Below are 115343 nucleotides of genomic sequence, written 5' to 3' on the forward strand. Positions count from 1 at the left end.
ACCCTCGTCGGCCCGTCCGGCTGCGGCAAGACGACCACGATGATGATGGTGAACCGGCTGATCGAGCCCACGTCGGGACGCATCCTCGTCGACGGCGAGGACATCGCCACGCTCGACCCGGTCACCCTGCGCCGCCGGATCGGATACGTGATCCAGCAGGTGGGGCTCTTCCCGCACCGCACCGTCCTCGACAACACGGCGACGGTCCCCGCGCTGGTCGGCTGGAAGCGGGCGAAGGCCAGGGAGCGGGCGGCGGAGCTGCTCGACCTCGTCGGGCTCGACCCGGCGACGTACGGGCCGCGCTACCCGGCCCAGCTCTCGGGCGGTCAGCGCCAGCGGGTGGGAGTGGCCAGGGCGCTGGCCGCGGACCCGCCGGTGCTGTTGATGGACGAGCCGTTCGGCGCGGTCGACCCGGTGGTGCGCGAGCGCCTCCAGAACGAGTTCCTCAGCCTGCAGGCGACGGTGCGCAAGACGGTCCTGCTGGTCACCCACGACATCGAGGAGGCCGTGCGGATGGGCGACCGCATGGCGGTGTACGGGTCGGGGCGCATCGAGCAGTTCGACACTCCGGCATCGGTCCTGGGCGCGCCCGCCACCTCCTATGTGGCCCAATTCGTGGGCGCCGACCGGGGGTTGAAGCGGCTCTCGGTCACGACGGTGGAGCCCGACGACCTGGAGCAGCCGCCGGTCGTGCGCCTGGGCGAGCCCGCGGGAGCGGCCGCGGCCCGGCTGCGCGGCGAGGATGCCCGCTGGGCGGTGGTGCTCAACGAGGGGGGCGAGCTGCACGGCTGGGTCGCGGCGGAGGAGCTCTCGCTCGCCGGGTCGGGCTCGGTCGCCGATCTGGCGCGGCGCATGGAGGCCTGGGTCCCGGTCGGCGCCCCGCTCAAGCAGGCGTTCAGCGAGATGCTCCAGTACGACGCGGGCTGGGTCGCCGTGGTGGACGGCGCGCGCTTCCTCGGGGTGCTCACCCCCGCGAAGCTCCACGAGGCGCTGCGGCGTTCGGTGGACGCGGACGCGCTGGGCGTGGAGCGCACCGAGGTCGACTTCGACTCGGTCGCCGACGTGTGAGGGAGGGCGGGCCCCAGGCTTCCGGGTCCTGCCAACCGCGGGCACACCGTGGAAAGTTGGGCCCGCGAAAGTTGGGCCCGCCTGTCTCTTACGTTCCGTGAAGCGCATGGTTACCATCCGGTAGCCCTCGTTCGGGGCACCCCGCACCCATCCCCGCTGGAGCCGCCATGCGCCTCGCAACCGCCGCCACCGCGCTCGCTCTGCTCGCCGGCACGATCGCCCTCGCCCCCGCCGCCGACGCGGCCCCCGCCCCCGTTCCCGTCGTGTTCGTGCACGGCCGCAACGCCGACCCCGGCGTCTGGGGCACCATGAAGGACCGTTTCGAGCAGGCGGGTTACCCCGCGGGTGACCTCTTCGCCTGGGGTTACGACTCCAGCCGGTCGACCAACGAGGTCCTGGCCGGGCAGCTCGCCGCGTACGTGGACTCCGTGCGCGCCCAGACCGGGTCGGCACAGGTGGACATCGTCGCGCACAGCCAGGGCAGCCTCCCCACCCGCTGGTACGCGAAGTTCGGCGGCGGTTCCGACGTGGTGCGCCACCTGGTCTCGCTCGGCGGACCCAACCACGGCACGAGCCTGGCCTGGGCGTGCGCGATCTGGGACCAGGGGTGCCGGGACATGACCCCGAACTCCTATGTGGAGAGCCATCTGGCGAGCGGCGACGAGACCCCCGGAGCGACCAAGTACGCCACGTTCTGGTCGGACTGCGACGGCTTCATCCTGCCCAACAGCAGTGTCCCGCTGTCCGGCGCCGTCAACACCGACGCCGGCTGCCTGGCCCACAACGACCTCCTGACGGACGCGCCCACCGCGCAGGGTGTGCTCGACTTCCTCAAGCAGTAGGGCAGTTGGGGCGCCGGCATCGGGCGGAGCACCCTCAGATCAGGTGTTTGGACCTGAGGTAGTCGCGCGCCACGTCCTCGGGGAGCCGGCGCCAGCTGTCCACCTGTTCGTTGAGGGAGGCGAGGTCGGCGGTGGTGAGTACGGTGTTGAGCTTGTCGAGCGCGCCGGTCACCCCCGTGCTGCCCGCCCGCGAGCGGTTCACCACCGGCACGATGTAGTCCGCGTTCTGCAGGTGCTTGTCGTCGGCGAGCAGCACCAGACCGAAGGCGCCGAGCGTGGCGTCCGTCGTGGTGGTCAGGACCATCTGGTCCTGACCGCTCTGGACGGCCTGCTTGGCCTGGGTGGTTCCCACGCCCTTGGGGTCGACGGCGGTGATGTCGATGCCGTACGTCTTCTTCAAGCCCGGCTCGCAGTAGGGGCGTTGGACACATTCGTCGCCCGCGGCGAGCCGCACCGGAAGCCTGGAGGCCCCGAGGTCGCTCAGCGTCTTGAGCCGGTGCTGACGCGCATAGGACTGCGCGACCGCGAAGGCGTTCTGGTCCACGGCCCGGCCCGGGTCGAGGACGGTGAGGCCGCGCGGGGTGGCCAGGGAGCGCAGGGCCGTCATGGTGCGGTTCAGGTCGGGCGAGCCGACCGGCTTGGCGTCGGCGCCGTGGGCCTTGGCGTTCAGCCAGTCCGCGAAGGTCGCCGCGTACTCGGCCACGACGTCGATCTGGCCGCTCTCCAGGGCGGGTTCGTAGATCTCCCGGTTGGTGACCGAGAGGATCTTCGTGCTGTATCCGGCCTTGTCGAGAAGCAGGGCGTACATCTGCGCCAGCAGGTCGCTCTCGGTGAATCCGGCGGAGCCGACCGTCAGGTGCTTGCTGTCGCCGGGCGGCGCGGTGACCGAGCCCTGCTTCTCCAGGCTCGGCCCGGTGGTGCAGGCGGTGACGGCCGTCAGGGCGAGGGCGGCGAGCATCAGGCGCGGCCTCATCCGAAGCCGCCTCTGGCCCACTGGGGGGCGAAGCGCTGCACGGCCTCGAAGATCCCCTCGACGACGAGCGCGAACACCGCCACGAGGACGGCGCCCGCGACGACTTGAGGTGTCGAGGCCAGGTTGAACCCCGCGGTGATGATCCGGCCGAGCCCGCCGCCGCCGGCCAGCGCCGCGAGGGTGGCGGTGGCCACGAGCTGGACGGCCGCGATGCGTACGCCGGTGAGGATCAGCGGCAGGGCGAGCGGCAGCTCGACCCGGAACAGGAGCTGGCGGCCGGTCATGCCCATGCCCCGGGCCGCGCGCACCACGTCGCGGTCGACCTCGCGCATGCCGACGTAGGCGTTGGTCAGCAGGGGCGGGACGGCGAAGAGGATCAGCGCGATGATGGTCGGCCACTCGCCGTACGCGCCGATCGGCGTCAGCAGGAGGAGGACCAGGACGGCGAACGTGGGCACGGCGCGGCCCACGTTGGAGATGTTGACGGCGAGCGTCCCGCCCTTGCCGAGGTGACCGAGGAGCAGGGCCACGGGCAGCGCGATGAGACAGCTGAGGACGAGACAGAGCGCGGTGAGCCAGACGTGCTGGACGAGCCGGTTCCAGATCCCGTTCTCGCCCGACCAGTGCGCGGCGGAGGTGAGCCACGACCAGGCCTGGGAGATCGTGTTCATGACGGCACCGCCCTCGTCCACGGGGTGAGCAGCCGCTGGATCCCCAGCAGCACCAGGTCGGCGGCCACGGCGATCACCACGCACAGCACGGACGCGGTCAGCACCTGCGCCTTGAAGTAGGTGTTCATGCCGGAGTAGATCAGGTTGCCGAGCCCTCCGTAGCCGACGATGGCGCCCACCGTCACCAGGGACACCGCGGAGACGGTGGCGATGCGCAGCCCGGCCATCGCCGCGGGCAGGGCGAGCGGCAGTTCCACCGCGAGGAGCAGCCGTACCGGCCCGTAGCCCATGCCGCGCGCCGCCTGCCGGGTGTCCTCGGGGACGGCGCGCAGCCCGGCCAGGATGTTCCGTACGAGCAGCGTCAGCGAGTACAGGACCAGGCCCGCGACCACGATGGAGGCGGAGAGGCCGTACACCGGGAGCAGCAGCGAGAACATGGCGAGGGAGGGGATGGTGTAGAGCACCGTGGTCACTCCGAGGACGGGCCCGGCGGCCCATCGCCAGCGGCGCGCCACGACGGCAAGAGGCACGGCGATGAGCACGCCGATCAGGACCGACACAGCGGTGAGCTGGAGGTGCTGGACGACGGCGTCCCAGAGGATCTGGCGGCGGGTCGTCAGATAGGCGCCGCAGATCCAGTCATTGCGCGCGAGGCAGTCGTCGGGGGGCGCGGTCACCCGTCCATTGGAGCCCGCCCTCCGGACCGGCCGCGCGTCCTGGTGGGCTGTTCGGGGCAGCGATTGTGGTACCCGGGCAAAGGGGGGGACGCTGGAGGGGAACGCGGCCGGGACTCGGCGCTCTCGGCTGAGCGGGACGCACTGGCGGTTCCGGGGCCGGGGCACCCGCGCGGCCCGGCCCCGGCCGGCTCAGAGCCCGGCGTCGCAGCAGCCGTCACGCCGCATCAGGCGCCCCACCTCCAGCCAGTCCTCGGCGCTCGCCGCCGCATGCCGCTCGTGCGGTTCGAACGCGGCGACCAGATCGTCGCTCGTGTACGCCACGCCGCCCCTGAGCACCCCGGTGGTGCGCACCAGGGAGTCGAAGTCGGTGAGCGGGTCGCCGTCGACGAGGGTGAGGTCGGCGAGCTTGCCGCGCTCCACCGTGCCGAGGTGTTTGTCGAGACCGAAGAGGCGGGCCGGGTTGACGGTCGCGGTCCGCAGGGCCGCAGCCGGGGAGAGACCGCCTCGGTGCAGTGCGCGCAGCCCGAGGTGGAGGGAGAGCCCGACGGGCACCAGCGGCTGGTCCGTGCCGAGTGCGACGAGACCGCCGCCGTCGAGCACGCGGCGGTACACATCGGTCTCCGTGCGCAGCGTGGCCAGTTGGGCGTCGGTGGGCGGGACGGTCGCCGCCTTCTGTACTGTCGCCGTGTCCCACGGCGGCATCACGGTGGTGACTCGGGGGTCGTCGGCGAGGCCGGGGTCCGCTCCGAGCAGGGGCGCCGAGGTGAACGGCGTCATGATGAGGGCGAACTCGACGCCGCGCGCCGTGTAGATCTCGACGACGTCCTCGTAGGCGTGCCCCGTCGCCGAGGTGGCGTGCCCGAACTCGGCGCGCTGCGTGGCGAGCAGATGGGTCGTCAGGTCCTGGCCGGCCTCGACGCCGGGCGAGATGAGATGGCTGCCCGAGCGCACACCGAGCCGCTCGTGGGCGAAGCGGGCCGCCTCGTGCATGAGCCAACTGGGCGCCCTGACATAGGTTTTGACGAAATCCCAGTCCAGCGCGGCGCCGCGCTCCAGGGAGCGCCTGAGACCCGCTTCGGTGCGGTGGGCGCGCCCCATGCTGTAGGCGACCCTGGAGCCGTCGAGCAGTTCACCGGTGGTCAGCAGGCGCGGCCCGGCGAGTTGCCCGGTGGCCACGGCCTCGCGGATGCGGGCCTGTTCGTAGGCGAAGCCGCCGAGGGACACGGCGGTGGTGATGCCGTAGGTGAGCTGGCCCACCGTCTGGCGTCCGCCGTAGGTGCTCTGCCACGGATGGGTGTGGGTGTCCCACAGGCCGGGCACGACGGTCCGTTCGGACGCGTCGACGGTCCGCAGGGCGCCGCGCCTGCGGTGGGGTTCGACGGACACGACGCGTCCCGCGCGCACCACGATGTCCACGTCGTCGCGCACCGATTCACCGGTGCCGTCCCAGAGCCGTCCGGCATGCACGACGGTGTCGGCGGGCTCGGGCCTGCGCTGGTCGAGCGCCACGCGCACGGTGCGCGCGGCGCCGCCGTCGACGCCGATGAGCCTCAGCCGGGCGCCGGACAGGTAGAGCAGGGTCCTGGAGTCGCCGGACCAGGAGGGATGGTCGGCGGGCTCGGTGGTGAGGGCCCGCGGAGGCCCCTGCGGGGTGCCGTCGGGGGCGACGGGCAGCAGGTGGAGGGCGGATTCGACGACGACCGCCATCCACCGCCCGTCGGGCGACCAGACGGGCCCCGAGTCGTAGCGGTCCGCGATGCAGACGTGCGGGGCGACGGCGTGCAGGCGGTCGGCGCCGGTGGTGGTGTCGACGACCCGGATGACGTTGTAGCCCTCGCGGAAGCGCAGGTTGAGCCGGTTGCGGTCGCACAGCGCGAGGTAGCGGCCGTCGGGCGACCAGCTCGGCCGGCCCGGCAGTCCGCCGCCGCCGAGGGGGGCCGCCAGGGCACGCTCGGTCCCTTCCGCGAGGTCGCGCACGATCAGCCGGCCGGTCATGTCGAGGGCGGCGAGCCGCTTTCCGTCGGGCGAGAGCGCGGGGTGCACCCGGCCGCCCGTGGCGACAGTGCTCTCGGCGCCGGTGGCCAGGTCGCGGCGGTGGACGCCGAGCAGTCCGTCGCGGTCGTCGGCGTACAGCAGGGAGCGGCCATCGCGCGCCCAGACCGGGCCGAGCAGATAGCGGGTCGTGCCGGCCTGGCGCAGCCGCTGCGGCGGCCGCGTGCCCGAAATATCGGAGACCCACAGGGAGTTGAGGGCCGCGAACGCGACGCGGCGGCCGTCCGGTGAGAGCGCGGGCAGGTGGATGCCGCGCACCGGACGAACGCGGCCCTCGCCCAGGTCGTACGACTTGAGCCGATAGCGCGGCCGGTCGACGGGCAGCGCCCCCGTGAAGGCGATGGTCTCCGTCCGCGCCGGGCGGTCCGGGCGGTCCGGGCGGTCCGGGCGGTCCGGGCGGTCCGGGCGGTCCGGGCGGAGAAGCGTGAACTGTCCGTCGAGGGTGAGGAGCAGCTCTCCGCCGGCCGACCAGCGCGGCGGCACCGGCGCGATGTCACCGGTGACGGGCACGGATTCGCCGTCGACGACCAGGACGCAGGATGCGTCGGGCGCGGCGGTGGTGCGCAGATGGGCGAGGCGACGCCCGTCGGGCGCGAGGGCGGGGGCCATGACCTGGGCGTTCCCGGTCTCGGTGTGCACGACGGTGACCGCGCCCGCACCGGTGGCGGAAACGGCGGCGACGGTTCTGGCGTCCACGCCGAGTCCGAACGGGGTGGTGACGGCCCGCGCGCGGACGAACAGGATCCGCCGGCCGTCGGGCGACCAGGTGGGATCGAAGTCCTCCCAGGCGCCGTCCTGCAGCGGACCGTCCTGGCCGGGGAGCCCGGTGACGCGGGTCAGTTCGCCGGAGCGCAGGTCCAGTACGTGAACGCGGTACGCGCTGCCGCCCACCGGGTCCCCGCCGCGTTCCGATGCGAAGACGATCCTCGCACCGTCGGGCGACCAGGCCGGGCCGCGGTCGTCCCAGGGGCCGTCGGTGCGCCGGCGCACCTCGGAGCCGTCGGGTCGCATGGTCCAGATGTGGTATCCGCCGCCCTGGTAGGCGCAGAACGCGATGAGCGTGCCGTCCGGGGAGTGCACGGGGCGGGTGGGTTCGAGTCCGGCCGGTGTGAGGGGCTCGGCGGTTCCACCGGCTCGGCGCAGCGACCACAGGACGCCCTGGACTTCGGCGATCAGACGGTTGCCGTCGGGCGAGAGGCTCGCCGCGCCATTGGTGGCCGCGGTGAAGGACAGCGCGAGCCCGGCGCGCTGTCCCGCGAGGGCGGGAACGGCGCCGACGGCGGTGACGGCCCCGGCGGCGCCCGCGGCGGCGAGGAGTTGACGGCGGGACAAAGTGAGGGGGGAGGCGGAGGCGGTGGTGTCACGGTCCATGACACAGCACGCTCGCGCACCGTCCGGATCACGGGCAACACCGCCATTCCCGCCACACGGGTGGGACCGCACGTCACGGGCCTCGTGGGCCGATGGACGCCCTGAGCGCCGGCGCCCCGGGGAGCGTTGCGCCTGCGTCGCTCCCGCGTCACCCCGTGGATCACCCAAAAACCCGTCCTGCACGCCCCATTGACACCCCCGGCCGCCCGTCATTACCGTCACGCCAACATTTCGAACGCATGTCGAAATATCGAACGTCACCGGGAGCAACCGCCTTGCGCATCACCGGAATCAGCACCCACGTCGTCGGGACGCCCTGGCGCAACCTGACCTACGTCCAGGTCCACACCGACGACGGCCTGAGCGGTGTCGGGGAGACACGGATGCTCGGCCGCACCGACGCCTTGGTGGGGTATCTACGCGAGGCCGAGGTCAACCACATCGCCGGCTCCGACCCGTTCGCGATCGAGGATCTCGTGCGACGCATGAAGTACGGCGACTACGGGCGGGCCGGCGAGATCGTGATGTCGGGCATCGCCGTGATCGAGATGGCCTGCTGGGACATCAAGGGCAAGGCGCTCGGCGTCCCGGTGTGGCAGCTGCTCGGCGGGCGGGTGACCGACCGCGTCAAGGCGTACGCCAATGGCTGGTACACCACCGAGCGCACCCCGCAGGCCTACCACGAGGCCGCCCGAGCGGTGGTCGACCGCGGCTACCGCGCGCTGAAGATCGACCCGTTCGGCACCGGCCACTTCGAGCTGGACCGCCAGCAGTCGCTCTACGCGGTCTCGTTGATCGAGGCGGTACGGGACGCGATCGGCCCCGACACCGAGCTGATGCTGGAGATGCACGGCCGGTTCTCGCCGGCCACCGCCGTGCGGCTCGCCCACGAACTCGCGCCGTTCCGTCCGGCGTGGCTGGAGGAGCCGGTGCCGCCGGAGAACCTCAAGGCTCTCGCGAAGGTCGCCGCCAAGGTCGACGTGCCCATCGCAACCGGCGAACGCATCCACGACCGGATCGAGTTCCGCGAGCTCTTCGAGTCCCAGAGCGCCGACATCATCCAGCCGGACGTCGGCCACATCGGCGGCATCCTGGAGACCCGGAAGCTCGCCGCGACCGCCGAGACCCACTACACGCTCGTGGCACCGCACAACGTGGGCGGCTCCGTGCTCACCGCCGCCTCGCTCCAAGTGGCGGGATGCACACCGAACTTCAAGATTCTGGAGCACTTCAACGACTTCGCGGACGCCGACATCAAGCAGGTCGTCAAGGGCGCGCCGCAGGTGGTCGACGGCTACTTCCAGCTGCCCGACGCGCCCGGACTCGGCGTCGAGCTCGACGTGGACGCGGCGGCCGCGTTCCCCCAGCAGCAGGCCAGGTTCGACCTCTGGGCCGAGGGCTGGGAGAAGCGCGCCCCGTCCGGGGCGCGAGGATGAGCAGCCGCGCGATCGTCGTCGACGCGCCGGGCAGCCACCGCCTGGCCGTCGGCGAGCGCCCCGGGCCGGGTGCCGGCGAGGTCGTCGTGCGGGTCGCCGCCGCGGGGATCTGCATGAGCGACCGCGAGGTGCACGACGGGCATCGCGACCCCGGTTACGTGCGCTACCCGCTCACGCCCGGCCACGAGTGGGCCGGAACCGTCGAGGCGGCGGGGCCGGGCGTCGACCCCGCGCTCGTCGGACGCCGTACCGTCGCCGAGGGCTTCCGTACCTGCGGCACCTGCGCGCGGTGCCGGTGCGGTGAGACGTCGCTGTGCGCGGGCCCGTACGCGGAGACCGGGTTCACACATCCCGGCGGTTTCGCCGACCATGTGGTGGTCCCGGCCCGGCTGTTGCACCCCCTGCCCGACGACGCGGACCTGCGGGCCGCCGCACTCCTGGAACCGGCCGCGGTCGCCGCCGCCGCCGTGCGCGCCGGAGCCCCCGAGCCGGGCGAGCGGATCGCGGTGGTGGGCGCGGGCACGCTGGGGCTGCTCGCCGTGCAGCTCGTTTCGGGCTACTCCCCCGGCGAACTGACGGTGATCGACCCGCGGCTCGAACGGGCCGGCCTCGCCGTCCGGTTGGGGGCGAGCGAGGCCCGCTCACCGGAGGGCTCCCGCCGCGCACGCGGCCGCTTCGACCTCGTGATCGAGACCGCGGGCGCGCCGAGCACGGCCGCCGACGCGACCCTGCTCGCCCGCCGCGGTGGCCGCGTGGTCCTGACCGGGATGTTCGCGCCGGGCGCCACCGGCATCGACCCCGTGCACCTCTCGTTGAGCCAGCTCACGGTACGCAGCGTCTTCGGCGCCCCCTCGGCTGCGTGGTCCTTCGCGGTGCGGGCGTTCACCACCGGACATCTTGACCCGGCCGCACTGATCACCCACGAGTTCCCCCTGGAGCGGTACGCCGACGCGCTCGCCCTGGTCGGCGGGGGCGACCCCACGACCGGAAAGGTTCTGCTGAGACCGTAGGCCCCCACCCCCGGCGGGCGGCACCCCTCCCCGCGCCGGCGGCCGCCACCACCTGCCACTGAGCACCGAGCACCGAGCACCGAGCACCGAGCCACCATGCCCAACGACCCGAACTACGTTCGGCATATCGAACGTCGTGAAAGCCCATCCACGCAAGGAATCCGCCTGTGAGCGACACATCATCCCCCCTTCCCGCACCCCCGGGGCCACGACGCCCAGGCGAACGGGCCCTGACAGCGCTCGGCTTGGCCGCGCCCGCCGACGACCCCGCCGACTCCTCCCCGCACACCTTCCCGGACGGGGGAACCTGGCGCACCGAGATCCCGTCGGTCGAGGGCCCCGAAGCGCTCGCCGTGGTCCTCGAGGAGTCCGCACGGCTCGACGTGCCGGTGCACCGCGTGAGCCAGGGCAGCGGCGTGTGGATGCTCTCCGACGCCGAGATCACCGAGATGGCCGGGGCCTGCGCGGCCCGCGACATCGAGCTCTGCCTCTTCACGGGCCCGCGCGGCACCTGGGACACCGGCGGCTCCACCCGCAGCAGTTCGGGCGGCGCGGGGCTGCGCGCCCGGGGGCACGACGCGTTCGCCGGGTGCGTCGAAGACGCGCTGCGAGCAACGGAGTTGGGCGTCCGGTGTCTGCTCGTGGCCGACGAGGGGGTGCTGTGGACCCTGCACCGGCTGCGCGAGCGGGGCCCGCTGCCCGCGGACACCACCTTCAAGGTCTCGGCGCTGATCGGCCCCGTCAACCCCGCCTCCTTCGCGGTCTACGAACAGCTGGGCGCCGACTCGGTCAATGTGCCCTCCGACCTGACGCTCACTCATCTCACGGAGATCCGGCGGCTGTCGGGCGCGCCGCTGGATCTGTATGTCGAGGCACCGGACGACCTGGGCGGCTACGTGCGGATGTACGAGGCGGCGGAGCTGATCCGTCGCGCGGCCCCGCTGTACCTCAAGTTCGGCCTGTCCGGGGCGCCCGGCATCTACCCGTACGGCGCGCACCTGCGGGACGCCGCGCTCGACACCGCACGCGAGCGCGTCCGCCGGGGCCGGCTCGTGCTCGACCTGCTGGCGCGGCACGGGGCGGACGGCGGCATGTCGCCGCTCGGCTCCCGCCTCCCCGGCCCCCTCACCCGTTTCTCCGCGAACCCGAAGGACTGATGACCATGCGCAGCATCCGCCGGAGCAGAGCCGCCCTCGCCCTCGTCGCCGGGTCCCTCGCCGTCGCACTCGCCGCCTGCGGCCAGAGCAGTGAGGGCGGCGGCAAGGACACCAAGAAGGGCGGCAAGGGCTCCACCATCGGCATCGCCATGCCGACCAAGTCGTCCGAGCGATGGATCAACGACGGCAACAACATGGTCAAGCAGTTCCAGGCGCTCGGCTACAAGACCGAGCTCCAGTACGGGGAGGACAACGTCGACCAGCAGGTCGCCCAGATAGAGAACATGATCACCAAAGGTGTGGACGTCCTGGTGGTCGCGGCCATCGACGGCCGGGCCCTGAGCGATGTGCTGAAGCAGGCAGCCGAGCAGCACATCAAGGTGATCTCCTACGACCGGCTCATCCTGGGCACGCCGAACGTCGACTACTACGCCTCCTTCGACAACGAGAAGGTGGGCGTACTCCAGGCCTCGTACATCATCGACAAGCTGGGCCTGAAGAACGGCGAGAAGAAGGGGCCGTTCACCATCGAGCTGTTCGCCGGCTCACCCGACGACAACAACACGCGCTACTTCTTCCAGGGCGCGCTCAAGACGCTCCAGCCCTACCTCGACACGAAGCAGCTGGTGGTGCGCAGCGGGCAGACCAGCCTCAACCAGGTGACCACTCTGCGCTGGGACGGCGCGACCGCCCAGAAGCGCATGGACGACCTGCTGACCAAGGCGTACTCCTCGTCCCGGGTCGACGCGGTGCTCTCGCCGTACGACGGCGTGTCGATCGGCATCCTGTCGGCGCTGCGCTCCGCCGGCTACGGAACCGCCGCCAAGCCCTACCCCGTGGTGACCGGGCAGGACGCGGAGGTGGCGTCGGTGAAGTCGATCATCGCGGGGAATCAGACGCAGACCGTCTACAAGGACACCCGCGCGCTCGCCAAGCAGGCCGTGCAGATGGCCGACGCCGTGCTGAACGACAAGACCCCCCAGGTCAACGACACCAAGACGTACAACAACGAGAAGAAGGTCGTGCCGTCCTTCCTGCTCGATCCGGTCAGCGTCGACAAGTCCAACTACCGCTCCGTCCTGGTGGATTCGGGGTACATCAAGGCGAGTGACCTGAAGTGAGCGACCGGCCCCAGGGGACGGCTTGCACCGGCTCGGCCGTCCTTGAGATGCGCTCCATCGTCAAGACGTTCCCCGGCGTCCGCGCGCTCAGTGACGTGTCGCTGACGGTGGCCGCCGGCGAGGTGCACGCGATCTGCGGCGAGAACGGCGCGGGCAAGTCGACCCTGATGAAGATCCTCAGCGGCGTGCATCCGTACGGGAGTTACGAGGGCGACATCCTCTTCCGGGGCGAGCCCTGCGCCTTCAAGGACATCCGGGCCAGCGAGGCCCGAGGAATCGTCATCATCCACCAGGAGCTCGCCCTCGTCCCCTATTTGTCGATCGCCGAGAACATCTTCCTCGGCAACGAGCACGCCACCCGTGGCGTCATCAGCTGGCACGAGACGCTGAGGCACGCGGCACGGCTGCTCAAGCGGGTGGGCCTGGACGAGCATCCGCAGACGCGGGTCGCGGACATCGGCGTCGGCAAGCAGCAGCTGGTGGAGATCGCCAAGGCGCTCTCCAAGGAGGTGAAGCTGCTCATCCTCGACGAGCCGACGGCCGCGCTCAACGACGAGGACAGCGCCCATCTCCTCGAGCTCATCGCGGAGTTGAGGGGCCAGGGCATCGCCTCGATCATCATCTCGCACAAACTGAACGAGATCGCGGCGGTGGCCGACTCCGTGACGGTCGTCCGCGACGGCCGCACCATCGAGACCCTCGACGTGCGGGATCCGGCGACGACCGAGGACCGGATCATCCGGGCCATGGTCGGCCGCGACCTCGACCACCGCTTCCCCGCCCGTACGAGGTACGCGGGCGACCCGGACGCGCACCCCGCCCTCGAGGTGCGCGACTGGACCGTCCACCATCCCATCGACCAGCAGCGCAAGGTGGTCGACAACGTCTGTGTGCGGGTGCGGCGGGGTGAGATCGTCGGGATCGCGGGCCTGATGGGCGCCGGCCGCACCGAACTCGCGATGAGTGTGTTCGGCCGCTCCTACGGGCGCGGCATCAGCGGATCGGTGTGGAAGGACGGCCGCGAGATCCGGACGAGGACCGTGCCGGAAGCGGTGGCCCACGGCATCGCGTACGTCACCGAGGACCGCAAGAGGTACGGCCTGAATCTCATCGACAGCATCGCCCGCAACATCACCACGGCCGCGCTCGGCAAGGTGGCGCGGCGCGGAGTGGTGGACGAGCACGAGGAACGGCGGGTCGCCGAGTCCTACCGCCGCTCCATGAACATCAAGGCACCCAGCGTCTTCGAGCAGGTCGGCCGGCTCTCCGGCGGCAACCAGCAGAAGGTCGTGCTCAGCAAATGGATCTTCGCGGGCCCCGATGTGCTGATCCTCGACGAGCCGACCCGGGGCATCGACGTGGGTGCCAAGTACGAGATCTACACCGTCATCGACCGGCTCGCGGCCCAGGGCAAGGCCGTCGTCCTCATTTCGTCCGAACTCCCCGAACTGCTCGGCATGTGCGACCGCATCTACACGATGGCGGCCGGCCGGCTGACCGGTGAAGTGACTCGGGCGGAGGCGACGCAGGAAATGCTGATGCGCCACATGACCACGGACAGGAGGTAGTCGCCATGGCTCCGGTCACCACCGACACGCCCAGGAGCGCCTCCACGGCGCCCGGGGCACCGCGCCAGGCGGCCGCAGCACTGCTGCTCGGCGCCGCGCGCCGCAACATGCGCCAGTACGGGATGCTGATCGCGCTCGGCCTGATCGTCGTGCTGTTCCAGATCTGGACCGGCGGGGTGCTGCTCAAGCCGAACAACGTCACCAACCTGGTGCTGCAGAACAGTTACATCCTGGTCCTCGCGATCGGCATGATGATCGTCATCATCGCGGGCCACATCGATCTGTCCGTCGGCTCGTTGGCGGCGTTCGTGTCGGCCGCGTGTGCCGTGATGATGGTCGAACACCATGTGCCCTGGGTGCTCGCCCTGGTGGTGGCGCTGGTCATCGGCGCGATCGCGGGCGCCTGGCAGGGGTTCTGGATCGCGTACGTCGGCATACCGTCGTTCATCGTCACCCTGGCCGGGATGCTGCTGTTCCGCGGCGGCACCCAGATCCTGCTCGGCTCACGCTCGCTCGGCCCCTTCCCCGAGGGCTTCCAGAAGATCTCGACGGGCTACCTCCCCGCGATGGGCCCGAACACCAACTACCACAATCCGACACTCCTGTTGGGCCTCGTCCTGACCGCCGTCGTCCTGATCCAGGAAGTACGTTCCCGGCGCCGTCAGCGGGACTACGAGCTCGATGTGCTGCCCCGGGGTCTTTTCCTGGCCAAGTGCGCGGCGATGGTCGCCGCGGTCCTCGCCTTCACCATGACGCTGGCCAGCTACCGGGGTGTTCCGGTGGTGCTGCTCCTGCTCGCCGCGTTGCTGATCGGCCTCGGCTTCGTGATGCGCAACGCCGTCGTCGGGCGCCATGTGTACGCGCTCGGCGGCAATCAGGCCGCGGCGAAGCTGTCCGGCGTGAGGGACAAGCGGGTCACGTTCTGGGTCTTCGTCACCATGGGGGTGCTCGCGGCCCTCGCCGGCGTCGTCTTCGCCGCACGTCTGAACGCGGGCACCCCCAACGCGGGCGTCAACTTCGAACTGGAGGCGATCGCGGCCTCGTTCATCGGCGGCGCGTCGATGAGCGGTGGCGTGGGCACGGTGTTCGGCGCCATCATCGGCGGCCTGGTGCTCGGCGTGCTCAACAACGGCATGTCCCTGGTGGGCATCGGCACCGACTACCAGCAGGTCATCAAGGGGTTCGTGTTGCTGGCCGCGGTCGGTTTCGACGTCTACAACAAACGCAAGGTCGGTTCATGACCCATCGTTTCCCTCGTCCTCTCCCCGAAGGAGGCTCTCCATGAACACCAGCAGACGTGCGATGCTCGCGGCCGGCGCGGCCGCCGGACTCGCCGCCACGGCCCTCACCACCGGCAGCGCCGAGGCCGCGGCGCCGCGCCGCTCCCCCACCAAGCAGCACTTCGGCACCCTGTCCGACGGCACCGCGGTGGACCTGTGGACGCTCGCCAACGGCGGCACCCGCCTCCAGGTCCTGTCGTACGGGGGCGTCGTCCACTCGCTCGAAGTCCCGGACCGGGACGGGCACGTGGCCAACGTCGCCCTCGGCTTCGACAACCTGGCGGACTACGTCGAGAAGAGCCCGTACTTCGGGGGCCTCATCGGCAGATACGGCAACCGCATCGCGGCGGGACGGTTCACGCTGGACGGCCGGAGCCACCAACTCCCGCTCAACGACGGGGCGAACAGTCTGCACGGCGGCACCAAGGGGTTCGACAAGCAGATGTGGCAGGTGGAGCCGTTCACCCGCCGCTCGGAGACGGGCCTCGTTCTGACCCGGGTCTCCCCGGACGGGGAGATGGGGTATCCGGGCACCCTGAGGGTCCGCGTCTCGTACACCCTCTCCGCACGCGGCGAGTGGCGCATCGACTACGAGGCGACGACCGACCGTCCGACGATCGTCAATCTCACCAGCCATACCTACTTCAACTTGTCGGGCGAGGGCACGGGCTCCGTGCACGACCACACGCTGGAACTGGCCGCCTCGCGCTACACACCCGTCGACACGGGCCTCATCCCGACGGGCGAACTGGCGCGCGTGCCGGGCACGCCCTTCGACTTCCGCCGCTCGAAGCCGATCGGCCGCGACATACGGGCGGGCGGCGATCAGCTGGTCCGCGCCAAGGGATTCGACCACAACTGGGTCCTGGACAAGGGGATCACCTCCTCGCCCCGCTACGCGCTCACCCTCGCCGATCCCTCCTCTGGCCGCGTCCTGCGGATGTACACGACCGAGCCCGGCCTGCAGTTCTACAGCGGCAACTTCCTCGACGGCACCCTGGTGGGCACCTCGGGGCGTGCCTACCGCCAGGGGGACGCGGTCGCCCTTGAGGCCCAGCACTTCCCGGACTCCCCCAACCACCCCGGGTTCCCGTCCACGGTGCTGCGTCCGGGGGCGGCCTACCGCACGTCCACGGTGCACGCGTTCTCGGCCCGCTGAGACGTCACCCGGGCCGGTGCCCACGGGTTCCCGTGGGCACCGGCCCGTGCGGGTGGGCTCAGCCCGCGAACGCGGTTCCCGGCAGGCCGCGCCCGGCGCCCGGGACGACGAGCAGCGAACCGGACAGGGGGTGCGGCGCCGCCAGACCCGCGCGGGCGGAGGTGATGTAGAGGTCGGTGAGGCCGGGGCCGCCGAAGGCGCAGGCGGTGGGGCGCCGCACGGGCACCTCCACGACCTGGTCCAGGGTGCCGTCGGCCGCGTACCGCCGCACGGCGCCGCCGTCCCACAGCGCGACCCAGACGCCGCCCTCGGCGTCCACGGTGAGTCCGTCGGGAAATCCGGCCGCCGCCTCGACGGCGACGAACTCCCGCCGGTTGTGCGCCAGTCGGCCGTCGAAGTCGAAGACGTCGACGGTGCGGGCCGGGGTGTCGATGTAGTACATGAGCCGCCCGTCCGGGCTCCACCCGATGCCGTTGCTGACGCTCACGTCGCCCAGGATCTCGGTGGCCGATCCGTCCGGCGCGAACCGGGTCAGGGTGGCGCCGCCCGGCGCCTCGTCGTACCGCATCGTGCCGGCCCACAGGGCGCCGTCGGGGGCGACCGCCGCGTCATTGGCGCGCCGGCCGGTCACCGGGGCCCGCCGCAGCCAGCGAAATCCTTCACCGGGGCGGCCGTCGGTGATGCCGTCCGGTCCGTACAGCGCGACACCGTCACGCAGGTTGACGACCAGGCCGCCCGCGGCGCGCGGCTTGGCCGCGCCGACGTGCTGCTCGGTGGCCATGACGGTGCGGCGCCCGGTGGCCGGATCGTAGGTGTGGATCCGCGAGGAGAGGATGTCGACCCAGATCAGCCGTCCGGCCGCCGGGTCCCAGGTGGGCCCCTCGCCGAGCTCGGCCCCCGCGTGCACCGCGAGTTCGCAGGTCATGGCCGGCCCCGGTGGCCCAGTCGCTCGGAGAGGTCGCCCGCGCCCTTCTCGGCGAGCGCCGCCAGCTCCTTCTCGCGGTCGTCGCTCCACCGGATCATGGGAACGGAAATGGAGAGCGCGGCGACGACGCGGCCCGTGCGGTCCCTGACCGGCGCCGCCACGCAGCTCACGTCCGGATTGGACTCGCGGTGCTCGACGGCGGTCCCGCGCTCGCGGATCTCGGCGAGGGCGGACCGCAGGGCGGCGGGCTCGGTGATGCTGTCGGGCGTCATGGCGACGAGTTCGCGTCCGTCGAGGCGGGCGTCGAGGTCCGCATCGGGCACCATCGCGAGCAGCATCTTTCCGACGGAGGTGCAGTGTGCGGGCAGCCGGCGGCCCGCGGCCGAGACCATGCGGACGGCGTGGGTGGAGTCGACCTTGGCGATGTAGATGACGTCGGTGTCCTCCAGGATCGCGACGTGCACCGTCTCGTCGCAGGTCTGCGCCACCTCGCGGGCCACCTGCTGGCCCTCGGCCGCGAGATCGAGCTGTTCGGCGTAGCGGCTGCCGAGCTGGTGGTTGCGTACGCCGAGCCGGTAGCGGCCGGGCTGCTCGGGCACCGGCGCCAGATAGGAACGGGCCGCCAGGGTGGTGAGCAGCTCGTGGACGGTGGTGCGGGGAAGCTGGAGGCGGCGGGTGACGTCGGGCGCGGAGAGGCTGCCTTCGCTCTCCAGGAAGAGCTCGAGGACGTCCAGCGCCCTCGCCACCGCGGGAACCAGTCGGCCCATGCTCGGCCACCCACCCTCACTGTTCGAAACTCCGGCCAGCGACCGGGATGACGAACACAGGCTAACCACAGGGGCGTTCGCCGGGCAATGGGCCCGACCGTCCGGTCCCGGGCGATGACGTTGGGACGGACGGGTGACATTCCCCGAGTGTCGCGGCGAGGCGCGGGAGCGGGCGCGGGCGGACGTGAAAGAGAGTCGGGAACAGGTCCGATTTGTATGACAATCATCCCAATCAGAGGAACGCTCATGCCTGCCCCAGCACTTCACCCCCGCAGCCGTACGCGCACCCGGCTCACCGCCGTCGCGGCCCTGACCCTCGCCGCCACGGCGCTCACCGCCGCCCCCGCCGCCGTCGCCGCGCCGGGCGACAACGGCGACATCAAGCTCCACGCGATGGGGACGCCCTTCACCGACCCGCGCGACGAGCCGAAGGTCTGCAACTTCTACCTCGACGCCTTCAACTTCGACGTCGCCCAGGGCATCACGTGGAACATCAACACGCAGCCCGCCAGGGCCGGCGGTCCCTCCCTGTCGGGCACCGTCCAGCTCACGACGGGCACCGGCCACACCACGCCGCTCACGCTGCCCAACGGGCAGTACAAGCTCACCTGGAACATCGTCGGCGGCAAGGGCGCGGGCAAGCAGAAGGTGTTCAAGGTCGAGTGCCCGGCGTCGGCTCCCCGGGCCGCGACGATCGGCAGCTACGGCGCACCGCACGGCGGCGTGCCGGCCGGCGGTGGCGGGCTCGCCGACACTCCGAGCATCCCCCAGGCGGGGGCCGTGGCGGGCGTGGGTCTCGTCGCCGTCGCCGGGGTGCTGTACATCCGCCGACTCCGCCGTCGCCCCGATGGCGCAGCGTAGACGCGCCCCCATCGCCCGCCGCCGGACGCGCGCCTACCGCCTGACGAGGACGGCGGCCCTGACCGTGTCCCTGGTGGTGGGCGGCGTCTGGTGGTCCCAGGACGACGGCCCCGCCGCGGTCTCCGCCGCGGGGCCGGTGGAGGTCGGCGCCGTCCCGGCGGGCGACAGCCGTGGGGGCGCGTCTCCGCGGCCGGCGGCCCCGCCGCGGCCGCTGCCGCCGTCACCCGCGGTCTCACTGGCCATCCCGCACCTCGGCATCGAGGCGCCGGTCGTCGCCCTGGGCCTGGATGCCCAGCACCACCTCACCACGCCTCCCGTGGACAACCCGAAGGTGGTGGGCTGGTACCGGCAGGGGCCGTCGCCGGGCGAGTCGGGTACCGCGGTCGCGGTCGGTCACCGCGACACGAGGACCGGCGCCGCCGTCTTCGCGGAGCTGCGAGCGCTCCGTCCCGGCCGCCTGGTCGAGGCGCGCCGCGCCGACGGCAGGGTCGCCGTGTACACCGTGGACCGGGTCACGACGTACGACAAGGCGCACTTCCCCGACCAGGAGGTGTACGGGCCGGCGAAGCGCCCGGAGCTCCGGCTCATCACCTGCGGCGGCCGCTTCACCCCGAAGACGGGATACGAGAGCAACCTCGTCGTCTTCGCCCACCTGGCCCAGGTCCGCTCCCCCGCCACCGCCACCACCCCTGCCCCGGCGCGGCCGCCGGTGCACGTCCACGGGGCCGCGCCCCGGCACCGGGCCGTGCCGTAGGGGCGCCCGGAGAAGGAGTGGCGCCGCTCGGAGCAGCCCGGTACCGGCCCGCATCTTTTCCGGGCACGGCTCTAGGAACCTCTGGGCCGTCTCGCTACCCTCCGCGCATGATTCCCACGGTTGTCTGGGGTACCGGCAATGTCGGCCGTGCCGCGATACGCGCCGTCGAGGCCCATCCCGCGCTGCGACTCGCGGCCGTACTGGTCCACGACCCGGCCAAGGTGGGCCGCGACGCGGGTGAACTGGCCGGCGTCGAGGGCGTGTTGGGTGTCGCGGCGACCGACGACGTCGAGGCGGTCCTGGCCTCGGGTCCGCGGGCCGTGGTGTACGCGGCGTCCGGCGACATCCGCCCCGACGAGGCCCTCGCCGACGCCTGCCGCGCCGTCCGTGCGGGCGCCGTCGTGGTCACCCCCGCGCTCTATCCGCTCTACGACCACATCAGCGCGCCACCGGAATGGCGGGACCCGGTGCTCGCCGCCGTCGCGGAGGGCGGCGGGTCCCTGTTCGTCTCGGGTGTCGACCCGGGCTGGGGCAACGACGTGCTGCCGCTGCTGATCAGCGGTCTCGGCACCACCGTGGACGCGATCCGCTGCCAGGAGATCTTCGACTACTCCACCTATGAGCAGGAGGAGTCGGTGCGGTACCTGATCGGCATGGGGCAGCCGATGGAGTACGAACCCCTGATGCTCGCCCCGTCCATACCGACGATGGTGTGGGGCGGCCAACTCAGGCTCATGGCAAGGGCGTTGGGGGTCGAGCTCGACGACGTCCGCGAGACCTTGGAGCGCCGGCCGCTGGACGCGACGGTGAGCACGCGCACGATGGGCACCTTCGAGGCGGGCACCCAGGGTGCGGTGCGGTTCGAGGTGCAGGGCATCGTCGGGGGTGAGCCGCGCATCGTCATCGAGCACGTCACACGGATCCACCCCTCCTGCGCCCCCGACTGGCCGTCTCCGCCCGACGGCGGCGACGGGGCGCACCGCGTCGTGATCGAGGGGCGGCCGCGCATCGAGGTCACGGTCGAGGCGACCGACGAGGGCGAGAACCGGTCGGCGGGCGGCAACGCCACCGCGGTCGGGCGTCTGGTGAACGCCGTCGACTGGCTGGCGGCCGCCGAACCCGGACTCTACGACGCGCTCGACGTCCCGCTGCGCCCGGCAGTCGGCAGACTCGGAAGGAAACCACAATGAGGATCGACATCCCCGAGGGCCAGGAGCCGATCGGGTACGTGTGGGGCGACATGGTGCCCGGCATCGGCATGGCCGCCGCCAACTTCTCCCTCTCCGTGTACGCGCACACCACTCTGGGGCTGCGGGAGTTCGAGGCGGCGCGGCTGCGGGTGGCGCAGATCAACGGCTGCCAGTTCTGCCTGGACTGGCGCACCGACCGGGACGGCGAGAAGGTCGAGGAATCCTTCGCCGACGCGGTCACCGAGTGGCGCACCACGGATGCCTTCGACGACCGCACCCGGCTCGCGGCCGAGTACGCCGAGCGGTACGCCGTGGACCACCACGGGCTCGACGAGGAGTTCTGGGCGCGGATGACCGCGCACTACAGCCAGGTCGAGATCGTGGAGCTGAGCATGAGCATCGGCTCCTGGCTGGCGTTCGGCCGGCTCAACCATGTGCTCGGCCTCGACTCCGCGTGCGTCCTTCCCGCCACCTGACGACGGGGCCGCCCGGCGTCCCGGGCGGCCCCGCGTTCCGCCGTCATGCGAGGTCGGCGGCGATGATCTTCTCGATGTTCCGTTCGGCGAGCGCCGTGATGGTGACGAACGGGTTGACGCTGGTGTTGCCCGGGATCAGCGAGCCGTCGATGACGTACAGGCCCGGATACCCTTGCAGGCGACCGTAGTTGTCGGTCGCCTTGTTCAGCACGGCGCCGCCCAGCGGGTGGTAGGTGAGCGTGTCGTTCCAGATCTTGTAGACGCCGAACAGGTCGGTGCGGTAGATCGTCCCTTCCGTCGCGTTGATCTTGTCGAAGATGGTCTTGGCCATGTCGATGGACGCCTGCTTCCAGGCGGTCTGCCAGTCCAGGTCGACGCGGCCGGCCACGGGGTTCCAGGAGAACGTGCCGCGGTTGGGGTTCTTGGTGATGGACAGGTAGAACGAGGCGTACGTCTCGATGCCGGTGGGCAGCGGCGCGACCTCGGCGAACGCGCCTCCCGCGTTCCAGTTGTCGATGCCGCCGCACGGGATGGACGCCTGGACCTTGCCTGTGGGATCCCACAGGTAGTTGGCGCGCCCGCACATGACGTTGCCGTTGTCGCCCCAGCCCCGGCCGACCTCGCCGTTGAGGCGGGGCAGTGCGCCGGTGGCCTTCAGCTTGACCAGGAGCTTGCTGGTGCCCACGCTGCCGGCCGCGAAGAACACCTTGTCCGCGGTGACGGACTTGGTGGCCGTGACGTCTCCGTTGGTGTTGAGCTGCTCGATGACGACCGTGTAGGCGCCGCCCGTGGCCGGGGAGACCGAAGTGACCCTGTGCAGCGGGGAGATGGTGACCCTGCCGGTCGACTTCGCCTGGGCCAGATAGGTCTTCTGGAGCGACTTCTTGCCGTAGTTGTTGCCGTACAGGATCTCGCCCGCGACGGCCGATTGGGGAACGGTTCCGGCCGACTCCTGCTTCATGTAGTCCCAGTCGTACACGTCGGGCACGAACACGAAGGGGAAGCCGGAGCGCTGGGCCTGCTTGCGGCCGACGCGGGCGAACTGGTAGCAGTCCACCGTGTCGAACCAGGCCGGGTCGATGAGCCCCGAGCCGAGGCCCGCGTTGGCGCGCGGATAGTAGGTGTTGTACATCTCGTCGGGGTTGACCGACGGGAGGATGGCGCCGAAGTTCTCCCGCTTCGGCGTGACCGCCATGCCGCCGTTGACGAGCGAACCGCCGCCGACGCCCCGGCCCTGGTAGACGGTGATGCCGCTGAAGTCCTCGGCGTCCAGGATCCCGGTGTAGCGGGGGATGGTCCTGTCGATCGGAATGCCGAAGAAGTTGCTCAGCGGCTGCTTGGTCTTGGTGCGCAGCCAGTAGGAGCGGTAGTCCGGCGATGTCGTGTTGCAGAAGATCTTGCCGTCCGAGCCCGGCGTGTCCCACGCCATGCCCATCTCGATCATCTGCACGTCGACGCCGGCCTGGGCCAGTCGCAGGGCCGCGACCGAGCCGCCGTATCCGGTGCCGATCACGAGAGCCGGGACGTGGGCGCCGTCACCGATGGCGGCGGTCGGTGCGAAGGAACGCGCCTGAGCCGCGGCGCCGTGCCCGACCAGGGCCGCCGCTCCAAGAATAGAACCTGTTCCAGCAATGAATCTTCGCCTGGAAACACCCTGGGAACCCGAATGTTGCATGGTAGTGTCACTCATGTGACATTCCTCACTCTCGACGGAGTGAGAACAGGTTCTACTGGCGTCGGCGTGATAAGTCACTAGATACCTGGGGGTAACTTCTGCCCGTCACGCACACGTGAACGAGGGCTTCCGCGCACCGCGTCCTCCTCACAGGCCGTGCCTCCGGTCACCCAGGACGGCCTCGCAGACCTCGCGTTCCATCCGGGCGGAGAACGGCTCCCGGCGTGCCTCGACCGCGCGGCGGGTCTCCTCCGCGATCAGGTCCGCGTTGATCGCCGCCCCGGCCCGCACCCCGGCGGCCGCCGCCGCGACGACCTGGTCCATCGGGCTGGCGACGTTGCCGGCCGCCCACACACCGGGCACGCCGGTGGCGCCGACGGGATCGGCGGCGATGTGGGAGCCGATGACGGCGCCGGCCATCTCCAGGTCCGTGGGTGCGAGACCGAGCGAGGCGAGCACCCCGGTCCGAGGCCTCAACTTCGTTGCCACCGCGAGTGCTTGACGGGTGATCAGGGTGCCGCTCGCGAGGCGCACGCCGTGGAGGCGCCCGTCGCGCGTCTCCAGTGAGGCGACCTCGCCGGTCACGACGCACACGCCCCGGGCCGCCAGCTCCTCGTACTGGCGCTCGTCCGGATCATCCATCGTGTGCAGGAAGAGCGTGACGTCCGCGCTCCACTGCCGCCACAACAACGCCTGGTGCACGGCGAGCGGTCCGGTCCCGAGAACGCCGATGGCCCGGTCCCGCACCTCCCAGCCGTGGCAGTAGGGACAGTGCAGGACGTCGCTGCCCCACAGCTCCGCGAGCCCGGGTACGTCGGGGAGTTCATCGACGAGGCCGGTGGTGACCAGGAGCCGGCGGGCGCGCAGCCGGCTGCCGTCGGCGAGGGCGACCCGGAACCCGTCGCCGACGCGCCGGGCGTCCGTCGCTCTGCCGGTCCTGAACTCGCCGCCGTAGCAGCGCACTTCGGCCCGGCCGGCGGCGAGGAGTTCTGCGGGCGGGGTGCCCTCGTGGCCGAGGTAGGCGTGGACGCCGTGCGCCGGGGCGTTGCGGGGCTGCCCCGCGTCCACCACCAGGACGGATCGCCGGGCCCTGCCCAGTGTGAGCGCCGCGCTCAGCCCGGCGGCCCCGCCCCCGATCACCACCGCGTCGTAGGCCGTGCGGCGGGCACCCTCGGGAGTGCTGTTCATCGCGTGTTCCCTTCGCTCGTTCATGTGCGACACCTCCAATGCCGCGATGCTGCGCCCGGACCCGCCAGGTTGACAAAGCCTCTTGCCGTTACGGCAAATGGAGTCATGGCTGAAGACGACCTCACCGATGTCCTGTCCGGAGTGGGACCACGGCTGCGCGCGCTGCGCCAGGCGCGCGGCACCACGCTCGCCCAGGTCGGCGAGGCGACCGGGATCTCCCTGAGCACGCTCTCGCGGCTGGAGTCCGGACAGCGCAAACCGACCCTGGAGCTGCTGCTGCCGCTCGCCAAGGAGTACCGGGTGCAGCTCGACGAGCTGGTCGGGGCCCCGACGACGGGCGACCCCCGCATCCACCCGCAGCCCTTCAGCCGGCACGGACAGACGTTCGTGCCGCTGACCCGCTACCTCGGCGGGCTGCACGCGTACAAGCAGATCGTCCCGCCGCGGCCGGCCGGCGCCAAGGACGTACGGCCCGAGCTGAACGTCCACGAGGGGTACGAGTGGCTGTACGTCCTGTCGGGGCGGCTGTGGCTCGCGCTCGCCGAGCACGACCTGATCCTCACCGCGGGCGAGGCCGCCGAATTCGACACGCGCACCCCGCACGGCGTGGCCAACGCGGGCGAGCGGCCGGTGGAATTCCTCTCCCTGTACGGGGCCCAGGGTGAGCGCATGCACGTGCGGGCCCAGCCCACCGAAGGCTGAGCCCCGCACTCCGCCCCGGCCGGGCCCGTGCCTCGCGGGCTACTTCCGGCCGCGGGGCTTGCCGCGCTTGACTCCGCTCTTCGGCGCGCCGGAGCCGCCGCGCGTGTTCTTGGCGGCCGGCTTGCCCGCCCTTCCGCCCGAGGGCTTGCCCGCCGTGCCGCGCTGGGCGGCGCCCTTGTCGGCGCGCTTCTGCTTGGGCTGGGGCGGCGTCGGCGTACGGCCGCGGGAGCTGTTCACGGTGCGGCCGCGGACGATCCCGATGAACTCCTCCACCAGGTCCGGCGCGACCTCCTCCTCCGCCCACGACAGTGCGACCCGCGACTCGGGCACATCGGTGACCGTGCGGTAGGTGAGGTCCTTGCGGTGGTACAGACGGGCCAGGGACTGCGGCACGACGAGTACGCCCACTCCGGCCGCCACCAGCTCGACGGCGTCCTCCGTGGTGGCGGGGCGCTCGAACGCGGGGCGGCCCGGCGGGCACTCCCAGCCGAGGGTGTCGTCGAGGGGATGCAGCACGATCTCGTCGGCGAGCTCGCGCGCCGACACCTCCTCGACGGCCGCGAAGAGGTGGTCCTTGGGGACCACGACAACCGTCGTCTCGGTGTAGAGCGGGATCGCGCTGAGACCGGTGCGGTCGATCGGCAGCCGCACGAAACCGGCGTCGGCCCCGCGGCCGCGCAGCACGCCTGGCGCCTCGGCGGCGGTCAGCGTCGTCAGCGTCAGGGGGACGTCGGGCAGCCGCTCGTTCCAGATCCGCACCCACTTGCTCGGCGTCACACCCGGAACGTAGGCGAGCCGGAACGATGGGGGTTCTTCCGAGCCTGTCACCCCGCCAGGTTACCGGTCGTGGTCGGCGGGATCGCACACGCTCGCTACTCTTGACACCATGACGTCGCACCAGACCACCCAGACGATGAAGCCCGCCACCGCGGCGAAGAAGCTGGGTGTGTACCTCGAGGCCACTCCCGCCGAGTTCCAGGAGGGTGTGGTCTCGCGCACCGAGCTGAACGCGCTGCAGACCGACCCGCCCCAGTGGCTGCTGGACCTGCGACGCACCGGCCCGCACCCCCGCCCGGTGGTCGCGGCCAAGCTCGGCGTCTCCATCGCGGGTCTCGCGCGCGGCGGGGTCACCGAGGCGCTCACCACGGAGCAGATCGACGCCCTGAAGCAGGACGACCCCGAGTGGCTGCGGAAGGAGCGCGCCACTCAGGCCGAGGTCCGCAAGGAGACGGTCCGCATCAAAGAGAAGCAGAAGGAGAAGAGCGCGCAGCAGGCCGCGGAGCCCCGCGACTCCCGCTCCTGACCCGCCCGGCGTCCTGGCGCCGCCCGCACCGCACCTGTACAGGAGTGCCGCCGATCAGCTGCCCCGCAGCCGGTCGGCGGCACTCTGCGTTCGGGCACCGGAACCCGCTCACTGTTGGTCAAGTCATGGGCCGTACAAGGGTCGTTGGGGCATGATGCCGTCATGGCCGAGATCAGCGAAACACTGTGGAACGCGGGCGTCACGGCGTCCGACTACGGCACGGAGAGGGCGGCCTACAACGCGGCCGTCTTCGAGCAGTACAAGCTGTGCGTCGAGTTGGCCGACCGGGTCAGCGCCCGGCGCAACTTGGCCAACACCTTCTTCGTGACGCTTCACAGCGCTCTGCTCGCCTTCCTGGGTGTCTGGCTGTCCCAGCCGCACCACGCCCGCCCCGCCGTGGTGCTGGCCGGCGGGCTGCTCGTACTGCTCGCCCTGTGCGCGGCGTGGTGGTTCACCCTGCGCTCCTACCAGCAGCTCAACAACGGCAAGTTCCAGGTGATCGCGGCGCTTGAGGAGCGGCTTCCGGCCCGCGCCTTCAAAGCCGCCGAGTGGCAGGCCCTCCAGGAGGGCCGCAACTGGAACGTCTATCTGCCGCTCACCCACGTCGAGCGCTGGATCCCCGCCATCTTCGCGACCGCCTACACACTGGGGTGCGTCGTCCTCGCGGTGTGACGATCCACCGGGCGCACCCGAAAGGAAGGTGTCGCGTGACCACGATCGCCGTTACCGGCCACATGGACCTGACGACGGACAGTGCCGGCCCGGTGCGTGCCGCGCTGCGCAAGCTCCTGGAGGAGTACACCCCCGGCCTGGTGGGCCGTTCCTGCCTGGCTCCCGGGGCCGACACCCTCTTCGCCGAGGAGGTTCTGGCCCTCGGCGGCAGGCTGCACGCGATCGTTCCGTCCGGCGACCACCGCGAGGCGGAGCTGGAAGGGGCCGATCTGGCACGGTTCGACGCGCTGTGCGCCGCGGCCGACGGGGTGGCCGTGATGCCGTACGACCACGCGGGACGCGATGCCTACGAGGCGGCGAACCGGCGGCTGCTCGTGGGAGCGGACCGCCTGGTGGCCGTCTGGGACGGCGGTGCGCCGTCGGGGCGCGGCGGCGGAACCGCCGACACGGTGGCCGAGGCGCGGGCGGCCGGGGTGCCGGTCGACGTGGTGTGGCCGCCCGGGTCCCTCAGATCCGGCGGATCCGCCGGATCCGGTACCGACTCCCACTCCGGTATCGACGCCGACGCCGACACCTCGGCGTGAGCCGATTCGTTCAGTCCAAACTGGACAGTTTCAACTGAAGACTTTACGGTGGCGGTGTGACCGACACCCCCGAAGGCATCTCCGCGTCCGCCGTCCGCGCCGCACGCGACCTCCGGGTGGTGTTCAGCCGGCTGCGGCGACGGCTCCGGGAGGTCGCGGACATCCAGGACCTCACTCCCTCGCAGGTCTCCGCGCTGACCCTCGTCGACAAGGGCGGGGCGGCATCCGCCAGCGCCCTCGCGGCCACCGAAGGGGTACGCCCCCAGTCGATGGCCGCGACCCTCGCCGCGCTCGACCAACAGGGACTGATCCAGCGCAGCCCGGACCCCGAGGACGGCCGCCGCCAGCTGGTCACCCTGACCGAAGCGGGTCGCGAGCGCGCCGAAGGCAATCGTCAGGCGCGGGCCGAGTGGCTCACGCAGGCGTTCCAGGAGCGCTACACGGAGGAGGAGCGCGGCACCATCGCCGAGGCGATGGCCCTGCTGGAGAGGCTCGTGCAACCGTGATCCGCACCCCGGCCGGCACTCAGGACCAGTAGGCACGTAGGCAAGAAAGGCACCACCATGGCTCTCACCACCCTCGATCCGCGTACCGCCCTCGTCGTCATCGACCTTCAGCACGGGATCGTCGCCTCACCCGGCCAGCCGTACACCACCACCGACGTCGTGGCCCGCTCGGCCGAACTCGCCGATTCCTTCCGCTCGCACGGGCTTCCCGTCGTCCTGGTCCGCGTCTCGTTCGCCGCCGACGGCTCCGACGCGGCCCCTGGCCGTACGGAGACGAGCCGCGGGCGGGGCACGCCGCCCGAGGGCTGGGACGTCATCGTCGACGAACTGGCCGGGCACCCCGAGGACATCACCGTCACCAAGCGCAACTGGGGCGCCTTCTACGGCACCGACCTCGACCTCCAGCTCCGCCGCCGCGGCATCACACAGATCGTGCTCACCGGCGTCGCCACCAGCATCGGTGTGGAGTCGACCGCCCGCGCCGCCCACGAGCACGGTTACCACGTGACCCTGGCCACCGACGCCATGACCGACCTCGACGCGGACGCCCACCGCAACAGCGTCGAGCGGATCTTTCCCCGCCTCGGCGAGACCGGCACGGCGGCGGAGATCGGCGAGCTGCTGGCGAAGACCCACTCGGCCTGATCAGCCGGCACCCTCGTACGAGAGGGACAACTCACCTGACTCATGCGTGAGTTGAGGGGCGGGCCCTCACCACCGGCCCCCGAGCGACACCGCCCGGGGGTCGCGGTACGAGCGAGACGGCCCCGCGTACGAGGTTCAGGCCTCCTGCACCGGGTGCCCGGCGTCGATGCCCTCGCTGTCGCTCAGCCGGAACAACGCGCCTTTGCCCGACGGCGGTACGGGGGTCTCCGCATCCAAGGGGCTGAGCAGGAAGCCGACATGGTCGCCGCCTTCCGTACGGCCTTCCACCCGGCCCACGAACCAGGCGGGAACCCCGTCCAGCACAGCCGTGCCGGCCGGGCCCTCGTGCCAGGCGACGCCGGCGAACTTGTCGACCTCGTCGCCCGTCCGGCCGCCGAAGCGCTCCGCCAGGTCGTACTGCGCCCGGCCCAGCTGGTGCACCGCGAGGACTTCGGCCGAACATGCCACGCGGTACGTCCTGTTGGCGGTGGACAACCACACCATGAACCGCACCGGCACCATCGAGCACTGCGAAGCGAACCCCACCAGACACCCGGCACGCTCCTGACCCGCCACGGCCGTCACGACGTACATCGGGTAGTCGAGGCGGTCGAGGAACTCCTCCATGGCACTCACCTGCTGCAACCCCTCACCTCGTGGTCCGCACACTCTGTCCGGGACTGCGCGGGGGTGCTACCCGGCACGCACCGGGTAGCCCGAACGGCTGAAAGAAACGACGTAGCGGCCCCCTCGGAGTGTGGGGCCGGAGGCCGGGGGCACCCGGGGCCTTGGCGGTCCGACGGGCACCGCACCATCAGTACCGACCGTGTCCGTCGTCCGCATCCCGCCACAACCGTCCATCCGAAGGGAATCTCCGCCATGGAGAACATCTGGGTCTATCCGGAGGCCGCCGCCTACCAGCCCGGTACCGACCTGACCGGGTTCAAGGTCGAGGCGACCGACGGAAGCATCGGGAAGGTCGACAAGTACTCGGAGGAGGTCAGCTCCTCGTACATCGTCGTCGACACAGGCCCCTGGATCTTCGGCAAGCACGTCCTGCTGCCGGCCGGTGTCCTCACGCGCATCGACGCGGCCGAGAAGAAGATCTACGTGGCCTGCACCAAGGAACAGATCAAGGATTCCCCCGAGTTCGACAAGGAGAAGCACCTCGGGGACGCCGCGTACCACGAGCAGGTCGGCGGATACTACGGGCGCCCGCACATGTGACGTCCCCCCACACGCGATGCCCGGCCGTCCCGAGCGGCCGGGCATCGTCATGTCTGCACATGCGGTTCCGTGTGGAGCGAGTCCATAGGTGTCGAGCCCGTGTGGTGGGGCTCGTCCGGCGGGGCGTCCGTGATGTCGAGGAACACGTGGTCCGCCTCGGGCCACTCCTTCGCCACGCTCGCCTTGATGCGCTCGGAGACCAGCTCGACCTCCTCGCTGTCGAGTCCGGGCCGCAGATCGATCCGGGCGGCGACCAGCGTCGAGTCGAGGCCGAGCCGCATCGTGAGCAGGTCGGCGACATTGTCGATCTCGGGCTGTTCGTCGAGCAGCGCCCGGATGCTCCGCCGCAGCTCGGGGTCGACGGCTTCGCCGATCAGCTGGTCGCGGGCCTCCTTGCCCAGGCGGTACGCCACATAGACGAGGAGCAGTCCGATGGCGAGCGACGCGGAGGCCTCCCAGACGACCTGCCCGGTGACCATGTGCAGGGCCATGCCGGCCCCGGCGAGCAGCACGCCGAGCACCGCGGTGCCGTCCTCGGCGATGACGGTCCGCAGGGCCGGGTCGCTTCCGATGCCGCCGGCCTGACCGCGCACCTGATACAGGGCGCGCAGCAGGGAGCCGCCCTCGGCGGCGAGCGCGACGCCGAGGACGGACAGCCCCACGATGTAGCCGCCGGTGGACTCCTGTTCGTGCGAGCCCAGGGCCTCGATGCCCTGGAGGAAGGAGAAGCAGCCGCCCATGACGAAGATGCCGACGGCGGCGAGCAGCGACCAGAAGTAGCGCTCCTTGCCGTAGCCGAACGGGTGCCGCTGATCGGCGGGGCGCCGACTGCGCCGCAGCGCGGCGAGCAGGAACACCTCGTTCATGCTGTCGGCCACCGAGTGCGCCGCCTCCGAGAGCAGGGCGGGGGAACCGGCCAGCACCCCGGCACCTGCCTTCGCGGCGGCGATGAGGAGATTGGCCCCCAGCGCCACCAGGACGGTCAACCGGGTCTTGCGGTCCTTCTTGTTCACGGTCACTTTCCCTGCCTCCGCGGCCCGGTGTCCGGCTCCTGGTCAGTCAACAATCCCTGGGGGCGGCACGATCCGCCCCCAGGGAGGTCACACGTCGCGGCTCACCGGCGGGTGCCGCCGCGGCCGCCCGCGTAGGCGCGGCGCTTGCGGGCGGACGACGCCTCCTCGGGGTCCTCCTCCTCGTCCACGTCGGCCTCGTCCTCGACCGCGTCCTCGTCCTCGTACTCCCCCTCGACGGGCTCCTCGTCCTCGGCGAGCTCCTCGCCTTCGACAGGCTCCTCGTCCTCGGCGGGCTCCTGGTCCTCTTCCTCGTATTCGCCCTCGTAGGCGCCGTCGGGGTCGTCCTCGTCGTACTCCTGGACGGGCTCGCCCTCGGCCTCCTCCTCTTCGGGCTCGGCCTCCTCGTCCTCCTCCAGCTCGTCGTCCGCTTCGTTCACGGGCTCGTCCGCGTCCTCTTCGCCCTGCTCGGGGTCGTCCTCGTCCCGGCCCTCCTCGGCCTCGGACTCCTGCGACTCCCGCTCCTCTTCCTCCTCGGCGACCGCGTCCTCGTGGCTGACCACGACCTCGCCGTCCCTGATCTCGCCGCGCCAGCCGCCGTCGGCCTCGCCGAGCATGGCGATGTGGCGGGCGAAGTTCTTGAGGTCGAGACGGGCGCGACGGCCCTGGGCGCGCCAGATGTTGCCGGTCTTCTCGAAGAGCCCCTTGGGGTAGTACTCCAGGACGAGGAGCACCCGGGTCAGGTTCTTGCCCAGCGGGTGGAAGGTGACGACGCCCTTGACGGTGCCCTTGGCGCCTTCGGAGGTCCAGGCGATGCGCGCGTCCGGGATCTGTTCGGTGGTGTGCGCCTTCCAACTGCGGCTGGACCAGAAGACCTTGACCTTCCAGTCCGACGTCGTGTCGTCGGCCTGGGTCGCGCTCTTGACGCCCTTGGCGAAGGTGGAGAACGACGGGAACTGGGTCCACTGGTCGTAGGCGTCACGCACCGGGACACCCACGTCCACGGACTCCATGATCACGGTCGGCTTGCGCCCCGCGCCGCCCTTCTTCCGCCCGCCGATCCCCTTGAACATGTCCTTGGCGCTCTCCTTGAGGTGAGAGGCGCCCATCTCCACCGCCGCGCGGACGGGCCCCTTGCCCTCGGCGACCTTGCGGCCGCCTTCGAGGGCCAGCTTGGCGAAGCCCGGACTGCGGCCTTCGGCTATGTCGTTCAGCTTGCCCGTGCTCTCGCCCAGCTTGTGTCCCACGCCCACGAGGAGCCGCTCGCCCTGAGCGAGCAGATAGGACTGGAGCTCCGACTTGAGGCGGTCGGCCGCTGGATTGTTGACCAGGGGGTTCTTGGACTCAGCCACGGTCGTCACCGCCCTTGCCCGCGCGGCCGCTCGTGGTCTTCTTGGCCGGTGCGCGCTTCGCCGTGCGCTGCACGGTCTTCGCGGTCTTCTTGGCCGAAGACGACTTGGACGAGGCCGACTTGGCGGCCGCGCCGCCCGCCGAGCGGGACTTGGACGCGGTCCTGTCGCCGCCACTGGACGACCTGGAAGCCGACCGTCCCGAAGACGATCCCCCGGACGACGAGCGGCCGGAAGACGGCCGGGAGGAGGACGACCGGGAGGAGGAACGCGAAGACGACTTGGCGGGAGCGTCGTCCTCACCGTCGGACTGCTCGTCCAGTCCGCCGTCCTCTTCGCCCTCTTCGTCCTCTTCGTCCTTCGAACCGGCCACGCCGGAGATCACGCCGGACATGCGGTCCTGCACACCGAGCGTGCGGTCGTGCAGCCGGTCGGCCAGCCCTTCGATCTGCCGGTTGAGGATCGCGCCGGTCGCGGCCTTGCCGACGCCGCGCAGATCGTCCCTCAGCTGGTCACCGATCTCCTTGAACTGCGGGTTCTGTGACAGCTGCGCCGCCGCGAAGTCCGCGATCGCCCGTGGGCTCAGGTTCAGGCGCTTGCCCATCACCAGGGTGCCGATGCCGAAGGCCAGCTTCGCCTTCTTCGTACGTCCGAGCAGATAGCCCGCGCCCACCGCGAGCCCCAATCCCATGCGATTGTTCATGTCAGGCCTGTCCTCTTCTCATCAGTCTCGCGAGGGGTGGTCCAGAAAGGACTCATCACACCGGGTAGCCAACAAGGCCAGAGCCAAACCCCGTGACCCACGAGCAAGGAGGAACAAGGCCTTCCGGTCATCGTGACGGAACGCGTCGACGCGGCCGCCGGGTGATGTCGAACGACGACATCACCCGCCGCCGCGGGGCATCGGATCCCTGTCAGCGGCCGCGCTGATCGCGGCGGCGCAGCTGGGCGGAGAGGTGGTGTTGCAGCGGTTGTCCGACTGCTGCGAGGTCGTGCACGAAGGTCAGCTCGTCGTCGGCGGTCAACTCGTAGCGGCGACGGGTGGCGTCGACCTTCTTCGCCGTGGGAGTGACGGCCACCTCGTGGGTGGCCAGGTCGACCGTCTTTCCGCTCGCGGCGCCGACGGCGATCTCCGCGATGCCGGTGGGCTGGGTGATCAGTGCCTCGATCCGTCCGTCGGACTGGAGCCGCCACCATCCGCTCTCGCGCGCCGAGGGACGCAGCGCCGCACCGTCGCCGTCGAGCAGCCAGGCACGGGCCTCGTAGCGCAGGAAGGGCCGGCCGTCATGGCTGAAGGTGACTTCCTGTGCATAGGCGAAGTCCGCGTCGAGGGTCGGATATTCGCCCTCGCCCCGGCCGTACCAGGTGCCGAGAAAGCCGAGCACGGGCGCGAGCAGCGCGTGCGGGGCCGGTGCCTCGTCCGGCCGGAGACCGTCGGGGTAGGGGTACTGCGGTGCGGGGTCGAACACGATGTGCGCTCCTGGGGTCGGGGCTGATGCCAGGGGCAGCCTAGGGCGTCGTTCCTCCGCGCCCCGCGCGCGCGGCCTGGCCGTACGGGCACACCGCAGGGGGGCGCCGGCCTGGCGACGCCCCCCTGCGGGTTCCCCCGAATCCCCGTATCCCTCCGTCCTCCTGCTCCCCCTCTCCTCCTGCTCCCCCTGTCCCTCTGTCCCTCTGTCCTCCCGCCCCCTATCCCCTGTCGCCCACGGCCCCCCGCACCGACGCGACGGACGTGTAGTGCGAGGCGTCGCCCGCGATCGAGTAGCTCTCCTTGCCCTCGATGCCGACCGGCACGTCTCCGGCGACCGTGACGCGGTTCAGGCGGCGCGGCAGCCCGTCGTAGTTGTCGATGGCGTAGTGCTGGGTGATGCGGTTGTCGAACAGAACGAGCTGGTTGGGCGACCAGCGCCAGCGCAGGATGTTCTCCGGGCGCACGACGTACGCCTGGAGCAGATCGAGGATCTTGCGGGACTCGGCGACCGAGAGACCCACGATCCGTTGCGCGAACCCGCCGATGAACAGGCCGCGTTCGCCGGTCAGGGGGTGGACGCGGACCACCGGGTGGGCGGTGCGGAACGTGATGGAGGTGAACTGGGCGCGCTGTTCGGCCTTCTGCTCGTCGACGTCCTCCTCCGGGACCACATAGTCGTAGTCGTTGGTGTGCTCGGCCCACAGGGTGTCGGCGAGCCCGCGCAGCGGCTGGGGCAGACTTCGGTACGCCGCCGCCGCGTTGGCGATCAGGGTCTCGCCTCCGTAGGGCGGGATCGTGATGCTGCGCAGCGTGCTGGCCTGCGGCGGATTGAGGACGAAGGTGACGTCGGTGTGCCAGTGATTGGCGCGGCCGCGCTCGCTGTCCACCGGAAGCACGTTGGGCGCGTCGGTGACGGCGGCGACGGTGGGGTGGGCGGTGGTGAGGTCGCCGAAGTGGCGGGCGAAGGCCTGCTGGCCCTCGTCGTCGAGGTCGACGTCGTCGAAGACCAGGGCCTTGTGCTCGTTGAGGGCGGCGCGCAGGGCGGCCACGCTCTCCTCGTCGAGCGGCTTGGCGATGTCGACGCCGGACACCTGGGCGCCGATGTGCGCGGTGACCTTGCGGATCTCGATGCCGGACATGTGCGGGGTCCTTTCGGTCGTGTCAGACCCGGCTGAGGGCCGGGACGGTGTGCTGGTTGGCGGGGCGGGGCAGGCCGTAGCGGTCGCGCAGGGTGCCCCGGGGGCCGTACTCGGTGCGGAACAGGCCGCGGGCGCGCAGGATCGGCACGACGTGGTCGACGAAGAGGTCGAGGCCGGACGGCAGCACGGCGGGCATGATGTTGAAGCCGTCGGCGGCGCCCAGACTGAACCAGCTCTCGATCGCGTCGGCCACCTGCTCGGGCGTGCCGGCGAAGGTCAGATGGCCGCGCCCGCCGCCGAGGCGGCCGATGAGCTCGCGGACGGTGAGCCGCTCGCGCCGGGCGAGTTCCACGATCAGGGTGTAGCGGCTCTTCGCGCCCTCGATGGCGCTCTCCGGCGGCAGATCGGCGGGCAGCTGGGCGTCAAGATCCAGGTCTCCCGGCTCCAGGTGCAGCAGCCGTTCGAGGCGGTGGAGGCCGTGCTCGTGGACGATGTGGTCCTCCAGGATCTGCTCGTTCGCGCGCGCCTCGGCCTCGGTGGAACCGATGACCGGCACGATGCCGGGCAGGATCTTGAGGTGCTCGGGGTCGCGGCCCGCCGCGCGGGCCCGGGACTTGAGGTCGGCGTAGAACGCCTGCGCGTCCCCCAGTGTCTGCTGGGCGGTGAACACGGCCTCCGCGTACCGGGCGGCGAACTGCTTGCCGTCCTGCGAGGAGCCCGCCTGCACGAGCAGCGGGTAACCCTGCGGGCTGCGGGGCACGTTGAGGGCGCCCTCGACGCTGAAGTACGTTCCCTGGTGGTGCGGCGGATGGATCTTGTCGTGGTCGCCCCAGACTCCGGACGCCTTGTCGGCGACGACGACGTCGTCCTCCCAGCTGTCCCAGAGCTTGAGCGCCACGTCGAGGAACTCGGCGGCGCGCTCGTACCGGGTGGCGTGGGCGGGTTCGTCGTCGAGCCCGAAGTTGCGGGCGGCCTCGGCGCCCGCGGTGGTGACGATGTTCCAGCCGGCCCGCCCGCCGCTGATGTGGTCGAGCGAGGCGAACCGGCGGGCCAGGTTGTAGGGCGAGTTGTACGAGGTGGAAGCGGTGGCGATCAGGCCGATGTGCTCGGTCGCCACGGCCAGCGCGGTGAGCAGGGTCAGCGGTTCCAGGACGCCGGCGGGGCGCTGGCCGACATGGCTGAACAGGACCGGCCCGTCGGCGAGGAACAGCGAGTCGAAGGTGCCGCGCTCGGCGGTGCGGGCGAGCTCGCGGAAATGGTTCAGGTCGACGCTCGCGTACGGGTCGCTCTCGGGCAGCCGCCAGGACGCCTCGTGGTGCCCGGTGCTCATGAGGAAGGCGTTGAGGTGGAGTTGGCGCCGGGTCACTGGGGGTCCTCCTGGTGGTGGGTGTGCTCTTGGCGGGTGCGCTCCTGACCGGTGCGCTCGTGCTGGGTGCCCTCTTGGTGCCGCTCCTCGTGGGCGGTCACACCGAGCGCGCTGAGCAGGCGTTCGCGGTACTCGCCGAGGAGCGGATCGCGGTACGAGCGGGGGTGCGGGCGGTCGATGGTGAGGTCGAGGCCGATGCGGCCCCGGTCGAGGACCAGGACCCGGTCGGCGAGGACGATGGCCTCGTCCACGTCGTGGGTGACGAGCAGGACGGAGGGGCGGTGGCGTTGCCACAGCTCGCGCAGGAGCACGTGCATGCGGATACGGGTGAGGGCGTCCAGGGCGCCGAACGGCTCGTCCGCGAGGAGCAGTTCGGGCCGGCGTACCAGGGAGCGGGCGAGGGCCGCGCGTTGTGCCTCGCCGCCGGACAGCTCGTTGGGCCAGGCCCGTTCGCGCCCCGCGAGCCCCACCTCGGCGAGGGCGGCGCGGCCCTGTTCGGCGGCCTCCTTGCCGTCCGTGCCCAGCAGGACGTTGTCGAGGACGCGGCGCCAGGGCAGCAGCCGGGAGTCCTGGAAGACCACCGACACCCGCTCCGGGGCGGCGAGTTCACCGCTTCCGGTGACCTCGTGGTCGAGTCCGGCGATGGCACGCAGCAGGGTGCTCTTGCCGGAGCCGCTGTGACCGAGCAGGGCCGTGAACTGGCCGGCCGGGATGTCGAGGTCGATGCCGTCGAGGACGGTACGGCCGTCGAAGGACCGGGTGAGTCCGGCGAGCCGGACCGCGGGGGCCTGGACGGTGGTCAGTTGCTCAGTGTGCGTCGCCATGACAGCACCCTCCGTTCGACGAGGCGGACCGCGCTGTCGGAGACGAGGCCGAAGACGCCGTAGATCAGCAGGCCGACGAGGATGATGTCGGTGCGGCCGTAGTTCTGGGCCTGGAACATCAGGTAGCCGAGGCCGCTGGTGGCGTTGATCTGCTCCAGGACGACCAGCGAGAGCCAGGAGCCGGTCACGCCGAGCCGGAGCCCGACGAAGAATCCGGGCAGGGCGCCGGGGATCACGATCTGCCGGATGAAGCGGACCCTGGACAGGCCCTGGACTTCGGCGAGTTCGACGTAGCGGTGGTCGATGCCGGACAGTGCGGCGTGCAGGTTGAGGTAGACCGGGATATAGACGACGATGGCGATGATCGCGATCTTGAAGGTCTCGCCGATGCCGAGCCACAGGATGAACAGCGGGATCAGGCCGAGGGTGGGTATCGCCCGGTTGAGCTGCACCGTTCCGTCGATCAGCGCGTCGCCGACGCGGCTGAGCCCGGCCACGAGGGCGAGGACCACTCCGGCGGTGAGCCCGAGGGCGAAGCCGTACGCGGCTCGTTCCAGCGAGGTGAGCACGTCCGTGGAAAGGGTGCCGTCGCTCCACAGCCCGCCTGTGGTGCGCAGCACCGTCCAGGGCGCGGGGATCGCGGCGGGGTCCAGCCGTCCGGCGGCGGACGCGGCGGCCCACAGGACGAGGACGAGGCCGGGGCCGACGAGCCGCGCGGCGGGCAGTTTCCTGCCGGGTGCGAGCGCGCGGCGCCTTGGCCTGCGGACGGCGGGGGCCGTGGTTTCGACAGTCGGGGACACCAGGGGTGTGGGCGCTGTGGTGGTCATGGCGGTCACCTCTGGTACGCGGCCGCGACGGCCTTGGCCGCAAGGCCCTCGAATCGGCGGTCGAAGAGCGAGTCGACCTGGAACTTCTTCACGAAGCCGCCCTCGGCGAGCAGGTCCGCGGTCTCTTGCTCCCACTTGATCGCCTCGTCCCAACCGGTCGGGAAGAGAGGCTTGTTGGCGAGGGCGGTGATCGACCGCGCCTGGGCGGGCGTGAGGTTCTGGGTCTTGACGTAGAACTCCTCGTTCCAGACGTCCGGGTGCTCGTACGCCCACACCTGACCCTTGGCCCAGCGCGGGACGTACGCGGCGACCGCGGCGGCCTTCGCGGGGTCGGCGAGCACGGAGGTCGGCGCCCACAGCAGGTTGAGGAGGTCGACCACGCCGGTCGCGATGGTGTGCGCGCCCTTGGGTCCGTACTGCTTGAGGTAGGCGGGCGCCTGACTGTTGGCGAGCGGGGCGATGTCGACCTGGCCGGCCTGGAGCGCGGTGAAGAACTGGTTGCTGGTCAGCGGCACGAGCTTCACGTCGTCGTGCGTCAACCCGGCCTGCTTCAGGGCCCGGAGCAGGACGACGCCCTGCGCCTGCCCCTGCGAGAAGGCCAGCTTCCTGCCCCGGAAACCCTGCACGTCCTTGATGTCGCTGCCGGGCTTGGTGGCGAAGACGTAGGTGGGCTTGCGGGTGATGTCGATCCCGACGATCTTCGCGTCGAACCCCTGGAAGTGCGCCTGGATCGGCGGGATCCCCGCGTTGTTGGCCACATCGAGGGACTTGGCGCGGAAGGCGTTGATGACATCGGGGCCGGCGCCGGTGTTCACCCAGTCCGACACGGTGAACGGCAGGCCGTCCAACCCGGCCAGTTTGAACTGGAGTTGCTGGACCCCTTGGTACGAGGCGATCTTCAGGCTGGTGCCGGCAGGGACGGTGGTGGACAGCGGGGCGGACAGGGCCCCCTTGGTCGCGGTGCCGGCGGCCTGGGCACCCGCGCATCCGCTGAGACCGGCAGCGGCGGCGACGCCGAGCAGTGAGGACAGGAACAGCCGCCGGTCGACACCGGGCACGGCTGGGGACACTGGTGGCATGGAGGAACTCCGTGAGGGCAGGAGGAACAAGGGCGCGCGGAATTACGTGCGGAATTACGTGCGGGCGGGGCGGCCGGGAAAAGGCGCCGAACGAGGAAAATGTGCGTGCGGAATCCGGACGTGGCGCGGAAGGGCATGCGGGTACGCGCCGTCAGCGCGTACGCGCCGTCAACGGATCACCACGGCAGAAAGCCGGGGCCTCCGCTGGTCGGACACCGCCGGGTGCGCAGCGTGAACGGGCGCGCGAGCGCCTCCATGAAGAGGCGCGTGAAGGTGCGTGAATGCCGTCGGCGCACTCGATCGCCCTCTGCGGCGCGCCACTTCACCGGCACATCAGCGACAGCGGCCGCGGCCGCACGTCAGCAACACAGGGTGCGGCCGATCCGCATGAGGTCGATGACACGGCACCTGGTCAGGAGTACCGGTCGCGACGGCGTCGGCGCGACACCGGCGCTCCGGTCGCGGACCTGCCGCGACCGGATAGTCACCGGGGAGAATTCCTGCGCGCTGCTCATGCCGAGAATCCTCGCGTCCGCCCGCAATCCCTGTCAACATTCGGAGTTTCTGAATTAATTCGGTGCCGCGGACACGCTCAATGGGTCCCGGTACAGCACGTCGAGCACCACCGAACCGCCCGCCACCGCGAGCACCGAGTCCGGGAAACTGCTCGGCACGACCAGGGCGTCCCGGCGCCCCACCGCTTCGCGCAGTGCGGTGAGGCAGTCCTGCCGGTGCATCACGCCGACCTCGGTGACGACGACCGTTTCCGGGTTGAGGACGTCCAGGAGCAGCCGGGCCGCGCGCCCGACCATCCTGGCCCGCTCCACGAGGAGCCGCACGGCGACCGGGTCGCCGCCGCCCGCCGCCCGCACCACGTGCATCGGGTTCGCCGTGCCGATGACGTGGCGCTCGCGCGCCCGTCGGCACAGGGTGCGCTCGCTCAACTCGGCCTGGAGGCAGCCCGTTTGGCCGCACTCGCACCGTTCCGTGCCGCCGGCGAGCGGCAGATGGGCGATGGCACCGGCCTGCGAGCGGGGGCCGTGGTGCACCTCGTCGTGGGTGGCGAAGGCGGCGTCCACGACGTTGCCGGCGAACAGGTGCAGCATGCTCCGGCTCCCCCGGGCCCGCCCGAACAGCCGCTCCGCGTTGACCAACGCCCTTGCGTGGCCGTCGACTTGGACCGGAAGCCCGGTGCGTTCGCCGATCGCGTCGCGTACGGCGACGTCCCGCCAGCCGAGCAGGGCGTGCTCGACGACGGTGCCGGAGTCCCGGTCCACCCAGCCGCCGGCCGCCACCCCGACGCCCAGCGGGATGCGCCCCTCCGCCTCCGCGAGCAGTGCGCCGAGACCTTCGGCGGCCTGGGCGAGGACACGGTCCGGCTCGGTGCCGTCACCGTGACCCAGGCGCCGCTCCGCGAGCACCCGGCCGCGCAGGTCGAGCAGGGCGACGCTGGTGTACGGCACCGCCACGTGCACCCCGCCGACCACGAACCGGTCGGCATCCAGATCGACCGGCACATGGGGGCGTCCGGCGCCTTTCGACCGCCGGGGCGCGGCGGCCTCCCGGATCAGGCCGAGCGAGTCCAGGCGCGCACAGTGGTCGGTCACCGATGCCGGGGAGAGCCCGGTCAGGCGGGCGATGGTGCTGCGGGCGACGGGGCCGTGCTCAAGGACGGAGCGCAGCACCGCGCTGGCGCTGGTCCGGCGCCTGGCACCGTCCGCCGCCCGGCGCGGCGCCGGTTCAGCGGGTGGGTCGAGCAGGGAAAGGGGGGCCGAACGGGACATGGGGTACTTCCTCGGGGAGCTGGTCCGACATCGCGCCGTCTCGTACGCGGCGGATCCGGACGTGCTGCTCCCGGCCGCCTCAGCAGGAGCGACAGGTGGCCGTGCCCTGGCGCCGCAGGTCGACATAGCGACGCGACGCGAAGTTCTCAGCCTGCGGGACCATGGCCCGAAGCTAGCAAACCGGGCCGCCGCTGCCCAGGGGCCGCCCACGGTACGGACGTTCCGGCGCGCCGGACGGACGTCCCGCGCGCGCCGCACCGCCGGGCAGGGCGGGGGTCCGCTCAGCCGGCCGCTTCCTGCGCGGAGTGCGGGTTGGCGGCCGCGCCCTCGGTGCTGAGGAGCACGACCACCGACGACGGGCCGAGCCCCAGCGCCGTACGCCACCGGCCGTTTTCCGGTGTGTCGAGCAGGGCCCGCAGTCCGGCGAGCCCCGCGGCGCCGCAGGGGCCCGAGGAGACGCCGAGTTCCGCGAGGGTCGCGGCGGCCCGAGCGGCCTCGGGGTCGGACACGGCGACAGCCGCGTCGAGTCCGTTGCGCAGGTGCGGCCACGCGATGCTGGACGGGGTACCGCAATTGAGCCCGGCCATGGCGGTGTCGCCGGTGGTGATGCTGACGGGCGCGTCCCGCGTGAGGCTCTCCAGGACGCAGGCGGCGGCCATCGGCTCCACCGAGAGCAGGGCCGGCGCCTGCCCGGACGGACGGCTTCGGTAGTGCGTCACGACCGCCTGGGCCAGGGACCCCACACCCACGGGTACGGCGACGAGGCCGGGGCCCGCGGCGACGCCGGCGGCCGTCAGCTGCTCGTCGATCTCGGCGCAGAGGGTGGAGTAGCCCTCGACGATCCATGCGGGGATCCGCTCGTAGCCCGGCCAGCCCGTGTCCTGGACCAGGACCGCGTCCGCCCGGCCCGCCCGCTCGGCCGCGAGCCGCACCGCCTCGTCGTAGGGCCCGGCGACCTGGGTGACCTTCGCCTGCTCCGCGGTGATGGCCGACACCGCACGGGGATGGACACCCCGGGGGACGAAGACATGGGCGCGCTGTCCGAGCAGGCGCGCCACGCGGGCCACCGCGCGCCCGTGGTTGCCGTCGGTGGCGGTGACCAGAGTGACCGGTTCCGGGTCGGCGCCGTCGGCCGCGGCCGGCCGCTCGGCGAGGATGCGACGGACCGCCCAGGACGCGCCGAGCGCCTTGAAGGCGGGCAGGCCCAGCCGGGACGACTCGTCCTTGACGAAGACGCGCCCGACCTCCAACTCCCGTGCGAGTGCGGGTAGTTCGGTGAGCGGAGTGGGCGCGTAGTCGGGCAGCGCGGCATGGAAGTCGCGCACCTCGACGGGCGCGGGCTCGCAGCGCCAGGCGTTTCGGGAGCCGGGCCGCGCGGACCAGGTCGTGAGGGGCAGGGCGCGGGGAGTTGAAACGAGTTCGGGCATCCGCCCAGGGTGCGGTGCGCGCCCGCGATCAGTCCAGCACACGCTCCTGCCGCCATAAGGTCTCACCGTGCGTGCCGGGCACCCGCGTTGACCACCCACCCACTCCAATGTTAGAACTTATAACGAACGACAAGCCCTCTAAGTCCAGTCTTCCACGTCAGGGGATTCGTCATGTTCGGCACTCGTCGCACCGGCCTCCGCGCCGCCCTGTTCGCCGTCCCGCTCGTTCTCGCCGTGCTCGGCTCCGCCGCGGCGCCCGCCGGCGCCGCCCCGCGTACCGTCACGTCCCTCACCTGCCGCGGGCAGGGCGTCGACCCCGACGCCCGCGTCCGCTACCGCACCGAAGCCGTCGTCCACGCCTCGTTGAACACCGTCTGGAAGGTGCAGACCGACGTGGCGCGGTGGCCCTCCTGGCAGGGCGCCGTCACCAGCGCGGAACGCCTCGACCACGGTCCCTTCCGCACGGGATCGGCGTTCCACTGGACGACCCCCGTGCCTCCCAACCCCGCGACCCCCGCCACCAGCCTGGACATCACCTCCACCGTCCAGCAGGTCCGGCACGGCTCCTGCATCCGCTGGACGGGGCCCGCGACCGGCGAGGGGCTGCACATCGACGGCGTGCACGTATGGAACTTCACCAAGGTCAGGGGCGGCGTTCTCGTACGCACCGAGGAGACCCACACCGGCCCGCAGGTCGATGCCGACGTTCCCGCCGCGACCGAGATCCTCCGCACCGGGCTCGACGCGTGGCTGCGGGACCTGAAGAACGCCGCCGAGGCCCGAACCGCCGATCACCGGAGCTGACGCCCGGGTCCGCGGACCACCTGGTGATTCCTCCAGTGCGCACACCCCCGCCCCGCCGTTTTCCGTGCGCGGAACCAGTCGTTTCCGGCCCCCTCGCGGGCTTCACTGGCTTGGACGCAGTGGTAGAAGGGCGTGGAGAGACATGGATCTGAACACCGTGATGGACGTGCGGGACGCGCGGCTGCGGGAACCCTGGCAGTCGGGGGACGCGTGGCTGGGCGGGGGCACGTACCTGTTCTCCGAGCCGCAGCCCCATCTGCGGCGGCTCGTGGATCTGAGCCGGATGGGCTGGGATCCGCTGACGGTGGGCGCGGACGGATCGCTGAAGATCGCGGCCACGTGCACCATCGCCCAGCTCTACCGGTTCGGGCGGGCGCTGCCCGTGGCGTCCGCGCACCTCTTCGAGCAGTGCTGCCGCGCCTTCCTGGCCTCGTTCAAGATCTGGAACATGGCCACCGTGGGCGGCAACCTGTGCAACGGGCTGCCGGCCGGACCCATCATCTCGCTGGCCGCCGCACTCGACGGCACCTGCCTGCTCCAGTCGCAGGCGGGCGCCGTACGCGACGTGAAGGTCGTCGACTTCATCCTCGGCGCCGGCATCAAGAATCTCGGCGAGGGCGAGCTGCTCCGCTCGGTCACCCTCCCGGCGCGTGCCCTGGCCTGCCACACGGCGTTCCGGCAGGTGTCGCTCTACGGGCTCGGCCGCTCGGGCGCCCTGGTCATCGGGACGCTCGACCCGGCGGACGGGTCGATGGCGGTGACGATCAGCGCGGCCACCGTGCGCCCGTTCCGCTTCTGGTTCCCGCTGCCTCCGGACCGGGGCGAACTGCAACGGGCGATCGAGACGCACGTCGGCGGCGACGACTGGTACGACGACATCCACGGACTGCCCGAGTGGCGGCGGCACATGGGGCTGCGCCTCGCGGAGGAAGTCCGCCAGGAACTGACGCGGCTGTGCGGAGGAGGTGCGCGATGAGCTTCGACATCGAGGTCAACAAGCAGCACTTCGACGCCGAGCCGCGGGCCGGCCAGTGTCTGCGCACCTATCTGCGCGAGCGCGGCTGGTTCGGTGTGAAGAAGGGCTGCGACGGAGGCGACTGCGGCGCGTGCACCGTCCATGTGGACGGCGAGCCGGTCCACAGCTGTCTCTACCCCGCGGTGCGGGCCGAGGGCCGCAGCGTGACGACCGTCGAGGGGCTCGCCTCGCCGGAGGGCGAACTCCACCCCGTACAGCGCAAGTTCCTCGAAGCGCAGGGATTCCAGTGCGGCTTCTGCACCGCGGGGTTCCTCATGACCACGGCCGCTCTCGAAGCCGAGCGGGGCACCCCGCACGACGACGGCAAGCTCGCGGATCTGCCCCGCGCGTTCAAGGGCAACATCTGCCGGTGCACCGGATACCGCGCCATCGAGGACTCGGTGCGCGGGGTACGGCACACCGAACGCCCGTGTGCGGGCAAGGCGGTCGGCAAGAGCCTGGGCGCTCCGGCCGGCCCCCAGGTCGTGACCGGCACCGCCCGCTACACCTTCGACGTCGAGGTGCCCGGCCTCCTCCACATGAAGCTCCTGCGCTCGCCCCACCCGCACGCCCGGATCCTCTCCGTCGACACCGCGGAGGCGCTGCGCGTGCCCGGGGTGCACGCCGTGCTCACCCACCGGGACGCGCCCGCCACCCTGTACTCCTCGGCCCGCCACGAACACCCGGGCGAGGACCCCGACGACACGCGCGTCCTGGACGACGTCGTGCGCTTCGTGGGCCAGCGCGTCGCCGCCGTCGTCGCGGACAGCGAGCAGGCGGCGGAGGAGGGCTGCCGCCGCATCGAGGTGGTCTACGAGCAACTGCCGTACGTCATCGACCCCGAGGAGGCGATGGCCCCCGGCGCACCCGTCATCCACGCGGGCAAGGGGTCCGAGGTGCGGATCGCCCGGGTGGAGAACAACGTCGCCGGCGAGGTGCACGGCGAGATCGGCTGCGTGGAGGACGGCTTCGCCGACGCCGATGTCGTCTACGAGGACACCTTCCGCACGCAACGCGTCCAGCACGCCAGCCTGGAGACGCACGGCTGCGTCGCCTACTTCGAGCCGAAGGAGGACGGCACCGGGGAGCGGCTGACCGTGCGCTCCTCCACCCAGACCCCGTTCCTGACGCGCCGCGCCCTGTGCGCCCTGTACGACCTGCCCGAGGACGAGGTCCGGGTCGTGGCGGGACGGGTGGGCGGCGGCTTCGGCGGCAAGCAGGAGATGCTGACCGAGGACATCGTCACGCTGGCCGTGCTGAAACTGCGCCGTCCGGTGAAGCTGGAGTTCACCCGCGCCGAGCAGTTCTTCGGAGCGACCACCCGCCACCCCTTCACCATCGGGATCAAGATGGGCGCCCGCGCCGACGGCACCCTGACCGCGATCCGGATGCGTGTGGTCGCCAACACCGGCGCGTACGGCAACCACGGTCCCGGCGTGGTGTTCCACAGCGTGGGCGAGTCGTTCGCCGTCTACCGCGCACCCCACAAGAAGGTGGACGCCTACTCCGTCTACACGAACGTCGTCCCGTCGGGAGCCTTCCGCGGGTACGGCCTGGGGCAGGTCACGTTCGCCGTCGAATCGGTGATGGACGAACTGGCCCACCGGCTCGGCATGGACCCGCTGGTCATCCGCGAGAAGAACATCATCGGTCCCGGCGAGCACCTGCACAGCCCCATCGGCGAGGAGGAGGAAGACCTGCACATCGCCTCGTACGGTCTCGACCAGTGCCTGGCGGTGGTGCGCAAGGCCATCGCCGAGGACGACAGTGCCGAGCGGGCGCCCGAGGGGTGGCTGGTGGGGCAGGGCACGGCGATGGCGATGATCGCCACCAGTCCGCCCGGCGGCCACTACGCCGATGCCCGTGTGACCCTCCTGTCCGACGGCACCTACGACATCGCCGTGGGCACCGCCGAGTTCGGCAACGGCACCACCACCGTGCACAAGCAGATCACCGCGGGCGCTCTGAACACCACCGTGGACCGCCTGACGGTTCGTCAGTCCGATACCGATGTCGTCCGTCACGACACCGGGGCCTTCGGCTCCGCGGGCACGGTCGTGGCGGGAAAGGCCGTCCTGCTCGCCGCCACCTCGCTGGCCGAACGGCTCCGGACCTTCGCCGCCCGGCACACGGGCGTGGCCCGGCACCTGTGCGTGCTCGGGCCCGAGGCCTTCGACTGCGCGGGCCGGGTGGTGACCCTGAAGGAGCTGCACGAGGCGGCCCTTGCGGCGGGCGCCGAGGAGGAGCTCTCCGTGGACGGCCACTTCGGCGGCACACCACGCTCGATCGCCTTCAACGCCCAGTGGTTCCGCCTCGCGGTCGACCCCGCGACCGGCGAGATCCGCATCCTGCGCAGCGTGCACGCCGCCGACGCGGGCAAGGTCATGAACCCGATGCAGTGCCGCGGCCAGGTCGAGGGCGGGGTCGCGCAGGCGCTCGGCGCGACGCTCTTCGAAACGGTGCGCATCGACGAGCGGGGCGCCGTCACCACGGCCGCGTTCCGCCGCTATCGCCTGCCGCAGTTCGCCGACGTGCCCCGAACGGAGGTCCACTTCACGGAGACCGCGGACGCCATCGGCCCCCTGGGGGCCAAGTCGATGAGCGAGAGCCCCTTCAACCCGGTGGCTCCCGCGTTCGCCAACGCGCTGCGGGACGCGACGGGTGTCCGGTTCACCGAGATGCCGGTGACCCGCGACCGCGTCTGGCTGGCGCTCGACCGCCACGCCCGTACCGGAGTCGCGACGGACGCGTGATCGCGGGGTGCGGGGCGGCCGCCCATACGTCCGGCCGCCCCGGCCCCCCGTCAGGAAGAAGCCCCCGGCTCCGCGGGCATCGACCAGTGCTCACCGGCCCAGTCCGCGAGCGTGGTCATGCGCGGGTACCGGGCGCGCAGGGCCTCCACGTCGGCCCGGAAGCCCACGGTGTCGAACCAGTCGAACATCGCGGCCATCTCCTCGCTGTGGGCGCGGATCCGCTCGATCGGCGTGGGGGCGAAGCGGACGGGGCGGACCGCCACCCGGGCGAAGACCCCGGCCATCTGCGGCCCGGTCAGCTCGTCCCCGGCGATCTCGACGGTACGCCCCAGGTATTCGTCCGGGGTGTCGAAGGCCTCGGCCGCGATGGCCCCGATGTCCTGCGGCGCGATCATCTGAAGCCTCGTCCGCGGGTCCACGGCGAGGGTGAGGACCAGTTCGCCGTCCTGCCACTGCGGTACGACGCCGGCGAGGGTGCCTGCCCGGTCGGTCCGCAGGTCGGCCAGGAGACGGTCGGTGTGTTCGGGCATCCCGTGGAAGTGGTGCACCCCGGCGTCGACCGGCACGATGGCGCCGAGCCGGTCCGGGGCGGCCAGTGCCGCCTCCACGAGGAACGCGCCGGCGATCGACGAGCCGATGAGCACCGGCCGTTCGAGGCCCAGGACGTCGAGGAACTCCAGTACGTCGCGGGTGACTTCGGCGATGGTGTACCCGGTGGCCGGCCGGTCGGAGCGGCCGCAGCCCCGCCAGTCGAGGGTGATCACCCGGTGGTCGGCCATGAGGTCGGCGGCCTGCGCGTCCCACACGCGGCCGCTGGTCCCCCAGCCGTGCAGGAACACCAAGGGGCGGCCGGCGCCGTGATCCTCGTACGACAGCCGGTTGCCCCGCACCGTGGCGAATGCCATACCCTGCTCCTTCTCTCGGTGGGCCCCGCTCTCCGGGACCGCCCCCGACCTGCGTTGACGTCCCTCATTCCAGCGCAGCGGCGAAGCCGGACCAAGACGCGATCCGCTATCGTATTGATCAGACATCGTGATGAATGATGAATGGTGAAGGGGGACGGGGAGCGGTGGAGTTGAGACAGGCGCACTACTTCGTGGCGGTCGCCGAGGAGCTGCACTTCGGGCGCGCGGCGCAGCGCCTGCACATCGTCCAGCCCACGGTCAGTCAGCAAATCCGGCGTCTGGAGCGGGAGTTCGGCCTCGCGCTCTTCGACCGCACCACGCGTACGGTGACGTTGACGGCGGCCGGCCGCGCCTTCCTGCCCCGTGCGCGCGCCCTGGTCCGCGCCGAGCGGGCGGCGGTCGACGCGATGAACGCCCTGCGGGGCGACGCCGAGACGACGCTGCGCGTGGGCACCAACATCGGGCTCGGTTCCCGTCTGGACGCGCTGCTGTCCGTCCTCGGCGAGCGGGCACCCGGCCTCTCCGTGGAGTTGCACGGTGCCCCGGCCGACCTGCGTCTGCGGCGGGTACGCGAGGGCGTCTGGGACGCCGCGTTCATCCGCGGCGCGGAGCACAGCCCCGAGCTGGAGCACCTGCCCCTGTGGAGAGACGAGCTCCTCGTGGCGCTCCCCGCCGCCCATCCCCTGGCGGCCCGGGACGAGATCGACGCCGCCGACCTCGCCGGCCTCCCGCTGCGGATCACACCGCGTCAGGACAATCCCCATCTGTACGACACCGTCGTCGAAGCCTGCCGGGCCGCCGGGTTCGAACCCACGCTCGGCCCGGCCTTCAGCCATGACCAGGATGCGCTGGCCGCCGTCGGTTCGGGCCGGCCGAGCTGGACGGTGTTCTACGCGGCGCAGGCAGCCGTCGAACCGGGGGCCCGTGTCGTGTTCCGGCCGTTCGTCGCTCCCGCGCCGTCCGTCCGCACCTACCTGGCGGTCCTTCCGGGCCCGCCGTCGCGCCGCCTGACCGCGCTCCTGGACGCCTGCCGACGCGTCGACACCTCGGCGGGACAGGCGCGCTGACGCGCCCGGCCGCCGCCGGCGCGTCTACTTGCCGGGGTCCCGGAAGCGGCCGAACGCCTTGGTGAGAGCGGTCAGCGGCGACCCGTCCGCCTTCGCCGGCCGTGGCACCGGGGCCCTCAGGACGCCGTCGCCGCCGCTCGTCTCGGCCAGCGCGGCCTGCGCCGCCTCGGCTGCTTCGCGGTACAGATCGCGCGAGTTCGTCATGGCGTCGAGCGCCTCGGCGTACTTCGTGACCATGCCCTGCGCGTGCACCAGTTCCTCGTCGGGCGTGAGCAGGTGCCAGCCCTGGCGCAGCCGGGTCAGGGCCCGCTCGGCGTCGGCCGGGAGCGGGCGGGGCAGGGCCGCGAACTCCTTGATCCTGTCGAGGAGTTCGGTGGGATGCGATCCGTCGAGGAAGACGGTGCGCACCGTGAAGGCATCCGCGTCGTAACCGGGGCTCGGCGGTGCGGTGGGCAGGACGACGGCGCCGCCGCGCGGCATCCGTACGTTCAGCTCGCGCTTCATCGCGAAGTCGGCGATCTGCGCCTGCTCGGGCGTGCCCCGGTGCTCGATCACGCGGTGCCGCAGGCTCGGCGGCAGGAACGTCGACATCGGCTGCTGCCCCTGGGCGTCCGGAGTCATCGCCTCGTGCACCACGACGTGGATGAACCAGCTCTGCCGGGTGCAGTCCCGCAGCCGGTGGCGCAGCTCGTCGTCGTCCTTCGGCAGGTGGTTCGTGGTGCGCAGGCGCAGACCGGGGACGGTGTCGTGGTCCCAGGCGACGCGGTCGCTGTCGGGCCAGAACATGGTCGCGGGCGAGAGCCAGTGCATGTCCCAGGCGCGTTCCGCCTCGGCGGCCAGGACCCAGGTGACGCCCTCGCCGTCCTTGCGCCGCGACTCGGGGTCGTAGGTGGTGAGCTGAGCGCGCACCACGACGTCGTCGTCCACCCGCCAGCGCGCCTCGAAGACACGCCGGGCCGACGGGCCGGGGTCGGCGGACTCGTCCAGCGGGTGCAGGACGGTGGAGCGGGCCGCCTCGACGGGGTCGAGATCCAGGAAGTCGTCGAGCACCCCGGCCGCCTGGAGGGCGATCAGGTTGCGCCGGACGTCGAGCTCGGGCTCGGGCCCGAGGTGGCGCCCGCGCCCCAGCCACGCGGTGTCGGGGACGGTGGTCGAGGAGCTGCTGTTTTTGGCCATGGATTCGTTCTGTGGGTGATCGGGGCCCGACCAGTATGGTCGCTCGCCCCTCCGTTGCAACGCGGTACCCCGACCCCGGCCACGTCACTCCCGCCCTTGCTCCCCCGAAGTCCGAAATGACCGCCGCGCCCGCCCCGGGCAGCGGCGCGGGCAGCGGCGCGGGCGACCGGGTTTCACCCTCGCCCTGTTCGCTCGACGACACCGAGCACGGCCTTCGCGACCGCCTCCGGCCGGCTCTCATGGATGAAGTGACCGGCGTCACCCACGACGACGTGTTCGCCCTGCGCGGCCGTAGCGGCGATCTCCGCCTGCAGCGAGGTCCACCGGGCCCGCATGCCCTTCGGCAGCCCCTGCGTGGCGCTCAGGACCACTACCGGAACATCCGGCAGACGGGAGGACGCGCGCAGCCGCCGGAGGGCCGGCATCTGCTTGCGCGTCATCCGGTTCTCGACGGCCGCCGCGCGCGCCTGGTGCCGATGCGCATGGCAGTCCAGTTCCGCACGGATGAGCAGCTCTTGGACCTGCGGGTCGTCACTCACCCTCACCGCGGCCCTTGCCGCGTTCTCGCGCAGTGAGCGCTCGGCGGCCCCCAGTACGTGCCGCGCGACGGCGAGGTGCGCGAAAGCCCCGTCCGCCCAGCACAGCACGCGGGGCTGGAACTCCTCGTGGGCCGGATCGACGAGGACGAGCCCCGCCACCAGCTCCGGCGCCGCCCATGCCACCCACTGCGCGAGCAGACCGCCCCAACTGTTGCCGACCAGCACACAGGGCCCCCGCCCTATATGGGTCAGCAACGCGATGAGGTCCTCCACCGCGGTCGCGGCGGTCAGCGGCGCCGCCGGGTCGCTCATGCCGAGCCCGGCACGGTCATAGGCCACGACCCGTGCGCGCTCGGCCACCGCGGGCATGATCGGCGCCCAGGTCAGCGCCGATGTACCGCACGCCGCGTCCAGCACCACGGTGACGGGCCCCCCACCCGCCTCGACCCACCGCAGGACGCGCCCCCCACGCGGCAGCTCACCACCCGCCGCACCCCCCGGCACGAGCCCCTCAATCGCCCTCACCACGGCATTGCTCACAACTCCCCCTCCATGCAGCGCGGTTGTCATCCAGGGTGAAAGCCTAGGCAGGAGGGCCTGCGGCGGTTCGTGCGCCGGCGGCCCCGGATCGCCGGCGCAACCACAGACCCCGAGGTCACGGCGCCAAAGAGGTCAAGGTCACAGCCGATCCCTCTGCTGCTCCTTTGTCGAACTGCCCTAGCATCCGAGCATGACGGTCCTGCCTGACGACGGGCTCTCTCTGGCCGCCGAGTTCCCTGACGCGACCCTTGAACAGTGGCACGGCCTCGTGGCCGGTGTCCTGCGCAAGTCGGGCAAGGAAGCTTCCGGCGTGGCAGCGGAGGACGCCCTGTCCACCGCGCTGGAGGACGGGTTGCGCACCCGGCCCCTGTACACCGCGCACACCACCGCGCCCGACGCCGCTTCCTCCGGTTTCCCCGGTTTCGCTCCCTTCGTGCGAGGTTCCCGCGCCGAGGGCAACACCGCGGGCGGCTGGGACGTGCGCCAGCGGCACACGGTGGGTGATGCCGCCACGGTGCTCGCGGACCTGGAGAACGGCGTCACCTCGCTGTGGCTCGTCCTCGGTGAGGGCGGCTTCCCCGTGTCCTCGCTCGGCCGGGTCCTCGACGGGGTGTATCTCGACCTGGCGCCCGTCGTCCTCGACGCGGGACGCGATGTCGAGGCCGCCGCACAGGAGTTGTTCCGGCTGTACGAGGAGCGGGGTGTCGCCAAGGAGGCGGCACGCGGCAGCCTCGGGGCCGACCCGCTGGGTCACCGGGCGCGCACGGGCGAGGAGTTGGACTTCGGGCCCGCCGCGGCGCTCGCCCGGCGGTGCGCCGACGCGTACCCGGGGCTGCGCGCGCTGACGGTGGACGCGCTGCCCTATCACGAGGCCGGCGGTTCGGCCGCACAGGAGCTGGGCGCGTCCCTCTCGACGGGCGTGGCCTACCTGCGCGAGCTCACCGACGCCGGGCTGAGCGTCCAGCAGGCATGCGCACAGCTGGAGTTCAGGTACGCGGCGAGCGCCGACCAGTTCCTGACCATCGCCAAGCTGCGGGCGGCGCGCCGGCTGTGGGCTCGGGTCGCCGAGGTGTGCGGGGAGCCGCGGGCCGGGGCGCAGGTGCAACACGTCGTGACATCGCCGGTGATGATGTCGCGCCGGGACCCCTGGGTGAACATGCTGCGCACCACGCTCGCCACCCTGGCGGCCGGGGTGGGCGGCGCCGACGCCGTCACCGTGCTCCCCTTCGACCACGCCCTCGGCCTTCCGGACGCCTTCGCGCGGCGCATCGCCCGCAACACCTCGACGATCCTCATCGAGGAGTCGCACCTGTCCCGGGTGATCGACCCCGCGGGCGGTTCCTGGTACGTGGAGCGGCTGACCGATGAACTCGCCCACGCCGGCTGGGAGTTCTTCCGCCGACTCGAAGGGCAGGGCGGCCAGGCGGCCGTCCTTCGCTCGGGCCGCCTGGGTCAGGATCTCGCGGACACCTGGCGCGAGCGCGCCACGCGCCTTGCCGAGCGCCGTGAACCCATCACCGGGGTCAGCGAGTTCCCGCATCTCGCGGAGCGCCCGGTGGAGCGCGGGCCCCTGCCCCCGCGTCCGTCGGGCGGGCTGCCCCGCGTGCGGCGCGACGAAGCGTTCGAGGCGCTGCGTGCCCGCTCCGACGCCCACCTGGCGGCGACGGGTTCCCGTCCGAAGATCTTCCTCGCGACCCTCGGCCCGGCCGCCGTCCACACCGGGCGGGCCGGCTTCGCGGCCAACCTCTTCCAGGCGGGCGGCATCGAGGCCGTCACCGAGGGCACGTTCGAGCAGAGCGGTGCGTCGGAGGCCTGTCTGTGCTCCAGCGACGCGGTGTACGAGGAACAGGCCGAGGACAGCGCCCGGTCCCTCGCCGAAGCAGGGGCGCGGCACGTCGTCCTCGCCGGCCTCCCCGGCCAGTACACCGGTGTCGACTCCTACGTCTTCGCGGGCTGCGACGCCGTCGCCGTGCTCACCGCCACCCTCGACCGCATGGGAGTGTCCTGATGGGAATCCCCGACTTCTCCGGCATCGAGCTGGGAACCCCGGCCCCGGACGGCGACGCCGAGGCGTGGAGCGACGCCGCGCGGGCCGCGGCCGGCGGCGACGTACCGCTGTGGGAGACGCCCGAGGGCATCGCGGTCAAGCCGCTCTACACCGGCCGTGACCTTCAGGGCCTGGACTTCCTCGACACCTACCCCGGTGTCGCCCCGTATCTGCGCGGCCCGTACCCGACGATGTACGTCAACCAGCCCTGGACGATCCGCCAGTACGCGGGGTTCTCGACCGCCGAGGAGTCCAACGCCTTCTACCGCCGCAACCTCGCGGCCGGCCAGAAGGGCCTGTCGGTCGCCTTCGACCTGCCCACCCATCGCGGCTACGACAGCGACCACCCCCGGGTGACCGGTGACGTCGGCATGGCGGGCGTGGCCATCGACTCCATCTACGACATGCGGCAGCTCTTCGACGGCATCCCGCTGGACAAGATGACCGTGTCGATGACGATGAACGGCGCCGTGCTGCCGGTGCTCGCGCTGTACATCGTGGCGGCGGAGGAGCAGGGGGTGGCGCCCGAGAAGCTCGCGGGGACCATCCAGAACGACATCCTCAAGGAGTTCATGGTCCGCAACACCTACATCTATCCGCCGAAGCCGTCGATGCGGATCATCTCCGACATCTTCGCCTACACCTCGCAGCGGATGCCCCGCTACAACTCGATCTCCATCTCCGGCTACCACATCCAAGAGGCGGGTGCCACGGCCGACTTGGAGCTGGCGTACACGCTCGCGGACGGCGTGGAGTACATCCGGGCGGGGCGCGAGGCGGGACTGGACGTGGACGCGTTCGCACCCCGGCTGTCGTTCTTCTGGGCCATCGGCATGAACTTCTTCATGGAGGTGGCCAAGCTGCGGGCCGCCCGGCTGCTGTGGGCGAAGCTGGTCAAGCAGTTCGAGCCGCAGAACACCAAGTCGCTGTCCCTGCGCACCCATTCGCAGACGTCCGGCTGGTCGCTGACCGCGCAGGACGTGTTCAACAACGTGACGCGTACGTGTGTGGAGGCGATGGCCGCGACGCAGGGCCACACCCAGTCGCTGCACACCAACGCCCTCGACGAGGCGCTCGCGCTGCCCACCGACTTCTCGGCGCGCATCGCGCGCAACACCCAGCTGCTGCTCCAGCAGGAGTCGGGCACGACCCGGGTCATCGACCCGTGGGGCGGCAGCGCCTACGTCGAGAAGCTCACCAACGACCTCGCCCGCCGCGCCTGGCAGCACATCGAGGAGGTCGAGCGGGCGGGCGGCATGGCCAAGGCCATCGACGCGGGGATCCCCAAGCTCCGTATCGAGGAGGCCGCGGCCCGCACCCAGGCGCGCATCGACTCCGGGCGCCAGCCGGTCATCGGCGTCAACAAGTACCGCGTGGAGAGCGACGAGCAGATCGACGTCCGCGCCGTCGACAACTCCTCCGTGCGCACCCAGCAGATCGAGAAGCTGCGCCGGCTGCGGGCCGAGCGCGACGGGCGGGCCTGCCAGGACGCGCTTGACGCACTCACCCGGGCGGCCGGCGGCGAGGGCAACCTCCTGGAGCTGGCCGTGAACGCGGCCCGCGCCATGGCCACCGTCGGCGAGATCTCCGACGCCCTGGAGAAGGTGTACGGCCGCCACGCGAGCCAGATCCGTACCATTTCCGGTGTGTACCGCAACGAAGCAGGCGAGTCCCCCTCCGTGGAGCGCACCCGCACCCTGGTCTCCGACTTCGAGGAGTCCGAGGGGCGCCGTCCGCGCATTCTCGTCGCCAAGATGGGGCAGGACGGTCACGACCGCGGCCAGAAGGTGATCGCCACGGCCTTCGCCGACCTCGGCTTCGACGTGGACGTCGGCCCGCTGTTCCAGACGCCCGCCGAGGTCGCCCGGCAGGCCGTCGAGGCGGACGTCCACATCGTCGGGGTCTCCTCCCTGGCGGCCGGGCACCTCACCCTCGTACCGGCGCTGCGCGAACAGCTCGCCGCGGAGGGGCGCGAGGACATCATGGTCGTGGTGGGTGGTGTGATCCCGCCGCAGGACGTCCCGACGCTGCTCGACATGGGCGCCGCGGCCGTGTTCCCGCCCGGCACGGTGATCCCGGACGCGGCCCACGACCTGGTGCGGCGGCTCGCGGCGGATCTCGGGCACGACCTGTGATCGATGTCGACGCGTATGTGAAGGGTGTGCTCGCCGGGAAGCGGGCGCTCGTCGCGCGCGCGATCACGCTCGTCGAGTCCACGCACCCGCGCCACCGCGCGCCGGCCCAGGAGCTGCTGACCGCGCTGCTGCCGCACAGCGGCAAGGCACGGCGGATCGGGGTGAGCGGCGTTCCGGGTGTCGGCAAGTCGACGTTCATCGACGCGTTCGGTACCCGGCTCACCGCGGCCGGGCACCGGGTGGCGGTGCTCGCGGTGGACCCGTCCTCCAGCCGTACGGGCGGCTCGATCCTGGGGGACAAGACCCGGATGGAGCGGCTGGCGGTCGACCCGGCTTCGTTCGTGCGCCCCTCCCCCACCGCGGGCACGCTCGGCGGGGTCGCCAAGGCGACGCGCGAGTCGATCGTGGTGATGGAGGCCGCGGGCTATGACGTCGTCCTGGTGGAGACGGTCGGCGTCGGCCAGTCGGAGACCGCGGTCGCGAACATGGTGGACTCCTTCCTGCTCCTGACGCTGGCCCGCACCGGCGACCAGCTCCAGGGCATCAAGAAGGGCGTGCTCGAACTGGCCGACGTGATCGCAGTCAACAAGGCGGACGGCCCCCACGAGCGCGACGCGCAGTCTGCCGCGCGGGAGTTGGCGGGGGCGCTGCGCCTGATGCACGGCCCGGACGCGTTCTGGGCGCCGCCCGTACTGAGCTGCAGCGCGCGCGAGTCCACGGGGCTCGACGCCGTGTGGGAACGCCTCGAACAGCACCGCGCCCTGCTCGACTCCACGGGCCGCCTCGCCGCCAAACGCCGCGACCAACAGGTCGACTGGACATGGACGATGGTGCGCGACGAGCTCCTCGGCCGCCTGCGCTCCGACCCCGAGGTGCGCGCCCAGGCTCCCGCTCTCGAACAGCGGGTGAGAGAGGGCGAGTTGACGGCCACGCTGGCCGCGGAGCGGATCTTGGCACTGTTCGGGGGCGAGGGGCGGAGCGACGGCCAGGGACCGGGTGAGGGCCCGGGTGAGGGCCCGGGTGAGGGCCCGGGTGAGGGACCGGGTGAGGGCCCGGGTGAGGGGCAGCGGCAGGGGGAAGGGCAGCCCCAGGGAGATGGTCGGGGTCGGGGAGATGGTCGGGGTCTGGGCCGGCAGGGCTGACATCTGCCGTCGCTGCCCGCCCGCCGCCGCTATCCCCTCCACCACCCGCCACCCGCCGCAGTACCGGGCCGGGGCCGGGATGGGGGGCGTGACCGGCCCCCGTGTTCAGGGCCCGTGCCGGGCCTCGCCCGGCTCGCCTCGACGGTCTCCCGGGACGGGGCGACAATGGAAGGCGGATCGCGTCCGGGGGCCCGAGGGCCGGGAGGTACCCGTGGCACACACCGACACCACCGACGTCCTGATCGTGGGCTCAGGACCCGTCGGTCTGAGCGCGGCGGCCGAGCTCGCCCGGCACGGAGTGCGCGGCCGCGTCATCGACCGCCTGCCGGCCCGGCTCCCCTACGCCAAAGCCGTGGGCATCCAGCCACGCACACTGGAGATCTGGGACCGGATGGGTCTGGTCCGCGACATCCTGGAGGCCTCCGTCCCGCTGCGCGGCCAGTTGGCGTACGTCAACGGCGTCGAGCAGGCGCGCATCGTCCTGGAGCTGCCGCCCGAAGTCCCTTACGGATTCGCCGCGTTGCCCCAGTACGAGACCGAACGCCTCTTGGAGGAGTACCTCGCGGGCCTCGGCACCGCCGTTGAGCGGGGCACGGAACTCACGTCCTTCGAGCAGGACGCGGACGGCGTGACCGCGCGCCTGACCACCGCCTCCGGGTCGGATGAGGAGCTCAGGGTCGGCTATCTCATAGGGTGCGACGGTGCGCACAGCACCGTGCGCAAGGGGCTGGGGCTCTCGTTCGAGGGAGGGGCGTTCCCCCAGGAGTTCATGCTGGCGGACGTCGAAGTGGACTGGGACATGCCGCGCGGCCACAGCGTGCGCTCCACCCGGCGCGCCGCCGACGGCTCCGTCGAGGACACACTGGTGTGCGTTCCGCTGCCCGGCGCGAGCCGATACCGCTTGTCGATGCTCACTCCCCCCGGGTTCTCGGCCGAACTCGCCGGCCGCGAGTCAGCACCGCCGCCCGCCGCCGCCCGGAGCGTCTCGGGCGCGACGCGGGGGACGGCCGCGGTGCCCGCCGGCGACCAGGTGGCGCACGGTCTGGGAGGCGGCAGGACGCCGGAGTTGTCCGACATCCGGGCCGTCGTCGACCGGCTGGCGCCGACCACGGCGACCCTTTCCGACATGCGCTGGTCCTCGGTGTTCCGCATCAGCCACCGGATCGTCGACCGCTACGGCGAGGGACGTGTCTTCGTCGCGGGCGACGCGGCCCACATCCACCCGCCCACCGGCGCCCAAGGCATGAACACCGGCATCCAGGACGCCTGCAACCTGGCCTGGAAGATCGCCCTCGTCGTCCGGGGGACGGCGGGCCCGGCCCTGCTCACCAGCTACGACGCCGAGCGGCGTCCGGTCGGCGAGGAGGTCGTGGGCCGGACGACCGTCCGGCACTCCGCGGACGGCGGCCACGCCGACGCCCACGACAAACCGACGTTCCAGGCCGTGCGCGAGGCCCAGTTGCTGGTCGGCTACCGTGACGGCCCGCTCGCCACGAAGCCGTACGGGCCCGACGACGCGCCGCAGCCCGGCGACCGTGCCCCGGACTGCGCCGGCCTGACCGCGCCGCCCCTGGCCGCGTACCGGCTGCGACTGCTCGACATCCTGCGCGGGTGCCCGGGGCACGTCGTGCTTCTGTACCTGAGCGACCCCGCCGACATGGCCACCCCGCGCGAGGCCGCCGAAGCCGCCGCGGCGGCCATGGCTGTCACGGCGGTCCCCCTCGCCGCGGCAGGCCCGGCCGTTCCGGCTGGCCCGATGGCAGGCCCGTCCCCCGCGGGCGACGGAGCGCGAGGGGCGCCCCGGACACGGACCGCACCTCGCATCGTCGCCATCGTCGCTCAGAACCCCGCCGCCTCCGGCACCGCGCCGGCCCTGTCGGACCTCTCCCGCCTGACGGTTCCGGGATATCTGGACGCGGCAGGCGAGTTCGCACGGATCTACCGCCCGGAGGGCCCCACCGGATTCGTTGTCCGTCCGGACGGGCAGCTGGGCGCCCGGTTCCCGCTGTCCGACACCGGGGCCGCCCTGGACGGATACCTCGGAACGCTCTCGATCCCCGCATAGCGCGCTCGTCCGAGGTGTGGCCTGCGGTCATGGGGCGAACACACCGCTCGGAACCCGCTACCGGTGGCTGAGCACATTGATCACGCGGCCGTTCGGGTCGCGCACGAAGAACCGGCGCACGCCCCACTCCTCGTCCGTCAGCGGATGGACGATCTCGGCGCCGCGCTCGACCATCGCCCGGTGCACGGCGTCCACGTCATCGACCTCGATGCTCACATCCGGCGCCACGGGGGCCGTCTGGTCCTTGCTCATCAGGCTGAGCTGCACGGCAGGATTGTCCGTGGAAGCGAGCGTGACGATCCATCCGTGGTTCATCACTTCCTCGAAGCCGAGCACACCGTAGAAATCGGAACTCTCGGCGAGGGCCTGCCCCTCGGACTGGAAGTTGGGAACGATCCGGCGAACGTGCATGAGCCACTCCATGGTCCGTGAGAAACGTGGGCGTGCGCAGGGACGGTAGCCCGCGGGTGAGCGTGAGGCATGCGGACGGCTCACGCTATACAACCCGCTCCGGAGAGCCTCGGCCCCCACTCCCCCACTCCCCCTCTCCCTCACTCCCCTCATGAAATTGCGGGCGTGTTTGGTGTCGATGTTCCTATGTTCATACGTTCGGGTTGCTTGGGGGTGTGCGCGCAAGGACCGGTCTGAAAGCGGCGCCGCCCGCGCCACCGGCCACCACGACCGCTCCTGACCGTAGATGACCAACTCCTGATCCATCACGCTCCCTTGCCGAGCACCAGTGACAGCTCTGTGGCGGCGCGGGGCGGTGGGGCGGAGGTGATGTGGCAGCTGGCGTTCCGATTTCAGGGATTTCCCGGGATGGCGGGGCGGGCGCGGTGCTGATTGTGTTCGGTGCCCGGACATGAGTAAGGGCTTCGAGGGGTTGGTCGCCTGACTCGAAGCCCTGACGCGTCCGCTCCCACGGTTCCATCTCTAGGAGGACGACGTGCTTGAACGCGTCTACCGGAAGTTCGCCCCGCTGCTTCCGGAGCGGCCCGACCTTAGCATTCCGCTGCATGCGATCGCCCAAACCGCCGTGGTCGCCATCCTCGCCGTCACGGCCCGCTGGGCCTCGGTCCTGGTGACCGCGACGGTTGCGGGAGTGGTGTGGAAGGGGCTGCCACCGGAGGCTCTGATGATGGCCGCGCCGATGGCCTGGGCCGACCGGACGATGGTCACCTATCTGCGCGTCACACGTCTGTAGGACGCCCGCGCGCCGACCCCGGGCTGCCGAGTCCCCACTCCGGCCGCCGGGTCGGCGCGGTATGCCCCACCCCGCGGATTTCGGTCAATGTGCCGTCCTTGTGCGGTGATGGTGACCTCACCATGTGGTCACGTGCGCCGTCATCGTGCGAGAGCCGCCCGGCGGGCCGCCCCCACCGGTTGCTCACCCTTCCCGCCGCTGACGCGAGGAGCCCCGATGCCATCGGGCCACTTACACCGCCCGCCTTCCGGACGCCGTGACACCGTGCCCCGCGGACCCGAGGGTCCGGGCGGCCCGCCGCCCCGGGCGTCGAACGCGCAGCAGATCGCCTACGACGCGTTCTGCACGCGGTACCGGGGCGTCTACCTGCGCTACGCCCGGGTCCGCCTGAACAGCGTCGAGGCGGCGGACCTCACCGTCCGCACCGCTCTGGAAGGCGTCGCCGCCCGGTGGCACCTCGTCCTGCGGGAGGCGTCACCGGCCGCGGCCTGCTGGTCCCTGGTCAGCTCACGGATAGCGGCGCGGGCGCACAAGCCGTCCCTGGCAGGGATGTTGGGGCCGGCCGAGACGGACATGCTGGTGCTCCGCTACCGGCTGGGGCTGCCCGCGGCCGAGGCGGCGGCCGTGATGGGGTTGGACCTGGCGGAGTTCACCGTCCGCCTCGGCGGCGCGATCAGCCTCCTCACCTCCCGTACGGGCATCCCCGCACCCGCAGGGGCCTCCGGCGAGGGGGAGTGAGCGATCTTGGCCGGGCGCGTGCCGGTTCCGCTCGCTCCATGTTCCACGGCGTCTGGTTTGCTCCCCCGTGCACCCGTGTCACCCCCGAGCGCACTGGTCGGCGCACGCCGCCGCTCCTAGCATGGCTCTCCTGTCAACCGGCGGTGAGCGCGGCCCGGTTGGACAGGACCGCGCCTGAAGAGGGAGAGAGCCATTTCCATCGACGTCAGCACGCCCAGCGTGGCGCGCATGTACGACTTCCTCATCGACGGGACCGACAACTACGCATCGGACCGGGCCGCATGCCGGAAGCTGCTCGAAATGGCGCCGAGCACGCGGGAGTTGGCACTCATCAACCGGGCCTTCCTCGTCCGGTCGGTGCGCTACCTCGCCCAGGAGTGCGGCATCCGCCGCTTCCTCGACCACGGATCCGGGCTGCCCACCCGCCCCAATGTCCACCAGGTCGCCCAGGAGACCCAGCCGGGCGCCCAGGTCGTCTACATCGACAACGACCCGCTCGTGCACGCCCACGGCCGCCTCATGCTCGCCGAGGACCTGAAGACCACCGCCGTCATCGAAGCCGACATGCGTGACGTCGACGCGAACTTCGAGCGCCCCGAGGTGCGCCGCCTCCTTGAGGACGGTGAGCCGGTGGCCGCGCTGTTCGTGTCCGTCCTGCACTGCATCCCGGACGACGACGATCCCTGGCAGCTGGTCAAGGACGTCGCCGACCGCCTGCCCGACGGCAGCTTCCTCGTCATCTCCCAGCTCACCAGCGACAACGCCCAACTACGCGACAGCGTAACGGAGTTCATGCGCCAGACCACCGGCGACACATGGGGGCGGGTGCGCTCCACCGCGGAGGTCGGGCGCTACTTCGACGGCCTCGCCCTGCAGAGGGCCGACGAGCCAGTCGAGGTGTCCACCTGGTACCCGGACACCGACATCGCACCGCGTCAGGCCACTCAGGAATGGATCGAGTACGGGGGCATCGGCAAGGTCGTACGGGCCTAGGTCGTGTCTGCAGAGTCCCGTCCGGCCGGCGGGGTCGGGCCGCGGCGCCCGGCCGGAAAGCCGGACGCCGCGACCGCTCATGTCAGGTCATGTCAGGCCGCTGCGGTGGCCACCCCGCCGAGGTGCCGGGCGAAGAAACGGACCGCGCTGTCGGCCTCGAAGCGAGGCAGCTCCTTGTGACGGCCCGCGTTCACATGCAGCGACTTCTCCTTCGAGGCGAAGGCGTCGAACAGGGCGAGACTCTCCTCGCGCGAGATGTGTTCGTCGTCCCACTGCATGTCGAACTCGATCGGGATGGTGATCCGCTTCGCCTTCTCGGCCAGGGCATCGGGCCAGTGCTGACCGAAGACCGCCGCGGTGATCCTGGGTTCGACCGCCACGAACGGGACGCCGATCGCGGTGCCCATGTTGATGCCCCAGAAGCCGACCGGCCCCTCTGCTCCGATCTCCGCGAGTGACTGGAGCGCGTCCAGGGTCGCCCGGTATTCGGGCACGGCTAGCTCCGCCAGGTGGTCGTTGTAGCGCACGACGATCGGGCCTTCCGGCTCGCCCGCCGCCCTCGCCCGGAAGAGTTCGGCGATCTCCGCCTCGTCGTGCGCCGTGCGCGGCCGGTCGCCATGACCGGGCGCGTCGATGACGGCGACGTGGAACCCACAGCCGGTCACGAGGCGCTGGGCGCGGCCGGACATCGCCGGGTGTTTCTTGTGGTTGCCGCCGCCATGGGCCATCAGGACCAGGGGCGCCCGGCCGGCCGGACCGGAGGTGGCCGCATCGGGGAGCGAATCGGGGGCCGGCGACCAAAGGACGCCGGGGATGCCGGAGATCTTCGGCGTACCCGGTGTGCCCGGTGTGCCGCCCACGGTGAAGTCGCGGGCGACCACGCCGTTCGACGACGTTTCGGCGGTGAACTGAAGAGAGTGCATGAGTGGCGCCTTTCGGGAGTGCCTTGGTGTCGAGGCGCTCCCGGCGACACCTATGTCAGTCGCCGGCCGTGACGGCAAGGGGGAGCACCCACATGAATACGGCGTTCATGGGTCTCACCTCCTCGGGCGGCGTCACGGTCGAGGGAAAACTATCAGGTCGACCATCATCCCTTCACCCCTTTTTCCCGTGGCAACTTTCCCGCGGCAACTTTCCCCGGTGCGGCTTCTGTTCCGCGGCGACTTCTGTTCCGCCGCGACGCCCCGTCCTAGCCCTGCCCCCGCCCCCGCCCCTCGTCAGCGAATCCCGTGATCAGACGGTCCAACAGTGTCAGCGTCTGCTCCTTGTCGAGGCTGTGCTGGATCAGCTCCAGCATCGACGCGGCATGCAGGTCGACATCGGCCGGCTCGTTCAGCCAGGCCCCGCCGCTGTTCATTCCTTCCCGGTACACCAGGTCCGGCTCGCCCGGCGCCCGGAACTTGAACACGGTCATCGCGACCGTCAGCGGGCACACCTTCTCCCACGCACGGTCGGTGAAGATCCGGATGTGCACCCGGTCGCGGTTCTCCGCGAGGTTGAACAGGTGCCGCAACTGCCCCCGCATCACCTTGCGTCCGCCCACCCACGCGCGCAGCGCCGCTTCCGCGATCACGGCCGAGTAGTCCGGGGCGTCGGGCGGCTCCAGCACCTGCTGACGGCGGCGCCGCACCTCCCACCGGCGCTTGATCGCGGGGTGGTCCGGCTTCCCGGTGTAGGGCACCTGCATGATGGCGCGGGCGTAGTCGGGAGTCTGGAGCAGTCCGGGCACGAGGGAGCCGGAGTACGTACGGATCTCCTTGGCCGCGCTCTCGACGATCATGAGTTCGTCCAGCGACGTGTCGACGACGTCGCTGTAGTCCGTCCACCACCGGCGCTGCTTCGTGTTGTTCACCAGGCGGGTCAGGGTCCGCAGCGAATCGCCGTCGGCGTGGCCGTAGAGCTCCGCGAGGCGCAGGACCGTCGAGAGGTCGGGCTTGACGTCCCTGCTGCCCGTCTCGTACCGGCTGAGCATCGACGTCGAACCGATCACCCCGGCGGCCACCACGTCCTTGCCGCGCATCTTCGCCGCCACCCGCATGGCGCTCAGCCTCATCCCCAGCACACGTGCCGGCGGCGCCACACCGGACAGGCCGTGCTCCGGCCCCTCGTCCGGAACCGGATCAAGCACGCGTGCGGCCACCCTGACTCCTCCAGCGCACGGCGACCCTCGCCGGTACGCGCCCATCCTGAGGAACCGGGGTGGCCGCCACAACCCGCGGCTACGGCATTTCAGCCAACCATGCCGTCGAACTCCCCCTTGCGCGCTCCGTCGAGGAATGCCGCCAGTTCGGAGGAGGTGAAGATCAACGCGGGTCCCTCGGGGAAGCGCGAGTTGCGCACCGCCACCTCGCCCCTGGGCAGCCGCGCAATTTCAACGCAGTCGTTGTAGGCATCGCTGGCCGTCGCCTTCACCCATGCCGCGCCCGCGATCGCGTCGGCCCGTACACCGTTGTCGTAGTCCGCCATCGTTTGCCGCCTTCCTTGACCCGAGCGGCGCGGAGCCCTGGTTGGCGCCGCGCCTCACACAACTCCACGGATCCTCGACGGACGCGTACCCCCGCCGCTGAAATTTCACGGATCCTCGGAGTGCCGCCGATCGTAGCGAGGTCGCGCCGAGCCGTACTGTCCCCCGAAAGTGGGCAATTCCCGTCCCTGGCAAGGGTTTTAGCGGGTCCCGGGTGACCGCGGGCCCATCGAAGACCGGCGGGCCCGCTCATCGGTGGGCCCGCTCAGTGGAAGCTCAGTGGAAGCAGAGACAGAACGGGTGCCCGGCCGGGTCCGCGTAGACCCGCCAGTTGGCGTCCGGGTGGAGCTGATCCGTCCGCTCCAGCACGGTTGCCCCGAGGGCGAGCGCCCGCTTCTCCTCGCCGTCGAGGTCGTCCACGTCGAAGTCCAGGTGGAGCTGTTGCGGGCGCTGCTGTCCCGGCCACTCGGGCGGCACATAGCCGTCCACCCGCTGGCAGGCGAGCGGAGTCCCCTCGAAGCCGTGCACCTCGATCCAGTCGGGATCGTCCGGGTCCGCCACCACGCGGCCGCCGAGCAGCTCCGCGTAGAACTCTGCCAGCCGTGCCGGGTCGGCACAGTCCAGCGCGACGGCCTGCAACTTTCGGATCACGTCCAACACCCTTCGCTCATCGCCCACTTCTGGGGCACCGCGTACGGGAGTGGGCGTACCCGTCGCGCGGCCGGGAATGCGCGGACCCTACACCGGGGGCACGACGGCGTCCCGACATCGGGGCCGCCGCGGTGCGCAGCGCGTGGGCGACACGGGGTCGTCGCGGCCGCTGCGGGGCCGAAGCGCGTGTACGACACACGGGGCCGTCGCGGCCGGCGGCCCCCGGGCCTGGCGCGGCATGCCTGCGGTTCGCGCGGCGTGGCACTACCGTCGTGGCCATGACCGACAACTCGCTGCGTTCCGTCAGTATCGAGCGGGCCGGCCCCGGCCGGTTCACCGCGACCAACACCCGCGGGGGCACGGTGACCTTCGGCACCGGCTCCGGCACCGACTTCACCCCCGTCGAGCTCCTTCTCGCGGCGATCGGCGGGTGCAGCGCGGCCGACGTCGAGGTCGCCACGAGTCGCCACACCGAGCCGACCGCCTTCTCCGTGACCGTGACCGGAAACAAGGTCGAGGACGAGGGCGGCAACCGGATGTCGGATCTCGTGGTCACCTTCTCCGTGGCGTTCCCGGAGGGCTCGTCGGGCGACCGCGCCCGCACGATCCTGCCCCGGGCCGTGAAGACCTCGCACGACCGGCTGTGCACGGTCAGCCGCACCATCGAGGCGGGCACGCCGGTCGCGGTGACCGTGACCGACGCGGCAGGGGATGCCTGAGGCTCCGGTTCTTCCGCGCCTGACCGGCCCTTCAGGGCCCGTCAGGTGTCCGCCGATGGCGTGGTGCCTCACCTCTCGATGCGGCGGGACTCACGGTTTGTGGGTGACCCAGAGCAGTTCCGCCGGCCAGCGGTGTGCCCAGTCGGGTGGGTCGGTTTCGTTGTAACCATTGGGCGTCCCGCGTTCGGGCCGCGGCTCGATGAGGTCGTCGATGACGAGACCCGCTCCGCGCAGGACCCTGACCCAGTCGCCGTAGGTGAGCTGATAGCTGGTCGCACCATCTTCTTCGGCGATGGTGTTCAGCCCGAAGTAGTCCCGCTGCAGCGTTGTGGTCACGCGGCCGGCGGCTTCGTCGTAGCACGCTTCGAACCATGGGCCGGCGACGTTGAACACCAGGCGCCCGCCTCGGTTCAAGACGCGTGCGGCCTGCGGGACTGCCAGGTGCGGGGGCGCCCAGCTGAGCCCGCCGAAGTCGCAGAATACCAGGTCGAAACTGTCGGCGGCGAAGGGGAGTCGTTCGGCGGCGCCCTGCACCAGTGGATAGCGGTCCGCTCCCATCGCGCGGGCCGCTGCCGCGAGTTGGGCTTCGGACAGATCGAGCCCGACCACGGTGGCGCCCTCGGCCGCGAGCGCCCTGGACCACTGGCCGGCGCCGCAGCCGAGTTCGAGGACGCGCTTGCCGGTGACGTCGCCCAAGGCGTGCAGGTGCGCGTCGGGAATGGAGTACATGCCCCACAGCCGGGGGCCGGCGCCGATCTGCGGGTCGTGCTTGTGCTGGTAGGCGCTGCTGATCCGGTTCCAGAGCCGCCGGTTGGCGGGGATGCTGTCCACGTGCCGACTCCAGCACTGCCTGCCAGGGGCCGTCAACACCGTGGGGGGCACGTAACGGTCGCGGTCGGGGCGCGGACCGCTTCGCCCGCCCCGGCCGCGCCGCCCTCCCCTGTTGCGCCGTCCTCCCCTGCTGCGCATCCCTCCATCGAAGTGGCCGTCACGAACCCCTACCTGCAAACATCTGCGGATGTTCACTCTTGCCGACGATCTCGGCCACCTCTCCTACACCGTCACCGGCGAAGGCTCACCCGTAGTGCTCGTGCACGCGGGTGTCGCCGATCACCGCATGTGGGATGCCCTGGTACCCGCCCTCGCGGAGCTGCACACAGTCATCCGTTACGACCTGCGCGGCTTCGGCGAATCCGCCCCGCCGGCCGGTTCGTTCAGCGAGACCGACGACCTGCGCCGCCTCCTGGACCACCTCGGCCATCAACGCATCGACCTCGTCGGCGCGTCCTGGGGCGGCCGGGTGGCCGTGGACTTCACCCTCGCCCACCCGGACCACGTACGGTCGCTGACCATCCTCGCGCCGCCGTGGCCGGGATACGACTGGTCCGCGGAGATGATCGCGTACGACGAGGCCGAGACGGCGGCGCTGGTCGCGGGTGACCTCGACACCGCGGTCGGGGTGAACCTCGACATGTGGCTGCGCGGTCCGGGCCGTGGTTGGGAGGACGTCGCCCCGGGCCTCGCGGAACAGCTGCGCGCCCCGATACGTACCTCGCTGGTGAACCAGGACGTCGTCGGTCGGCACTCCTTGGGCGGCGGGCGGGGCGACCTCGCCACGATCGCCGTTCCCACCCTGGTCGGAATCGGCTGCCTCGACGTCCCCGACTTCCAGGACATCGCCCGCCGGTACGCCGACGAGATTCCGGGTGCCGCCCTGGTCGAGTTCCCCACCGCGGCCCACCTCATCTCCCTCGACGCGCCCGTCGAACTCACCGCGGCGCTCCGCGCGTTCCTCACGCGCTGACCGCCGCACCTCTCCCGGCGCCCTCCCGGCGCGTGACGAGTGTCCCGGCCGGGGTTCGACCACCGGGTCAAGTGACGGACAGGACCGGCTAGTTGTGGGGCCTGGGTTCGCCCCAGCGTCGGCCGGCGCGGTCGCCGAGGATGGTGACCCAGCGCGGGAGCCCGGACCGGCCGGCGGCCTCGGCGCCCGGCACGTCACGACGTGGCCGGTCCCCGGCCCCGGGCAGCGCGCGGTCCGTCACCGAGAGGAGGCGGGTCATGGTCGCGGGTGCCAGGCCCTGCAGCCGTACGGCCACCTTGGCGGCCGGGGTGAGGACGAGCTCGGGCCGGCCGCGTTCGGCCGCGCGCACCACGGCGCGGGCCGCGCGCTCCGCGTCCATGGACAGCAGGGGCAGCGTGGCCGCCGCGCCGAACCAGCCGTACTCCGCTCCGGGGCGGCCGTGGAAGCGGGCCGCGGTGTGTGAACCGGTCCGCATCAGCCCCGGGAACACGCTGGTCACACTGACGCCGGAGCCCGCGAGCTCGGCCCGCATTCCCTGGGAGAATCCGGCGGCGGCGAATTTCGCGGTGACGTACGGCAGCAGGTGCGGTGCGGCGATCCGGCCCCCGATCGACGAGATGGTCACCAGCGTGCCCGCCCCGCTTTCGCGGAGGTCGGGCAGCGCCGCCAGGGCGATGCGCACGGGGGCGAAGAACATCGTCTCCATCGCCTGTCGGAAATCCTTCTCCTCGAAGGCCTCCATGGGGCCCACCTGGATGATCCCGGCATTGTTGACGAGGACGTCCAGCGGCCCGAACCGTTCGTGAACGGCGTCGAGCAGCCGCTGCGGAGCGTCGGCGTCCGTGATGTCGCAGGCGAACGAGGCGACGTCGGCCCCGGTGGCCCGCAGCTTTTGCTCCGCCACGGCGAGTTCTCCGGCGTCGCGGGCACACAGCATGACGCGACAGCCCCGGGCGGTCAGCTCGCGGGCGATGAGCAGCCCGAGGCCCCGTGAGGACCCCGTGACGAGTGCGGTGCGGCCTGCGAAACGATTTCGTCGAGGGTTCATACTGCTGCTCCCGGGGGGTGGGGGGGCGAGGTGTTCCGCCGCCCTCCCGGTTCCCGTCGATGGCGTTCCTACACAAGGTGACGGGGCCGGTGCGGACGGGGAACCTTCGGGTGCGGGCGCTGTCAGGGGTTCTGGCCGAAACCATGAGCCGATGAGCCGATGAGTCGATGGGTCGAGGGCGCGTGGCCGTCGCCCCACCGTTCACGACAGCGCGGATCTCCCCGTCCCGCAACCGGCCGGACCCGGACTCCGCTTCCCGTCGGGGCGGCTCGGGACCAGGTCCCAGCCCTCCGTGACCCCGACCGTCGTGGACGTGGTCCGGGGCGACGACCTGCGTCATCGGGGCCGGCCGCGCCCGTGACGGCGGCTGCGCACGGGCAGGCGCGCGGCAGGGCGCCCCCTGATGCCGGGCGGGAGCCGGGCCTGATGCCGGGCGGGAGCCGGAGCCTGGGGCTCGCCCCGCTCGACGGCCGGACAACCAACGGTCGTGGGTGGCGACCCCGTACCCCGGCTTCGGCCGGTGACGGCACACCGTGGTCCGGCCCGGCACAACGGATGGTTGGGTCCGTCTAGAGTGGCCCGATGGACACCGAGGCATTGCGATCGTTCGTCCGGGCGGCCGAGCTCGGGCAGTTCCAGCACGCGGCCGACGAGCTGGGCGTGAGCCAGCAGGCGGTGTCCAAGCGGATCGCCGCTCTGGAGCGCGCCCTGGAGGTGCGGCTGTTCGCCCGCACCACCCGGGGGGTCGAGCTGACCCTCGACGGCCAGGCGTTCCTCCCCCACGCGCGGACCGTCGTCGCGGGCGTCGAGCGCGCCGTCGCGGCGGTCAGGCCGGGTTCGCGGGCCCTTCGCGTCGATGTCCTCGGGCTGCGCAGCGCCCAGGCCGTCGTCCTGCACGCGTACTGGAGGTCCCGTCCCGGGACCGATCTCGACGTGGTGACCCTGCGGGTCGACGACCCCCGGGTGGCCGTCGCCGCCGTCGAGGCGGGTGATGTCGACGCCTCGTTCCGGTCCGTCACCGACCCGGCACTGCTCCCGCCCGACGTGCGCATGATCCACGCGTTCCACTCACCCCTCGAACTGCTCGTCGGCCCGAGACATCCGCTGGCCTCCGCGCGACAACTGACACCCGCGCAGCTGCGCGAGCACCGGATCTGGGTGCCCGGCATCGCACCCCGAAGCGAATGGGCGGACTTCTACGATCAGTTGGCCGCCGACTTCGGCCTGCGCATCGACGCGGCCGGCCCGCACTTCGGTGACGAGGTGCTCCTGGACACGCTCGCGGACTCGTCGGACGTGGCCACCCTGGTGGGGGCGCGCGACCGGTACATCTGGCCGGCCACCTACGATCTGCGCCGCATTCCGCTGGTGAATCCGACGGTCGCCTATCCGCTCTCGCTCCTCCTGCCCCGGACGAATCCGCATCCGGGACTGCGCGGCATCATCGACCACCTCGCGACCCTGCCGAAGCTCCCGGAGGCCGTCTGGCTCCCGAGCTGGGCGGCCGACGTCTGACGACCGAGGCCGACAACGGGCCGGTACAACTCCCCTTCCAGCGGGTCGCGTTCGCCGCCAGGCCACACACGCTTATGGGGTGCATGACAAGTCTGGGTGCCGGAAACGTAGACTTCCCGCCAACGATCTTCGCAGCCGTGGCCGTGGCCCGGGGCGGCCCAAGGAGTGCTTGGCGGACACCGTCCGGTATCCGTCCCGCCTTCGCCGCTCCGTCCACCCCTGGCCACTCGGCCCGGAGACGCTCCCGTCCGCAAGGGGGTGGCCAACTGCCGCCCTTCTGGCATGACTTGAGGTTTTGAAGAATGAGGATGGCCGTAAAGGCGCTTTCGTTGACAGCCGCCGGCGTGCTGCTGGGCTCCCTGTCGGGCTGCGGCTCGGACGGGGACTCCGGCACCAAGGGAGCGAGCGGGAGCGGCGGCGCCGCAGGGGCCGCGCTCACCAGCAAGATCACCGCTCCGGCCGCCTTCGACACCGCCAAGGGCTGGGAGATCAAGGCGGACTGGCTCCCCCAGGGACAACCGCTGCCGTACGCGGTCTCTCCGGGCCGGGACGCGGTCGGCTACCTCGACCGGACCGCGCAGGGCTATGTCCTGAACGTCCGCGACGCGTCGTCCGGCACGGCGCTCTCGACGAGCACGCCGTGGAAGGGGCCCCAGCTCAGCGAGAAGCAGAGCCGGCAGCCGAGCTCCGAACTGGCCGTTCCGCAGATCGCATTGGTCGCCTCGGGGCAGCGGGAGTACTTCGCGGTGTGGGCGCTGGGACAGGCCCGCAAGGACGAACTCCACGAGTCCAAGGAGGTCGTGTCCGTGGCCTTCTACCCGGTCGACGCATCGGGCAAGGGAGTTGCTCCGGCCGCCGAAGGCACCGCCGAAGCCCCCGACGGGGATTTCGACCGGCCCAGCGTGTTCGCCGGGCCCGGAGGTCTGCTCGTCACCACGTACGGCCACGACTCCATCCTCGTGGCGCCCGACGGCAAGGTGACCCCGCGTGGCAGCGAGGAGGTCACCCTCAACGGCGAGGCCGCGGACCCGGACTACCTGGAGTCGTTCCCCGGCCCGAGCGGGCTGGTGACCAACGGTGAGGACGGCGGCACGGGCATGGGCGGCTTCGGCGCCGAGCGCGGCTGGCAGAGCACCAAGGTGGCCCCGGCGGGTGCCGATCCGCTTCTCCGGTACGACAGCGTCGTCAACGGCGTCCGCACCGAGCCCAACGGCCGCATCGTGGGCGCGGCCGGCAATCACCTGATCGCCAACTGGACTCCGAAGGGGGCAGGGGCGGGCACGGGCGCGTCGGACGGTCTCTCCGCCATCCACGACATGGCCACGGGTGCCGTCCAGGCCACGGCCGCATGCGCCGCCGCCGGCACGGAGTACGACGCCGACGTGCCGAATCCCAAGAGCCTGGCGGAGGTTCAGCCGGCCGTGTCTCCCGACGGCCACTACCTGGTCAAGGGCGGCAGCGTCTACGACCTCCGTACGGGCAAGGGCTCATGCCCGGACGCCGGGGACGACGCGAAGAAGATCACGCTGAGGACGGTCGGCGACGACGGCACCGCGTACGGTCTGGCCGGGGACAGCAAGGCGATGACGCCGGTGGCCGTCTCGGCGAAGACCGGCTCCGCCGAGCCGCTGCCGGAGATGACCAGCGTTCCCGACGCCCTCACCAAGGGGGCAGGAGTGTTCGTCACCTACGCCGGTACGGACACGATGCGTCTGGTCGTGCTCGACCTGCGCGGCTGAGCGCCGTACCGGCGGGGGCGCCGAACCAGCGGCGCCGGCGAACCGGCGGGGGCGGCGGCCGGCCGGCATGGCTCGGCATTGCTCAGGAGGTCGTCCGCCGTCCCCGCAGCGCCGAGGCGAGCGCGGCGACCAGGGACATGGCCGTGGCCACGCCGAACACGGTGACGAGGCCGTCGTGGAAGGGGCCCGAGACCAGTTCGGGGAAGAAGCTGTGCCCGGTGAGGACCGCGACGTCGTGTGCGGGCAGGGTGTCCAACACCCCACTGGGCGCCAGCAGATGACTGATCGGATTGTTGCCGAGGAAGGTGGCGAACAGGGTACTGACCGGCGGCAGCCCCGCCACCTGCTCGGCCGTCCCCGACGGGACGCCCTGTGCCTGGAGCCCGCCGCTCAGCGCGTGCGGCAGCGAACCGGCGAGGCCGGCGATCATCAGCGAGAAGGAGAGGCCCATCGACAGGGCGGTACCGGAGTTCTGGAACGTCGAGCGCATTCCCGATGCCACGCCGCGCTGTTCCGGCGCGACACTGCCCATGATCGCCGATGTGTTCGGCGCCGAGAACATGCCCTGGCCCACTCCGCTGAGGAGCAGCAGTCCGGCGAACGCCGGGTACGAGAAGTCGACCGGCAGGGCCAGGAGTCCGAGGAACGAGCAGGCCACCAGGAGCAGGCCGCTGGTGGAGAAGAGCCGCGCCCCGAAGCGGTCCGACAGATAGCCCGATACGGGCCCGGCCACCAGGAAGCCCAGGGTGAGCGGCAGCATGAAGATGCCCGCCCACAGCGGCGTGCGCTCGAAGTCGTAGCCGTGCAGCGGCAGCCAGATGCCCTGGAGCCAGATGATCAGCATGAACTGCATGCCGCCCCGCGCGATCGCGGTGAGCAGCGCCGCCATGTTGCCGGCCGCGAACGCCCGGTTGCGGAACAGACCGAGCTGGAACATCGGCTCGGCGATGCGGGTCTCCACGATGCAGAAGACCACGAGGAACAGGACTCCCGTACCCAGGCCGCCCACCACGAAGGGGTTGGTCCAGCCCGTCGAGTGGCCTCCGTAGGGCTGGATTCCGTACGTGATCGACGCGAGCAGGGCGCCGGCGCCCGCCGTGAACGTGAGGTTGCCTGCCCAGTCGATCCGGCCCGGCCTGCGGCTGCCGGTCTCGCGCAGGCTGCGGTACGACCAGACGGTGCCGATCACGCCGATCGGCACGCTGACCCAGAACACGGCCCGCCAGTCGACGGTGGCGAGGAGGCCGCCCACGATCAGCCCCAGGAACTGGCCTGCCAGGGCGGTGATTTGGTTGACGCCCAGCGCCATGCCGCGCTGCCGTGTCGGGAAGGCGTCGGTGAGGATGGCCGCCGAGTTGGCCGTCAGCATGGACCCGCCGACCGCCTGGACGACCCGGAAGCCGATCAGCCACAGCGCGCCGCTGCCGCCCTTGAACGGATCGAGGGAGAGCGCGAGCGAGGCGCAGGCGAAGACCGCGAACCCCATGTTGTACATGCGGACCCGGCCGAACATGTCGCCCAGGCGTCCGAGGGAGACGACGAGAACGGCCGAGACCAGCAGGTAGCCGAGGATCATCCACAGCAAGTAACCGATGTTGCCGGGGGCGAGGGGGTCGAGCCCGATGCCGCGGAAAATGACGGGCAGCGAGATGATCACGATCGAGCCGTCGATCGTCGCGATGAGCACGCCGAGGGTGGTGTTGGAGAGGGCGACCCACTTGTAGCGGTCGTCCCGCTCCTGGGGGGCGCCGGTGCCGTCGCCGGTTCGCGTCGCGCCCGCGCCCGGCACGCCGCCACCCCTGCCGGACGTGGCTTTGCCCGACGGTGCGGTGGGCGTGGGGCCGTTGGGCGTGGGGCCGTTGACGGTCACAGCCGCTCCGCCAGTCGTTCGAGCAGGGACAGCGCCGCCACGAGTTCGCGCCGCTCGGCGAGGGTCAGTTCGGCCTCGATCGCGCTGGCGAGGCCCTGCACGGACTCCGACCTCCGGTCCAGGATCACCGTGCGTCCGGCATCGGTCACCCTCATCACCACCCGGCGCCGGTCGGACGGGTCCGGCTCCCGGCTGACGAGCCCCTTGTGCTCGAGCGCGGCCAGCGTCGTGGCCATGGCTTGGGGCCTTACGCGTTCCAGCTCCGCGAGCGCCCCCGGGGAATCGGGCCCTTCCCGCTCCAGGCGGGCCAGCACGGACACCTCCGACAGGGTCGTGTCGCCGACGGCGTGCGCCCGGCGCAGCTTGCGGGCGATCCGGCCGACGGCCAGGCGCAACGTCGCCGCCACCTCACCGGGGTCTTCGGGGCCGGTCGTGCGCTTGGCGCCTTCCGCGGAAGGTATGACGTGATCCATGAATAGTTACAATAGACTTATCAAGTTGTCGTAACAAGATGCACTCCGGGCGCCCGGGGGGGGCCGAGGGCAGGAGCGCGTCCGCACCGCCCACGACCGGTGCCCGGCACCCGCAGCCCCGCACCCGTCGCCCGTCGCCCGGAAATTCGTGCTCACGAGCAAAATGCGACCCCCACGCCCCGCCCGACACCGCTTTTCCTCCGCCGACCGGAAGGACACAAAGGGCGAGTATCGGAAAGTCACCGTCATCGCAAACCCTTCCCCACTCCCCCTTCCGTCCCACCCACAGCAAATTCACAGCTACGCACAAATAAAACGGCGCGGCGCCGCCCGTCGAAAATTCCGACGAGTGCCGCCGTGCCGTTTTTTATGACCTCTTGAGCGAGGGCTCGCCAACTCTTTGCGCGAGCAGGACGGGATTAATTAACGGTGACAGACCTTGTGCGCCTTGTGCCAGGTCTTGGTCCAGTACCCCGGGTGCACCTTGCCGTGCCGGTCACGCCTGGGCTTGTGCCAGGTCTTCGTCCAGTACCCCTTGACCACGTGGCACTTCTCCTTGCCGTGAGCCGCGGCCGCGACCGTGTGCTGCGGCGCCGCCTCGGCGACACCGACCGAGGAGAAAGCCACGCCCGCGGTGAGTGCCGCAGTTGCCGCACCGAGAGCGATCACACGCTTGACGCCTACCATCATGACGCCACCCCTTCTGTTCTTTTAACACCGTCCGACGAGTGGGACAACGACAGTTTTATCACCGATGCCTCTGCGGAATACGAGGGCCGCTCGGGCGCGCGGGAGCATGACGCAGTTGCGAGTCAACCCACGCGCGCCCCGGAAAAGCGACCCCTCTTCCATCGACGCTTTGCCGGTCTGTCCCTTACGGATCGACGTAAAGTGCGGGGACATGTCATAAACAGAAATAACAAAGGGCGGCGCCCGCGGCCCTCAAGGGGTGCGGGCGCCGCCCTCTGGGCCGGCGGACGCGACTAGCGCCGGCGGCGTCCGGACCAGCCGGCGCCGATGCCCGCCACGTGGAGGGCCAGCACGGCCAGCCCGAGCAGCATCACGTTCGTGGACGTGAACACATGGTTGGTCGACATGTCCGCAGCGTTGATGAGGAACGCGATCACGAACAGTACCGCCGCGCCTATGGCCAACATGGCATCTCCTCTTCCCGGTTGATGCCCTCCGAGTGCCCCCTCTCATCAGCAGGAACCCCCCTGGAAGGGCCCGGCCCGCCGACGCGGCCGTCAGGCGGTGCTCAGCGGGTGGGCCGCCGTGGCCGAGCGCGGGGGCCAGGCCCGCGGGGCGAGGATCCCGAGGACGTAGGCGCGGGCCACGAGCGCGGGGCGGGTCGCGGCGCCCAGTAAGTCGCGCAGGCGGCTCAGGTGGTAGTCGACCGTCTGCCGGGACAGGTTCAGGGAGGTGGCGATGTCGCCGTTGCTGCTGCCCTCCGCGAGGAGGGACAGGATGCGGACCTGCGCGGCCGTGAGCGACGGGTGGGCCTCGTGGGCGAGGCTGTGGTGGGTGACCACGGCCCACACGTGCCGGGCGCGCGCCGTGGCCTGGCCCACCGTCGTCAGATGCAGCTGGGCGCGGCGCTGGCGCCCCTGGGCGTCGATGAGCACCGCGTACGTCTCGACCCGTCTGGTGCGGCGCGCTATCAGCCCGTTCCACCTGCGGTGCAGCCGGTCGAGACCGGGCTCGGGTGCCAGCAGGGTGTGTGCGCGCCGGCCGACCAGGTCGGGCAGGCTCAGCCGGAACAGGTCGGCGGCCGCCGAACTCGCCTGTACCACGCGCCCGTTCGCCGACAGCAGGGCGCAGGGCAGGCCGCTGTGATCGCGCAGCGCCTGGAGACTGTCCTCGGCCTCCTGCCGCTGCACCGTGGCCCTCAGGTGGTCGGTGATGTCCACGTAGATCCCTGCGACGCAGGTGTGCGCGTTCTCCCGCACGGGGAAGCGGTGGCCCACGGCCTGGCCCGCGCTGCCGTCCGGGCGCCGGTAGTCAAGGGTGTGGCGCACCGGGGTGCCCCGGGTGAGGATCTCCTGGTCGAGGGCGCGGAACTGGGCCGCTTCGGCGGGAGCGTCGACGTCCTCGATGAACTTGCCGACGACGTCCTCGGGAACGGTGCCGTAAAGGTGCGCGTAGGCGTGGTTGGCCCACAGGTAGCGGCCGTGGCGGTCCCGGATGAAGGCTGCCGCGGGCGCCAGGTCGACGAGGTCGGCGAAGGCGGCGTAGCGCCGGGGAGCGCCGGGGTGGGTGTCGACCTCGACGGCGAGTCCGCGCGTGCGGCTGGGGGCGCTGCTCCCGTCGAGGGGCCAGCTCACGTCGAAGGTGCGGCCGTCGAACCTGGCCTGCCAGCGGCCGTCCTGGGGCGGGTGCCCCGGGTCGGCGAGTTCCTGGCGCATCCGGTCGAGGAAGCGTTGTGCCGTGCCCGTGTCGGCGAAGGCGCCGCCTCCCCGCTCCCGCACCTGCCAGGGTTCGTCGACCTCCCACCAGAAGACGGGAAGGTCTTCGAGCAGTGCCTTGAAGCTGGAATCGTTCACAGCGGTCTCTCCGTCCGTATGCAATCCGTACGCAGTCGGCTGACGCACTGTCACGTTGCGATGGGTATCCCGTCCCGGCCCCGGGCATGCTCGGTTCTCGGCCGAAGTGGCGGCCGGGCGTGCGTGCTCGGGGAACGTGCGCGGTGGCCCGACGCGGGCCGCGACTCAGGCATTTGCCTGAACGGCAGGCGTCCCCCGTGGCGTTGCGGACGTCTGTCGCGTGGTCCCCTTGAGTGTGCGGGTGACCACGCTCCGACACATACGCCGGGGTGTTCCCCGCACCCGGTGCATCCGATGCGCATCCCGGTCCCCACGCCGGCGCATACGGCGACACACGCGATGCGTACAGCGACACGTGCGATGCACGGCACGCGGCCGATCATGCGGCCGATCACGCGACCAACACGGACGAATGGAGACGAACTTCAGTGAGCAAGGTGCTGTTAGTGCATGCCAAGGGTGGTCCGCCGCTCGGTCACGTCCTGTCCCGGACGGCCGCGCGGGCGGAGGTGCACCTGCTGGCGCTCAGCGCTCTTCCTCCCTCCGTGGCGGGCGCCGCCCGGGGACTGTGTGCCTCGGTGGTGACGCCTGCCGACGCCGAGCGCGCCGACCTGGTGTCCCTGATCGTCACGCGGGCGAGGGCCGTGGGAGCGGAAGCGGTGCTCACCTTCTCCGAGTACGCGGTCGTCGCCGTCGCCGAGGCGTGTGAGACGCTCGGCCTCGCGGGGGCCGGCGCCGCCGCGTCGCTCGCGCGCGACAAGCGCCTGATGCGCCGCACCTGGCACAGGGGCGGCCTGTCGCAGCCCGAATTCCGCGCCGTCGACACCGAGGCCGACCTGCACGAGGCGGCCCGCGCACTGCGCTTCCCGCTGCTCCTGAAGGCTGCCTGGAGCGCCGGCTCCACCGCACACCAGATCATCCGGGCACCGCACGAGGTGTCCGCCGCATGGCGCCGCTCCCGTGAAGTGATGGCCGAATCGGCCCAGTTGGGGTACGCGGAGCTTCATGTGGCCGAGGCCCAGGGCCACTTCGTGGTCGAGGAGATCGTGACCGGGACCGCGGCCGACTGGTTCGAGGAGCCGGGCTGGGGCGACTACGTCAGCGTCGAGGGAGTGGTGGCGGACGGCACGTTCCACCCGGTCTGCCTCAGTGGCCGGATGCCCACGGTCGAACCGTTCACCGAACGCGCCGGCATCACCCCCGCCCTGCTGGCGCAGGACGCCCAGGACCGCGTGGTGGCACTCGCGCGCGAGGCCGTCGACGCCCTCGGGCTGCGGGACTGCGGGACGCACACGGAGATCAAGCTCGGCGGCGACGGCCAGATGTGGCTGATCGAGACGGCCGCCCGCTTCGGTGGCGCGATGACGGTGCCGCAGATCGAGGACGTCTTCGGGCTCGATCTCGTCGGCATGCTCGTCGACCACCTTCTCGGCCGTACGGTGCGGTGGCCCGAGCGGGCCCTCACCCCGGCGCAGGCCCGTGGCGCGGCGGGCTCCCTCGTCGTCCTCGCGGTCGACGGCCAGGGCGAGGCCTGGCGGGACCGCAAGGTGTGGGACTTCCCTGCGATCGCCGACGAGGTGTCCTTGAGCCGGGGCAGCGAGCTGTCGGTGGTCGCGGAGAGTTCGCTGGCCGACGGCACCGTCGTTCCGGTCTACGACCCGGCGGGCGGCGCCAACACCATGGCGGCCCTGTGTCTGCTCTCGGCCACCGACGCGCGCACCGTGCTGCGCGACTTCGAGACGCTGGTGGACGCCCTCCCCCACGTTCTGCCCGCCGCCGCGCCCGAGGAGGTCCGCGCGTGACCGCCCAGATGTTCGCCGGCCCCGCCGAGCCCGGCACGGACCGTACGGTCGTCGGCGAGAACCTGTCCCTGCCGCTGTTCCGCACCCTGTCGGGAGTGCTCGCGGGCCACCCGTACCTCAAGGTCGTCGTGGATCGCGTCGAGAACACCTGGCACCTGCTCGACACGGCGGCGCACCCCTTCCACGTCAACTACATAGCCACCCGCGTCCTCGGCATGGAACTCGCCCAGCTCGACGCGGAACTCGACGCGTTCAACGCCTCCGTCTACATGGACCCCGCGCGCCGCTTCCTGCTGGGTGTGCTGTCCCTGCACACCGACGAGGACACGGAGGGCCGCGAGCGCACGTTCCTCGTCCTGGAGACGACCGAGGCCGACACCATGAACGGTGAACTCCTCGGGTTCTTCTACGAGTTCGTGCGGGAACGGGTCGACGGCCGGTTCCCGGTACTGCTCAAGCCCGCCAACCACGGGCAGGAGGAGGAGCTGGCCGCGATCAGCGAACTGCGCGTGCCGCGCATCCTGAGCCACGAACTGTTCGGCTCGCGGACCCGCACACCCCTCAACCCGGGCGAAGCGACCGGACGGCTGCGGTACTTCCGGACCGGCGCGCAGTACGCGGCCGCGGAGGCCGGACTCGGCTGGGCGGACATCGTGGCCATGCCGTGCCTGCCGGACGACGTGCCCCGGGTGGCCGGATTCCTCAACACCGCGCCGATCACGCCGCTTTCGCACACCAACGTGCTGGCCTCCGGCTGGGGGATCCCCAACGCGATCGTGCGCGATCTGGACGAACTCGTCGAGAAGGACGGCTTGGACGGCGCGTGGGTGCGCTACCGGGTGGGCGAGGAAGAGATATCCCTGGAGCGCCTCGACCGGGAACCGGAGCTGCGGGCGCCGGCCTGGCACCAGCAGCGCATCCGGCTGGAACCCCCGCTGCTCGAAGACGCCCCCGTGCTCTCCCTGCACCGGCTGCGCGCCGCCGACAGCGACCGGTACGGCACGAAGGCCGCCAACCTGGGCGAGCTGCACCACGTCCTGGACAGCCGCACGGCCGACCTGACCGCCTTCTACGGCCGGCCACGCCCGCCGCGCGAGGACCTGTACGGCCACCTAGCCACCCGGCTCGGCCTCACCGACCCGACGACCGCCGAACTCCGGTCCCGCGCCGCCGACTTCGTGGCCTCGACGGTCGGCGCTCCGGAGGGCGTCGCCCTCCCCTTCTCCCTCCAGCAGCACTTTCTCGCCTCCTCGCCCGCCCTGCAACAGGGCATCGGCAAGCTGAAGATGGCCCTGGAACTCGACGCGACCGACGTCCTGGACTCGCTCTGCCTCCAGCTCCAGCAGCTGATCCGGCACACGCCGGTGCCCGAGTCCGTCACCCGGCAGATCGGCCAGGCCTTCCCCACCCCGCCGGCCGCGACCGGACGCCTGGTGGTGCGGTCCTCGTCGAACGCCGAGGACCTTCCGGGGTTCTCCGCGGCCGGGGTCTACGACTCCGTCACCACGGTGCGCGGCACCGGTGAACTCCTGGACGCGGTACGCCAGGTGTGGGCCTCCCTGGTGTCCCCCCGCAGTGTGCGGCTGCGCCACCAGGTGGGGATATCCCTCGACGACACGTACATGGGAGTGATCATCCAGGAGTATGTGCCGGCCGCGCTCGGCGGTGTCCTGGTGACGTGCGACCCGACCCGCCGGGCGGACTTCCGCAACGTCTACCTCAACTGCTCGCCCGGCTCGCCGGAACAGGTCGTCGACGGCTCGGTCCTGCCGCAGCAGTACCTGTACAACGTGGTGGAAGGGGGCGGGCGCACCGTAGCGCTCGGCTCGTGGGGCGACGGGCTCCCGGTCTCCACCCGGGCCCGCCTGGCCGACCTGTCCCTGACCGGGCGGCTCCTGCAGTCCCACTTCAGCGAGACCGACGTCGACCGGCCGCTGGACATCGAGTGGCTGATGACCGAGCGGGGCGACTTCCGGCTGGTCCAGATCCGCCCGTACGCGCTGTGAGCGCGCGTACGGCACCGCGTCCGGGCCGGAGGACGGGCGCGGGTCTGACGGACAGGGCGCGGCGGATCGTCCGGCTCAACTACGGGTTCCAGCTCCTGTTCAACCTGCTGTGGTGGATGCCGGTCTTCTACGAGTACCAGAAGACGGCCGGGCTCTCCGACGGGCAGATCTTCGGCATCCAGAGCATCTACTACGTGGCGTTCTGCCTGTTCGAGATTCCGACCGGGCTGATCGCCGACCGGATCGGCGCCCGGAACTGTCTGCGGGCCGGAGCCGTGGTGATGACGGCCGCGAACCTGGCTCCGGTGCTCAGCGCCTCGTACACCGGCTTCCTGCTCCACTTCCTGGCCATCGCGCTGGGCCGTTCGCTCACCTCGGGGGCGGCGAGCGCCTACCTGTACGACGGGCTGCGGGCCGAGAAGTGCGACGCGCACTACCTGAGCGCGGAGGGCACCGCGCGCGCCCTGGGGCTCGGCGCGAAGGTCGTGTGCTGGCCACTGGTGGGACCCGTGATGGCGATGGCGCACTCGGCGCCGTACGTGCTCAGTGCCGCCGGCGCCGCGGGCTCCCTCGTCTGCGCCGTCGCCCTGCCCCGGGCCTCCGGGACCGAGACGCCGGCCGGGCGGACGGGCACGGGGCGCGGGGGCGGGGCGTTCCTGCGGGACGCGGGCGACGCGTTGCGCTGTGTGGCCTCGTCGCGGTGGCTGGGCCTGGTGATGGTGCAGGGCGTGGCGGTCTTCACGCTGTCCCGGATCTGCCAGGTCAACCTCTTCCAGCCGATCCTGCTCGACCACGGTATCGGGGAGGCGTCGAGTGGTGGCGTGCTGGCCGCGATGACGGTCGCGGAGGCGGTGGGTTCGGCCCGTCCGCAATGGCTGAGCCGCCGTCTCACGCCGGTCGCGTGGGTGTCGGTCCTGAGCCTCGCGCTCGCGGGCACCCTGGCCGCCATGGCGGTGGGCGGGCCGTGGACCGTCATCGCGCTTCTGTGTCTGTTCGCCGCCGCGACCGGATTCGTCTACCCGGTCCAGCGCAAGCTGGTGAACGACGCGGTGCCCCCCGACGCCCCGCGCGCCACGCTCCTGTCGATCGAGAGCATCGTGGACCGCGCGGTGTGCGCCCTGGCCGCGATCGCCGTGGGCGCCTACGTCTCCGCCGGACACCTGGACACCCTGCTGCTGCACAGCGCGCTGGCCACGGCGGTGCTGCTCGGCGCCGTCCAACTGCTCCTGCACAGCGGCGTGGTGAAGCGCGAACACGCCGGGTCCGGGCCCGGACCCGCAGTGGATGGCCATGCCCGGGTCCCGGCCTCCCGCGCCGCCCCCACCGCGGGAGCCGACGCCGGCGCAGACGCAGACGCAGACGCAGACGCAGACGCAGACGGGCATGATCGCGGCAGGACGGTCGGAAGGTCGACGGAAGGGGCACGCCGGGGACCGCCGCCCGGCGCCTGACGCCGCGTCAATCACGCGGCCGCTCAGCGTGACAGGCGCCCGAGGAGTTCGACGAGGCTCACCGGCAGGAACGCGGGCCGGTGGGGCTGTTCGACCTGGTACGGCACGTAACCGAGGGAGGCGGCGACCTGGACCTCTTCGGTCGTCTCGGCCTGGTAGACGAGCACGCAACGCCCCGACGCGGCTTGCGCGCGCTGCCACAGGACGGGGGCCGGTTTGCGTTCCGCGTCGGTACGCGGGGTGAGGATCCGGTCGCCGAAGTCCTGCCAGGCGAAGGGCGCGGAGCCCCGCCAGGTGGCGTCGACCTCCCGCTTCAGCCGGGCGGCACGCTCGGAGTCGGTCGCGCCCCAGGACGGCGGGACGTTGGTGATCAGGCCGACCTTGACGTGGTGCTCACGCAGGGCCCGCAGATAGGCGGCAGCACCCGGCAGATAGCTGGTGCTGCCGTCGTCGGCCGTGTGCACCAAGGTCTCGCCCAGGTCGAAGTAGATGACGGGGCAGGCGTGTTGAGCGCTCGGCGACGCGGCGGAGCCGATGGCGGCGCGGTCGCTCGTGGCACGGCCGCTCGTGCCGACGGGCGCCGCCGCGCTCACCGTGGCACAGAGCACGGTCGACGCGAGGGCCGCCCCCAGCGCGAGGCTCGCCCGCCTTAAGCCCTTGGAAGTGGATCGGTCCATGGCGTAATCCCCCATCGTTGTGCGCGTCGCGAGGGCGTGGCGTGCGACGACTGTCCGGTACATGACATGCAGCTGCGGCAGAGTCTCTCACGTCGTCTCTCACGTCGTGGCCGAAAACTCCTGGGATCCCGCGTCACCGTGCCCATTCCGAACCGGTACGCGACATCAGCCCCGGAGACTCGAACGCACCACGGGCGTCACCCGCAGTCCGGCGATCAACGTCTCGGCCAGTCGGCGTGCGTCGTAACGGGGATCACTCTCCGCGCCGATGCACAAGTTGCCGATCCCGCGCATGAGTTCGTAGGCGGTGACGTCGGAGCGGACCTCTCCGGCGGACGCGGCGGATTCGAGCAGCTGGGCGCAGACGGGCACCAGACGGTCGAGGAAGTAGGTGTGCAGCGCGTCGAAGGCCGGGTTGTCGGAGTGCAGCACGGTGGCGAGTCCGTGCTTGGTGACCAGGAAGTCGACGAAGAGCCCGGCCCAGTGTCCCAGTGCGGCGTACGGGGTCGGACCGACGGCGAGGAGAGCGGGGCCGGCCTCGGCGCAGGCGTCGACCTGGTGCCGATAGACGGCGACGATGAGCTCCGCGCGCGTCGGGAAGTGGCGGTAGATCGTGCCGAGACCGACGCCGGCGCGGGCCGCGATGTCGCGTACGGGCGCCTCCACCCCCGAGGTGACGAAGACCTCGGCGGCCGCGTCCAGCAGGGCTTCCTTGTTGCGCCGGGCGTCCTTCCTCTTGGACTGCGCAGCGGGCTCGGCACCCTGGTCGCTGTCTTTCACCGCACTCCTCCACTCATCTCGGCACCGCCCGCGGTCGAGCCCGTCCGCGCCACCTTCGACGCGACCCGGCGCTTGTGCGGCGTCACCCCTAGCAAAACGGAACCATGTTCCGTATTGTTTCCGGAACGAGGTTCCGCTTCGCTCATGATGTCAGAGCGGGCCCCGTCATCCAAGTGATGCGCAGCCGTGCACAGCCATGCGCTGCCACCACCGCAACGCACCGCCATGGACCGCCATGCACCGTCATGGCGTTCGATCAGTGGGGAGACACACGGTCATGCAGTACCGCGATTTGGGCCGCACCGGCATACAGGTCAGCACCCTCGCCCTCGGCGCGATGAACTTCGGCGGGATCGGACGCACCACCCAGGACGACGTCACCGTCCTCGTCGATGCCGCACTCGACGCCGGGATCAACCTCATCGACACCGCCGACGTCTACAGCGGCGGCGAGTCGGAGGAGATGGTCGGCAGGGCCATCGCCGGACGGCGCGACGACATCGTGCTGGCCACCAAGGCCGGCCTGCCGATGGGGGGCGAACGCAACCGCCGGGGCAGCTCGCGCCGTTGGCTGGTCACCGCTCTCGACGACAGCCTGCGCCGCCTCGGGGTCGACCACGTCGATCTGTACCAGGTCCACCGATGGGACCCCAGCACCAGCGACGAGGAGACGCTTTCGGCCCTCACCGACCTCCAACGCGCGGGAAAGATCCGCCACTTCGGCTCCTCGACCTTCCCCGCCCACCGCATCGTGCAGGCGCAGTGGGCCGCCCGCGAGCACCGCCTGCGCGGCTACGTGACGGAACAGCCCAGCTACTCGATCCTGCAGCGCGGGATCGAGACCCACGTCCTGCCCGTGACCCAGACGTACGGCCTCGGCGTGCTGGCGTGGAGCCCGCTGGCGTCGGGCTGGCTGTCGGGGGCGATCCGTGAGGGCCGCGAGATCACCGGCAACCGCTCGGCGTTCATGCCCGAGCGCTTCGACATCGCCCTGCCCGCCAACCGGGCCAGGCTCACGGCCGTCGAGCAGCTGGCGAAGATCGCCGACGAGGCCGGCCTGACCATGATCCAGCTGGCGCTCGGATTCGTGACCGCGCATCCCGGCGTCACCGCCGCGCTCATCGGTCCCCGCACCCCGGACCATCTGCGCAGCCAGCTCGCCGCCGCGGACACCGTCCTGTCCACGGACGTGCTCGACGCGATCGACGCCGTCGTCGCCCCCGGCACCGACCTGGCCGCCCACGAGAAGAGCGACACCCCGCCCTCGCTCCTCGACCCCGCCCTGCGGCGCCGCTGACCGGTCGGGCAATGCCAGGGGCCCGAGCGCCGAATCGCAACCACCCTCGAAATCCTGGTGTATTCGCGTCAACCCGGGGCCGGATCGTGGTTCGGCCCCGGGGCGCCGTGGACCCGTGCCGGGCCGCGGCCCCACTGACGGTGGCCCTGCTGGCCGTGGCCCTACTGCGGGACGTCCATGTGCAGGCGGATGGTCGTGCCCTGGTCGGGGGTCGAGCGGATCTCCACCAGGTCGCAGAGCTGGTGGGCGAGCCAGAGGCCGCGGCCGCCCATCTGGTCCGCCTTCGGACGGGTGCGGCCTGCCATCACGTCGGAGATGTATCCGGCGTCCCGGAACTCGCAGAGGAACGCCGCATGCTCCGCCCAGGTGCGCAGCGTGCCCTGCCCGCCGCCGTGGCGGATGCTGTTCGTGGCGATCTCGGTGACGGCCACCGCGAGTTTCGGCAAGCGGTCCTCGGGCACCCCCGCGTCGGTGGCGCACTGGGACACCTTCGACCGGATCGCGGACAGGTCGCCGCTCGTGTAGGTCAGTTCCTGGTGCGGGTCGCAGGGCTCGCTGAGGGCGTCGAAGACATACTCGTCGGCGCTCAGGTAGCTCTCGTTGCGTACGGACTGCCCGTCCTGGTGGATCAGCGGGTGGCAGCGGGAGACGGACCGCAGCGCGCTCTGGTCCTCGTCGGCGGCGTCGTAGGGACAGAGCATCGACCAGGCGGAGCTGCGCGCGAAAGCCCGGTTGAGGAGCCACTCGTGGTAGCGCAGCTCGGACAGGTGGGCCGCGCTGCGCGCCTGGCGCCAGGCCGTCTCACCGATGCCGCGCACCGGCCTGCCACCCTCGCCGCGCTCGCTCATCCAGGCCGTCCAGGCGGCGACGAGCCGGCCGGGGCTCGCGCCGGCCGTCGAGGTGTCCACGAAGGTGACGGCGGACTCGTCGGGGAACTCTTCGCGCAGGAGCGAGGCCTTCTCCGACGGGACGGCGACGACGACGGCCTCCCCCGCCTCCAGGGCCTCGCGGATGAAGCCCTGGGTGCCGGACAGGAACTGGTCGTCCCCGCGGTAGGGGTACAGCTCGTGGCGGAAACCCGGCTCGGGCGCGTCCGCCGCCTTCGGCGGCACGGACGGCTTCGACGGCAGCGGCCCGCTCATGCACTCATCACCACCGATACGCCGGCGCTCGCGTAGCCGGCGAGTTCCCAGCACAGGCGCACGGTGTCGTTGGCGCCCTCCACCACAACGCGCCGGTCCGGCAGGCCGCGGACCGCGTCGACCAGGGCGTGCATACCGGCGGCGTCGATCATGTCGAGCGTGTCGAAACGCAGCGTCACCGTCGGCGCGTGCAGCGCCGCCGCGCGCACCGCGGCGTTGAACACCGGCGCACAGTCCGAGTCGATCACACCGTCCACGCTCCACCTGTCGGCACCCGTACCGAACATGCGGAAGGCCGGGTGTTCAGCACGCCTGCCCACCTCGTGCGGGTGCACACATGCCATGTGTTCCAGCGTAGTCGCGTCCCACTCGGAGGGCGTCACCGCACAGACCACGATCGCGCCGCTCTCCGACGCGAACTCGTCGAGCCTGAGCTCCTGGGCGAGCAGTTCCTCCTCCGCCCCGGGCGCCGGTTTCGGCGGCGTCCTCTCGGTGAGGACGCGTACGGAGCGGAATCCCTCGCGCACCGCCGTACGTGCTTCGCGGCGCACCGCCGCCAGGACGACATCGGCGTCGGCGCCGGGCACGTCGAGGACCACGGAGGCCGCGGGCCCGGCGTCCCTGGGGATCCGTGAGACGGTGCCGGTGGAGCCCACGAACACGATCTTGTCCCCGTACAGGGCTCCGTCGGCCACGAAGGCCCGCGCGTCGGCCAGGGAGTCGCCGGCCGGCCGCATGCGCCAGCAGACGTGGTCACCGAGCTCGACCTCGTCCAGGGTCACCAACGCCCGCGCCGCTCTCACCTGGCCCCCTTCCGGCCGCCGTCCGACCGTCGGCGGGATGTACGCAGAGTGCCGAGCCTAGCCGACCCGCCGCCACCGGCCGCCGTGGCGAGGGCCGAGGGGCGGCGCAGGGCGGGGCGGCGGGTCGCAGGCCGCGGGAAACGCCGCAGAAGCCAACAAAGGGGCCTCGTACCCATGTTGTGATGCGTGCACTCGCACACCGATGCGGACCGTAGGAGCCGTAGGTGGGCATACTCTGCGCATGACGACAGAACACGGAGCGGATCACGGAGCAGCCGTGCCGCCGACCGGAGTACTCGGCGCGCAGTACCCGCTGCACGACGCCTGGGCGATCGAGGCCTCCGGTGACCTCGATCTCGACACGCTCGGGCCCCTCAAGACCGCCCTCGAGGAGGCCGCCCACCGGCACCGGCACGTGATCCTCGAAGCCTCGCGCATCACGTTCTGCGACTCCTCGGCGCTCAATGTTCTGCTCCACGTGCACGCCGCCACGGCGTTGAGCATCGCCGCCCCCTCGGACAGCCTCCTGCGCCTTCTGCAGGTGACCGGCACCGATCAGTTCTTCGCCGTGCACCCCACCCTGGAGTCCGCGGCCGCCTCGTCCGGGCCCGACTCCCGCATGCCGTAGGCGCGTTCAGCGGGGCGCCGCTCAGACGCGGTCGAACTGGTCGGCTCCGTCGAGGATGGCGAGTTCGCGCGCGGTGGCCTGCCGCTTCCATTCGGGGGCCACGGTGGCATACGTGGTGACGTCGTGCCAGCAACCCTGCGTGCGAAAGAGCTGGCGCAGGGTGGCTTCGGGGCGGAGCCCGGCCGCGTGCATCACCGGCGGCATGAGGTGGTGGTCGCTGCGATGGCCCGCCCAGATGCGGTGCAGCCCCAGGTGCCCGAAGCCGTAGGCCATCAGCAGGCGGCCCGCCTCGTGCCCGTGGCCGCGTACGGGAGCCCCGGGCAGCAGGACCAGGCTGGTGAGCATGGCGTTGCTGCCGTAGTCCTCGACGAGGAGCCCCATGGTGCCGAGGAAGGCGTCGTCGCCGGGCGCGCACACGGCCAGGGTGTACTTGCGGCGGGGGTGCGCGTAGGGCTGGGCCAGGCCCAGGGCGAACGCGTCGTGGGCCTGGCCGGCGTCCATGCGGTCGATGCCGAGGTACCGGGTGAGCACGCGGTGGGTGAGGATCCGGGTGAAGGGCTCGTGGTCGTCGGCGCGCAGTTCCCGCAGGTACAGGTGGTCGCCGTGCAGGTCGGGGATCCGGTTCACCGGGCACCTTCCAGACACGTCGGCCGGGTCGTTCCGGCGGGCACGAGGGCCGCCAGGTCGATGGAGTGCCGACCGGACGGCAGTGGCTCGCCGAGCAGGATGCGGCGGGCGGTGTCGGCGACGAGGGCGGCGCCGAGCATGACGCCGCTGGCGAGCTGGGGCCAGCTGGAGAGGGTGCGCCCGACGCGGGTGAGCGCGTCGGTCATGGCGGGGCTCAGGCGCCGCTCGTCGACGACGTCGAGCAGGAAGGCGATCGTCGCCTCCTGGTCCAGGGCGCGCACGTCGGCGGCGGTCACCGGGCCGGTGCGGCCGTGGAAGAGCGGACGGTCCGGTTCGAGGTCGAAGCGTTCGATGTCGAGCAGGCCACGGTCATTGGTGTCCATGAGGACGGGGAGGCGCCGGCGGCGGGCGTGCTCGCGGGCGGCCACCTTGACCCAGGGCGTGTCGCACTCCTCGACGAGCAGGTCGAGGCCGTCACCGCGGTCGTGGTCGCCGAAGAAGTCCTCGATGGTGGCCTCGGTGACGCCGGCGCGGTGGACCTCGATGTCCAGATAGGGATCGAGTTCGTACATGCGGCGGGCGCACAACACGCTCTTCTCCAGGCCGAGTTCGTGCACACCGGCCCGCAGCCGGTTCAGGTTCGACAGGCCGAGGCGGTCGAAGTCCGCCAGCCTGAAGGCCCCGCCGACGCCTTCCATGGCGCAGGTGATCGCGGCGCTGCTGCCGACCGAGAGACCGATGACGCCCACCCGGCGCCGGAGCAGGGCCTGCTGCTGCTCGCGGGTGATCTTGTCGCGGTTGCGGTCGGTGCGCACCAGCCGGAACTCGTCCTCGGGCAGGAGGTGCACCAGGCGGCCCGACCACGGGTACCAGATCCATCGGCCGTAGGCGTCGGGCGGCCCGCCCATGGCGTCGGCGACCGCGCGGGCCCGGGAGCGGGCGCCGAACGGGTCCTGCGGTGCCCGGCAGCGCAGCGCCTCCTCGACCTGGTCCTCGATCCGGTCATGAACCTCACGCAGGGCGGACGATTCCCGCAGCGTGGCCAGGGCGGCGGCGCCGGCCGGCCGGGCGGCGTCGAGCACCAGCGGGCGAAACGATTCGCTTGCCTCGCGGGGCGAGGGCAGCACGAAGTGGTCCGGCTCCGGGCCGGACTGCGTCAACTGAGTCACGGCAGGGACGCTAGCAACCAGCCGATCTTGCAAAGCCGCACGTCACCCGCGGGCGCACACTCGAATTGATCTTCTACTGAATGCGCCCCCGGCGCCTCGCGCGCCCCCGGTCGGCCAGGGGGCGGGACCGTGAGGTGACGGGCCGTAGAGGACTTTCGGCCCGCGGCCGGTGACTTTCGCGGGCGGCGGGCCGCGCCCGCGTCGGCTGGGATGGAAGACCCGCCCGCAGAAAGGCGCGCCCCATCCCGTCGCTAGCGAGATCGATGTCCATGCGCGAAGACACCACCGCCCACGCCTGCCTCCGCCACGCCGCGCTCCGCGCCGACGGCATGTGGATGCTGCTCGCACCCGCGGCCGGGCCGACCGGGGCGGCGGAGCTCGTCCGGGTCAGTCCGCGCGCTCAGGCCGCCCTGCTCACCGACGCGCCACCGTGCTGGACCTTCTCCGACCTGCTCGCACCGACCAGCATGTCCATCTCCCGCCAGCTGCTCCTGGACGCCCTGCACGGCGAGGGCCGCACCTATCGGCAGCCGATCGAATTCGCCCACCCGGGCGGCGCGGTCGTCTGCATGACGTCGGCGCGCCGCATCGACCGCCGCGAGGGCGACCCCGCCGTCCTGGTGGAGATCGAGGAGGAGGAAGAGGGCGAGTGGCTGCACTGGGAGGCACTGCGCTCCATGACGGTGTTGGCGGACCACTCCCTGTGGGTCTACGACGAGGAGTCCGACGCGTTCAGCTGGCTCGACGGCGAGCGGCTCTACAACGGCATGGGCCCCGGCGACACGATGTCGCTGGACCAACTGCTCGGTCGGGTCTACGCCGACGACGTGGGCCGGGTGGAGGCGGCGTTCTGGGCGCTGCGCAGGGGCCACTCCCGGCAGGTGGACGTCGACTTCCGCATGCCCGACGAGCACGGCCGGCTGAACTGGCTCCGCACCCTCGCCCGGCTCGTCCGCTTCGGCTTCGACGGGGGGCGGCGCGTCGTGGGCACGACCACGAACACCACCGCGGCCGTGGAACGTCACCAGTCGCTCGTCAAGGCGCACGCCGACGCGCGCCGACGCGTCGACCTCGTCCAGCAACTGGCCGCCGCGTTCGTGGCCGCGGCCACGGAGGACGAGCTGACGGCGGCGATCCTGAACAAGGTGGCGCCCGCCTTCGGCGGCACCGGCACCCTGCTGGCGTTCGTGGAGGAGGAAAGGCTGCGCGTGACGTTCGGCACGGGGATCGACCCCGCGCTCGCACGCTCCCTGCACGGCCTGCCGCTGGACGCTCCCAAGCCCCTGACCGAGGCGATCCGCACGGGAACCCCGCTGTTCATCGCGACCCGCGACGACTACCGGCGGTCGTGGCCACAAGCCCACGGGCTGCTGGACGCCACCTCCGCCGAGTCGTTCATCATGATCCCCCTGCGGGGCCAGGGGGCCGCGCCGCTCGGCGGGTGGGTGGTGACGTACGACAGGCCGCACGACCTCTCGAACCAGGAACGCACCCTCGTCGGCGTCATGGCGGACGTCGCGGGACAGGCCTGGGAGCGCATCCGGCTGCAGTCGGCCCGTACGGAACTGGCCGGCACGGTGCAGCGCAATCTGCTGCCCGCCACGCTGCCGGCCGTCGTCGGCTACGAGATCGAAGCGCGCTACAGCCCCGCTCACCAGGGCCTGGACGTCGGCGGCGACTGGTACGACGTGATCGCCCTGCCGGACGGCAGCACCGCGTGCATCATCGGTGACGTACAGGGCCACAATGTGCAGGCCGCCGCGATGATGGGGCAGGTGCGCACCGCGATGCACGCCTACGCCTGGCAGGAGCCGGCCCCGGACCAGGTGCTGGCCCGCACCAACGACCTGATGCTCCAGATGCGGATGCCGGTCTTCGCGACCTGTCTGTACGCCCTGCTCACCCCCGACGGCCGGGTCAGCACCGCGCGGGCGGGGCACGTTCCGCTGGTGCACTGCGCGGAGGACGGCGCCGTGGTCCGCGAATATCCGGGCGGGCCGCCACTGGGTGTGCTCGCGGGCGGCCGCTTTCCCGTCCATTCGCTGCAGCTGGCCCCCGGCGACCTGCTGGCTCTCGTCACGGACGGCGTGGTGGAGGGCCCGCAGCTGCCGATCGACGGCGGACTCGCCGTGATCTGCGATGCCGCCGCCCGTCGGCGCGCGGAGCCCCTCACCGAGATCGCCGACGTCCTCATGGCGCAGGGCGACTCGATGACGGGACACGTCGACGACCGCGCCCTGCTCGTGGTCCGCCGGAGGGAGCCGGAAAAGGTGGGGGCCTGAGCAGGGCCATGCAGCCGCTTTGGGCATGGCACCCGCACAGCCCCTGTACCTACTAGTATGTACACTCGGATGTCACGTCGTCACGTTGCCGATCTCCCCTGGGGGCTCCATGCCGCTCGTTCGCATCGATGTTCTGGGCTGTGACGCCCAGCGGTTGAAGGCGCTGGGGCGCGCCGTCCAGGAGGCGCTGGGCGAGACGATGGGGATCCCGGACGACGATCGTTTCCAGATCCTGACCGGACATGACGGAGAGCGCGGCGTTCTGCGTCACGGCACCTACCTCGACGTGCAGCGGGACGACGGCATCGTGTACGTGGCGATCACCTTGCGGGGTGGTCGGCCGGCCGACCGGAAGCAGGCGCTGTACCGACGTATTGCCGAGCTGGCCCAGGAATACGCGGGGACGGAGCCCCGCAACGTGTTCGTCGTGCTGACCGAGAACACCGATGCCGACTGGTCGCTCGGCAACGGGGACGCCCAGTACCTGCACTAGGGCGGCGATGGGGTCGGTGCGCCGCCGTGCGAGCGAACTCGCGGATCGCGTGGTGGACCGCGAAGTAGGCCCGCAGTTCCTGCCGGACGCCCTCCGGTGTGCGCGACCTGATCGGCCCGGCAGGGCCGAGGTGGTTCATGAACTCGTCGAAGGCCGGCCCGATCTCCCAGCGTTCCCGGTAGAGCTCGACCAGCCCGGATGCCGGGACTGCTCGGGGTACAGCAGCGTCGTGCCCAGGGAGGCAACCCTGCCGTCCTTCTTGAAGACGATGACGCGGTAGATCGTGTGCTGCGGCAGAGTCCCGCCTTCCCTGCCGCCCCGGAGCCGGACCCCCTTACCCGGTCGCGCCATCGAGTGGTACGAGCCGTCCGGTGTGCCCAAGGACACGCGACCGCCCCGCCCAGGTCAGGCGCGCCCCGCGTAGGCGCGGATGTCGGCGTCCGTGTCGGTGGTGGCGGTGGCAAGGGCGGTGCGCGCTTCGGGGTGGGCGCGGTGGGCCAGGAGGGACAGAACCGCCGCCTTGCGGACGTCCGCGTTGATGTCGGCGAGCGCTCCGGCAAGCGCGGGGACGGCCTCGTCGGCGGCGGCCGCCTTGAGGGCCGCCGCGGCCCCGGCCCTGACCTGCCAGGCGGAGTCGGCGAGCGCGAGGGAGGCGGCGCCGGCGTAGGCGGGCGGGCAGCCGGTCGCCGCGAGCGCGGCGAGCGCGGCGCCTCGGACGAGGGGGTCCTGGTCGCCGAGGAGCGGGTCGAGCGATGCCGGCTCCGGGGCGCGCAGGGCCGCGACGCCGCGGGCCACCGCGACCCTCACCTCCCGGGCCGGGTCGGCCGCGGCCCGGGTCAGTTCCGCGACCGCGTCCACCGCCACCAGGCCCCGCACGGCGTGGATGCGGACCTCGATGTCGGTGTCGGTGAGCCGGGCGGCGTACTGAGCCGCCTCGCCCAGCCTGAGCGCCCGCAGCACTTCGAGGGCGGCGGTGCGCACGGCGGGGTCCGGCACATCGAGCGCCCCGCGCAACGCGGCCCCCAACTCGGGTTCCGCCGGCAGCACTTCGACCAGTTCGCGCAGGACGGCCGCCGCGGCGGACCGTACGGCGGGCGCGCCGTCCCGCAGCCGTGCGGCCAGGGCGATCCCGGCGCCGGCCGGTACGGTCTCGCCGAGCACCGTGACCGCGGCCGCGCGGACCGCGGGGTCGGGGTCGGCGAGGTAGGGGCCCAGCGTCGCCAGGTCGGGGGACTCCTCGGCCAGGGCGAGCAGCCGCAGCAGGGCCGGGCTCGGTGCGGATGCCGGGAGCGGGGCGTGCGGGGCGTGCGGGACCGTGGGTTCGGCGGGCACCGTCCGGGCGGCCGGGACGCTCGCGCGCGGGCCGGCCGTGGCGACGGGGACCAGCGCGACCTCCCCGAGCGGCCGCTCCGGTCCGGCGGCCGGGGTGAACTCCGGGACCGGCACGACGTACGGCTCGACCGGACGCGCGGTGAACTCCATCGTCCCGGAAGGGGACTTGCGCAGGTCGAGGTGGTGCAGCCAGCTCGCGTCGTCCTGCTCGGGATGGTCGAGACGCTGGTGGTAGAGGCCCCAGCGCGATTCGGTCCGGGCGAGCGAGGAGCGGGCCGCCATCTCGGCGCAGTCCCGGATGAACGTCACCTCGGCGCAGCGCATCAGCTCGTGCGGGGTGCGCGCCCCCATACCGGCGATCTCCCCGCCCATCCGCTCGAACGCCTCCACGGCGAGCGACAGCTTGGCACCGGTCTTCGGCGGCGCCACGTAGTCGTTGACGAACCGCCGCAGCTTGTACTCCACCTGCGGCTGCGGCGGGCCGTCGGGGTTGCGCAGCGGCCGGTAGACGAGCGCGTGCGCGGCGGCCACTTGATCTTCCGGCAACTCGCCGTCGTAGCACGGGTATTGGGCGGCATCCTCGCCCGCGAGGTCACCGAAGACGAACGCGCCGATCATGTAGTTGTGCGGGACGCAGGCGAGGTCACCGGCCGCGTACAGACGGGGCACGGTCGTGCGGGCGTGGGCATCGACGCGGACGCCCGACGCCGAGTGCCCCCCCGCACAGGCCGATCTCCGAGATGTGCATCTCGATGTCATGGGTGCGGTAGTCGTGCCCGCGGCCCTGGTGGAAGGTGCCGCGAGTGGGCCGTTCCGTGGTGTGCAGGATCGACTCGACGGCGCCGATGGTCTCCTCGGGCAGATGGCTCAGCTTGAGGTACACCGGGGCGCGGTCGGAGGCGAGTTCGGCGGAGAACTCGGCCATCATCTGGCCCGACCAGTAGTCCGACTCGACGAACCGCTCGCCGTGCCGGTTGACCTGGTAGCCGCCGAACGGATTGGCCACGTAGGCGCACGCGGGTCCGTTGTAGTCCTTGATCAGCGGGTTGATCTGGAAGCATTCGATCCCGGTGAGGGCGGCGCCCGCGTGGTAGGCCATGGCGTAGCCGTCGCCCGCGTTGGTCGGGTTCTCGTACGTCCCGTAGAGGTAGCCCGAGGCGGGAAGGCCGAGCCGGCCACAGGGGCCGGTGGCGAGGATGACGGCGCCCGCCCGCACGGTGACGAACTCCCCGGTGCGCGTGTTGAATCCGGCCGCGCCGACGGCCCGGCCCCCGGCCGTGAGCACCCGCACCGGCATGACCCGGTTCTCGATGCGGATCCGCTCGCGCATCTCCCGTCGCCGCAGCTGCCGGTAGAGGACCTTCTTGACGTCCTTGCCCTCCGGCATGGGCAGCACGTAGGAGCCCGACCGGTGCACCTGGCGGACCGCGTACTCGCCGTGCTCGTCCTTCTCGAACTTGACCCCGTACGACTCCAGTCGCCTGACCATGTCGAAGCCGCGGGTCGCGGTCTGGCGCACGGTGGACTGGTCGACGACGCCGTCATTGGCGCGGGTGATCTCGGCGACGTAGTCGTCGGGTTCGGCGCGGCCCGGGATGATCGCGTTGTTGACCCCGTCCATGCCCATGGCGAGCGCGCCGGAGTGCCGCACGTGGGCCTTCTCCAGGAGCAGGACGTTGGCGCCGCGGCCGGCCGCGGTGAGCGCGGCCATGGTGCCGGCGGTGCCGCCACCGATGACCAGCACGTCGCAGGCGAGTTCGGTCGCGTCGGCGAGGGCGGGAACGGTCATGGGGGTGTCCACGGAAGGCCTTTCGGAGGGATCGGCGGAATCAGAGGGAGGCGAGGACGCGGCGGCGCAGGGCCGTGGTCCCGGGGGCCCCGGCCGCGTCCCGCTGCCGGGGGTGCGGGACCGGGAGTACGAGGCCCGCGGCGAGCAGGGCGACCCGGTCACCGAGGTGGAGGGCCTCGTCCACGTCGTGCGTGACGAAGACGACGGTGGCGCCGGACTCGCCCAGGATGTCCACGAGCAGGTCCTGCATCCCGGACCGGGTGTGCGCGTCGAGCGCGCCGAACGGCTCGTCCATCAGGACCGCGCGCGGCCGGCCCGCCAACGCCCGTGCCAGCTGAATGCGTTGACGCTGACCGCCGGACAGCTGGTGCGGGAGCTTGGTGGCGTGTCCGGACAGTTCGACGCGGTCGAGCCATTCGGCGGCGGCGGTGCGGCGCTCGTCCCTCGGGACGCGGCGGATCGCCAGCGGCAGCTCGATGTTGGCGCGCACGGTCCGCCAGGGCAGCAGCGCGTCGTGCTGAAAGACCAGGGCCCGGTCGGCGTCGGGACGGGTGACCGGCCGGCCGTCCTGGGTGATCCGGCCGCCGAGGGCGGGCAGCAGCCCGGCCAGGGTGCGCAACAGGGTGGACTTCCCGCAGCCGGAGGGCCCGACCACGGTCAGCACCTCCCCCGGTGTCACGCGCAGATCGAGCGCGCCGAGTACGGGCGGCCCGTCGGGGTGCCCCAACCGGACGTCTTCCAGGACGAGTTCGGCGCCCGTCGGGGTGGCCGTGCGGGGCGGCGTCGTGGTGGTGCTCATGCGACGGGCTCCTTCACTGGTGGTGCGGCGACGGTGCGGCGGGCGGCCCGGCCGGTGCCGGCCGGGCGGGGCAGCCAGGCGGTGGCCCTGCGGCCGGCGAGCTCCACGGCCGTCGAGGTCAGCCAGCCGAGCGCGCCGATGGTGACCATGCCGACGAACACCCCCGGGTAGTCGACGACGGTGTACGCCTGCCAGGTGCGGTAGCCCACCCCGTACTCCCCCGAGATCATCTCGGCGGAGATCACGCAGTTCCAGGAGACGCCGACGCCCACCGAAATGCCGCCGAAGATGCCCGGCAGCGCCCCGGGCAGCACCACCGAGAACAGCACGCGGAGCCGGCCGCCGCCCATGGTGAGCACGGCTTCCTCCCACACCGGGCTCAGCGCGCGCACCGCGTGCCGTGTCGAGACGACGACGGGGAAGAAGGCGGCGGCGAAGGTGATGAACACGATGCCCTGCTCGTTGGTGGGCAGCAGCAGGATCGCGACCGGCACCAGGGCGATGGCGGGCACCGGCCTGACCACCTCGATCAGCGGGCCGAGCAGGTCCGCGGCCCAGCGCGAGCGCGCCACGGCGGTGCCGGTGGCCACGCCGAGGATCGCGGCGAGCACGAAGCCGATCGCGATCCGGCGCAGGCTGTACCCGAGGTCCTGCCAGTACTCGGCCGTCGCGGCCCGTTCGGTGAAGGCGGAGGCCACCTCGCCGACGGTGGGGAACTGCTCGAAGCGCAGCCACAGGTCGACGTCGTAGGAGGTGAGAAGCTGCCACAGCGCGAGGGCGGCGGCGAGCGATGCGGCGCGCAGCAGCCAGCGTCCCGCGCTCACGAGGCCAGCTCCCGTGCGCTCGCGTAGTCGACGGTCCGCGCCCCGGGGTGCTGGGCGACGTACGCCTCGGCGCCTGCGGGGGTGACGAAGGCGCGCAGGTCGGCGCCGTCCGCCACCCAGACCGCACGGTCGGCGAACCACAGGGTGCCGGTCACCGCGTCGGGCACGTACGCGGCCCGGACGTCGGCGCCCTTGACGGCCTTGAGGAGTTCCTTGGGGCTGTCGAAGGAGCGGGTCGTGTCCTGGCCCTTGAGCCACAGTTCGGACGTGGCGGCGGCCGCCCGCGGATAGGCGGGGGCCCGCACGGCGCGCTGGAGCGGGGCCGCGTCGACGAAGGCGTCGACGTCCACGTCACCGACCAGTTTCTCGGCCTTGAGGACCGGCACGTCCCGCTTGAGGGCGTCGATCAGTTCGGGGCGCAGGGCCGGGTCGAAGGTCGCGATGCCGTTGGCTCCGTTGTACAGGTAGACCACCTCGGCGGGCAGCCCCGTCTCCTTGGCCACCGACTCGGCGGCCGCCACGGGCTTGGTGCGCAGATAGTCGGTGGCGCGGCGCTGGGCCGCGAGGAAGGCGTCGAGGACCGCGGCGTGGTCCTTGGCGAACTTCGCGCGGACGGTGACGCCGTGGAAGGTGGGGAGGTTCAACTGGGCGCCGTCGTACAGGGCCTTGCCCTTCCCCTCGAAGGCCAGCTGCCCCGGCCAGGCGACGAACTGGGAGAGCGCGTCGGCACTGCCCGCCGTCAGCGCGGAAGCACCCACGCTCGGCTGCTGGTTGAGCTTGCGGATCCCCTTGTCGGGGTCGATGCCCGCCTGCTGCAGCGCGCGGACGAGGGTGCCGTCGGCAGCCGACCCGATGCTCGTGGACACCTTCTTGCCGCGCAGGTCGGCCAGGGACTTCAGCGGTGAACCGGGCGCGACCAGAACGGTGTTGAGGCCGCCGCGCAGGTTGTAGCCGGTCACGGACACGAGCTTCGTCGGCTGCTTGAGCTCCTTGCCCCGGGCCGCGTTGATGAGCAGCGGGAAGTCGCCCATCGACCCGATGTCGATCTTTCCCGCGGTCATCTGGGCGGTGATGGGGGCGCCGGTGGCGTAGTCCTGCCACTTCACGTGGTAGGTGATGCCGTCCTTGTGTCCGCGGGCGGCGAGTTCGTCCTCGAAGTAGCCGAGGGAACGCAGCAGGGTGCCCGCGGTGACGGTGTTGATGGTCTTGGACTGGTAGCCGACGGTGACCGTGACCGACTTCGCGCCGTCCTTGCTGTCGGCCCCGGCCGCGCCCGCGCAGCCGCCGGCCAGCGGCAGGACCAGAGCGAGGGCGAGGAGCGGTGCGACTCGCTTGCTGAGCATGCTGGTTGGGCCTTTCAACGGAGCAGATAGGGCATGTTGACGGTGACCGCGCCGGTGGGGCAGCGGGCCGCGCAGGGGCCGCAGTACCAGCACTCGTCCACGTGCATGTACGCCTTGCCGTTGTCCTCCCGGATCGCGAGGGAGTCGAGCGGACACATGTCGACGCAGAGGGTGCAGCCGTCGATGCACTTGGACTCGTCGATGGTCACGGGCACGTCGGCGCGGTGCGGGACGAGAGGCATGGCTGTCTCCAGGCGAAGGGGGCGGGGGCGGGATGAAAGGAGCCGGGGGGAAAGGGGCCGGGGTCGATGAGGGGCCGGGTCGTATCGGTGCGGGGATCCGGGAAGGGCCGGGCGGCCGGGGTCACAGAGAGCGGTGGAGTACGCCGCTCATGCTGATGCGGTCGCCGCGGAAGCGGATGAACTCCAGGTCCACGGGCCGCCCGTCGGGCAGGTGGGTGAGCCGCTCCAGCATCAAGACGGCTGCGCCGCGCGGTACTTGGAGCACCGCGGCGGAGTGCGCGTCGGCGTTGACCGCCTCCAGCGTGACCTCGGCATGGCCCAGCGGGCCGCCGGTCAGCGATTCCAGGAGCCGGAAGACATCGGTGTTCTCCAGGTCGCAGCCGAGCAGTTCGCCGCCCACGTCCATCGGCAGGTAGGACAGGTCGAGGGAGAGCGGAAGCCCGTTCAGGCGGCGCAGTCGCTCGATGCACAGCACGTCGCCCTGTTCGGGCAGCCCGAGCCGGTGCGCCACCGGGGTCGGGGCGCGGACCGGTCCGACGGTGCGCACCTCGTTGGTCACTCTGCCGTGCTCGTGCAGGGTCTCGGCGAGCCCCTGGAGCCGGTCGAGGCCGTGCGGGTATTTCTTCTCGCAGACCACTACGGTGCCGACGCCGGGTTGCCGGGCCACCAGTTGTTCGTCGCGCAGCATTTTCAGGGCCTGGCGAACGGTGTTGCGGCTCGCCCGGTAGTCGGCGGCGATGGCGTGTTCCAGGGGGAGCACGCCACCGGGAAAACCGCCCGTGAGGATCTGGTGGCGCAGCAGGTCGGCGAGCTGCCGTGCCTGGTCGGCGCGCAGCCGCCGACGGCGCGCGGCGGCGACCGGAAGCGAGGCGGGGGCGGGTTCTGCTGGCATGGCAGGGAACGTACCGGCCGGGCCCCTCCCATGGTGTTGCCACAGTATTGCGCCACCTCGCGCCCGACCCTCAGGGCGCTGACCTGCGGTTATGCGGAGACCCGTACAAGATCCGCCACCCCGGTGCCCACAGGGTGGACAGGGCATGCCCCGGCCTGCGCTCGAACGCGGCGAGGGCCCGACCGCCAGATGGCGGTCGGGCCCTCGTCCCTCGATCACGGCGCCCCCGCGGCCGCCCGCCCGTGGGCCGGGCCGCCGCGGGGGCGCCGAAGGTGTCACGCAGGCGGACTCGGTCCGTTTCGTGACGGCGCGATGCGCCTAGGCCGCCGCGTCGAAGGAGGTCTGGCGCGCGCTCACGCGCCGGGCCGCCGAGGCGGGGCTCCGGCGGCCGCGCGAGGAGGCGCCGCGTGCGGACGTACCGCGCTGCCGTCGCTCGGCCACGGGCGCGGTGATCGTCACGGGGACGCCGGACGGGGCCTGCGCTCCGGTGATCCGGCTGAGGGCCTCGTCGCCGGAGCGGACCTGGGTGGTCTGGGGCACGATCCCGGCGGCGGCCATGAGGCGGCTCATGTCGCGGCGCTGCTGGGGGGTGACCAGGGTGACGACGCTGCCGGACTCGCCGGCGCGGGCGGTGCGGCCGCCGCGGTGCAGGTAGTCCTTGTGGTCGGTCGGCGGGTCGACGTTGACCACGAGGTCGAGGTTGTCGACGTGGATGCCGCGGGCGGCCACGTTGGTGGCGACGAGCACGGTGACGTGTCCGGTCTTGAACTGGGCCAGGGTGCGGGTGCGCTGGGGCTGCGACTTGCCGCCGTGCAGGGCGGCGGCGCGGACGCCGCTGTTCAGGAGGTCCTGGGTGAGCCGGTCGACTGCGTGCTTGGTGTCGAGGAACATGATCACCCGGCCGTCGCGTGCCGCGATGTGCGTCGTCGTGCGCTGCTTGTCGGCGCCGTGGACGTGCAGGACGTGATGTTCCATCGTGGTGACCGCGCCCGCGGACGGGTCGACGGAGTGGACGACGGGGTCGACGAGGTAACGGCGGACCAGGAGGTCGACGTTGCGGTCGAGGGTGGCCGAGAACAGCATGCGCTGACCCTCGGGGCGCACCTGGTCCAGGAGCGCGGTGACCTGGGGCATGAAGCCCATGTCGGCCATCTGGTCGGCCTCGTCGAGGACGGTGATCGCGACCTGGTTGAGCCGGCAGTCACCGCGGTCGATGAGGTCCTTGAGCCGTCCAGGCGTCGCGACGACGACCTCGGAGCCGCCGCGCAGCATGTTGGCCTGCCTGCCGATCGACATGCCGCCGACCACCGTGGCGAGGCGCAGCTTCACCGCGCGGGCATAGGGGGTGAGGGCGTCGGTGACCTGCTGGGCCAGCTCTCGCGTCGGCACGAGGACCAGGGCGAGGGGCTGGCGGGGCTCGGCGCGCTGTCCGGCGGTGCGGGCCAACAGGGCCAGGCCGAAGGCGAGGGTCTTGCCGGAGCCGGTGCGGCCGCGTCCCAGAGCGTCGCGGCCCGCGAGGGTGTTGGGCAGCGTCGCGCCCTGGATCGGGAACGGAACGCTCACGCCCTGCGCGGTCAGTGCGGCCAGCAGGGGGGCGGGCATGTCCAGGTCGGCGAACGCCTCGACCGCGGGCAGCGCGGGAGTGATCGTCTTCGGCAGCGCGAACTCGCCCTGGACCGCGGGCCTGCGGCCGCCCTGGCGGCCCGAGCCGCCGCTGCGGGCAGGTGCGCCGGACCGAGCGGGGCCGCCGGAGCGGGTCGCGGCAGGCGAACCGAAGCGGGCGCCTCGACGCGCCTCGCCACCGGAGGCGAAGGCGGGAGCCTCGGTCCGGCGCGAGCGGGAGGAGCGGCTGTTCGTACGGGTGGGGTTCATCGAGAACCTTCCTTGATACGGCGCGTATCAAGGAATTCCCGCAGCGAAAGTACAGCGCGGGGAATCTCGAGAACGAACCGAATGGAATGCGCGGATGGGCACGGCCTGCGGTGAATTCGAAACGAAATGCAAGCCGAAATTGAAAGGGGGTGCGGGTGTCGGGGGTGCGATGCGACGGATACGGAAACCCGCACATCGGTCGGCGCGAGTTCAAACGCTCCCGAAAGGCGGGGCTGCGAACGGCGTCCGCGGCCCCGCGGGTGACACACCCGCGGGAGATGTCCGTAGCTGGGGCCCGCACCCCGAGGGATGCGGGCCCCAGCTACGAAGTGAGCGTCGGCGTCAAGCGGACACGACATCCTCGGCCGTCGGGCCCTTCCGGGCCGTCCCGTCACCGAAGGCGGCCTTTCGGCCTTCGTCGAGCCACTTCGCGGTGCCTGATGCCATGCCGAATCTCCTTTGGGGCAGTGCGCCGGGACCCGCGAGACGCGGATGCCGGGTCGCCGCGATGATGCCCCGTCCGGAGAGGAGACCGGCCACACGAAAGCTTCCGACGCCGCGAATTCCGGCGAAGGAGCCTGAAGTTTGTGGGAACCACAACTGCAACTGAGATCGACAGTAGCACGGCGCGACAGGCGGCGTACGGTAAATAACCCCGCTCTGCCCGTTGCCGCGAAAACACTCCCCGCACGGTGCGTTAAACCCTCATCTCGCGGCCATAGATATTCCCCGCCCGTGGCGAGGCGTTCGGCATCCGCGGGCGGGGCGAGCAGATGGATTTCGGGCCGCGCACGAGTCGGGCTAAGCATGTCCACGGGACCGGCGAAAGGCGCGCTCCAGGCAGGCGAAGCGCGAGCACGAGGCCGGTGAAGGCCGCCGGCCTCCTCCCTGTCGTGCCACTCCCCCGCGAGGGCGAGCACCCATGGCCCACAACCTCCAAAGCCACTACCGCACATACCGCGTTTTTTGGCGGATAGGCCAAGCGTGAGCCAACCATCTATGCGATTCAGGCTCGCAGATGCAAGATGAGAGGCGTCGTCCGGGGCGCGGAGGCCCCGCTCCCGGCCCACAACAGGCCCACGAGGCGAGGTCCCCATGGTCATGCGCACCTACGAGGCAGGCGTCGGCGAGGACGAATACGGCGCCGTCACGCCCGGATACCGCTCCTACCGCCGCCCGGACGAACGCATCGCCCGCGTCATCGCGCGGGCGCTCGGCGACGCGCGCTCCGTCCTCAACGTCGGAGCGGGCACCGGTGCGTACGAGAGCGAGACGCACGACACCACCGCGGTGGAGCCGTCCCTGGCCCTGCGCGCCCAGCGGCCCGCGCAGCTGGCCACCGCCATCGACGCCGTCGCCGAGGACCTCCCCTTCGACGACGGCCAGTTCGACGCCGCCATGACCCTCTTCAGCGTCCACCAGTGGTCCGACGCCGCGGCCGGCCTGCGCGAGATGCGACGCGTCACGCGCGGCCCGGTCGCCGTCCTGACCCGCGACCCCGCGCGCGTACGCAACTTCTGGCTCTACGAGTACGCCCCCGAGGTCCTGGAGACCGAGGTGCGCCGCTACCCGCCGCTCGACCGGCTCACCGCCGCGCTCGGCGGCACCGTCACCGCGCAGATCGTGCCCATCCCGCTGGACTGCACCGACGGATTCACCGAGGCCTACTACGGCCGTCCCGAAATGCTCCTCGACCCAGCCGCCCGGCAGGCCTGCTCGGCCTGGAGCTTCGTCGACGACGCCGCGCGCCTCGCGTTCGACGCGTCCCTGCGCCGCGCCCTCGGCTCCGGTGCCTGGGACGAAGCCTTCGGCCATCTGCGCCACCGCCCGACCTACAACGGATCCCTGGTCCTCCTGCGCGCGGTGCTGTGACCCTCGACCGCGGCCCGGCCGGTGCCCGGCGCGGACCGTGGTGGCGGGTCCCGGTCAGAAGGCCCAGCGGGTGTGGGTGAAGGCCCCGCCGTCGCGGCCGAAGCCGTACGCCGTGCCCGGGGCCACCGCGAAGACCAGCACGTCCCCCGTGCGGAAGCCGTCCCCGATCCCGTGGAAGGTGCCCTCGGGCGCGGTGATGTGCGCCCCGTACTTCGACTCGTACGCGGCGATCACCTCCTCGATCACCGCCGGGTCGGTCACCTTCTCGGCCACGCCCTCGACCACGAGGTCGAGCCCCTCGGTGAGCGAGTTGCCCCCGGTGGTCAGGGCGCAGTGACGGTCGTGGGCGAGGTTCTTCGCCTTCTGCTCGCCGGGGCCGGTGGAAAAGTACAGCACTCCCTCGTGCCAGGCCGCGATCACCGGCGTGACGTGCAGCCGTCCGTCGGGCCGCACCGTGGACACCCAGAAGATCTCGGCGGCCTCCAGCCGCCGCCGGGCCTCGGCCCATTCGGTGGCGTCGGGCCGTGCGGCACCGGGGCGGGGGTTGAGGGCGGAGCTGTAGCGGGAGTCGAGTTCGGCGGTGGGTCGTTCGGCGGATCCGGGCGTAGGCATGACGGATCTCCTTTCGCTCTCCTCCCTAACGACTGCGGGAGAGGACGGAAATCATCGCGCTGCCGGCCGGCCACCGGGCGGGCGCGGCCGGCCCGCATCCTCGCCGGCTCAGGCGATCCGGGTGTGGACGGTCGCGGTGTTGTTGGCGGTGGTCTTCTCGGGCGACGAGGTCGTCACCTTGGTGACGAGCTGCACCTTGCCGCCACCGTAGGAAGGGCCGCGGCCGGCGATCTGGATGCGTACGGTCTCACCGGGCTTGAGCGCGCCGACGGTTGCCACGACGCGTCCGTCACCGCCCAGTTCGGCGTGGGCGGAGCCCTGGATGACGCGGTGGGCGCGGTGCTCGATGCCGTTGGGCAGGGTGGTGACCGAACGCACCGAGTAGGCCGTGGACTTGCCGGTGTTGGTGATCTGCACCGTCCACAGCTGTTCCTCGTCGTGGTCGATGTGGGCGGGGCCGGACGCGGAGACGGCGACATCGGCCCGGTTCCGGTCCGGTGTGCGCGGCGTCCAGGCGTCGCCGTAGTCCTTGCCGTAGGTCTTCGTCCAGTTGTCGCTGTAGTTGCCTGTGTAGCCGTTGACATATCCGTCGCCGTAGTCGGGGCCGTACGCGGCGGAGGCCGGGGCGGCCACGGCGAGGGACACACCGGCTACGGCCGCGGTGGCGATCGCGGCGGCAGCCACTCGGGGGCGCGGGGTGCGAGTCGGCCGGGAGAACATCACGGGACAAACCTCTCGAAGGTCGGGTGTCGTGCGACGTGCCGCCCGCGGTGTGTGGCGGCACACCCTCAGCCTGCTCCCCGCCGCCGCCCCGTCCCTTCGCCACAGGTCCTCGATCAACAGGCCCTTGGCCCCGGCGTGCCGGGCGTCCGCATCGACCGAAAGCACGACTGCTGAGCCGAGAGGTGGCGGACCGGCACGTGGCCTCGGCACTGCTTCGAATGACGCGACCCGGCCCTGCCTGTCCGGCCCCGCCCGCCCCGCTAGCGGTGCCGGAACAAACGCCCGTACCCCGTGATCTCCTCCGCCGGCGCGCCCGCCGCACGCAGGGCCGCCCAGAGCAGGACCTGATTCGCGGTCAGGACCGGCCGGCCGAGACTGGCCTCCAGCGCTTCGACGATCCCGACGGCGCGGAACCCGTTGCCGCCGATCACCACCGCCTCCGCCGCGTCGGGCACCTGCGCGACCACCCAGTCGTACAGGGCCGACGGCACGATACGCGTCTGGCCGCTGGGCAGTTCGCACGGGGCCGCGTGGGCGACCTCGAATCCGCAGTCCTCGTAATAGGCCCGGCCAAGTCCCGTCAGCTCGGTGTCGAACCACGGCGGGTCCACCAGGGCGACGCGCCCCGCCCCGATCGTGCGCAGGGCCACGGCGGCGGCCGCACAGGTGGCGACCACCGGCAGCCCCTGTGTCCGCTCCTCCAACCGGGCCAGCATCCGTTCCTCGCCGCGCGGCCCGATGACGTACGCGGAACTCGTGAAGGCGAAGGCGATCGCCGCCACCGGTGCGGCGCCCAGCAGCGCCGCCGCCTCGTCGACGCCCGGTGGCTCGGCGAAGGCGCGCACCGGAGCCAGCGGGATGGTGTCGTCCATCACGCCGCCACGTCGTATCGCCCCGAACGGCACCCTGGCGGTGTGCAGACCCACATCGGCCGGGGCCATGGCGCGCAGCTCCGACTCGGGGCCGACGTCGGCGTGCGGGGTCAGAATGCCGAGACGGACGCGGACGTCCCACCCGTCGGGCTGCCACATCTCGCGCTCCTCTCGGACACGGGCCGGACCCCCACTGTCGCAGCGCCCGCCCCCGGACGCAGCGCGGGAGCACCGCGCGGTCCCGGGACCGGTGGCCCGTTCCGCACAGCCTCCACCGCCGTACGCGGGCCCGTGATGCGGACGGGCCCGCGCCTGGCGAGGATGGGACGTCAGGACACGGCGCCGCCGATGCCGGGGACGGCCGTACGCCCGCGAACCCGGTTCCTGTCACTGTCCCCGTCACTGGGTAAGGAGCACGGCAGATGCGAGTACCGCAGATGCAAGGACCCGCGGGCGAAGTGCGCTCGGACGCGCAGGCGCCCGGCCTCGGCGGCCCGAGCGGCCCGGCATGGGTGCGGGAGGCGTGTCAGGAAACCTCCGCGGCCTTCGCGCACTGCGTGGCCGAGATCGCTTCGGGCGCCCTGGAGTTCCCGCTCCCGGGAGGCGGCCGGACCCCGGACAGGTTCGCCGCCCTCACGCGGGTGGCGGAACGGGACCTCTCGTTGGTGCGTCTGGTGGAAGGCCATGTGGACGCGATCGCGATCCTGGCCGAGCTCGAAGGCCCCGCCGTGCGGCCCGGCGAGCGCTGGGGCGTCTGGGCCGCCGAGCCGCCCGGACAGGGGCTCACGGCGACGCGCGGCGGGCACGGCTGGGTGATCAACGGACTGAAGCGGTACTGCTCGGGAGCACACAGCTGCACCCACGCTCTGGTGACCGCCGGGGCCGAGGACGGCCGGCGGCTCTTCGCGGTCGCCACGGGCGGGTGCCGGCCCGTCGAGGGGAGCTGGCAGGCGTTGGGAATGGCGGCGAGCGACAGTGCCGACGTGACGTTCACCGACATCCCCGCCGTTCCGGTCGGCGATGTCGAGGCGTACGTGAACAGGCCGGGCTTCCAGCACGGCGGCATCGGAGTCGCGGCCTGCTGGTACGGCGGGGCCCGGACCGTGGCGCGCGTCCTGGCCGAGACGGCGGGGCGACGCGGGGCGGAGCCGCTCACCGACGCCCACCTCGGCGCGGTGGACATGCGTCTGCACGCGGCGGGCGCGGTCCTGAGCCGGGCCGCAGCGGAGATCGACCGCGACCCGGCCGACGAAGACGGGACGGCCCGGCTGCGGAGCCTGCGGGTGCGAGGGTTCGTCGAGTCGGTCTGTGCCGACGTCCTGACCCATGTGGGCCGGGCGACCGGCGCCGAGCCCCTGTGTCACAACCCTTCGCACACCCGGCACGCCACCGACCTCGCGGTCTACCTCCGCCAGCACCACGGCGAGCGCAGTCTGGCCGAACTCGGCCGGCTCATCGCGGAGACGGAGCACACGTGACCGGAACGGACACGACCCGAGCCGCCGACCCGATTCAGGCGCCCGGCACCCCCGAACGGGAGTGGCGGGCCTGGAACGGCCTGCACACGCTGCCCCCGGCGGCCCTTCCCGAGCACGGCCGGGTCGTGGTCGTGGCGGCCCACCCGGACGACGAGGTGCTGGGAGCAGGCGGCACCCTCGCCCTCCTGGCGCGGGCCGGACTCCGCCTCACCGTGGTGTCCGTGACCGACGGCGAAGGCTCCCACCCGGGCAGCACCCGCGTCACGCCCGCCCAACTGGCCGTGGTCCGGGCCGCGGAACTCCGTCGGGCGCTCACGGCCCTCGGCGCGCACGACGCCGAAGTGGTGCGCCTGGGCGTGGCGGACACCCGCCTCGCCCTGCACGAACACGACGTAACGGCCGCGCTGGAGCCCCTGGTCGAGGGTGCCGCGCTGTGTCTGGCGCCGTGGTCCGGGGACGTGCACAGCGATCACGAGGCGGCCGGCCGGGCCGCGTCACAGGCGTCCCGTTCAGCCTCCGTCGTCTGCTGGACGTATCCGGTGTGGACGTGGCACTGGGCCCGGCCGGCCGACCCCCGGGTGCCGTGGGACACCGCGGCGGCGGTCCGTCTTCCCGCGGAGGTCGCGGAGCTGAAGCGACGGGCCGTCGCGGAGTTCGTCTCGCAGACCGGCCCCCTGGGCCCGGACCCGGCCGACGCGGCTGTTCTGCCGCCCGATGAACTCGCCCACCACCTGCGGGACTTCGAGGTGTTCTTCACATGAGCAGCCACTCCACTCCGGCCTCGTACTTCGACGCCATGTACAGCGGCTCCGAGGACCCGTGGCATTTGGCCGACCGCTGGTACGAGCGGCGCAAGTACGATCTGACGGTCGCCGCCCTGCCCCGGGAGCGCTACCGGCGCGCCTTCGAACCGGCTTGTTCCGTCGGGGAGTTGACCCGGCGCCTGGCGGTACGGTGCGATGCGGTGCTGGCCTGCGACCGCGTGCCCGAAGCCGTCGCCACGGCCCGGCGGCGCACCCGCCGGCACCCGTGGGTGAGCGTGCGGCACATGATCGTTCCCGGCCAGTGGCCCGAGGGCACCTTCGACTTGATCGTGCTGTCCGAGCTCCTGTACTACCTCGACGACACGACGCTGCGCACCTTGCTGGAGCGGGCGGTCACCTCCCTGGAGGCCGGCGGCACCCTGGCCACCGTGCACTGGAACCACCCCGTCCCCGAACACCTCTCGACCGGGGGCGGCATCGCCGACGCGCTGACGGACGTGCCGGGACTGGTGCTCCTGGCCGATCACCGGGAGGACGACTTCGTCCTGCAGATCCATCAGCGCCTGCTCGCCGACGGGAGCCCGCCGGCCACGCCCGCCGAGCGGGAGGGCCTGGCATGAGGGTCGAGGCCGTCGCGGTCGTCCTCCCCGCACACGACGAGGAGTCGCTCCTGCCGGTCGCGCTCGAAGCCGTCCGCATCGCGAGCGGGCATCCCCGCGTGGAGCGGGTCCGTGTGCTGATCGTGGTCGTAGCGGACGCCTGCCGGGACCGCACCGCCCGAGTCGCCCGCGCCGCGGGAGCCGCAGTCGTCACGTGCGATGCCCGGAACCCCGGTCTGGCCCGCGCGGCCGGCGCCGCGCACGCGCTGCGCGCACTCGACACGGCCGCGGAGCACATCTGGATCGCCACCACCGACGCCGACAGCGAGGTCCCGCCCCACTGGCTGGCTCATCAACTCGCCCGCGCGCGGGAGGGGTGGGAGGCGGTCGTGGGCACCGTCACCCTGCCGGCCGGCTCGTCCGTGACGAACGTGCACCGTGTCCGCTACGAGGCGACCCGGCCGTCCCACGGCATCTGGCACCACCCGCACGTCCACGGCGCCAACCTCGGTGTCACCGCGGCCGCCTACCTCTCCGTCGGCGGCTTCCCCGCCCTCACCGTGGGTGAGGATCGTGCGCTCGTCGCGGCCCTGCGCCGAGGGGGCCACCGCGTGCTCGCCACGGCGGCCTGCCCGGTCCTCACCTCTCCCCGTCTCCGGGGCCGCGCCCACGGCGGATTCGCGGACCATTTGACGACCCTGACGCGGCGAAGCACCCAAGAACACCAGAAGGCCGCCGACTGAAACCCGGCCCGCCGCGCCCACCGTACGACGGGCGCCGCGCGCCGTCGATCACTCGCCGGCGTTCCGGGTCTCGCGCAGCCACCCGATGCCTCATTATGCTGAACTCTCGATTGCTGAAACGAATATGACGGGGAATCAGTGACGGACGAGAGGCGCGGTTCGGGATGGACGGGGGCAGGGGTGGTGAGCGCCGCCCTGGCCGTCGCCGCTTTTTTCGGCGTGCACAACGTCGACCAGGTGAAGAGCTGGTTGGGTGACACGGCCTCGTCCACGCCGAGTGCGACGCCCAGCACGGGCCGCCCGTGCCTCGGAGTGCACTGCGGTCAGGTCTACTTCGTGACGTCGGGATGGCAGGCGGCAGGTCCCTGCTCCAGCCAGGGTTGCCCCTTGACCGGCGTCTTCGACAACCAAGGCAGCGAACAGGGCTCCGCCTCGGTGACCTTCACCCTGCACTTCAAGAAAAGTGACGGGTACACCAACGAGGCGGACGGCATCGGCACCTGTACGGCGGTCATACCGACCACACCGGGGCACGGCTCGACCTCGGCGGGATGCACCGTCTACCCCACGGCGAAACTCGACGGACGCAGGATGGGGGTCACGACGGCCGTTTGGAACCCGATCGGGTAAGCCCCCGCCGTCGCCCCCGCGACCCGCGCGACCCGCGTAACCCCCGGGTCCCCGTGGCCCACGCGACCCGTGTAACCCCAGGTCCTCGTGGCCCCCGGTTCAGCGCAGGCGTCGTGCGCGCAGCACCACGTCGTCGGTGTGGTGCGCGCCCGCGCCCCCGTCGGGTGCGACGCGGGGGCGCTGCTCGTCCACCTCGACCTGCCAGTCGCCGTTCAGCAGCGCCGCGACCATCGAGGGCCAGACGTAGTCGGCCGGGTCGAAGGCGCTGTCCTCCTCGGGCGGACGGGTCTCCATCCCCGCATGATGGACCAGCAGCAGGACGCCGCCGGGCGCGACGGCATCGAGCAGGGCGCGCTCGGCGGCGGCGTCGGGGGTGCGCAGCAGGGCCGGGTACTGCGCGGAGACCAGATCGAAGGAGGCCGAAGGGAGCCGCGCCTCGGCCAGCGCGGCGTGAACCCAGCGCACGGTGACACCGGCGTCCCGCGCATGCGCGGCCGCCCGCTCCAGCGCCACTCCCGAGACCTCCAGAGCGGTCACGTCCCAGCCGCCGCGTGCGAGCCAGATGGCGTCCGCGCCTTCCCCACAGCCGACGTCGAGCACGCGCGCGGGTGCGAGCCCGGCGACCTCGGCGACGAGTGCGCCGTTGGGGCTACCGCTCCACAACTGCTGCCGTTCGGCGTACCGGTTGTCCCATTCGTCACGTACCGCGGGGTCTCCGATGTAACCGTCGACCGCCGACGAGGTGGTGGCCGTGGAAGATGCTTCTGCGATGTTGTCGGTCATCGGCCCACCATCGTTCCCGGCGCCCAGAAGGTCCACTCCTGTTGCCGATCCGGCAACACCCACCCCGGGTGAGGACCACCGGCCGCCCTGAGCGATGGCTGGGTGCCGCCTGCGGCGCGAAGGCAACCCGACGATCGACGCAGCACATTCGAACCGGATCCACCGATCACAGCCGCATCCGCCGGCGTGACGTAGGCTCATGCCTCGCGTTTACGATGTCCACGCACGAGGGAGGACGGGACCGGCCATGAGGGAAGGGATGCTGCCTCCGGGCCAACGTCCGGCCAAGGGGTGGCCCATCTCGCACTACGGGCCGGTGCCGCGTTTCCGCGAGGACCGGTGGAGCCTCCAGGTCTTCGGCGCGACCGCGAACAGGCAGACCTACTCCTGGACCTTCGCCGAGATCTCCGCCCTGCCCAAGGTCACCGTGCACGCCGACCTGCACTGCGCATCCGGCACCAGCACCAGCGGTCACACCTTCTTCGGTGTGCCGGCGAGCACCGTACTCGGTCTCGCCCCGCCCGCCGACGGAGTTTCACACGTCATGGCCTGGGCCGAATACGGGTACAGCGCCAACCTCCGCCTCGCCGACTTCACCGCCGAGACCACCGTCATGGCCACCCACCACGACGACGAACCGCTGACCGTCGAACACGGCTTCCCGCTCCGTCTCGTGGTTCCTCACCTGTTCGGCTACAAGGGCCCGAAGTGGCTGCGCGGGATCGAGTACATGACGCAGGACCGTCGCGGATTCTGGGAAGAGCGCGGCTATCACAACCTCGCCGATCCCTGGGCGGGCCAGCGCCACTCCTATCAGGAGGACGACGACCGGTAGGGCGCGGCCACGGTCCGCACACCACGAGCGCCCCGCCGGAGCGGCCGCCCCCGCGGCCGGCTCACGATTCCTTGGCCACGATCTCACCGGTGGACGGGGCCGACCGCCTTCGCCGGTACATCACCACCCCGCACATGACGAGGCAGAGGACGGCCACGGCGAACACTCCGAGGGTCGTCCGCTCGGCGAAGAGCCGTCCCAGCACCTTGAACACGGCGAGGCCCGCGGTCGCGTACATCAGCGCCCAGGCCGCTCCGCCCACGAACAGGGCGGGCAGGTAGCGCGACAACGGCATGCGCAGGGTGCCTGCGAGGAAGTTCGCGGCGGTCTGGAAACCGACCGTGAGGAAGGAGACGGCCACGACCGGCGCGCCCCATCGCTGGATCGCCCGCTCGGCGCGCCCGAACTTCGCCGAGGAGATTCGTCCGGCGAACCTGCTGCGCCGGGCACCGGCGGCGGTGAGCCACCCCACGGCGAACGTCCCCCCGGCGCGGAGCAGGACGATCACATACAGGGCTCCGGCGGTGAGCAGCACGTCACCCACGACGCCACGCTCCGCACCCCGGCCCCATCGCGTGCCTCATCCGCATGGCGTCCCGCCCCGGTGGGCGCAAGCCCTGTGGTCACCGTCTCCCACTTGCGCCCCACCTCTACCCGTACCGTTCCATGGGTTTGCGCCTTCAGTGGCGAAACCCAAACCCGCACGCCTTTCGGCCCGGCACATCGAGCCTAACCGAACACGCACACGGGCCGGCGGCCTCCCGTACGGCCCCCTTCTTCGCGTACCGGCCCGTTCCCTCTTCGCGTACCGGCCCGTTCCCGCGTGCGGCCGCCCGCTCCGCGCGCCGGGTCTCCGCGCGCCGGCTCAGCCCTGCGCCAGCTCCGCCACGGGCTGCCACTTCTCCCACACCGCGAGACGCTGCTCGTAGTCGGCCTTGGCGATGCCCAGGGGCGCCGAACCGAAGAAGCAGCGCAGCGGAGGCTCGTCGGCGTCGATGATCCGCAGCACGGCAGCGGCGGACGCGGTCGGGTCTCCCGGCGTGCCGACGCGCTTGCGGCGCTGTTCCTGCACCTGCTGGTGGAAGTCGGCGTACGCCGGCAACGGCTCGGACGTGCTGGATGAGGAACCCGCCCAGTCGGTGGCGAACCCACCGGGCTCGATCAGTGTCACCTTGATGCCGAACGGCGCCACTTCCTGGGCCAGTGCCTGGCTCATGCCCTCCAGCGCCCACTTCGACGCGTGGTAGATCCCGACCAGCGGGAAGGCGCTGATGCCACCGATGGAGGAGACCTGGAGGATGTGACCGCTGCCCTGCTCGCGCAGGAACGGCAGCGCCGCCTGCGTGATCCACAGGGCACCGAACAGGTTGGTCTCCAGTTGTGCGCGCGCCTCGGCCTCGGTGAGTTCTTCGATCAGGCCGAAGTGACCGTAACCGGCGTTGTTGACCACCACGTCGAGACGCCCGAACCGTTCGTGCGCCTGCCGTACGGCGTCGAAGTCGGCGTCACGGTCCGTCACGTCGAGGCGCAGAGGCAGCAGCCTCTCTCCGTACTTCTCCCGAAGGTCACCCAGCGTGGAGAGGTCGCGCGCGGTCGCGGCCACCGAATCGCCGCGTTCGAGGGCGGCGATGGCCCACTCCCTGCCGAAGCCGCGCGAGGCGCCGGTGATGAACCAGATCTTCTGCGTCATGGTGCACTCCTCGAGAAAGCTCGTCATCCGTGCGGTCGGCACGTCACGGTGTTGCTCCCCCAGCCAACACCCTGGAGTGTGCTCCAAGGCAACCCCGGCAGTTCCGGTGCCGGGATCGGGGGGCCGTCGTGACCCTTCACCTCTCCGAACCTCGAACCCGTCATCCACCCCGAACGCCAGCTGCATCTGGAGGTTTCCTCGCTGCGGCACCTGGACTCACCGCTTGAGCATCATGTGTTTCCGGCGCTGGGGAGCCGGCGGCTGGGCTGCTTGGACCACAAGGTGGTCGACGGGTTCATCGAGACCACCGAACGCAACGGTGCGGGCCTGGCCACGCACTGGCACGGCGCCTAGATCACCGCGATCGGTACGACCAGTCGTTCGGGTGCCTCACTGAGCAACGTGCCCGCGCGGGAGACACGTTGGCCCGACCGATGGTTCAACTGGCGCCCTGCCCGCTTCAGGAGTGCCGCCTGCACTTCACTCGGGGTGGCGTGCCTGCCAGTACGGGTTGTCGTGGGGCAGTGTGCCGCTGACTCGGCCGTACATGCCGAACGTCATGAGCATGATCCCGACGACGAAGCTGAACAGCACGTTCTGGATGTGGAACGCCAGGAAGTTGAAGCGGCTGTCGAGGAGGGCAAGACTGGCGAACCCGGCTAGCAGGAACGCTGTCCCGGTGGCCATGTTGATACTGGACGCCGTGTTGCCGCCCCGGACCGCGCCGGCCAGGAGCAGGGCGCCGACCGCGATGGACACGGCGCTCAGCGCACCGTTGCTGTTCAGGCCCAGGACCATGTTGGCGCCGGTGCTGAAGAAGCCGATCTGGTCGATGAGCCCGAGGATGCCGAACGTGACCAGGAACAGGCCCGCGGCCCCGGCGCCGAAGCGATAGACGCGGCTCAGGCGGTGATCGACGGGAAGGTGCTCATCCAGCACCACGTGCCGCCGAAGTCTCGTATGTGTGCTGCCGATCGTGGCCATGTTCCTGGCCCCCTTCATTCCTGCTCTTGACAGAACCAGACGTCCCAGCCGGTGAGGCGGGGTGCACGAGCCGGGCCGCTGCCGTAAGCGGTCCCTCACTTCACGGATACGGCAGCGCGCCCCGCTCACCTGGTATTCGTTGCCGGCCGCTGCCCCGCTTGGTGCCGGGCACCGGATTCTCGAAGACCTCCCTCATGCGCCGGCGGCGTAGGCCCTCGCACGGGCGGGGATCATCAGTGGAATACCTTTGCGGCGCGGCGAGGCGCTGGGCCCGACGGGCAACGGCGGCGCTCCAGGTGACCGGGCGGGAACGGCTGCGGTGGACAGCGGCCCCGCCCGGGGGGAGATAATGCATGTGTATGGCGCGCCGGATTCCCTCACTTGGCGTTTGGACGAGGAGCGCCCCTACGGGTGTGGCCCCCCACGCTTCCGGCAGCGCGAGCCCCTTTTTTCTGAGGGCTCTTTCCAGCGACGGGCCTTTGCCCGCCCTTCCTGTGACGAAGGGAAAATCAGTGACTTCCACACGTACGCGCCGTGCTGCGACATGGGCCGCAGCACTCACCTTGCCGCTGTCGGTGGCTCTCCTTGCCCCGTCGGCGGCGCACGCCGCGGATAGCGCCACGCAGCCCTTCGGGTCCGGATGTTCCTCCGTCCCCAAGCAGGGCTCGGGCAGCTTCTCCGGCATGGCCAAGGACCCGGTCGCCACCGCCGCGTCCAGCAATCCCGCCTTGTCCACGCTGGTGACCGCGGTCAAGAAGGCCGGCCTCGTCGACACCCTCAACAACGCCAAGAACATCACGGTGTTCGCCCCGACCAACGCGGCATTCGCGAAGATCCCCAAGGCCACGCTGGACAAGGTTCTGGCCAACAAAGCGGACCTCACGAAGATCCTCACGTACCACGTCGTCGGTGAGAAGCTCACCCCGAACCAGCTGAAGAACGGATCGTTCACGACGCTGGAGAAGAGCAAAGTCACGACGTCCGCATCGGGCGACACCTACAAGGTGAACAAGACCGCCACGGTGGTCTGCGGCAACGTGCCGACCGCCAACGCCACCGTGTACATCATCGACAGCGTCCTCATGCCTTCCGACATGATGGGCAACATGAAGTAGCTCGTGTCTCCGCAGGCCGCCCCCGTTCGCCGCAATCCGGGCGTAAGCGCGTTCTGGCCGCGCGGCGCGGTCTGCGGACGCCCGCCGCTGTACCACTCCACTCAACTCGCCGCAGACGCACCGGGCCGACTTCGCCGGTTCGGTGCGTCTGCGGCCTACTGCACGGTGACGACGACGGAGTGCCAGCCACTCGCACCGTCGGGAATGGTCGGGGTCCGCTTCTCCGTCTGCACCGTTCCGGTGCGGTCGGTGGCGCGGACGGTGAGAGTGTGACTGCCGGAGGTCGTCGCCTTCCAGGGGAAGGACCACTGGCGCCAGGTGTCCGTGGTGTCCTGTGCGGCGAGGTCGGCCGGCTGCCACGGCCCGTCATCGACGCGGATTTCGACCCGGTCGATACCGCGGTGCTGGGCCCAGGCGACGCCGGCGACCATCACCGTCCCCTTCGCCGGGCGGGCGAACGGTTTGGGCGTGTCGATCCGCGATTCCGTCTTGATCGGGCCCCGGCGCGCCCAACTGCGCTTGACCCAGTACGAGTCGTAGGCATCGAAGGTTGTCAGCTCGAGGTCCTCGATCCACTTGCACGCTGATACGTAACCGAACAGGCCGGGAACGAGCATGCGGACCGGGAAGCCGTGCTCAAAGGGCAACGGCTGGCCATTCATGCCGACCGCGAGCATGGCGTCCCGGCCGTCCATGACGTCCTCGACCGGGCTGCCGATCGTCATCCCGTCCACCGACCTTGCCACCAGCTGATCTGCCGGCCCGCCCTTCGACGGCGGCTGAACCCCCGCCTCCCGAAGGAGATCGGTGAGCCGCACGCCGATCCAGCGGGCGTTGCCGATGTAGGGGCCGCCGACTTCGTTGGAAACGCATGCCAGGGTGACGTCCCTCTCGATGAGTTCCCCCGCCCGGCCGTGAATCAGATCGTCGAAGGTGACGGTGCGCGGCCGCGACACGCCCTTGCCGTGGACCGTCAGACGCCAGGTAGTGGCATCGACTTTCGGCACCACCAGCGCGGTGTCGACCCGGTAGAAGTCGGCATTCGGAGTGAAGAAGGGGCTGATTCCCGGGATCCGCAGCTCGGCGCCTTTGGGCACCGGAGCTGCGGGAGAAGCCGGGCGGGGCAGGACCACCTTGGAGCGGGATGCGACCGCGCTCTGGCCGCTGGAACCGTTCAGCGACAGGCCGAGCCAGCCCGCCCCCGTGGATGCGGCCGCGGCAGCGGTCGCGGCCACGACGAACCCACGGCGGTCCCACCCCTCCCCCGCCGCGCCACCAGCCGAGGGAGGTTCCGGCTCGTCGACGGTC

The 115343-nt window shown here is 71.6% G+C and carries 106 protein-coding genes and 1 pseudogene (2 of these 107 cut by a window edge); 50 read left to right on the forward strand and 57 right to left on the reverse strand.

Annotated features, from left to right (window positions below):
- Positions 1-1068, forward strand: partial view of an ABC transporter ATP-binding protein gene (locus tag OG432_RS01810; protein ID WP_328306989.1) — the 3' portion only. It extends 93 nt beyond the left edge of the window; the window shows 1068 of its 1161 coding nt (coding positions 94-1161); its start codon lies off the left edge, out of view; its stop codon occupies positions 1066-1068.
- Positions 1069-1235: 167 nt separating this feature from the next.
- Positions 1236-1910: an esterase/lipase family protein gene (locus tag OG432_RS01815; RefSeq protein ID WP_328306991.1), complete on the forward strand. Its 675-nt coding sequence runs from the start codon at positions 1236-1238 to the stop codon at positions 1908-1910.
- 34 nt (positions 1911-1944) lie between these two features.
- On the opposite strand, the gene OG432_RS01820 is transcribed toward OG432_RS01815, so the two are convergent.
- The 4 genes from OG432_RS01820 to OG432_RS01835 all read right to left on the reverse strand — a co-directional run bounded on the left by OG432_RS01820 (position 1945) and on the right by OG432_RS01835 (position 7654).
- Complete coding sequence (locus tag OG432_RS01820) at positions 1945-2883, reverse strand: ABC transporter substrate-binding protein (protein WP_328306993.1); 939 nt, start codon at positions 2881-2883, stop codon at positions 1945-1947.
- Positions 2880-3554 (reverse strand): ABC transporter permease, encoded by a 675-nt coding sequence (locus OG432_RS01825; RefSeq protein WP_328306995.1) that lies wholly within the window; start codon positions 3552-3554, stop codon positions 2880-2882. Before OG432_RS01825 ends, OG432_RS01820 begins: the two co-directional genes overlap by 4 nt.
- Positions 3551-4231, reverse strand: a complete 681-nt coding sequence (locus OG432_RS01830) for an ABC transporter permease (RefSeq protein ID WP_328306997.1) — start codon at positions 4229-4231, stop codon at positions 3551-3553. The genes OG432_RS01825 and OG432_RS01830 overlap by 4 nt, the downstream gene beginning before the upstream one ends.
- 189 nt (positions 4232-4420) lie before the next feature.
- Positions 4421-7654, reverse strand: coding sequence for an amidohydrolase family protein (locus OG432_RS01835; protein WP_328306999.1), 3234 nt, complete (start codon positions 7652-7654; stop codon positions 4421-4423).
- Positions 7655-7929: 275 nt separating this feature from the next.
- Between OG432_RS01835 and OG432_RS01840 the strand changes: the two genes are divergently transcribed.
- The 7 genes from OG432_RS01840 to OG432_RS01870 all read left to right on the forward strand — a co-directional run bounded on the left by OG432_RS01840 (position 7930) and on the right by OG432_RS01870 (position 16385).
- On the forward strand, positions 7930-9090 hold the full coding sequence (locus OG432_RS01840; protein ID WP_328307001.1) for a mandelate racemase/muconate lactonizing enzyme family protein: 1161 nt from the start codon (positions 7930-7932) through the stop codon (positions 9088-9090).
- On the forward strand, positions 9087-10100 hold the full coding sequence (locus tag OG432_RS01845) for a zinc-dependent alcohol dehydrogenase (protein ID WP_328307003.1): 1014 nt from the start codon (positions 9087-9089) through the stop codon (positions 10098-10100). Before OG432_RS01840 ends, OG432_RS01845 begins: the two co-directional genes overlap by 4 nt.
- A 167-nt stretch (positions 10101-10267) precedes the next feature.
- On the forward strand, positions 10268-11257 hold the full coding sequence (locus OG432_RS01850; RefSeq protein ID WP_328307005.1) for a hypothetical protein: 990 nt from the start codon (positions 10268-10270) through the stop codon (positions 11255-11257).
- A 14-nt stretch (positions 11258-11271) separates the two neighbouring features.
- Positions 11272-12378, forward strand: coding sequence for a multiple monosaccharide ABC transporter substrate-binding protein (gene chvE, locus OG432_RS01855; protein ID WP_356613112.1), 1107 nt, complete (start codon positions 11272-11274; stop codon positions 12376-12378).
- Between the two features lie 47 nt (positions 12379-12425).
- The gene (gene mmsA / locus OG432_RS01860; protein ID WP_328314968.1) at positions 12426-13946 is read left to right on the forward strand and encodes a multiple monosaccharide ABC transporter ATP-binding protein; all 1521 of its coding nucleotides are present in this window, start codon (positions 12426-12428) and stop codon (positions 13944-13946) included.
- A 5-nt stretch (positions 13947-13951) separates the two neighbouring features.
- Complete coding sequence (gene mmsB / locus OG432_RS01865) at positions 13952-15187, forward strand: multiple monosaccharide ABC transporter permease (RefSeq protein WP_328307009.1); 1236 nt, start codon at positions 13952-13954, stop codon at positions 15185-15187.
- Between the two features lie 40 nt (positions 15188-15227).
- A complete protein-coding gene (locus tag OG432_RS01870; RefSeq protein ID WP_328307011.1) occupies positions 15228-16385 on the forward strand; it encodes an aldose epimerase family protein in 1158 nt (385 codons plus the stop codon).
- Between the two features lie 58 nt (positions 16386-16443).
- Here OG432_RS01870 and OG432_RS01875 read toward each other — a convergent pair whose 3' ends face one another.
- Together OG432_RS01875 and OG432_RS01880 are read right to left on the reverse strand one after the other, a co-directional pair.
- Positions 16444-17310, reverse strand: coding sequence for an SMP-30/gluconolactonase/LRE family protein (locus OG432_RS01875; RefSeq protein ID WP_328307013.1), 867 nt, complete (start codon positions 17308-17310; stop codon positions 16444-16446).
- Positions 17307-18077, reverse strand: a complete 771-nt coding sequence (locus OG432_RS01880) for an IclR family transcriptional regulator (RefSeq protein ID WP_328307016.1) — start codon at positions 18075-18077, stop codon at positions 17307-17309. The genes OG432_RS01875 and OG432_RS01880 overlap by 4 nt, the downstream gene beginning before the upstream one ends.
- 246 nt (positions 18078-18323) lie before the next feature.
- Between OG432_RS01880 and OG432_RS01885 the strand changes: the two genes are divergently transcribed.
- The 4 genes from OG432_RS01885 to OG432_RS01900 all read left to right on the forward strand — a co-directional run bounded on the left by OG432_RS01885 (position 18324) and on the right by OG432_RS01900 (position 21358).
- Positions 18324-18938 carry a hypothetical protein gene (locus tag OG432_RS01885; RefSeq protein ID WP_328307018.1) on the forward strand — a complete coding sequence of 205 codons (615 nt, stop codon included), beginning with the start codon at positions 18324-18326 and terminating at the stop codon, positions 18936-18938.
- Positions 18925-19692, forward strand: coding sequence for a class F sortase (locus tag OG432_RS01890; RefSeq protein ID WP_328307020.1), 768 nt, complete (start codon positions 18925-18927; stop codon positions 19690-19692). The genes OG432_RS01885 and OG432_RS01890 overlap by 14 nt, the downstream gene beginning before the upstream one ends.
- A 107-nt stretch (positions 19693-19799) precedes the next feature.
- The gene (locus tag OG432_RS01895; protein WP_328307022.1) at positions 19800-20882 is read left to right on the forward strand and encodes an NAD(P)H-dependent amine dehydrogenase family protein; all 1083 of its coding nucleotides are present in this window, start codon (positions 19800-19802) and stop codon (positions 20880-20882) included.
- Positions 20879-21358 (forward strand): carboxymuconolactone decarboxylase family protein, encoded by a 480-nt coding sequence (locus tag OG432_RS01900; protein WP_328307024.1) that lies wholly within the window; start codon positions 20879-20881, stop codon positions 21356-21358. The genes OG432_RS01895 and OG432_RS01900 overlap by 4 nt, the downstream gene beginning before the upstream one ends.
- Positions 21359-21401: 43 nt before the next feature.
- On the opposite strand, the gene OG432_RS01905 is transcribed toward OG432_RS01900, so the two are convergent.
- Entirely contained in the window at positions 21402-23048 is a 1647-nt protein-coding gene (locus OG432_RS01905; RefSeq protein ID WP_328307026.1) for a GMC oxidoreductase, read from the reverse strand.
- A gap of 132 nt (positions 23049-23180) precedes the next feature.
- Positions 23181-24245 carry an NAD(P)/FAD-dependent oxidoreductase gene (locus OG432_RS01910; RefSeq protein WP_328307028.1) on the reverse strand — a complete coding sequence of 355 codons (1065 nt, stop codon included), beginning with the start codon at positions 24243-24245 and terminating at the stop codon, positions 23181-23183.
- Positions 24246-24326: 81 nt separating this feature from the next.
- Here OG432_RS01910 and OG432_RS01915 point away from each other — a divergent pair, with 81 nt between their 5' ends.
- Positions 24327-24923, forward strand: coding sequence for a helix-turn-helix domain-containing protein (locus OG432_RS01915; protein ID WP_328307030.1), 597 nt, complete (start codon positions 24327-24329; stop codon positions 24921-24923).
- Positions 24924-24962: 39 nt separating this feature from the next.
- Here OG432_RS01915 and OG432_RS01920 read toward each other — a convergent pair whose 3' ends face one another.
- The gene (locus OG432_RS01920; RefSeq protein ID WP_328307032.1) at positions 24963-25751 is read right to left on the reverse strand and encodes a LysR substrate-binding domain-containing protein; all 789 of its coding nucleotides are present in this window, start codon (positions 25749-25751) and stop codon (positions 24963-24965) included.
- A 58-nt stretch (positions 25752-25809) separates the two neighbouring features.
- Between OG432_RS01920 and OG432_RS01925 the strand changes: the two genes are divergently transcribed.
- From OG432_RS01925 to OG432_RS01945, 5 genes are all read left to right on the forward strand, one after another.
- Positions 25810-26226, forward strand: coding sequence for a DUF5997 family protein (locus OG432_RS01925; protein ID WP_328307034.1), 417 nt, complete (start codon positions 25810-25812; stop codon positions 26224-26226).
- Positions 26227-26388: 162 nt separating this feature from the next.
- Positions 26389-26898: a RipA family octameric membrane protein gene (locus tag OG432_RS01930; RefSeq protein WP_328307036.1), complete on the forward strand. Its 510-nt coding sequence runs from the start codon at positions 26389-26391 to the stop codon at positions 26896-26898.
- Between the two features lie 35 nt (positions 26899-26933).
- The gene (locus OG432_RS01935; protein WP_328307038.1) at positions 26934-27482 is read left to right on the forward strand and encodes a hypothetical protein; all 549 of its coding nucleotides are present in this window, start codon (positions 26934-26936) and stop codon (positions 27480-27482) included.
- A gap of 56 nt (positions 27483-27538) precedes the next feature.
- A complete protein-coding gene (locus OG432_RS01940; RefSeq protein ID WP_328307040.1) occupies positions 27539-27988 on the forward strand; it encodes a MarR family winged helix-turn-helix transcriptional regulator in 450 nt (149 codons plus the stop codon).
- 57 nt (positions 27989-28045) lie between these two features.
- Positions 28046-28633, forward strand: a complete 588-nt coding sequence (locus tag OG432_RS01945) for a hydrolase (RefSeq protein ID WP_328307042.1) — start codon at positions 28046-28048, stop codon at positions 28631-28633.
- A 135-nt stretch (positions 28634-28768) separates the two neighbouring features.
- Here the strand turns inward: OG432_RS01945 and OG432_RS01950 are convergent, their stop codons facing one another.
- Positions 28769-29269: a flavin reductase family protein gene (locus OG432_RS01950; protein WP_328314969.1), complete on the reverse strand. Its 501-nt coding sequence runs from the start codon at positions 29267-29269 to the stop codon at positions 28769-28771.
- A gap of 243 nt (positions 29270-29512) precedes the next feature.
- Between OG432_RS01950 and OG432_RS01955 the strand changes: the two genes are divergently transcribed.
- Positions 29513-29860 carry a PRC-barrel domain-containing protein gene (locus OG432_RS01955; RefSeq protein WP_328307043.1) on the forward strand — a complete coding sequence of 116 codons (348 nt, stop codon included), beginning with the start codon at positions 29513-29515 and terminating at the stop codon, positions 29858-29860.
- Between the two features lie 47 nt (positions 29861-29907).
- On the opposite strand, the gene OG432_RS01960 is transcribed toward OG432_RS01955, so the two are convergent.
- The 11 genes from OG432_RS01960 to OG432_RS02010 all read right to left on the reverse strand — a co-directional run bounded on the left by OG432_RS01960 (position 29908) and on the right by OG432_RS02010 (position 42136).
- Entirely contained in the window at positions 29908-30879 is a 972-nt protein-coding gene (locus OG432_RS01960; RefSeq protein ID WP_443058319.1) for a cation diffusion facilitator family transporter, read from the reverse strand.
- Positions 30880-30974: 95 nt separating this feature from the next.
- Positions 30975-32222: an SRPBCC family protein gene (locus OG432_RS01965; RefSeq protein ID WP_328307047.1), complete on the reverse strand. Its 1248-nt coding sequence runs from the start codon at positions 32220-32222 to the stop codon at positions 30975-30977.
- Positions 32215-32922, reverse strand: coding sequence for a DNA primase (locus OG432_RS01970; protein WP_328307049.1), 708 nt, complete (start codon positions 32920-32922; stop codon positions 32215-32217). Before OG432_RS01970 ends, OG432_RS01965 begins: the two co-directional genes overlap by 8 nt.
- 211 nt (positions 32923-33133) lie before the next feature.
- Positions 33134-33688, reverse strand: coding sequence for an FABP family protein (locus OG432_RS01975; RefSeq protein ID WP_328307052.1), 555 nt, complete (start codon positions 33686-33688; stop codon positions 33134-33136).
- A gap of 220 nt (positions 33689-33908) precedes the next feature.
- Positions 33909-34829, reverse strand: coding sequence for a TauD/TfdA dioxygenase family protein (locus OG432_RS01980; RefSeq protein WP_328307054.1), 921 nt, complete (start codon positions 34827-34829; stop codon positions 33909-33911).
- 22 nt (positions 34830-34851) lie between these two features.
- On the reverse strand, positions 34852-36195 hold the full coding sequence (locus OG432_RS01985; protein ID WP_328307056.1) for an LLM class flavin-dependent oxidoreductase: 1344 nt from the start codon (positions 36193-36195) through the stop codon (positions 34852-34854).
- Positions 36192-37019 carry an ABC transporter ATP-binding protein gene (locus OG432_RS01990; RefSeq protein WP_328307058.1) on the reverse strand — a complete coding sequence of 276 codons (828 nt, stop codon included), beginning with the start codon at positions 37017-37019 and terminating at the stop codon, positions 36192-36194. The genes OG432_RS01985 and OG432_RS01990 overlap by 4 nt, the downstream gene beginning before the upstream one ends.
- Positions 36995-37846 (reverse strand): ABC transporter permease, encoded by an 852-nt coding sequence (locus OG432_RS01995; protein ID WP_443058320.1) that lies wholly within the window; start codon positions 37844-37846, stop codon positions 36995-36997. The genes OG432_RS01990 and OG432_RS01995 overlap by 25 nt, the downstream gene beginning before the upstream one ends.
- Positions 37847-37851: 5 nt before the next feature.
- Positions 37852-38925, reverse strand: a complete 1074-nt coding sequence (locus tag OG432_RS02000) for an ABC transporter substrate-binding protein (protein ID WP_328307062.1) — start codon at positions 38923-38925, stop codon at positions 37852-37854.
- A 569-nt stretch (positions 38926-39494) separates the two neighbouring features.
- The gene (locus OG432_RS02005) at positions 39495-40709 is read right to left on the reverse strand and encodes an ROK family transcriptional regulator (protein ID WP_328307064.1); all 1215 of its coding nucleotides are present in this window, start codon (positions 40707-40709) and stop codon (positions 39495-39497) included.
- Positions 40710-40990: 281 nt separating this feature from the next.
- On the reverse strand, positions 40991-42136 hold the full coding sequence (locus OG432_RS02010; protein WP_328307066.1) for a diaminopropionate ammonia-lyase: 1146 nt from the start codon (positions 42134-42136) through the stop codon (positions 40991-40993).
- A 171-nt stretch (positions 42137-42307) separates the two neighbouring features.
- On the opposite strand from OG432_RS02010, the gene OG432_RS02015 reads away from it, so the two are divergent.
- From OG432_RS02015 to OG432_RS02025, 3 genes are all read left to right on the forward strand, one after another.
- Positions 42308-42940, forward strand: coding sequence for an SRPBCC family protein (locus OG432_RS02015; RefSeq protein WP_328307068.1), 633 nt, complete (start codon positions 42308-42310; stop codon positions 42938-42940).
- 142 nt (positions 42941-43082) lie between these two features.
- Positions 43083-43916, forward strand: coding sequence for an FAD binding domain-containing protein (locus OG432_RS02020; protein ID WP_328307070.1), 834 nt, complete (start codon positions 43083-43085; stop codon positions 43914-43916).
- Positions 43913-46708, forward strand: a complete 2796-nt coding sequence (locus tag OG432_RS02025; protein ID WP_328307072.1) for a molybdopterin-dependent oxidoreductase — start codon at positions 43913-43915, stop codon at positions 46706-46708. The genes OG432_RS02020 and OG432_RS02025 overlap by 4 nt, the downstream gene beginning before the upstream one ends.
- A 50-nt stretch (positions 46709-46758) precedes the next feature.
- On the opposite strand, the gene OG432_RS02030 is transcribed toward OG432_RS02025, so the two are convergent.
- A complete protein-coding gene (locus tag OG432_RS02030) occupies positions 46759-47613 on the reverse strand; it encodes an alpha/beta fold hydrolase (RefSeq protein WP_328307074.1) in 855 nt (284 codons plus the stop codon).
- Between the two features lie 164 nt (positions 47614-47777).
- Here OG432_RS02030 and OG432_RS02035 point away from each other — a divergent pair, with 164 nt between their 5' ends.
- Entirely contained in the window at positions 47778-48680 is a 903-nt protein-coding gene (locus OG432_RS02035) for a LysR family transcriptional regulator (RefSeq protein ID WP_328307076.1), read from the forward strand.
- Positions 48681-48704: 24 nt separating this feature from the next.
- On the opposite strand, the gene OG432_RS02040 is transcribed toward OG432_RS02035, so the two are convergent.
- Both OG432_RS02040 and OG432_RS02045 read right to left on the reverse strand, forming a co-directional pair.
- Positions 48705-49856 (reverse strand): hypothetical protein, encoded by a 1152-nt coding sequence (locus OG432_RS02040; protein ID WP_328307078.1) that lies wholly within the window; start codon positions 49854-49856, stop codon positions 48705-48707.
- 173 nt (positions 49857-50029) lie between these two features.
- Positions 50030-50935 carry an alpha/beta fold hydrolase gene (locus OG432_RS02045; RefSeq protein WP_328307080.1) on the reverse strand — a complete coding sequence of 302 codons (906 nt, stop codon included), beginning with the start codon at positions 50933-50935 and terminating at the stop codon, positions 50030-50032.
- Positions 50936-51125: 190 nt separating this feature from the next.
- Here OG432_RS02045 and OG432_RS02050 point away from each other — a divergent pair, with 190 nt between their 5' ends.
- The 4 genes from OG432_RS02050 (at position 51126) to OG432_RS02065 (ending at position 58324) form a co-directional block, all read left to right on the forward strand.
- On the forward strand, positions 51126-52943 hold the full coding sequence (locus tag OG432_RS02050; RefSeq protein ID WP_328307083.1) for a methylmalonyl-CoA mutase family protein: 1818 nt from the start codon (positions 51126-51128) through the stop codon (positions 52941-52943).
- A complete protein-coding gene (scpA, locus tag OG432_RS02055; protein WP_328307085.1) occupies positions 52943-55117 on the forward strand; it encodes a methylmalonyl-CoA mutase in 2175 nt (724 codons plus the stop codon). Before OG432_RS02050 ends, scpA begins: the two co-directional genes overlap by 1 nt.
- Positions 55114-56259, forward strand: coding sequence for a methylmalonyl Co-A mutase-associated GTPase MeaB (gene meaB / locus OG432_RS02060; protein ID WP_328307087.1), 1146 nt, complete (start codon positions 55114-55116; stop codon positions 56257-56259). Before scpA ends, meaB begins: the two co-directional genes overlap by 4 nt.
- A gap of 211 nt (positions 56260-56470) precedes the next feature.
- Positions 56471-58324, forward strand: a complete 1854-nt coding sequence (locus tag OG432_RS02065; protein ID WP_328307089.1) for an FAD-dependent monooxygenase — start codon at positions 56471-56473, stop codon at positions 58322-58324.
- Between the two features lie 57 nt (positions 58325-58381).
- Here the strand turns inward: OG432_RS02065 and OG432_RS02070 are convergent, their stop codons facing one another.
- A complete protein-coding gene (locus OG432_RS02070) occupies positions 58382-58735 on the reverse strand; it encodes a VOC family protein (RefSeq protein ID WP_328307091.1) in 354 nt (117 codons plus the stop codon).
- Between the two features lie 535 nt (positions 58736-59270).
- On the opposite strand from OG432_RS02070, the gene OG432_RS02075 reads away from it, so the two are divergent.
- The 3 genes from OG432_RS02075 to OG432_RS02085 all read left to right on the forward strand — a co-directional run bounded on the left by OG432_RS02075 (position 59271) and on the right by OG432_RS02085 (position 61259).
- Positions 59271-59528: a hypothetical protein gene (locus OG432_RS02075; protein WP_328307093.1), complete on the forward strand. Its 258-nt coding sequence runs from the start codon at positions 59271-59273 to the stop codon at positions 59526-59528.
- A 264-nt stretch (positions 59529-59792) separates the two neighbouring features.
- On the forward strand, positions 59793-60266 hold the full coding sequence (locus OG432_RS02080) for a hypothetical protein (protein ID WP_328307095.1): 474 nt from the start codon (positions 59793-59795) through the stop codon (positions 60264-60266).
- A 174-nt stretch (positions 60267-60440) separates the two neighbouring features.
- Positions 60441-61259: an SAM-dependent methyltransferase gene (locus tag OG432_RS02085; protein ID WP_443058540.1), complete on the forward strand. Its 819-nt coding sequence runs from the start codon at positions 60441-60443 to the stop codon at positions 61257-61259.
- A 92-nt stretch (positions 61260-61351) separates the two neighbouring features.
- Here the strand turns inward: OG432_RS02085 and OG432_RS02090 are convergent, their stop codons facing one another.
- The 4 genes from OG432_RS02090 to OG432_RS02105 form a co-directional block, all read right to left on the reverse strand.
- Complete coding sequence (locus OG432_RS02090) at positions 61352-62182, reverse strand: alpha/beta hydrolase (protein ID WP_328307097.1); 831 nt, start codon at positions 62180-62182, stop codon at positions 61352-61354.
- A gap of 266 nt (positions 62183-62448) precedes the next feature.
- Complete coding sequence (locus tag OG432_RS02095; RefSeq protein WP_328307099.1) at positions 62449-63399, reverse strand: helix-turn-helix domain-containing protein; 951 nt, start codon at positions 63397-63399, stop codon at positions 62449-62451.
- A gap of 89 nt (positions 63400-63488) precedes the next feature.
- Positions 63489-63725, reverse strand: coding sequence for a DUF397 domain-containing protein (locus tag OG432_RS02100; RefSeq protein WP_328307101.1), 237 nt, complete (start codon positions 63723-63725; stop codon positions 63489-63491).
- 274 nt (positions 63726-63999) lie between these two features.
- Positions 64000-64374 (reverse strand): VOC family protein, encoded by a 375-nt coding sequence (locus OG432_RS02105; protein WP_328307103.1) that lies wholly within the window; start codon positions 64372-64374, stop codon positions 64000-64002.
- 278 nt (positions 64375-64652) lie between these two features.
- Here OG432_RS02105 and OG432_RS02110 point away from each other — a divergent pair, with 278 nt between their 5' ends.
- Complete coding sequence (locus OG432_RS02110; RefSeq protein WP_328307105.1) at positions 64653-65093, forward strand: OsmC family protein; 441 nt, start codon at positions 64653-64655, stop codon at positions 65091-65093.
- A gap of 90 nt (positions 65094-65183) precedes the next feature.
- Here OG432_RS02110 and OG432_RS02115 read toward each other — a convergent pair whose 3' ends face one another.
- On the reverse strand, positions 65184-65924 hold the full coding sequence (locus OG432_RS02115; RefSeq protein ID WP_328307107.1) for a class I SAM-dependent methyltransferase: 741 nt from the start codon (positions 65922-65924) through the stop codon (positions 65184-65186).
- Between the two features lie 187 nt (positions 65925-66111).
- Between OG432_RS02115 and OG432_RS02120 the strand changes: the two genes are divergently transcribed.
- Positions 66112-66897 (forward strand): alpha/beta fold hydrolase, encoded by a 786-nt coding sequence (locus tag OG432_RS02120; protein WP_328307109.1) that lies wholly within the window; start codon positions 66112-66114, stop codon positions 66895-66897.
- An 88-nt stretch (positions 66898-66985) separates the two neighbouring features.
- On the opposite strand, the gene OG432_RS02125 is transcribed toward OG432_RS02120, so the two are convergent.
- Positions 66986-67945 (reverse strand): SDR family NAD(P)-dependent oxidoreductase, encoded by a 960-nt coding sequence (locus OG432_RS02125; protein ID WP_328307111.1) that lies wholly within the window; start codon positions 67943-67945, stop codon positions 66986-66988.
- A gap of 582 nt (positions 67946-68527) precedes the next feature.
- Here OG432_RS02125 and OG432_RS02130 point away from each other — a divergent pair.
- Together OG432_RS02130 and OG432_RS02135 are read left to right on the forward strand one after the other, a co-directional pair.
- A complete protein-coding gene (locus OG432_RS02130) occupies positions 68528-69460 on the forward strand; it encodes a LysR family transcriptional regulator (protein ID WP_328307113.1) in 933 nt (310 codons plus the stop codon).
- A gap of 302 nt (positions 69461-69762) precedes the next feature.
- Positions 69763-71199, forward strand: a complete 1437-nt coding sequence (locus OG432_RS02135) for a hypothetical protein (protein WP_328307115.1) — start codon at positions 69763-69765, stop codon at positions 71197-71199.
- Positions 71200-71281: 82 nt separating this feature from the next.
- Here the strand turns inward: OG432_RS02135 and OG432_RS02140 are convergent, their stop codons facing one another.
- The 5 genes from OG432_RS02140 to OG432_RS02160 all read right to left on the reverse strand — a co-directional run bounded on the left by OG432_RS02140 (position 71282) and on the right by OG432_RS02160 (position 76085).
- Positions 71282-72886, reverse strand: a complete 1605-nt coding sequence (locus OG432_RS02140; protein ID WP_328314971.1) for an MFS transporter — start codon at positions 72884-72886, stop codon at positions 71282-71284.
- 179 nt (positions 72887-73065) lie between these two features.
- Positions 73066-73542, reverse strand: coding sequence for a MarR family winged helix-turn-helix transcriptional regulator (locus OG432_RS02145; RefSeq protein WP_328307117.1), 477 nt, complete (start codon positions 73540-73542; stop codon positions 73066-73068).
- Between the two features lie 423 nt (positions 73543-73965).
- Complete coding sequence (locus tag OG432_RS02150; protein ID WP_328307119.1) at positions 73966-74232, reverse strand: hypothetical protein; 267 nt, start codon at positions 74230-74232, stop codon at positions 73966-73968.
- Between the two features lie 293 nt (positions 74233-74525).
- Positions 74526-74699: a hypothetical protein gene (locus tag OG432_RS02155; protein ID WP_328307121.1), complete on the reverse strand. Its 174-nt coding sequence runs from the start codon at positions 74697-74699 to the stop codon at positions 74526-74528.
- Between the two features lie 90 nt (positions 74700-74789).
- Complete coding sequence (locus OG432_RS02160) at positions 74790-76085, reverse strand: PAS domain S-box protein (protein WP_328307123.1); 1296 nt, start codon at positions 76083-76085, stop codon at positions 74790-74792.
- A gap of 437 nt (positions 76086-76522) precedes the next feature.
- Here OG432_RS02160 and OG432_RS02165 point away from each other — a divergent pair, with 437 nt between their 5' ends.
- The 3 genes from OG432_RS02165 to OG432_RS02175 are packed head-to-tail and all read left to right on the forward strand — an operon-like array spanning position 76523 to position 81344.
- Complete coding sequence (locus tag OG432_RS02165) at positions 76523-77887, forward strand: ATP-grasp domain-containing protein (protein WP_443058322.1); 1365 nt, start codon at positions 76523-76525, stop codon at positions 77885-77887.
- An 8-nt stretch (positions 77888-77895) separates the two neighbouring features.
- Positions 77896-79893 (forward strand): PEP/pyruvate-binding domain-containing protein, encoded by a 1998-nt coding sequence (locus OG432_RS02170; protein WP_328314972.1) that lies wholly within the window; start codon positions 77896-77898, stop codon positions 79891-79893.
- A complete protein-coding gene (locus tag OG432_RS02175; RefSeq protein ID WP_328307127.1) occupies positions 79890-81344 on the forward strand; it encodes an MFS transporter in 1455 nt (484 codons plus the stop codon). The genes OG432_RS02170 and OG432_RS02175 overlap by 4 nt, the downstream gene beginning before the upstream one ends.
- Positions 81345-81367: 23 nt before the next feature.
- Here OG432_RS02175 and OG432_RS02180 read toward each other — a convergent pair whose 3' ends face one another.
- Entirely contained in the window at positions 81368-82021 is a 654-nt protein-coding gene (locus tag OG432_RS02180; protein ID WP_328307128.1) for a hypothetical protein, read from the reverse strand.
- Positions 82022-82186: 165 nt separating this feature from the next.
- On the reverse strand, positions 82187-82801 hold the full coding sequence (locus tag OG432_RS02185) for a TetR/AcrR family transcriptional regulator (RefSeq protein ID WP_328307130.1): 615 nt from the start codon (positions 82799-82801) through the stop codon (positions 82187-82189).
- A gap of 277 nt (positions 82802-83078) precedes the next feature.
- Here OG432_RS02185 and OG432_RS02190 point away from each other — a divergent pair, with 277 nt between their 5' ends.
- Positions 83079-84098, forward strand: coding sequence for an aldo/keto reductase (locus tag OG432_RS02190; protein ID WP_328307132.1), 1020 nt, complete (start codon positions 83079-83081; stop codon positions 84096-84098).
- Between the two features lie 161 nt (positions 84099-84259).
- Here OG432_RS02190 and OG432_RS02195 read toward each other — a convergent pair whose 3' ends face one another.
- Together OG432_RS02195 and OG432_RS02200 are read right to left on the reverse strand one after the other, a co-directional pair.
- Entirely contained in the window at positions 84260-85240 is a 981-nt protein-coding gene (locus OG432_RS02195; protein ID WP_328307133.1) for a sensor histidine kinase, read from the reverse strand.
- A complete protein-coding gene (locus tag OG432_RS02200) occupies positions 85237-86043 on the reverse strand; it encodes an MEDS domain-containing protein (protein ID WP_328307134.1) in 807 nt (268 codons plus the stop codon). The genes OG432_RS02195 and OG432_RS02200 overlap by 4 nt, the downstream gene beginning before the upstream one ends.
- 241 nt (positions 86044-86284) lie before the next feature.
- On the opposite strand from OG432_RS02200, the gene OG432_RS02205 reads away from it, so the two are divergent.
- Positions 86285-86671, forward strand: coding sequence for an STAS domain-containing protein (locus OG432_RS02205; RefSeq protein WP_328307136.1), 387 nt, complete (start codon positions 86285-86287; stop codon positions 86669-86671).
- Positions 86672-86692: 21 nt separating this feature from the next.
- Here the strand turns inward: OG432_RS02205 and OG432_RS02210 are convergent, their stop codons facing one another.
- Together OG432_RS02210 and OG432_RS02215 are read right to left on the reverse strand one after the other, a co-directional pair.
- Positions 86693-87298, reverse strand: a complete 606-nt coding sequence (locus OG432_RS02210) for a GNAT family N-acetyltransferase (RefSeq protein ID WP_328307137.1) — start codon at positions 87296-87298, stop codon at positions 86693-86695.
- Positions 87295-88467, reverse strand: a complete 1173-nt coding sequence (locus tag OG432_RS02215) for a ThiF family adenylyltransferase (RefSeq protein ID WP_328307139.1) — start codon at positions 88465-88467, stop codon at positions 87295-87297. Before OG432_RS02215 ends, OG432_RS02210 begins: the two co-directional genes overlap by 4 nt.
- 269 nt (positions 88468-88736) lie before the next feature.
- On the opposite strand from OG432_RS02215, the gene OG432_RS02220 reads away from it, so the two are divergent.
- Complete coding sequence (locus OG432_RS02220) at positions 88737-90749, forward strand: PP2C family protein-serine/threonine phosphatase (RefSeq protein ID WP_328307140.1); 2013 nt, start codon at positions 88737-88739, stop codon at positions 90747-90749.
- Between the two features lie 109 nt (positions 90750-90858).
- Entirely contained in the window at positions 90859-91242 is a 384-nt protein-coding gene (locus OG432_RS02225) for a tautomerase family protein (protein WP_328307141.1), read from the forward strand.
- A 405-nt stretch (positions 91243-91647) separates the two neighbouring features.
- On the opposite strand, the pseudogene OG432_RS02230 reads toward OG432_RS02225, so the two are convergent.
- The 7 genes and pseudogenes from OG432_RS02230 to OG432_RS02260 all read right to left on the reverse strand — a co-directional run bounded on the left by OG432_RS02230 (position 91648) and on the right by OG432_RS02260 (position 100335).
- A pseudogene (locus OG432_RS02230) lies at positions 91648-94363 on the reverse strand (fumarate reductase/succinate dehydrogenase flavoprotein subunit).
- A gap of 40 nt (positions 94364-94403) precedes the next feature.
- Entirely contained in the window at positions 94404-95162 is a 759-nt protein-coding gene (locus OG432_RS02235) for an ABC transporter ATP-binding protein (protein ID WP_328307142.1), read from the reverse strand.
- Entirely contained in the window at positions 95159-95986 is an 828-nt protein-coding gene (locus tag OG432_RS02240) for an ABC transporter permease (RefSeq protein WP_328307144.1), read from the reverse strand. The genes OG432_RS02235 and OG432_RS02240 overlap by 4 nt, the downstream gene beginning before the upstream one ends.
- Entirely contained in the window at positions 95983-97329 is a 1347-nt protein-coding gene (locus tag OG432_RS02245; protein ID WP_328307146.1) for an ABC transporter substrate-binding protein, read from the reverse strand. The genes OG432_RS02240 and OG432_RS02245 overlap by 4 nt, the downstream gene beginning before the upstream one ends.
- 14 nt (positions 97330-97343) lie before the next feature.
- The gene (locus OG432_RS02250; RefSeq protein WP_328307148.1) at positions 97344-97571 is read right to left on the reverse strand and encodes a 4Fe-4S dicluster domain-containing protein; all 228 of its coding nucleotides are present in this window, start codon (positions 97569-97571) and stop codon (positions 97344-97346) included.
- A 121-nt stretch (positions 97572-97692) separates the two neighbouring features.
- Complete coding sequence (locus OG432_RS02255) at positions 97693-98463, reverse strand: GntR family transcriptional regulator (protein ID WP_328307150.1); 771 nt, start codon at positions 98461-98463, stop codon at positions 97693-97695.
- Positions 98464-98781: 318 nt separating this feature from the next.
- Positions 98782-100335, reverse strand: a complete 1554-nt coding sequence (locus OG432_RS02260; protein ID WP_328307152.1) for a DEAD/DEAH box helicase — start codon at positions 100333-100335, stop codon at positions 98782-98784.
- Positions 100336-101436: 1101 nt separating this feature from the next.
- Between OG432_RS02260 and OG432_RS02265 the strand changes: the two genes are divergently transcribed.
- On the forward strand, positions 101437-102207 hold the full coding sequence (locus tag OG432_RS02265; protein ID WP_328307154.1) for a class I SAM-dependent methyltransferase: 771 nt from the start codon (positions 101437-101439) through the stop codon (positions 102205-102207).
- 54 nt (positions 102208-102261) lie between these two features.
- On the opposite strand, the gene OG432_RS02270 is transcribed toward OG432_RS02265, so the two are convergent.
- The 3 genes from OG432_RS02270 to OG432_RS02280 all read right to left on the reverse strand — a co-directional run bounded on the left by OG432_RS02270 (position 102262) and on the right by OG432_RS02280 (position 104573).
- Positions 102262-102819, reverse strand: a complete 558-nt coding sequence (locus OG432_RS02270; RefSeq protein WP_328307156.1) for a pyridoxamine 5'-phosphate oxidase family protein — start codon at positions 102817-102819, stop codon at positions 102262-102264.
- A 108-nt stretch (positions 102820-102927) separates the two neighbouring features.
- A complete protein-coding gene (locus OG432_RS02275) occupies positions 102928-103539 on the reverse strand; it encodes a hypothetical protein (RefSeq protein ID WP_328314973.1) in 612 nt (203 codons plus the stop codon).
- A 263-nt stretch (positions 103540-103802) separates the two neighbouring features.
- On the reverse strand, positions 103803-104573 hold the full coding sequence (locus tag OG432_RS02280; RefSeq protein WP_328307158.1) for a maleate cis-trans isomerase family protein: 771 nt from the start codon (positions 104571-104573) through the stop codon (positions 103803-103805).
- A 278-nt stretch (positions 104574-104851) separates the two neighbouring features.
- Between OG432_RS02280 and OG432_RS02285 the strand changes: the two genes are divergently transcribed.
- The 5 genes from OG432_RS02285 (at position 104852) to OG432_RS02305 (ending at position 108628) form a co-directional block, all read left to right on the forward strand.
- Positions 104852-105892: an acyl-CoA dehydrogenase gene (locus OG432_RS02285; protein ID WP_443058541.1), complete on the forward strand. Its 1041-nt coding sequence runs from the start codon at positions 104852-104854 to the stop codon at positions 105890-105892.
- Positions 105889-106653, forward strand: a complete 765-nt coding sequence (locus tag OG432_RS02290; RefSeq protein WP_328307160.1) for a PIG-L deacetylase family protein — start codon at positions 105889-105891, stop codon at positions 106651-106653. Before OG432_RS02285 ends, OG432_RS02290 begins: the two co-directional genes overlap by 4 nt.
- Positions 106650-107276, forward strand: a complete 627-nt coding sequence (locus OG432_RS02295) for a class I SAM-dependent methyltransferase (protein ID WP_328307162.1) — start codon at positions 106650-106652, stop codon at positions 107274-107276. The genes OG432_RS02290 and OG432_RS02295 overlap by 4 nt, the downstream gene beginning before the upstream one ends.
- The gene (locus tag OG432_RS02300) at positions 107273-107998 is read left to right on the forward strand and encodes a glycosyltransferase (protein ID WP_328307164.1); all 726 of its coding nucleotides are present in this window, start codon (positions 107273-107275) and stop codon (positions 107996-107998) included. Before OG432_RS02295 ends, OG432_RS02300 begins: the two co-directional genes overlap by 4 nt.
- A gap of 138 nt (positions 107999-108136) precedes the next feature.
- A complete protein-coding gene (locus tag OG432_RS02305) occupies positions 108137-108628 on the forward strand; it encodes a hypothetical protein (RefSeq protein WP_328307166.1) in 492 nt (163 codons plus the stop codon).
- A 99-nt stretch (positions 108629-108727) separates the two neighbouring features.
- Here OG432_RS02305 and OG432_RS02310 read toward each other — a convergent pair whose 3' ends face one another.
- Entirely contained in the window at positions 108728-109411 is a 684-nt protein-coding gene (locus OG432_RS02310; RefSeq protein WP_328307168.1) for a class I SAM-dependent methyltransferase, read from the reverse strand.
- Positions 109412-109658: 247 nt separating this feature from the next.
- Here OG432_RS02310 and OG432_RS02315 point away from each other — a divergent pair, with 247 nt between their 5' ends.
- A complete protein-coding gene (locus OG432_RS02315; RefSeq protein WP_328307170.1) occupies positions 109659-110246 on the forward strand; it encodes a molybdopterin-dependent oxidoreductase in 588 nt (195 codons plus the stop codon).
- Positions 110247-110307: 61 nt separating this feature from the next.
- On the opposite strand, the gene OG432_RS02320 is transcribed toward OG432_RS02315, so the two are convergent.
- From OG432_RS02320 to OG432_RS02330, 3 genes are all read right to left on the reverse strand, one after another.
- Positions 110308-110790 (reverse strand): DedA family protein, encoded by a 483-nt coding sequence (locus tag OG432_RS02320; RefSeq protein WP_328307172.1) that lies wholly within the window; start codon positions 110788-110790, stop codon positions 110308-110310.
- Between the two features lie 321 nt (positions 110791-111111).
- Positions 111112-111936 carry an SDR family oxidoreductase gene (locus tag OG432_RS02325; RefSeq protein ID WP_328307174.1) on the reverse strand — a complete coding sequence of 275 codons (825 nt, stop codon included), beginning with the start codon at positions 111934-111936 and terminating at the stop codon, positions 111112-111114.
- 480 nt (positions 111937-112416) lie between these two features.
- Positions 112417-112920 (reverse strand): DUF4383 domain-containing protein, encoded by a 504-nt coding sequence (locus tag OG432_RS02330; protein WP_328307176.1) that lies wholly within the window; start codon positions 112918-112920, stop codon positions 112417-112419.
- 512 nt (positions 112921-113432) lie between these two features.
- Between OG432_RS02330 and OG432_RS02335 the strand changes: the two genes are divergently transcribed.
- Complete coding sequence (locus OG432_RS02335; RefSeq protein WP_443058323.1) at positions 113433-114035, forward strand: fasciclin domain-containing protein; 603 nt, start codon at positions 113433-113435, stop codon at positions 114033-114035.
- A 155-nt stretch (positions 114036-114190) separates the two neighbouring features.
- Here OG432_RS02335 and OG432_RS02340 read toward each other — a convergent pair whose 3' ends face one another.
- Positions 114191-115343, reverse strand: the 3' portion of a protein-coding gene (locus tag OG432_RS02340; protein ID WP_328307178.1) for a molybdopterin-dependent oxidoreductase. 524 nt of this gene lie beyond the right edge of the window; 1153 of the gene's 1677 nt are visible here — the last part of the coding sequence; its start codon lies off the right edge, out of view; the stop codon is at positions 114191-114193.

It is taken from the genome of Streptomyces sp. NBC_00442 (assembly GCF_036014195.1).
In the GTDB taxonomy this organism is placed as follows: domain Bacteria; phylum Actinomycetota; class Actinomycetes; order Streptomycetales; family Streptomycetaceae; genus Streptomyces.

Coding starts and splice junctions, on each gene's coding strand:
- OG432_RS01815 (WP_328306991.1), top strand. CDS start 1,236: ATGCGCCTCGCAACCGCCGCCACCGCGCTCGCTCTGCTCGCCGGCACG.
- OG432_RS01820 (WP_328306993.1), bottom strand. CDS start 2,883: ATGAGGCCGCGCCTGATGCTCGCCGCCCTCGCCCTGACGGCCGTCACC.
- OG432_RS01825 (WP_328306995.1), bottom strand. CDS start 3,554: ATGAACACGATCTCCCAGGCCTGGTCGTGGCTCACCTCCGCCGCGCAC.
- OG432_RS01835 (WP_328306999.1), bottom strand. CDS start 7,654: ATGGACCGTGACACCACCGCCTCCGCCTCCCCCCTCACTTTGTCCCGC.
- OG432_RS01845 (WP_328307003.1), top strand. CDS start 9,087: ATGAGCAGCCGCGCGATCGTCGTCGACGCGCCGGGCAGCCACCGCCTG.
- mmsA (WP_328314968.1), top strand. CDS start 12,426: ATGCGCTCCATCGTCAAGACGTTCCCCGGCGTCCGCGCGCTCAGTGAC.
- mmsB (WP_328307009.1), top strand. CDS start 13,952: ATGGCTCCGGTCACCACCGACACGCCCAGGAGCGCCTCCACGGCGCCC.
- OG432_RS01870 (WP_328307011.1), top strand. CDS start 15,228: ATGAACACCAGCAGACGTGCGATGCTCGCGGCCGGCGCGGCCGCCGGA.
- OG432_RS01875 (WP_328307013.1), bottom strand. CDS start 17,310: ATGACCTGCGAACTCGCGGTGCACGCGGGGGCCGAGCTCGGCGAGGGG.
- OG432_RS01880 (WP_328307016.1), bottom strand. CDS start 18,077: ATGGGCCGACTGGTTCCCGCGGTGGCGAGGGCGCTGGACGTCCTCGAG.
- OG432_RS01885 (WP_328307018.1), top strand. CDS start 18,324: ATGCCTGCCCCAGCACTTCACCCCCGCAGCCGTACGCGCACCCGGCTC.
- OG432_RS01890 (WP_328307020.1), top strand. CDS start 18,925: ATGGCGCAGCGTAGACGCGCCCCCATCGCCCGCCGCCGGACGCGCGCC.
- OG432_RS01895 (WP_328307022.1), top strand. CDS start 19,800: ATGATTCCCACGGTTGTCTGGGGTACCGGCAATGTCGGCCGTGCCGCG.
- OG432_RS01900 (WP_328307024.1), top strand. CDS start 20,879: ATGAGGATCGACATCCCCGAGGGCCAGGAGCCGATCGGGTACGTGTGG.
- OG432_RS01905 (WP_328307026.1), bottom strand. CDS start 23,048: ATGAGTGACACTACCATGCAACATTCGGGTTCCCAGGGTGTTTCCAGG.
- OG432_RS01910 (WP_328307028.1), bottom strand. CDS start 24,245: ATGAACGAGCGAAGGGAACACGCGATGAACAGCACTCCCGAGGGTGCC.
- OG432_RS01915 (WP_328307030.1), top strand. CDS start 24,327: ATGGCTGAAGACGACCTCACCGATGTCCTGTCCGGAGTGGGACCACGG.
- OG432_RS01925 (WP_328307034.1), top strand. CDS start 25,810: ATGACGTCGCACCAGACCACCCAGACGATGAAGCCCGCCACCGCGGCG.
- OG432_RS01930 (WP_328307036.1), top strand. CDS start 26,389: ATGGCCGAGATCAGCGAAACACTGTGGAACGCGGGCGTCACGGCGTCC.
- OG432_RS01945 (WP_328307042.1), top strand. CDS start 28,046: ATGGCTCTCACCACCCTCGATCCGCGTACCGCCCTCGTCGTCATCGAC.
- OG432_RS01955 (WP_328307043.1), top strand. CDS start 29,513: ATGGAGAACATCTGGGTCTATCCGGAGGCCGCCGCCTACCAGCCCGGT.
- OG432_RS01970 (WP_328307049.1), bottom strand. CDS start 32,922: ATGAACAATCGCATGGGATTGGGGCTCGCGGTGGGCGCGGGCTATCTG.
- OG432_RS01980 (WP_328307054.1), bottom strand. CDS start 34,829: ATGTCCGGCATCGAGATCCGCAAGGTCACCGCGCACATCGGCGCCCAG.
- OG432_RS01990 (WP_328307058.1), bottom strand. CDS start 37,019: ATGGCGACGCACACTGAGCAACTGACCACCGTCCAGGCCCCCGCGGTC.
- OG432_RS01995 (WP_443058320.1), bottom strand. CDS start 37,846: ATGACCACCACAGCGCCCACACCCCTGGTGTCCCCGACTGTCGAAACC.
- OG432_RS02000 (WP_328307062.1), bottom strand. CDS start 38,925: ATGCCACCAGTGTCCCCAGCCGTGCCCGGTGTCGACCGGCGGCTGTTC.
- OG432_RS02005 (WP_328307064.1), bottom strand. CDS start 40,709: ATGTCCCGTTCGGCCCCCCTTTCCCTGCTCGACCCACCCGCTGAACCG.
- OG432_RS02010 (WP_328307066.1), bottom strand. CDS start 42,136: ATGCCCGAACTCGTTTCAACTCCCCGCGCCCTGCCCCTCACGACCTGG.
- OG432_RS02015 (WP_328307068.1), top strand. CDS start 42,308: ATGTTCGGCACTCGTCGCACCGGCCTCCGCGCCGCCCTGTTCGCCGTC.
- OG432_RS02020 (WP_328307070.1), top strand. CDS start 43,083: ATGGATCTGAACACCGTGATGGACGTGCGGGACGCGCGGCTGCGGGAA.
- OG432_RS02025 (WP_328307072.1), top strand. CDS start 43,913: ATGAGCTTCGACATCGAGGTCAACAAGCAGCACTTCGACGCCGAGCCG.
- OG432_RS02030 (WP_328307074.1), bottom strand. CDS start 47,613: ATGGCATTCGCCACGGTGCGGGGCAACCGGCTGTCGTACGAGGATCAC.
- OG432_RS02040 (WP_328307078.1), bottom strand. CDS start 49,856: ATGGCCAAAAACAGCAGCTCCTCGACCACCGTCCCCGACACCGCGTGG.
- OG432_RS02050 (WP_328307083.1), top strand. CDS start 51,126: ATGACGGTCCTGCCTGACGACGGGCTCTCTCTGGCCGCCGAGTTCCCT.
- scpA (WP_328307085.1), top strand. CDS start 52,943: ATGGGAATCCCCGACTTCTCCGGCATCGAGCTGGGAACCCCGGCCCCG.
- OG432_RS02070 (WP_328307091.1), bottom strand. CDS start 58,735: ATGCACGTTCGCCGGATCGTTCCCAACTTCCAGTCCGAGGGGCAGGCC.
- OG432_RS02090 (WP_328307097.1), bottom strand. CDS start 62,182: ATGCACTCTCTTCAGTTCACCGCCGAAACGTCGTCGAACGGCGTGGTC.
- OG432_RS02100 (WP_328307101.1), bottom strand. CDS start 63,725: ATGGCGGACTACGACAACGGTGTACGGGCCGACGCGATCGCGGGCGCG.
- OG432_RS02110 (WP_328307105.1), top strand. CDS start 64,653: ATGACCGACAACTCGCTGCGTTCCGTCAGTATCGAGCGGGCCGGCCCC.
- OG432_RS02120 (WP_328307109.1), top strand. CDS start 66,112: ATGTTCACTCTTGCCGACGATCTCGGCCACCTCTCCTACACCGTCACC.
- OG432_RS02125 (WP_328307111.1), bottom strand. CDS start 67,945: ATGAACCCTCGACGAAATCGTTTCGCAGGCCGCACCGCACTCGTCACG.
- OG432_RS02130 (WP_328307113.1), top strand. CDS start 68,528: ATGGACACCGAGGCATTGCGATCGTTCGTCCGGGCGGCCGAGCTCGGG.
- OG432_RS02135 (WP_328307115.1), top strand. CDS start 69,763: ATGAGGATGGCCGTAAAGGCGCTTTCGTTGACAGCCGCCGGCGTGCTG.
- OG432_RS02145 (WP_328307117.1), bottom strand. CDS start 73,542: ATGGATCACGTCATACCTTCCGCGGAAGGCGCCAAGCGCACGACCGGC.
- OG432_RS02150 (WP_328307119.1), bottom strand. CDS start 74,232: ATGATGGTAGGCGTCAAGCGTGTGATCGCTCTCGGTGCGGCAACTGCG.
- OG432_RS02155 (WP_328307121.1), bottom strand. CDS start 74,699: ATGTTGGCCATAGGCGCGGCGGTACTGTTCGTGATCGCGTTCCTCATC.
- OG432_RS02170 (WP_328314972.1), top strand. CDS start 77,896: ATGTTCGCCGGCCCCGCCGAGCCCGGCACGGACCGTACGGTCGTCGGC.
- OG432_RS02180 (WP_328307128.1), bottom strand. CDS start 82,021: ATGGACCGATCCACTTCCAAGGGCTTAAGGCGGGCGAGCCTCGCGCTG.
- OG432_RS02190 (WP_328307132.1), top strand. CDS start 83,079: ATGCAGTACCGCGATTTGGGCCGCACCGGCATACAGGTCAGCACCCTC.
- OG432_RS02195 (WP_328307133.1), bottom strand. CDS start 85,240: ATGAGCGGGCCGCTGCCGTCGAAGCCGTCCGTGCCGCCGAAGGCGGCG.
- OG432_RS02205 (WP_328307136.1), top strand. CDS start 86,285: ATGACGACAGAACACGGAGCGGATCACGGAGCAGCCGTGCCGCCGACC.
- OG432_RS02220 (WP_328307140.1), top strand. CDS start 88,737: ATGCGCGAAGACACCACCGCCCACGCCTGCCTCCGCCACGCCGCGCTC.
- OG432_RS02225 (WP_328307141.1), top strand. CDS start 90,859: ATGCCGCTCGTTCGCATCGATGTTCTGGGCTGTGACGCCCAGCGGTTG.
- OG432_RS02235 (WP_328307142.1), bottom strand. CDS start 95,162: ATGAGCACCACCACGACGCCGCCCCGCACGGCCACCCCGACGGGCGCC.
- OG432_RS02245 (WP_328307146.1), bottom strand. CDS start 97,329: ATGCTCAGCAAGCGAGTCGCACCGCTCCTCGCCCTCGCTCTGGTCCTG.
- OG432_RS02250 (WP_328307148.1), bottom strand. CDS start 97,571: ATGCCTCTCGTCCCGCACCGCGCCGACGTGCCCGTGACCATCGACGAG.
- OG432_RS02255 (WP_328307150.1), bottom strand. CDS start 98,463: ATGCCAGCAGAACCCGCCCCCGCCTCGCTTCCGGTCGCCGCCGCGCGC.
- OG432_RS02260 (WP_328307152.1), bottom strand. CDS start 100,335: ATGAACCCCACCCGTACGAACAGCCGCTCCTCCCGCTCGCGCCGGACC.
- OG432_RS02265 (WP_328307154.1), top strand. CDS start 101,437: ATGCGCACCTACGAGGCAGGCGTCGGCGAGGACGAATACGGCGCCGTC.
- OG432_RS02270 (WP_328307156.1), bottom strand. CDS start 102,819: ATGCCTACGCCCGGATCCGCCGAACGACCCACCGCCGAACTCGACTCC.
- OG432_RS02275 (WP_328314973.1), bottom strand. CDS start 103,539: ATGTTCTCCCGGCCGACTCGCACCCCGCGCCCCCGAGTGGCTGCCGCC.
- OG432_RS02280 (WP_328307158.1), bottom strand. CDS start 104,573: ATGTGGCAGCCCGACGGGTGGGACGTCCGCGTCCGTCTCGGCATTCTG.
- OG432_RS02285 (WP_443058541.1), top strand. CDS start 104,852: ATGCAAGGACCCGCGGGCGAAGTGCGCTCGGACGCGCAGGCGCCCGGC.
- OG432_RS02295 (WP_328307162.1), top strand. CDS start 106,650: ATGAGCAGCCACTCCACTCCGGCCTCGTACTTCGACGCCATGTACAGC.
- OG432_RS02300 (WP_328307164.1), top strand. CDS start 107,273: ATGAGGGTCGAGGCCGTCGCGGTCGTCCTCCCCGCACACGACGAGGAG.
- OG432_RS02310 (WP_328307168.1), bottom strand. CDS start 109,411: ATGACCGACAACATCGCAGAAGCATCTTCCACGGCCACCACCTCGTCG.
- OG432_RS02315 (WP_328307170.1), top strand. CDS start 109,659: ATGAGGGAAGGGATGCTGCCTCCGGGCCAACGTCCGGCCAAGGGGTGG.
- OG432_RS02325 (WP_328307174.1), bottom strand. CDS start 111,936: ATGACGCAGAAGATCTGGTTCATCACCGGCGCCTCGCGCGGCTTCGGC.
- OG432_RS02330 (WP_328307176.1), bottom strand. CDS start 112,920: ATGGCCACGATCGGCAGCACACATACGAGACTTCGGCGGCACGTGGTG.